The sequence below is a fragment of the Actinacidiphila cocklensis genome (assembly GCF_907177275.1).
Taxonomy (GTDB): domain Bacteria; phylum Actinomycetota; class Actinomycetes; order Streptomycetales; family Streptomycetaceae; genus Actinacidiphila; species Actinacidiphila cocklensis.
This window is the reverse complement of sequence record NZ_CAJSLV010000001.1, coordinates 1-115343: the sequence shown is the minus strand read 5'-3', so window position 1 is coordinate 115343 and position 115343 is coordinate 1. Positions and strand designations below refer to the sequence as shown.

Sequence of the window (115343 nt, the reverse complement as noted above, 5' to 3'; positions counted from 1 at the left end):
CGCCGAGACCATGTCGAGGTCCAGGGAGATCTCCTGCGACCAGCCCGGGTCGGGTGTGGGCAGGTCGTCGGTTCCGCCGCGCTGGGAGACCTTGGTGAAGCACCCGTTGTCGGTCGTGCAGGCAGGAAGTCCGTACTGCTGCCGGTAGACGGCGAGGTCGGCCTCCGCGTTGGGGTCGTCGTAGGCGTCGACGATGGCGACGGTCTGGCCCGCGCCGCCGTTGGCGGGGAGCTTGTAGGCGCTCTGGAGGTCGGAGGGGCCGTAGCCGGCCGGGACGGTGTCGACCTCGAGCAGGCCCTTGATGCCCTTGACGTCGGTGCGCCGGAAGGCGAAGCAGGACATCTGACCTGGCTTGGGCTTGTCGCAGGCCCGGGCGGTGGACGGGGCGGTGCCGGCCGCGGGCGCGTTCGCGACCCGGGGCTTGGCGGAAACATGCGTGCCTGAGGCGGTCTGCGGCGCGGCGAAGGCCGCCTGGGCCGGCAGCAGGGCGACGGCGGTGATGGCCACCGCGGCCGCTCTGACACGTATGGGAATGCGTCTGCGCATGGGAAGGGGACCCCAGATCTTCGTGAAGTACGCGGGAGGCGACGACCGCGATGGTGGGCGGCGGAGTTCACTCTCTGTTCCTCCGCCGACCGTCACAAGGTCGATGAACTTCGGATACGGGAAGGTGCGCAGATGAGAAGCAGCCTTTCCCGGAACCTGGCGCGACGCCGGGAGCGGACAGGGGGGTGGACATCGGGTGCTTCCGTTGTACTATGCACCGAATCAGGGAGGCGGCAGCGGAAGGGATCGGATCTGCTGCCCGCACGTGCAGCCATGGAGGCCCCTTGTTCACCCCGGAGTCGCGGCCCGGCCTCGCCGCTCTCGGTCTGGGACCTGTGGCCGAGCGCGTGTACGTCTTCCTGGTGGAGGCCGGCACCGGCCAGACGTCCACCGCTGTCGCGCAGGACGTCGGCATCCCGCTCTCTCTCGTCGGCGAGGCGCTGGTCCTGCTGGAGGACCAGTTCCTGATCGTGCGCTCTCCCACCCAGCCCCCGCAGTACAGTGCTCGGCCCCCGGAGCTGGCCCTGGACTCCCTTGTCCTGCGGCGGGGCGACGAACTCGCCCAGGTCCGCCTGTACGCCAAGGAACTGCAGAGCCGCTACCGCGAGTTCGGCGGCCGGGGCGCGCCTGCCGACCTGCTGGAGGTCGTGGTCGGCGAACGCCAGGTGCTGCGGCACTACGCGCATCTGCTGGACAGCGCGAAACGGGAACTCTCCGTCTTCACCATGCCCCCGTACGTCGTGCCCGGCCGACGGCAGGACGTCGACCAGGTACTGCGCAGCGAACGCGAGGGGATCCGGCGGGGCGTCCACTACCGGACCGTCTACGACAGCAGGGCGGTCGACGACCCGTTCACGCTGGGAGTGGCCCAGGACAGCGTCGCCCTCGGCGAAGAGGCGCGGCTCATCGGCGAACTGCCCATGAAGCTCCTGCTGATGGACCGCACCATCGGGTTCGTCCCGCTCCGGACCGAAGACCCCGGGGCCGGCTCGCTCATCGTCCGCCCCTCACCGCTCCTGGACGTCCTGATCGCGCTCTTCGAGAGCATCTGGATACGCGCGGTCCCGATGGGGCCGCTCGCCGATCCCGGGCGCCCGGCCGAGCTGGACGAGCGCGCCCAGCGGGTCCTGCTGCTGATGTCGAGCGGGCTGAAGGACGAATCCATCGCCAGGGCACTGGGCACCAGCCGGCGAACGGTGCAGAAGCATGTCAGCTCGATCATGGAGACGCTGGGCGCAAGGACCCGCTTCCAGGCGGCCCTGCTCGCCCGCGATCGGGGCTGGGTCAAGCCGTCCGACACCGACGCCGGGTAACTGCCCCGGTCCGACGGCAGGGTGCGCCCCTCGCCGAGGGCCGCCCTCCCGAAGTGCGGTAACGGCCCGGTAACTCCTTCCCGGCAACCTTGCCGATCAGTCGGCGGAACCACCGCCGGCGTATGCGGCAGCGTGGCGATCCGGTCTTCTGCTGCCGCGTCATGGCCGCAGTCCGTCAGCCGAAAGTCCGCGTGGACGCTGACCCAGCCCACCCGCGGGCCCACCCGCACGAGGCGCAGCGCTGTCGAGACCCGCCGGCCACGTCCGTTCCGAGGAGGAACCTTGCGCAACACGAGAGGCCCGGCACGCCGCGGCCCAGCCGCCGCACTCGGCGTCGGGCTGGCGCTCGTCCTGGGCCTGTGCCAGCAGATACCCGCAGCGGCGACCCCGCCGAGCCCGGGTGCGGCGACTCCGGCCACCGCCCCCACCGTCCATGTGTGCGCGGCGCCGAAAACAGGCGAGGCCGCCTGCATGGCGCTGCGCCGCACCGACGTCACCGCCCGCGCCGGTGTGGTGCCGATGGCGCTGCCCAGCGGCTACGGCCCCGCCGACCTGCACTCCGCCTACGGGCTGCCCGCCACCGGGACCGGCACTCCGACCGTCGCGGTCGTCGACGCCTACGACGACCCGAACGCGGAAGCCGATCTCGCGGTCTACCGCGCCCAGTACGGGCTCCCGGCCTGCACCACCGCCAACGGCTGCTTCCGGAAGACGGACCAGCGCGGCGGCAGCAGCCACCCCGCGGCCAACCCGTCCTGGGCCGGTGAGATCTCCCTCGACCTCGACATGGTCTCCGCGGTCGCGCCCAACGCGCATATCGTCCTCGTCGAAGCCGACTCCGCGCTGCTGACCGACCTGGCCGCGGCCGAGAACACCGCGGTGCTGCTGGGCGCCGGGTACGTGTCCAACAGCTACGGCGGCAGCGAGCAGCCCGCGGTCACCTCCCTCGATCCCGCGTACGACCACCCCGGCGTCGTCATCACCGCCAGCACCGGGGACTCGGGCTTCGGATCCTCCTATCCGGCGACCTCCTCGCACGTCACCGCGGTCGGCGGCACCACGCTGGCCCGCGACTCCAGCACACGGGGCTTCGCCGAGAGCGCCTGGAGCCTGGGCGGCAGCGGCTGCTCCGCCTACTTCGCCAAGCCGTCCTTCCAGCACGACAGCGCCTGCCCGAAGCGCTCGGAGGCCGATGTCTCCGCAGTCGCCGACCCGGCCACCGGCGTCGCGGTCTACGACTCCTACGAGGAGACCGGCTGGGGCGTCTTCGGCGGCACCAGCGCCGCAGCCCCGATCGTCGCCTCCGTGTACGCGCTGGCCGGGACACCGCAGAGTGGCACCTATCCCAACTCCTACCCGTACCAGGACATCGCCGACCTGCACGATGTCACCAGTGGCAGCAACGGCGGCTGCGGCGGCGGCATCTGCACGGCCGGCAGCGGCTGGGACGGGCCCACCGGCCTGGGCACCCCGTCAGGCCTCGCCGCCTTCCGCGCACCCGGCGAGCAGGGCCAGGTCAGCGGAAAGGTCACGGACTCCGTCACCGGCAACCCGGTGTCCGGAGCGACGGTCGCGGTCGGCGACGCCACCGCGACCACCGGAGCAGACGGCGGCTACCGCCTGACCCTGCCCACCGGTGACCAGACCCTTGCGGTCAGCGCCTTCGGATACGGGCAGAAGACCGCCACCACGACCGTGTCCCAGGGCGCGGACACCGTGATGGACTTCACTCTCGTCCCCCAGCCGAAGGCGTCGGTCTCCGGCACGGTCACCGACGGCTCCGGCCAGGGCTGGCCGCTGTACGCCGCGATCACCATCCCGGGACGCCCGGGCGCACCGATCTACACCGACCCGCTGACCGGCAAGTTCTCCGTCGACCTGCCCACCGGCACCTCCTACACCCTGCACGCCGCCGCGGTCGCCCGCGGCTACCGGCCGCTCGACCAGACCGTGGACCTGACCTCGGCGGGCACCAGCCCGGTCACCGCGGACCTGAAACTCGGCATCGACCAGGACCTCTGCTACGCCCCGGGCTACGCGGCGGACTACACAGGCGGCCACTCGGACTTCGAGGGCGGCTCGTTGCCCGCCGGTTGGACCGTCACCAACTCCACGGCGCTCGGCGGCTGGGCCTTCGACGACATCAGTCAGCCCAACCAGACCGGTGGGACCGGCGGCTTCGCGATCGTCGACGCCAAGAAGCTGGGTCTGGGCGCCGGCATCCAGAGCGACCTCGACTCCCCCGTCTACGACCTCACGAACGTGGACGACCCGGTCATCGGATTCCACTCCGACTACTACGAGATGTACGGCAACGGCGTCTGGGTCTCCCTCAGCACCGACGGCGGCACCACCTGGACCCAGGTCTGGAAGGCCAACGACGGCCGCGGCCCGAAGCTGGAGACCATCCCGGTCCCGCAGGCCGCGCACCAGAGCGACGTCCGCATCCGCTTCCACTACGGCCTCAGCACCTCCTGGGACTACTGGTGGGCCATCGACGACGCCTTCGTCGGCACCCGCAGCTGCGATGCGCAGACCGGCGGCCTGGTCGCGGGCACGATCACCGACGCCAACACCGGGGCTGCGCTGAACGGAGCCAAGGTCACGGTGGACGGCGCGAGCGTCACTTCAGCGCCCGACCCGGGGCAGGGCGACGGCTTCTACCAGCTGTTCGTCCCGGCCACCGGCGACCGGCAGTTGACGGCGAGCGATGCGCACTACGCCACCGCCACCAGGACGCTGACGGTCAGCCGGAACACCCCCGTCCTGGGCGACGCGGCGCTGACCGCGGGCCGCATCACCGTGAAGCAGACCGGCCTCAGCACCCTCGCCACCCTCGGCGGGAAGGAGTCCACGCAACTCACCGTCAGCAACACCGGCAGCGCGCCGGCCGCGGTGACGATCCACGAGCGCGGCGCCGCCTTCACGGCCGACGCGGCCAAGGCCAACAGCACCGGCCAGGACCGGACCGGCGCCCCGCTGAAGCAGGTGAAGGGCACCTTCTCGCCGCTCTCCCCGACCGGGGCCGCCGCGGCCCAGGCCTCGCCGTCCAAGGCCGCGCCCGAGGCCGCACCCGCCGACGCCTCCTGGTCATCTCTCGCCGACTTCCCCACAGCGGTCATGGACAGCAACGCCGGCACCTACCAGGGCAAGGTCTACTCCTTCGGCGGCGCCAGCTCGGCAACGGCAAGGGACACCGGCTACGTCTACGACACGCAGAGCGGGAACTGGACCGCCACCGCCACGATGCCCGAGCCCCGCGACGCGGGAGCCGGCGCGTTCATCGACGGCAAGTACTACCTGACCGGCGGCTGGGGCAACAGCGGCCCCACCCTCACCACCCTGGACATCTACGACCCGGTCACGGACACCTGGACCACGGGCGCCCCGATCCCCCACGGCTACGGCGGCTCGGGCACGGCCGTCCTCGGCGGCAGGCTCTACGTCGTCGGCGGCTGCGACGCCACCACCTGCGGCCACACCGACGTACAGATCTACGACCCGGCGAGCAACACCTGGAGCCGGGGCGCCAACTACCCCCTCCCCGTGGCCTGGGAGGCCTGCGGCGGCATCACCGGCTCGCTGTACTGCGCCGGCGGCGACTCCACCACGGCGACCTACTGGGCGGCCTACACCTACGACCCGGCGGCCGACGCATGGACCTCGGTCGCCCGGATGCCGGTCGACCTGTGGGGCGGCAGCTACACGGCCGCCAACGGCACCCTGGTGGTCTCCGGTGGCGTCACCGGCAACAACACCCTGGTCACCAACCAGGGCTGGGCATACGATCCGGCGGCCGACAGCTGGCAGCCGGTCCCGAACGCCCCGGTCACCCTCTACCGGTCGGCCGGCGCCTGCGGCCTCTACCGCATCGGCGGCTCCGCCGGCAGCTTCACCACCGTCGCCACGAGCGAGATGCTGCCCGGCTACGACCAGTGCACCGAGTCCTCGGACGTCAACTGGCTCTCGGAGAGCCCCGCGAGCCTGACCGTCCAACCCGGCCAGAGCGTCACCGTGACCGTCGGCACCGACGCCTCGGCCATCGCCCAGCCCGGCACCTACAGCGCCCAGCTGGTACTCGACCACAACACCCCGTACGGCACCCCCCTGGTAGGGGTCACCATGACGGTGGCACCGCCGAAGACCTGGGGGCGGATCACCGGCACCGTTTCGGGCGCCGGGTGCACCGCCACCTCGCCGCTCGCGGGAGCGGTCGTGGAAATCGATTCCGCGTCCGCCGACTACGCGGTGACGACCTCGGCCGACGGCGGGTTCGTCTACTGGGTGAACACCAGGAACAGCCCGTTCCAGGTCACGGCGGCCGCCGACCGCTGGCGGCCGCAGACGCAGAAGGTGAAGCTCAAGGCCGGGGCGACGGCCACCCTGGCCTTCACACTCCAGCCGCTCGCTGCCTGCGGCTGAGCTGAGACGCCGGTGGCGTGCCCTCGCCTGACGCGGGGGCACGCCACCGGCGTTGTCGCGCCCTCAGGTCGGGCGGCCGGCTCCTGGTCCAACGCCAAGGCGGAAAGGCCCGCGCCCCCCGGTGGCTCCGGGGGGCGCGGGCCGATGTGCGGGTGGGCTGTCAGCCCACCCGCACCGCGTCCAGGATCGTCTGGTCGAGAGCGCTGTCGCCGGTGTCCGCGGCATGGACCCGAAGCGACACGGACGGGGCGCCGTGCGGCACGACGAGGACCGTGCTCAGGGAACTGCCGGAGTACCGGGAAGGCAGGTGCTGCCAGGTGACTCCGTGGTCGTAGGAGACGCTGACGCTCGCGGCCGAGACGTTCGCGGCGCCTCCCGCCTCCCGGAAGGCGAGGGCGAGCGGGTGACTGCCCGGCTTTACCGTCGACTGCAGGGAGATCCCCTTCAGGTCGTAGTCGGCGAAGAGCAGCGGCAGGTTCGCCGCGGTGTCGCCGTCCTGGTGGGCGGAGGAGAACGTCCAGGCCGTGTGAGCCTCGGTGCTGACGCTCCGCCAGGCGCCGGTCTGCTGCTGGTCCAGCTCGAAGCGGTACGTGCTCCTGGCCGCCGGCAGGTTCTTCACCTCGAAGAACGGAGCGGTCAGCGAGCCGGCCAGGGAGCCGTTGACGTACATCCTGAACGCGCTGGTGTCACCGGCACCGGGCAGCGACTGGAAACTGCGCGCCGAGCCGTCAGCCCACACGGGGATCACCACGTCCATGGTGTCGCCGGTGCGCTGGAGCAGACCGGAGCCGGAGGTGGACGGGGTCGCCGGGTGGAGCACCGGCTCGAACCAGGACAGGTGCGCGGTCCGCCCCGCCGCGTACGTCTGGAGGGGCAAGGAGAACTGGCTCGCCGCGTTGGCAGGTGCGACTGTCCCCGACCACCGCGCGTCCTTCGCGGTGACGTAGACCTTCTCCGTCGTGCCCGGGCTGGAGAAGTGGAACATACCGGTGCCGCCGCCGGTCAGCGTGCTCACGCCAAGCCAGGCGTACTGTGCCCAGGCGGTCGTGGCCGGGTCGGTGGCGGAGGTGTAGGTCGCCGTGTCCAGGGTGGCGAGTTCGGACGGGGCCGGGGCGTACCTCTGGTCCGCGGGGAGCTGTCCCTGGCGTGCCATGAGCAGTTCGTAGGAGTAGGGCGGGTGGGTGTGGGAGCTGACGGCCACCGTGGTCCTCCGTTCGGAGGCGGAGGCCGCGATCTGCTCACCGACGCTGCGGCCCACTCCGAAGGCGGGAACGGCGAGTTGCACGCCGGCGGCCGGCGGGCTGTCGCTGCTGTTCACGAGCATGATGGCGGCGGGTCCTGCGGCGGCGATCCGGGGCAGCAGCGTGTAGACGCTCTCGGTGCCCAACCGGACGAGGGCGAGCTTGCCGGTGAGGTCGCGCCCGGCGAGCTCGGCAGCCGTTCCGAGGCCGACGTCGGCCACATCGAGACGACGGGTTCCGTCGAAGCGGCCGGAGTAGCTGACGGCGACGGCGCCGAGGTCGACCTGTCCCCGGGGCAGTCGCGCGGAGGCGGTGATCGCCGGTGCCTCCAGGGACCAGTGGACGGTCTCGTTGAGCACGCCGTCCGAGGGCTTGTCCGAGGGGATCACGTACTGGGCGTACCAGGTGCTGGTGATCACGGTCGTGGCGACGCCGACGGCCTGCTCGGCGGACCTGCGGCTGACGGAGACCGCCACGGCTCCAGGATCGGTGCGCTGCGGCGGGCCGGCGACCAGCGGCTGCCCCTGGCGTCCGTCGGCGGTCAGCGTGACGTCGTGGTCGGTCACGGTGACGTCAGGAAAGGCGAAGGTCACCTGCGAGCCGCTGTTGCCCATGGTGCCGAGTACGGCGTATCGGCCCGGCTTGACCGTGGCGCTCGCCGTGCCGTCGGCGCCGAAGCGAAGTTGCCTGGGCGGATTGTTGGACCTGAGGTCGTAGAGCACCACGCTGGAGGCCGGTCCGGCAGGAGTGCCGTCGTGCATCAGGCCCTTGAGGGTGATGTGGAAGTCCGGCTGGTCGCGGGTGAACGCCACCGTGGCGTGCGCGGCGGTGCCGTCGTCGGCGGTGGCCGTGACGGTGCCGGTGTAGGTACCGGGGGTGGTGGCCTGCGCCGGGTCGAGGGTCACACTCTCGGTTGCGTCACCGCCCGCGGGCAGCGTCAGCGTGCTGTCGGCGAGGGTGAGTGCGGCGTCGTCGGCCGGTCCGCCGTCGACGGTCAGGCTCCTGCCGAGGTGCAGGGTGACGGTGGTGGTGGCGGTGTTGTGGAAGGTGATCGTGCGGGTGATCGCGTCGCCGGTCTGCCCTGACGTCCAGTCGCCGAAGTAGGCGTCGGTGCCCCAGACCGTGTCCTTGAGGGCCGAGACCAGGTCGACGCGTCCGGCACCGTCCGCGAGGGCACCCGCCTGCAGGACCTTGGCGCTGGACATCAGCGCGCCCTTGATGTCGGCGGCGCCCCACGCCGGGTGTTCCTCGGCGAGGATGGCCGCGGCGGCCGAGACGTGCGGTGTGGCCATCGACGTGCCGCTGGCGCTGGTGTAATCGGCGTCGAGCGGCGTACCCATGCTGGTCCCGGCGGCCCGGGCCGCGACGATGTCCACGCCGGGCGCGGCGATGTCGGGCTTGAGGGTCGCGCCCAGGCCGAGCAGCGGGCCGCGGCTGGAGAAGGAGGCGACGGCGTCGTTGCGGTCGACGGCGGCGACGGTGAGCGCAGAGGCTGCCGCGCCCGGGGATCCGATCGTGATCGGGTCGGGGCCGGTGTTGCCCGCCGCGATCACGAAGAGCGATCCGGTCGACGCCGTCAGGGAGTCCACGGCGGCGCTGATCGGGTCGGTGCCGTCGCTCGGCTGGCTGCTGCCCAGGCTCATGCTGATGACGCGCGCCTTGCCGGCCGCCCACTGCATGCCGGCGATCACGGAGTCCTCCGTGCCGGAGCCGTCGTCGCCGAGCACCTTGCCGACGAGCAGGCGCGCGCCGGGCGCGACGCCCTTGTACTTCCCGCCGGAGGCGGCACCGCTGCCCGCGATGATGGACGCGACGTGGGTCCCGTGGCCGAAGCGGTCCACGGTGTCGGCGGAGGTGCTGAAGTTCTGCGCGTCGACGACCTTTCCCGCCAGGTCCGGGTGCGTCGCGTCGATGCCGGTGTCCAGCACGGCGACGTCGACGCCCGTCCCGTCGTATCCGGCGGCCCACGCCTGGGGGGCACCGATCTGCGCGTTGCTCACGTCGTCGGCCGCCTTGACGCGGGCGTCGAGCCAGACCTTGCGGACGCCTCCGGCCAGCCGGCTCGCCGTGGCACCGCCTTTGCGGTCGCGCAGGCCGGTCCAGAACGCGTGCGACTGGTGCCCCGTCACGCGGGCCGCCAGGGCGCGCATGGACGGCAGGGTTCGGATCCGCGTGGCGCCAGGGACCGAAGGGACGCTCCCCGCGCCACCGCTGCCCTGGACGATGACCGGTAGGGCCGTGCCGTCGTCGTAGCCCTGGTCGATGAGGGAACTGACGTCGAAGAGGCGGGAGTCGAGCGCACCGGTGTCCAGTAGTCCACGTGCCTCGTCGGGGACGACGGTGATGTTCCGGCCGAACTGGGTGATGGCCGCACCACCCGAGGGGTCGCCGGGCCCGGGCTTGAACGCGACGAGGCGACTGCCACCGTGGTCGGTGACGACGACGGTGTCGCCGGTCACCAGGGCGACGGTGTGCACCGCCGAGGTGACAGCCGGGTCCAGCGCCTCGAAGGTGGCGCCGACGCGTGGGGTGGCGCCGGCGACCGGGGTCATGGACGCGGCCAGCACCGCGGCCAGGGCCGCGGAGGCGGATACCGCGACACGTATGAGGGGTCTTTGCATGCCGGGTTGGCTCCTTCCGGGTCCGGATCTCGGACCCGGCCGTAGCGTCCCCCGGCATCCCCGCACACCACACCCGTCCCGGCCAGCGCAAACGTGCCAGCGACACACTTGCGCCACCCCGGCGTCAGCTGCCGACGACGGGCCGGGCCGCTGGTAATGCCCGTGTAATCGCCTGCGGTTAGCGTCCGGGCCGATGGCCGGCCCCCCGCGGGGAACGGCGAAGGGGGCAGCGAATGCTGGAGGCGATCGGGCTGACCCCGCATGAGGCGGAGGTCTACGAGGCGCTCGTGCGCTTCGGGCCGAGCACCCTGCAGAACCTGATCGGGCTGGGCGTCCTCGGCGGGGAGTCCGGCGGGGCGGGAGCCCTGCCCCGGCCGCAGTGGATCCGCGAGGTGGCGGACGGCCTGGCCGCAAAGGGGCTGCTGACCATGCCCCCCGAGCCGGGCGGCGAGTTGATCGCCTCCCCGCCTCATCTCGCCGGGGAGGCGCTATTGCTGACCCACCATCAGGAGCTGCTGGCTGCCCGCGCCTGGCTGGCCAGGCTTGCGGAGGAGTACCGCGGATCGGTACGCCCCGGTGACCTGCCGGTGGAGTTCACCCCGAGCGCGGCCGTCGCCCAGCAGGTCGACCAGCTCCAGCGTGGTGCGCGCGCCGAGGTCCTGATGTTCGACGCGCCGCCCTACCTGTCGCACCGCCCGGCCGGTGTACCGGGTCGCCCGGCCCATCACACCGAGATCGAGCGGCTGGAGGCGGGCGTCCGCTACCGCACGGTCCACGACCGGGCCGCGCTGGCGCGGGCGACCGCCCTGTCCGACGTCCTTGCCTGTGTCCGGGCCGGCAGGCAGGCGCGCGTCACCTCGCGCGTCCCGCTGAAGATGCTGGTCGTGGACCGGGAGTTGGCCATGCTTCCCGCGGTCGGCTTCGATCCGGCTCTTGACGGCTCGGGCTGTGTGCTGGTCCACCGCAGTCCGCTGCTCGACGGGATCATCGAGCTGTTCGAGCGGGTCTGGGCGGAGGCCCTGCCGCTGAGGTCGTCCTTTGCCGTGGACGCCGACGCCGGCGCCGGCGAGGCCACCGCCGGTGCCGGGCACGGAACCGGCAGTGATGAGCTGGGCGACGCCGACGTCCGGCTGCTGACCCTGCTGCTGAGCGGGCTCACCGACGAGGTGATCGCCCGGCAGCTCGACGTCGGACGGCGCACGGTGCTGCGCCGCGTGCGCGGGCTGATGGACCGCGCCGGCGTCTCCACCCGTATGCAGCTCGGCTGGTACGCCTCCCGGCACGACTGGTTGCGCGTGGAAAGGTCGCCGGGCACGCCCGGCAATCTGTCCCGAATGCGGGAGAGCTGAGCCCGGGTTCGCCGCTCCATGGCCGGTGGGCCCGGGCGCCCGGCCCCGCCGTCCGCCGGACGCGCCGGAGCCCCGCGGCACGGTGCGCGCGGGGCCGGCGTCGACCCGGCTGCCTGGACGGCCGGGAGCAGCGGGTGGTGCGGTGGGCTACAGGCAGATCGAGGACGCCAGGCTGAAGTCCTCAGTCGTGGTAATCCCCGCGACGATCTTCACGGTGCGGGTGACCGCGAGGTGGTCGGGGGCGTAGGCGGTCATGGTGAGCGGGTTGTTGCGCTTGTCCAGCCAGAGGCTGAACGACCCGTCGGTCCCGGTGACGAGCGAGTAGGTGGCCACCCAGCTGCTGATCTGGACGGACGCCCCCGCCAGCGGTGCAGGCTTCCCGTCGCAGTCGACTCCGGTCACGGTGCCGGTCAGCTTGCCCCAACTGCTCGGCGGCGTCACGTGCATGGTGACCGGAAGCGGTGCGAGCCGGTACGGGGTGTCGGTCCCGAGGTCGACCTCGGCGGTGAAGTCGCCGGGCTGGGTGACCGAGGGGGCAGCGGCGTCCAGGGTGGCCGTGACGGTCGCGGACTGGCCTGGCTGCAGCGTCAGCGTGCGGTTGTCGAGGGTCAGCCAGGACACGCTGGTGCCGTCGCACGCGTCGAAGCCGGCCAGGATCCGGGTGAGCCGGTCCGGGCCCTCGTCGCCGCCGCCGACGGTGTAGAAGCCGCAGGCGCCTCCGCCCCGGTAGCTGGGCTGGACGTTCCAGGCCGGCAGGGCGGACCAGGTGTCGGTTGCCGCGTCGTAGGCGTAGCTCTCCTGGTCGATCCAGGTGCCGTTGCCGCTGGCGCCGCCGGCGACGATCAGCAGTCCGTTGGCGGCGCTGTACGCGGCGCCCCAGATGTCCATCGGCATCGCGGCGATCGGCTTCCAGGCGTTGGTCGCCGGGTCGTAGCTGTACCCGTTGATGCTGGACTGGTTGTCGGTGGTGCCACCGGCACAGTAGATGCGGCCGGCGATCGTGCCGCAGGACACCCACGAGGTGGCCTCGGGGTAACTGGCCGCCTTCTGCCAGCGGTCGGTGCCGGGGGTGTAGACCCACACGTCGGTGCTGCCGCAGCGCTGCCGGCAGCCGCCGACCAGGTACAGCCTGCCGTCGAGCGCCGTCACGCCGGAGGCGGCGTAGGCGGTGGGGACCGGAGCGCCGGTCGACCAGGTGTCGGTGTGCGGGTCGTAGATGTCCAGGGCGGTCACCGTCGATCCGTCCTGGGCGGCGGACCAGCCGCCGGTGACGTACAGCTTGCCGCCGACGAAGGCGCCGTCGCCCTGGTCGCGGACGACCGGCTCGGGAGCGATCGGCTTCCAGCCGCCGGTGCCCGGGTCGAGTACGTACCCGGCACTGGTCAGGCTCATCACGTTGTTGCCGTCGGCGGACAGGCCGCCCACCGAGTAGACCTTGCCGTCGTAACTGCTGACCACGTTGTCCGCGATCCCGGTCGGGTAGTCGGGCCCGTAGGTCCACGCCGGATCGGCAGCGGAGCCGGCGAGGGCGGGCCGCGTCACTGCCGCGGCGGCGGTCCTGCTGCCGACCAGCGAGTGCCGGGACGTCGTCGCGGCCACGCCGGCCGGCTTGCCGCTCGGGCTCGTCAGGAGCGAGTAGCCGCCGCCGGCCTGGTTGAGCTTGACGGTTGCGGGTGCTCCGCCGGTGTTGTGCAGGGTGACCGTGGCGGTCTTGCTGGTGCCCATCTTCACCGTGCCGGTGACGCCGCCGGAGACCACGACCTGGCCCGCGGGCAGCGGGAAGTTGACCTTGGTGACGGCGTCGGCGGCCACCTTGGGGCTCTTCTGCACGGTGGTGCGGTGCGCTGCGCCGGCGCTGAAGGTGTGCGTCCCGGCGGCCGAGAACAGGGTGTAGAAGCCGTCGCCGACTGCCGGGTCTCCGGTCGAGGCGGTCCTGGCGCTCGGGCCGCCGGCTTCGGTGGAGCCCACGGTGACCCCGTTCAGCCCGGCCTTGGTGTTGGCGTCGGTGACCCGGCCGGCGAGCAGTCCGCCGGACTGCGGCGCGCAGGAGCGCCGGCCGAGGCTGACGTCGTCGACCTGCCAGTCGTTGGCGCTGGAGCCCTGGAAGTGGAACCTGACCTTGACCTGGGACTTACCCGCCGCCTGCGGGAGGGCGACGGTCTGCAGCGCACCGGAGACACCGGCGCTCTGCTTGTCCCAGACCGTCTGCCAGGTCCGGCCGTCGTCCGTGGACAGGTCGGCCTGGGCGTGCGAGCCGGGGTTGTAGTAGCCCAGCAGGTAGGTGTGGAACTCCAGTTGCGGTGTCGTCGCATCGGAGAGGTCGGTTGCGGGCGAGGTCAGCTCGGTGTCCGGCAGGGTCCCGGTCGGGAAGGTGCGGCCGTTGACGGCGGCGAAGCCGCCGCTGCCGGTGGTCCGGTTGCCGATACCACCGGGGTTGCCGAAGGCCCAGACCGCGCCGTTGCCGGCCAGGTCGTCCACTGTCCAGCCGGCCGGGGCCGTGGCTGCGGCGAAGGGCTCGGTGAGCCCGTCGTACACCGCCGCGTAACCGGGCGCGGTGCAGGCGGCGGCGTCCACCGGGGCGGTCACGTCGAGGCCGGCGGTGGCGGTGCCGACGGTGACCGACCGGGTGACCTTCTGATACCCGGGCAGCGCCGGGGCGAAGGTCAGCTGCTGGGTGCTGTCCGCGGGCAGCACCAGGTCGTACGCCCCGGTGTAGGGGTCGGTGTGGAAGGGTCCTCCGGGGTCGCCCGGCACGGTGATCGTCGCGTACAGCGGCCAGCCGTGGCCGGAGCCGTCGTGCAGCGCTCCGGTCAGGTGCACCATGGGGACGGCGGTCAGTGCGAGGTCCTGGGACAGCGTCTGTCCTGCTGCCAGGCTCACCTGCGCCGAGCCGTCCTGGTAGCCGAACGCGCTCACCGCGACGGTGTGGTCGCCCGGAACCAGCAGCAGCGAGTACCGGCCCTGCGCGTCCGTGTCGGCCGAGCCGTCGCCCGCGGTGACCTTCGCCCCGGCGACCGGACTGCCGGTCGCCGCGTCGGTCACCGTGCCGGTCAGCTGCGCGTGGTTGCCGACCGGCGAGAAGCCGGCCACACCGTCGGGGGTGCCGAGCCCGGTCGGGCCGTCGTAGCCGGCCTGGGCGGTGCACAGGTAGGAGCTGTCGCAGCTCCCGTTGCTGCCCGAGGTGACGTCGTTGAGCGCGTCGGCGTTGGCGTACGGGTAGTCGCGCGGCAGCGTGCCGGCGGCCGGGGTCCCGGCCAGCGCGTACACGCCGGCGATGATCGGCGAGGAGGCACTGGTGCCGCCCACCACCAGCCAGCCGCCGACGCCGTAGGTGTCGTAGACCGCCAGACCGGTGTTCGGGTCGGCGACCGCGGAGACGTCCGCGACGCTCCGCCTGGCGCAGCCGCTGTCGTGCTGCACGGAGGGCTTGGCGGTGTAGGCGGAGCAGCCGCTGCCTGCGCGGCTCCAGGCCGACTCGGTCCAGCCCCGTCCGGTGCCCGCGGCGGGGAGCAGCGAGGTGCCGCCGACCGCGGTCACCTCGGGGGACGACGCCGGATACGAGACGCCGTAGCCGTTGTCGCCGGAGCTGACCGTGATGGCGACGCCGGGGTGGTGGAAGTACGCCGTGTCGGCGGAGGCGTCCTGGCTGGACTCGGGGCCGCCGTAGCTGTTGGAGACGTATTCGGCGCCCAGCGCGACGGCCTCGTTGACCGCGGCGCCCAGGTCGTTCATGTACGCGCTGCTCGCCTCCACCAGGAGGATGTCGCACTGCGGGCAGGTGGCCGACACCATGTCCAGGTCGAGCGAGATCTCCTCCGCCCAACCGGAGTCGGCCGTCGGGTAGTCGGTGCCGCCGTGCTCGTCGACCTTGCGGAAGCAGCCGCCGGCGGAGGTGCAGGCGGGCAGTCCGTACTGGGCGCGGTAGGCCGCGAGGTCGCTCTCGGCGTTCGGGTCGTCGTAGGCGTCGACGATCGCGACGGTCTGCCCGGCTCCGCCGCCGGCACCGAGGTTGTAGGCGGACCGGAGGTCCGACGGGCCGTATCCCTGTGGCGTCGCAGCGGCTGTCGCGTCCGGGCTGAGCTGTGCCTTGGACGGAGCCACGTCGTCCCGGACCAGGGCGAGGCAGCTCATCTCCCCCCGCTTCGCCGGGGCCGCGCAGGCGGAGTGCACGGGGTGCTGGACCGGCCGTGCGGCGGGGGCCGCGGATGAGGCCGGTACGGCGCTCTCCGCGGCTGCGGTGGCCGCGGCCGGCACGGCCAGGGCCACGGCGGGCGTCAGCGCGAGTGCGAGCGCGGCGGCGGCGAGCGCGGCGCCGAGCCGTGCGCGCCAGGGTCTGCTGTGCGGGATCACGGAGCCTCCATGCGGTCGGGGAGCGGTTCGGGTGCGGGGTGTTCGGCACGGGTGCGGATCAGGAAGCCTGCGCCGGTCGCCAGCGGCTCCCAGGCCACAGAACCGCGCCGGCGGCACCAGTCCGGCAGCGCGGCAGCGACGCCCTCCTCGCTGCTGAGCAGTTCGACGGCACCGCCTGCGGGCAGTTCGTCGAGGTAGCGGGCCAGCAGCGGCTCGACGCGACGCCACGGCTCGGTACCCGCGTCGACGACGACGGCGGCAGGGTTCGGTGGGCCTTGCATGGCGCTCCTGGAGCGAGAGGTGCGGTTTCCGCGCCGCACGCTAGGAGGGGGCGATTACCAGGCTGTTACCACTGCGGCGGCGCGCAGCCGGTCCCGGATCCGCCCGGTCGGCGGCGGCGGCACGCGGGTCGTGGGCGGCGCGCGCCTCGGCGCGCGCGGTCAGGATCCGGGCCAGCTCGTACGGGTACGGCATGGTGCGCGCCTGCTCGGCGGCGGTGTTGAGCGCCCGAACCGCCTCCCCGTGCCGTCCGAGCGCGGCCAGGGCGGTGCCGTGCACCCGACGGGCGGGCAGCTCGACCAGGCGCTCGCCGGCCGCGCGCGCCGCCCGTACGGTCTCCCCGGCCAGCCGTTCGGCCCTGGCCGGCCGGCCGCCTGCCAGATACGCCCATGCCCGGAGCGGGTCCACCCTCAGCCGTGGTCCGCGCCGCGCTTCCGGGCCGAACCGACCGCCGGCGAGCAGGCGCAGCGCCTCGGCCGGGCCGCCCTGGTCCCCGTGCTCCACGGCGAGTTCGGCCAGGATCGCCCGCACACCCACCCGGGCCTGGTGGTCGCCGATCCGGTCGGCCAGCAGGACCGCGTCGGCCAGGCAGGCCCGGGCTCCTTCGGCGTCGCCGGTCCAGGACCGCAACTCGCCCACGTTCGCCAGCGCGTACGCCCGGCACCAGGTGTCCGCCAGCTCGCGGGAGGCGGCCTCCGCGGCGGTGATCTCGCGCGCGGCGGCGGCCCAGTCGCCGAGTCGCAGGCACAGCCGGCCCAGGTTGGCGTGCTTGAAGACGATCGCGGTCCGGTCGCCGGTGCCCACCGCCAGCGACCGGGCACGCTCCGCGTACTCCCGGGCCTGCGCCAGGCGGCCGCCCAGCTGGGCGAGTTCGGCGAGTTCGGCGGCCACGTCGGCGATCAGCCGGGCGTCGCCGGTCGACTCGGCGACCGGCAATGCCTCACGAGCGGCCGACCAGGCCGTCCGGGGCCGCCCGAGCAGGGACAGGCTGACTGCCTGGTTGCCGAGCCCGCGGGCCAGCAGCCTGCGGCCGCGCTCCGTCTCCAAGGGCCGGGCCAGCGCGGTGGCGGCCCGCGCGGCCCGCAGCGCGTCCGGGTAGTGGCCGACCCCGAACCGGAGCACCATCAGCGCGAGTTGATACGCGGCGGCCGGTTCCCCCGCACTGCCTCTGACCGGTCCCGGCAGCCGTCCGAGCAGGTCGAGGCCGTCCTGCGGCCGGCCCGACCAGGCCATCACCTCGCCCAGCTCGGCGGCCGCGGCCAGAGCGCGGTCCCGGTCGCCGGCCCGCTGGTGCGCCTCCAGTGCGGCGGTCAGCGTCTCCTCGGCTGCGGCGTATCGACCGGTTCTGCGCTGTACTGCGGCCAGTTCCATCCGGGCGTCGGCGGCGGTGGGTCCGCCGACGGCGCCGGCCGTGACGGGGGCGCCGGCCGAGGCGGCGGCGTCCAGCCTGGCCACCAGCTCCTCCAGGTAGTCCAGCGCGCTGTCGTTGGCGTAGAGCCGGGCGGCCCGCCGGGCCGCCTGCCACAGGTAGCCCACAGCGCGCGGGTCGTCCGCCTCGCGCACGTGGAAGACGATCGCGTCCACCGCGCCGGGCCGGTGCCGCAGCACCGCGTCCGCGAAGGCCGAGTGCAGCTGCCGGCGGCGTGCTCCACTGATCCGCTGGCCGCAGACGAGTTCGACCATGGGGTGCCGGAAGGAGTAGCCGGGCATCCGGGTGCCGTCGCGGTGCACCGCCCGCTCGGCGACGATCCCGGCGGCGCAGGCCGAGTCCAGGCCGGCCGTCAGTTCGGCCGGGGATATCGGCGGGTGGCAGGTCGCTGCGGCGACGTCCATCAGCTCGGGCAGCGGTGCGCCCGCGCCGGCCACGGCGAGGATCTCCACCAGGCTGCGGGCCGCGGTGGGCAGCGACGCGAGCCGCGCGCCGACCAGTTCGCGGACGGCGGCGGGCAGCTCGGTGCTGTCCAGTCCTGCCCCCTCCGGAAGCCGGCCGCCGTGCTCCTGCGCGGTCCGTGCCAGCTCGACGGCGAACAGCGGGTTGCCCAGCGACAGCCGGTAGAGCCGGTCCAGGTCGATGCCGGATCCGGCCGCGGTCCCGCCGACCAGGTCACGGACCATCAGGTCGCAGTCGGACCGCGGCAGCCGCATCAGCTCCAGTCGCACGGCCAGCCCCTCCCGGGCGAGCCGGCCGAACAGGTCCCGCCGGGGGTCGTCCTCGGCCAGCCCGTCGTCGCGGTAGGTGACGATCAGCCGCCAGCGCCCGGCGGCGACCCGGGCGAGATGGTGCAGCAGCTGCGCGGAGCCGACGTCGGCCGCGTGCAGGTCGTCCAGCACCACCAGCGCCGGGCGGGCCGCCGACAGTTCGGCGAGCAGCGCGGCCACGGCCCGGAAGAGCCGGGCGCGTTCCTGCTCCGGGGCCACCGGCGGCAGCGGCGGAGCGCCCAGGGCCGGCAGCAGCGCGGCCAGCTCGGGGTACTCGGCGCCGAGTACGGCCCGCAGGGCCTCGGGCCGTGAGGCCACATAGCCGTCCAGTGCGTCGACGAAGGCCCCGTACGGTGTCTGCCCCTCCGCCTCGTGCCCGGCGCCCCACAGCACGGCCACCCCGGACTCGTCGGCTCGCCGGGCCGCCTCGGCGACCAGCCGGGTCTTGCCGATCCCGGCCTCGCCGCTGACCAGCACCGCCGGCCCTGCCGGCGCGGTGAGCTCCGCGAGCACCCTGACCCGGCCGCGCAGCGGGCGGGCGGCCAGGGGGAAGGCGGCCGGCGAACCGCCGGGGGGTGAGGCGACCGGGGACGCCGGGGCCGGCGCGGGCGTCGGGGTGGTCAGGGCCTGCTGGTGCAGTTCCTCGATCTCCGGACCGGGGCGGACTCCGAGTTCCGCGGCGAGTACGTCGCGGCACGCGTGGTAGGCCGCGAGTGCCCGCCGCCGCTGACCGGTCGACAGGAAGACCCGCATCAGCGCGAGGTGTGCGGCCTCCGCGAGCGGCTCCGCGTCGAGCAGCTCTCGCAGCACCTCCACCGCGCGGTCTGCCGCGCCGTCCGCGGCCGCCGCGTCGGCCAGGGCGACCAGCACCCGCTGCCGCAGCCTGCCCATCGAGTCGCGGGCCGCCGCGCACCAGTCGGCGTAGCGGTCCTCGGGCAGCAACTCCCCGCGCAGGGCACGGGCCGCCTCCTCCAGCGCGGTGAGTCGCCCGGGGCCGGCGGCGCGCAGCGACCGCGCCGCCAACGACTCCACCCGGTCGACGTCCACCTCGACCCGCTCGGGGTCCAGCGACAGCAGCTCGCCCGTCGTCCGCAGGTACGCGGAGGAGGCACGCGGAGGCAGTTCCGGTTCCAGCGCGTGCCGCGCCGCGTGCAGGGCGACGCGCAGGCTGCGCGTCGCGGCGTCCTCGTCGGCATCGGGCCAGCAGACGGCCAGCACCTCGCCCCGGTGCAGTCGGTGCCCGGGCGCCACCGCGAGCAGCTTGACCAGGACCTGCGCGCTGTGCCGCCGCCACCGCGCGGCAGCAGGCACCGGCCCGTCGCGCTCGACCCGGAACCCGCCGAGCAGGCGGATACGCAGCGCGGGACCGGATTCGTTGATCACGGGGGGCATGGCGGCAGGCTAGCGGCTCCCCCTGTCCGCCCGTAGACCTCGGCCCATACCCGTTCCGGTCGCCGGCCGTTGCGGCCCCCTGGCTCGCCCGCCCCGGCGGCACATGTGCGCGGGGAAGCCTTCCGTGTCCCCGCGCACCGGCCGCTCCCCCAGCGGCCCCGCGGTGTGCCGTCCCGCGGTGTCACCGCACCAGGGTGACCTCCGGTGATGTCCAGGTCTCGGTCGGCGGGGCGAGGTCCGCGTCGCCCATCGCCTTGTCGAAGACCAGACGCAGGTGGTACGTGCCGCCGGGTGCCGGTGTGCCGTCCGTGCGGGTGCCGTCCCAGCCGTAGAAGGCCATCCCGGTGCCCGCGCCGTCGTTGCGGGAGATCCAGTGCCCGTCGTACGGGGTCGCCACCGTACGTCCGCGCCGGTCGACCATTTGCAGGCGCAGCCGCCGCAGCAGCGGGTACTGGTAGGAGACCATCACCTGGACGGTGTCGTCGGCGGTGCTGTCGTTCGCCAGGTCGAGGGTCTGCGGTTCGTTCTTCCCGAAGCTGAAGTACGCCGGGCGCAGAGCCGGGTTGTCCAGGGTCGTGTTGATCTGGCTGAAGGTCGGATTGACCGCCGGGACCGCGTCGTATGGTCGATCTTGGTGAAGCAGCCGTTGGCGGTGGTGCACGCCGGCAGGCCGTACTGCTGCCGGTAGGTGGCCAGTTCCGTCTCCGCGGACGGGTCGTCGTAGGCGTCGACGATGGCCACGGTCTGCCCGGCACCACCGGTCGAGGACGGCAGCTGGTAGGCGGCCTGGAGGTCGGCGGGTCCCAGGCCGGACGGGGCGGCGTCGGCGCTGGCGGCCACCTGTGCCTTGGACTGCTCGACGTCGTCGCGCTCCAGCGCGGAACAGGCCGCGTGCGACGGGTCGGCGGGATGGGCGCACACGCGGTGCGACGGATGCGGGGTCTTCTTCCCGGCCGCCGCCGCTGGTGCAGCGGCAGATCCGGATCCCGGCGCGGTGGCCTGCGCCGGGATCTGGACGGTCAGTGCGGCCATCGCGGCGGCGGCGACGAACAGCCGTCTGAGCCGCTGCCGTGAGCGGTCACCTGATATCGCCAAGGTGTTCCCTCCGTATACGGGGAGCCGTAGTCGGCTCCTGCCGGGCGGTGATCCGGCGAGCATCGCAGGAGCTGGGGGAACGCAGCGGCGTACGGAGCGGCAGGGAGCGGACAGGGGCCGGAAGCGGACAGCGGACAGCCCCCCGGGGCGGGGGGCTGTCCGCTGGTCGGTGCGGCGTGCGGTGGGTGCCGGTGAGTCAGGAGGGGGCGGCGGGTGACGGGCGGTCAGGAGGCGGGAAGCCGCGCCTTCTGCGCCTCGAACTCGGCGTCGGTGAGCACGCCCTGCGTCCTGAGGTCGCCGAGGTCCTTCAACTGGGCGATCTTGCTGTTCATGTCGTCCGCCGGTGGCGCCGCCGACCCGGCCCGTCGGCTTCGGTGGCTTCGTTGCTGCTCACGTCGACTCCTCACCGACTCGTGGCCGGCCCGCGCCGAGCAGGCGGGCGTACGGCCGGTTCGGCACACGTCGTCATTGCACCAGCGAGCAGCCGGGGCGGGACCGCATCTCGACACACCCGTTCGCTGCGGGTGCGCCGGCTGCACCTCGGCAACGGGACACGGGGCGACGCGCGGGCCCCGTCACCCTTTCGGCCGTTCGGCGGACGCCCCGCGGGCGGCCCGGCCAGGGGACCCGGCGGTGCGACGGTCCGGCCGGTGGTCGCAGGCGTCGGTGACCGCAGTCGCCGACGCCGCCGGAGTCGCGGCAGGCTCGGTGTACCAGCACTTCCCGTCGAAGGCGGCGCTCCCCGTCGAGGTGTTCCGGCACGCGGCGGCGCGCGACGTGGAGCTGCCCGGGCAGGTACTGCACTGCCCGGGCAGCCCGGAGTCCCCACAGACCTACCCCCTCGGTGGGCCGCCCGCATCCGCACCGGCCCCTGACGGCGCGTTGCACCCCGCCCTCGCCGGAGGCGCTCCGTACGACCCCGGCGCGCCCCGGCCGCGTGCACAGAGCCGCGGCGACTGGTGGGAGGCGGAGGGAGTGTCGTCGCGGAACACCCGCCCTCCGCCGAAGGGATCTTGCAATGGGTGAGGGCCTTCTGGCCTGGTGTGGATTGCGACATCTGCACCGGCGACCAGCAAGGCAGGTGTCATCTCGTCACCTGCCCGGGACTCGGCGCGGGCCTACAGGCCCCCTTCACCTTCGGAAACGGCGATGGCCATGCCCAGTGCTTCGAAGATGTTCCCGGCTGCCAGCGCGACGCGGGCGGTGCCCACGATGGGCGCGATGGCCACGAGAACGTCCTGCACCTGGCCGGCCGTGAGGCTGGCCCGGGTGGCGGGGTCGATGTGCGCGGCATAGGAGATCGGGGGTGCTTCCGAAGCCGCGAGCGCGGCGATCCGGGTGAGGATCAGCGTGTCCGGAGGCAGCCCGCACCGCTCGAGCGAGTCGAGGGTCATCGCGGCGAGGGTGTCCAGGACGGGGGTTTCTGACACTGTTGACATGATCACTGGCCTTTCGATGGAGAGCGCACCAGGGGTTCCGCGCGGAACGGTGCGCGTCGATGGAGGACCTTGACCTTTGCCTGCTGGAATTCCTCGCCCGGGAGGATTCCGCGGTCGTGCGTCTCGGCGGGTTTCGCGAGTTCGTCCGCCCCGCTGCCTCGCGGACCTCCTGGTGCCGCGGCTGTCTCACGGACGTGGGTTTCGGATTTCCCCCGCCGTGCCCGGGCGTGCCGGATCTCGCGTTCGCCGGTGCCCTTGCCCATGTGCTCGCCCCGGGCGATGACGAAGGCGGGCCCACGTCCTATCGTCGTCCCAGTTCGGCTCCGGCCGCCACCCGGAGCGGGTCACCGGCTGGTCTGCGCGGCCGCCCGCGGCGCACGGAGCCGGCAGCGCCCGGGGTCCGCCGGTCCCGGAGCGGGCGGCGCCTCGTCGCCGGACCGGAGCACGGCGCTCAGCAGGCCGGGCGGGGTGTGTTCAGTGTCCGACAGCCACTTTCGCCGCCACGATGGCCAGCCCCAGGATCAGGTTGACCGCCCCCTCCACGCTCACCAGCGCACGGGAGGCACCGGCGTGCAGAGCACCGATGCACGCCCAGGCGACCTGCTGTGTCACGGCGACTCCCAGCGCCAGCCACGCCGTACCGCTCAACCCCAGCCCCAGGAGCGGGCTCAGCGCCACCGCCACAGCAGGCAGTACCGCCGCCTCGACGATCGGCCACTCACGCCGCCCGACCCGCCGCGTCTCCGTCCAGTCCAGGCGCCGGCCGACCAGCCGTTCGCCGGCGAGGTGGGCGTAGACGTGCGCGGCCCAGAAGACCAGGCCGGTCACCAGGAGCAGCACCACGAGCTGGAGCCGGGGAAAGTCACCGACCGCGCTGGCCGCGGCGACGACGGAGGCAGCCAGCAGCGACCCGTACAGGGCGCCCGCGTAGTCCGCCCTGGACAGCGGCCGACCGCTCGGGGCTCTCCGCGACCACGGCAGAAGGCGGTTCACCAGATCACCATAAGGAGGCAGCGCCTGCCCCGGCCGCATCCCACGCAGGGTTCTCGATCACCGTCGCCGTGCACCTGCAGCGGGGGGAGGCCGCTTCGCCCCCGACGGCGTACTCCGCGCAGCAGCCTGGACCTGGGCGACCTCTCCAGCCTCGCCCTCAAGCGGCGGCGACGCGGCACGGGCTCAGCTGACGAGATCGAAGATGCTCCTCCCCATCAGCCATAGACCGAGTCCGAGCGAGAGCGACACGACAGCCTGGTCCTGGTGGCCGTCGATCCAGGTACGCAACCCGCCCAGCCTGGCCTGGGCAGCGCCGGGCCGGAAGGTCACGAGGAGCTCCATCGCCAGCAGGGTCGAGGTGGCCAGCAGGCAGTAGCCCACCAGGGCCACGTACGAAGCGGCGGAGGAGAGATTCGCCCTGACCACCGTGGCAGCACCCGCGGTGACCAGCCCCCAGGGCTGCAGGAGCACGCCGAGCCCGGCGGCCGTCCACCCCGACGCACTGTCCAGCCTCGCCATCCACTCGGGGGACGTACGAGGACGGCTGCCCCGACGACGCTTCCGTTCCCCGTAGACCACCATCCCGATGCCCAGGACCAGCTTCACGGCCAGTGCCGCCGTGGATGGGGCACTGCGGTGAACGAGGGGCCTACCGCCGGTGAGCAGCAGAACGCAGGCGATCAGCACAACGAGGCAGGCGAGCCAGGACAGCACGAACGCCAGCCCCTTGCGTACTCCCCTGTGCGCGGACAGCAGCAGGATGAACGCCGTGTTGTGCAACGGCCCCAACGCGATGGCGGTCCCGATGAGCAGCAGGTCAAGAACCATCGCTACTGCTCACCACGACTGCCGCCGCACTCCGGTCCCCGTCCCACGTGCGCGCTCCCGTCACCGCAGAGGTGCCGCCCGGCAGGCGGCCCTCCGGCCATCATGGCTCGCACGCAAGCCCCGGAAGCGCAACCGGCGGCCCCCGACCTCGCTGTGTCCGTCACCGAGTGTGACGACGAGTTCGGGGGAATCGCGCACCCGAGGCCTCCTTGAGCTGCCGCTCCAGGTGGGGTCAGTAGGCCGCCCGGGTGACGTGGGTCGCTGAAGGGACCCGGCTCGGGCGCGCCGATCCGATACCCGTAAGGCGGGGTGCTTTCGTCTGGGCTACTGGAATACGACGGCTTCTCGGCCGGAGCACCGGGGTGCGGTTGAGGCCCGGTCCCTCATGGGGGCTCCCTTCCAGCGAAAGGCGTGCTGAGTCCCGGGTGGCAGCCGGCTCCCGGGAACGCTCTAGGAGGGACCGTGGTGGCAGGAAGTGCCGAGGCGAAAGGCGCGCCGGTGAACGCGCAGCTTCTGCGGGGGCAGAAGGCTCTGGTGACCGGGGCGAACTCGGGGATCGGCCTGGCGACCGCCCTCGCGCTCGGGCGGGCCGGTGCGGACGTCGTGGTGAACTACGTTGCCGGGGCCGCCGAAGCCGAGAAAGTCGTCGAGCAGATCGAGGGCTTCGGGGTCCGCTCCTACGCCCACGAGGCCGACGTGTCCAGTGAGGACCAGGTCGTCGAGATGGTCGGCCGGATGGTGGAGGAGTTCGGCACCATCGACATCATGGTGGCCAACGCCGGCCTTCAGCGGGACTCCTCGCTCGTGGACATGACCCTCGCCCAATGGCAGAAGGTCATCGACGTCAACCTCACCGGGCAGTTCCTGTGCGCACGGGAGGCCGCCAAGGAGTTCATGCGCCGCGGCGTCGTCCCGGAGGTGTCCCGGTCGGCGGGGAAGATCATCTGCATGAGCTCGGTCCACCAGATCATCCCCTGGACAGGCCACATCAACTACGCCTCCTCCAAGGGCGGCGTCGGCATGATGATGCAGACCCTGGCCCAGGAACTCGCGCCGCACCGCATCCGCGTGAACGCCGTCGCCCCGGGTGCCATCCGCACACCTATCAACAAATCGGCCTGGGAGACCCCCGAAGCCGAGGCCGACCTCCTCAAGCTCATCCCCTACCGCCGGGTCGGCGATCCCGAGGACATCGCCGACGCGGTCGTCGCGATGGCCTCGGACCTGCTCGACTACGTCGTGGGCACCACTATGTTCGTCGACGGCGGGATGACGCTCTTCCCCGGCTTCGCCACCGGCGGCTGAGCGGCCGTGGAAGACCACGTCACACCTCGCCGGGTGGTGATCATCGGCGGTGGATTCGCGGGGCTGTTCGCAGCCCGGGCGCTGCGACATGCGCCGGTCGCGGTGACTCTGGTCGACCGCCGCGCCCACCACTTGTTCCAGCCGCTGCTGTACCAGTGCGCGTCCGGGATCCTGTCCGAGGGCCAGATCGCGCAGCCGCTGCGCGCGGTCCTGCGCCGCCACCAGAACGTGCGCTGCCTGCTCGCCGACGCCACCGACGTCGACGTGAAGGCCAGGCTCGTCCATGCCCGGCGACCGGAGGGCGGCAGCGTCGCCGTCCCCTACGACGATCTGATCGTCGCGGTCGGCATGCGCCAGTCCTACTTCGGCCACGACGAGTTCGCCGCTCACGCCCCGGGCATGAAGACGCTGGACGACGCCCTGGAGATCCGCCGCAGGCTCTACCGCGCCTTCGAGATGGCCGAATCGGCGACCGACGCCGAGGAACGACGCCAGTGGCTCACGTTCGCGCTGGTCGGTGGCGGGCCGACCGGCGTGGAACTGGCCGGGCAGATCCGGGAGATCGCCGGCCACACCCTCGATCGCGAGTTCCGGACCATCGACCCTCTCCAGGCCCGGGTGCTGCTCTTCGAAGGGTCCGACAAGGTGCTGGGGCCCTTCGGTGAACCTCTGGCCGGGCGGGCGGCTCGCACCCTGCGCGACCTGGGGGTGGAACTCCGCTTGGGGACGCGGGTCACCGACCTCGACGCCCATGGACTGACCGTGAAGGACAATGAGGGCACGACCACCCGGTACGCCGCACGCACCGTCCTGTGGACGGCCGGAGTCGAGGCACCGCCCATCGCCGCCGCACTGGCACGGGCCACCGGCGCCACCCAGGACCGCGCGGGCCGCATCGCGGTCGAACCCGATCTCACCGTCCCCGGCCATCCGGAGATCCGCGTCGTGGGCGACGTGATGGGGCTCCACCGCCTGCCCGGTCTGGCAGAGGTCGCGATGCAGACCGGTGCGTATGCCGGCCGGGCCGTGCGCCATTCCGTGGAAGGCAGGGCGAAGAAGCCGAAACCCTTCAAATACATCGATCTGGGCAGCGCCGCCTACATCTGCCGTGGGCGGGCCGTCGTCAAGGCCGGCCCGTTGCATCTGTCGGGCGTGTCCGGCTGGCTGGCGTGGCTCTTCATCCACATCGCCTTCCTGACAGGGTTCCGCAGCAGGCTGGGCGCGGTGCTCAGCTGGTCCGTCTCCTTCGCGTCCGGAGCACGCAGGGAACGCGCCTTCACGCTGCCCGACACCGCGAATCCGCCCGAGCGGCCCCACGGAGCACCAGCGGTGTCGCCACAGCGCTGATTCGCCGGGACGTTGCTTCCTTTCCGCCACCACTCGTCCTGCAGTCCCCGCCGAGGCGGGGAAGACCACCGAGGCACCCATGCTCAGCACAGCAGTCCATCTGGCGAACAGCACGCCGTCCCAGCTCCTGCCGTCCCGCGAGATGATGGCCTTCACCCTGGCCTCGCACATTCTGCTGGTCCCCTTCGGGGTGGCGCTGCCCTTCATCACGCTGGTGATGCACTACCGGGCACTGCGCCGCAACGACCCTGTGGCCCTGAAGCTCGCCCGGCGCTGGTCGGCGGTGATGGCGGTGCAGTTCGCCATCGGCGTCGTCACCGGGACCGTGCTGTCCTTCGAGTTCGGCTTGTTGTGGCCGGGGATGATGGGGCGCTGGGGCGATGTCTTCGGCCTCGGCTTCGGTGTGGAGGCGTGGGCGTTCTTCCTCGAAGCCGTGATGATCGCGGTCTACCTCTACGGCTGGCGCCGGCTCAAGCCCTGGACGCATTTCTGGCTGGCCGTGCCGTTGCCGCTCGCCGCGGTGATGGGGGCGTTCGGCATCATCGCGGCCAACGCGTGGATGAACACTCCGCGCGGGTTCACTCTCGACGCCCAGGGCGTTCCGGTGGACGTCGATGTGCGCAAGGCCGTGTTCACGCCGATGTTCGGGCCGGAGTACTGGCACTTCGTGGTCGCGATGTTCATGACCGCGGGCTATGTGGTCGCCGGCGTGTACGCGGTCGGCTGGCTGCGAGGCCGCCGCGACCGCTACCACAAACTCGGTTTCACGGTGCCGTTCACCATCGCGGCGATCCTCACCCCGGTCCAGTTCTTCCTCGGGGACAACGCCGCACGTGCGGTCTTCCACAAGCAGCCGGTCAAGTTCGCGGCCATGGAGATCGTCTGGAAGACCGACACGCACGTGCCCGAGTACGTCTTCGGGCGGCTCAACGCCGACGGGACCATCGCCGGCGGCATCAAGATCCCCCAACTGGACTCGATCCTGGCCGGGTTCAGGCCCGACACCAAGGTGACCGGGCTGACCTCGGTGCCGGCCGCGGATCGTCCGACCCCGACCGAGGCGACGATCGTGCACTTCGCGTTCGACATCATGGCCACCATCGGCAGCGTCCTGATCCTGCTGGCCCTGTGGTACGCGTGGATCTGGTGGCGGCACCGGGACCTGCCGCTCAACCGCTTGTTCTTCCGGGTCGCCGCGATCGCGGGCGCGGCCTGCCTGGTGACGGTCGAGTGCGGGTGGGTCACCACGGAAGTCGGCCGCCAGCCCTGGATCGTCTACAACAACATGCGCGTGTCCGAGGCCGTCACGCACACGCAGGCCGCCGGGATCTGGGCCACGCTCGGCGTCGTCATCGCGGTGTATGTCGCGGTCTTCGGATCGTTCCTGGCCGTCGTCCTCAAGATGCGCACGCGCTGGCGGATCGCCGACGAGGCCGCGGCGGGAACGCTCGCCCCCGTCGATCCGGAAGTCGACACACCCTACGGGCCCAGGGGCGCGCCCGACCCCGCAGCCGTCGGCGCCGCGACCGGCAGCCGTTCCGAATCCGGCCCCTCCGGCGGTGCCCGATGATGGCCGACACCATCGCCTGGGTCCTGATCGTGGTCATCGCCGCCTACGCCTGCGGCGGGGGCACCGACTACGGCGCGGGCTTCTGGGACCTGCTGGCCGGCGGAGCCGACCGCGGCAAACGACCCCGCTGGCTGATCGACCGCGCCATGGCACCGGTGTGGGAGGTCAACAACGTCTGGCTGATCTTCGTCCTCATCCTGATGTGGACCGGCTTCCCCACCATGTTCCAGGCCGTGTTCACCGCACTGTGGCTGCCCTTGCTCCTCGCGGCGGTTGGGACGGTGCTGCGCGGCGCGGGGTTCGCCCTGCGCAAACCGAGCCGACGGATCGCCCGGCGGCGGATCTTCGGCGCCGTGTTCGCGATCGCCTCGCTACTCACGCCCTACTTCCTCGGGTCCGTCCTCGGCGGCGTCGCCTCGGGGCGCGTCGCGGTGGGCACTCCCGCCTCCGCGCACGTGTGGAGCAATCCGACATCGATCCTGGCGGGCCTGCTCGCCATCGCGGCCACCGCCTTCCTCGGCGCCGTCTTCCTCAGCACGGACGCCCGCCGGTTCGGTGCGGAGGACCTGGTCGACTACTTCCGCCTGCGGGCCGTGCTCGCCTTCGGCGCCGTGGTCGTCCTGGCCGTGATCGCGCTGCCGGTCACCCACCACGACGCCCGGTACGTCTGGCACGGCCTCACCCGGGGGCTCGGCCTGCTCTTCGTGGTACTTGCCGCGTTCTTCGGCGTCGCCACCGTGCTCCTGCTGATGGTCCGCGCCCACCGCTGGACGCGCTACACCTCGGTGGCCACGGTCGCGCTCGCCGTCGTGGCCTGGGGCTTCGCCCAGCGCCCCTACCTGCTGCCGACCACGCTGACGGTGGCCCAGGGGGCCGGCGCCCCGCACGCCCTTCGCTGGCTCGGGCTGGTGGCCCTCATCGCAGTCGTTCTGGTGGGTCCGGCGCTGGCGCTGGTCTACCGGCTGGACACGAAGGGCAGGCTGCAGGAACTGACCGACACCGACACCCACGCCGCGGGCCTGCCCGGGGACAACCTGTAGCGGAGAGCCGGACCCGACCCGGCGGCCGGCGGATCGGCGGCGGCGGACGCGTCCGCCGATCCACGGCGACAGGACTGTCCTCGGCCGGTCAGCCCAGCCGCTCGATGAGGTGGTCCCCGACCCGCAAGGCGTTGGCCATGGCCGTCAGCGACGGATTGACCGCGCCGATGCTGGGGAAGAAGGACGTGTCCACGACGTAGAGGTTGTCCAGGTCGTGCGCCTTGCAGTTGACGTCCAGCGCCGATGCGGCGGGGTCCGTGCCGAACCTGACGGTGCCGGCCTGGTGGGCGGTGGCCCCGATGGGCATCCCCTTGTGCAGGTAGATGCTGTGCGACAACAGCCGGTGCTCGTGCATTCCCAGGTGCCCGAGCATCTTCTCCAGCTTGTGCCGGAGACGCTTGAGGCCCGCGATGTTGTTCTTCTCGTCCAGAGCCAGGTGGATGCCGCCGTCCTTGTCGAGGGTGACGCGGCTGTCGGGCAGCGGCAGATCCTCCCCGCACAGCCAGAAGTCCACCGCGTGGTGGGCGAGGACCTCGAACGGCATGTCGGGCGAGACCACGCCGGCCCAGCGCGGCGCCTCGCCGTGGATCTGGTCGGCGTCCGACTTGCCGAGCATCTGGATGCCGCCGAGCGGGTAGTCCCAGTCGTCGGCGCCCAGATACCAGTCGTGCAGGGCCAGCGTCTTCTGGAACCTGGTGGGGTTCGGCTCCTTCGACACGGCCATCAGCGCCACGTTGTTGTGCCGCATGTAGTGGCGCCCCACGACGTCCGAGCCGTTGGCCAGCCCCCCGGGATGCCGGTCGTTTGCCGAACGCAGCAGCAGCACCGCGGAGTTCACCGCGCCACAGGCGACCACCACGATGTCACCGCTGAACGTTTCCGTCGTGCCGTCCGCGAGCTGTGCGACCACACCGGTCACGGTGCGGCCTGCCGGGTCGGTCTCCAGGCGCTGGACGTCGGCGTTGGTCACCATCGTGACGTTGTCGTGTTCGAGGGCGGGGTCGACGCAGATCACCTGCGCGTCGGACTTCGCGCTCATCAGGCACGGGAACCCGTCGACCCGGTCGCAGCGGATGCAGACGCTGGTGTGCGTCGCCCGGCCGTGCCCGTCCTGGGTGAGGTTCACGCCGATCGGCAGATGGAAAGGGTGCAGGCCCCGCTTCTCCAGGTCGTCGCTGAGCTGCTGGATGCGCGGCTCGTGCTCCACCGGGGGATGGGGGTACTGGCCGCTCGCAGGGCCTTCGGTGGGGTCCTCGCCGTGCCGTCCGTGGACCAGATAGAGCTGCTCGGCCTGCGTGTAGTACGGCTCCAGGTCCTCGTAGCCGATCGGCCACGCCGGGGAGATCCCGTCGTGGTGGCGGAGCTCCCCGAAGTCCTCCGGCCGCAGGCGGAACAGGGCGGCGCCGTAGAACTTGGTGTTCCCGCCGACGTAGTAGTTGACCTCAGGAGGGAACCGCTCGCCGTGCTTGTCGTACCAGAACTCCGGGGCCCGGTACTTGCCCGTGACGAACACCGCGGTGGAATCCCAGTTGTCCCGCTCCCGAGGCAGGTAGTCGCCGCGTTCGAGGATCAGGACCCGCTTGCCGCTGGGGGCCAGACGGTGGGCGAGGGTTCCGCCGCCCGCTCCGCTGCCGATGACGATGACGTCGTAGTGGTGATCGCCGGCCATACGAAGGCCCCGTTCTGGAGTCGTGGGCTGCCCTGGTCCGGACATCGGCCGGCCCCGCCCGGGGACCGGTCGGACAGCTATCTGACGAAAGGGGACATCGACCCCGAATTGCAGGCTATCGGGCGAGCCGGAAGCCGGCGTGCAGGCGGCAGGGGGCCGGGCCGGTCTTCACCCGATCGTCCGCAGGGCGGCCGACGCCTGGTTGACGATCGCCTGCGCGGACTCCTCCGCGTCCACGGTCAGGCCGGGCTCGTCGGGCCGCAAAGGTTCCAGGTCGGCGTACTGGGAGTCCACGAGCGCGGCGGGCATGAAGTGCCCCGCGCGCCCGGCGACCCGCCGGCGGGCTGCCGCCTCACCAACCGCCAGATGCAGGAACCAGACTCCCGCCCCCGCTCGGCGGAACACCTCGCGATACTCGTACCTGAGCGCCGAGCACGCCATGACTCCCCCGCTGCCGGACGCCGTCACCTGCCGGATCCACCGGGCCAAGTCCTGCAGCCAGGGCCGGCGATCCTGCTCGGTCAGCGGCCGGCCGGCGGCCATCGTGGCGCGGTTCGCCGCCGGATGGAGATCGTCCGCCTCCAGGAAGGGCACCTGAAGCCGCTCGGCGAGAAGCGCCCCTACGGTGGACTTCCCGCTCCCCGAGACGCCCATGACCACGATGACCGCAGGCACCGAAGTGCTGTCGCCCATGCTGTTCCTCCGTGTTGACGCGGGTCTCAGGAACCGGCTCACGCCGGCGGGACGGCGGCGATACCGGTCTGTTCGTCGGGACCGATGGGCGGGCGTCGCTTGGCGCGGCGCCACCACTGCCCGGGGCCGAAGGTGGCAATGATGACGAGTGCGGCCCCGACGACGACGTAGATGCTCAGGACTACGAGCTGCTGGGTGATGGAGTTGCCATCGAAGTAGAGCGTGTTGCGGATCAGGGTCACTCCGTTCCACGGGGGCAGGATGGGGCCGACGTCCTCCCAGAAGGCCGGCAGGTACGCGGTTCCGTTGACGCCGCCGGTGGAGGGGTTCCCGAAGAAGATGACGGCGACCACTGTGAGCAGGGTGCCCATCGGGCCGATCAGGCTCTGGAGAGTCGCAGCGAAGAGCGCGATGGACAGGCAGATGAGGGTGAACTCTCCCCACAAAGGCCAGAAGTTGGTACCGACGTCCGGGTAGGCGTTGAGGAGTGGTGAGCCGCCGGTCACGCCCCACGGAAGGTCGCGGGCGACCACGTCGTGCTGCGCCGACACGTAGGTCGTGACCATGATGCCGGCCATGGCAAGGGCGATCAGCAGGCCGGTGATCAGCGCCCGCCAGGACGGCGGCCGCGGTCCCTCGCCAGGACCCGCGGGCGCAGCGTGTGCTCCGCCCGACCCCCCCGGCGCCCGGCTGAGCCGGACTCTCCGCGTCCGGGGCCGGGGAAGCAGGACGGTCCTCAGCACTGCGATCCGTATTCCGGTCTGCGTTCCGGCCGGAGCTGCCTCCTGCGTCACTCATGGCACTTCCCGGTCACTGGGCGCTTGGGGCGCCTGACTTCGCGCACCCCTGAACAGTCATCGACTCTGCCAGAGCAGACTGCGCATAACGGTCATTTGCCGAACGTTTTGTCCGCATTTGGTCTGATAGCCGACGCGGCCGATACGCGGGCTTCTTCGACCTTCCCTGCGCGGCACCGGTTACTGACGCCCGCACCACGCAGGGCGCTGCTTCAAGGCGCCCCCATCAGAACACCAGGCATTCACACGATGGCGATGGGGTTCACGGGTGAGCCGGTGGCGCCCGGCAGACGCAGCGGGGCGATCACGCAGAGGAACGACCAGCGCCGCTCGGCTTCACAGACCGGCACCAGGTCCTCGAACTGCAGGTAGTCCAGCAGGTGCAGGCCCATGGCGTGGATCGCCAGCACGTGAACCGGAAAGTCCACGCCCTCGGTGGAACTGGGCGCGGTGTCGTTGTTGCCGTCGCTGCCCAGAACCGCGACCCGACGCTCCGCGAGGAATTCCAGAGCAGTGGGGTGGAGTCCGGCTCTCGCCTCTGCCGTGCGCCAGGGCCCCATTGCTGTCCGGCGCTTGCGGTGACCCACCCGCACGAAGAGCAGGTCGCCCTCGGATATCCGAACCCGCTGGGAGGCCTCCGCGGCACCGAGGTCGTCGGCAGTCACGTGATCGCCGGGTTCGAGCCAGGGCACGCCTCGCAGCCGGGGGATGTCCAGCAGCACACCGCGTCCGACGATCCCGTCTGCGGCTGCCTCGACGGACAGTGTCGTCGCACCGTCCGGCGTGACGCTGCTCGCGGGCACGCTGCCGCGCAGGGTGCCGTCGTAGATCACGTGGCACAGGGCGTCGAGGTGGCTGTCGGTATCCCCGTGCACGTTCATGGCGAAGCTGTCTCTGGCGAAGTGGAGCCCTGTGTCCGCGTGCTGCTTCGGCGGGTTGCGCATCGTGTGCGTGGCGGGCTCCGGGTTGTCGGGGCCTGGCGAGGTCTCCACCGGCGCCGCGAGCGTGACCGTCCGCCCGGGCCGTACGTCCCTTGCTGCCGCCGCCACCCGGCCTGGGGTCAGAGCGACCAGCGAGCCCCGCTCGCCTTTCGCCCAGGAGGTGGCCGATGCGAGGCGTTTGTACAGCGCGTCGAACTCCGCCGCTGTCAAGCGGGGCATCCCCGCAGTGGCCCGATGGATGACCACGTGTCAGCGTCCGTGCTCGGCGTCGAGGGCGTCATCGAGGGTGCCGGCGGCCATGATGAGCGCGAGGTGGGTGAACGCCTGCGGGAAGTTTCCCAGTTGCTCCCCGCTGGGACTGATCTCCTCGGCGAACAGTCCGACGTGGTTGGCGTAGGTCTGCATCTTCTCGAAGGTGTACCGGGCTTGTTCCAGCCGTCCGGCCCGTGCCAGCGCGTCGACGTAGAGGAAGGTGCACAGGCTGAAGGTGCCTTCCGAGCCGCGCAGTCCGTCCGGTGAGGCGGCCGGGTCGTAGCGGTAGACGAGGCTGTCGGAGACGAGCTTGCGGTCCATGGCATCGAGGGTGGACAGCCACATCGGGTCCCTGGGGGCGAGGAAGCCGACTCTCGGCATGAGCAGAAGTGAGGCGTCCAGTACGTCGCCGCCGTAGTGCTGGACGAACGCGTTCTCCTTCTCGTTCCAGCCGCGGTCCATGACCTGATCGAATATGGCATCGCGCGCCGCACGCCACTTCTCGATATCGGCGGGCCGGCGGAAGTGCTCGGCCAGGCGCAGTCCGTGGTCGAAAGCCGCCCAGGACATCACCCGGCTGTAGGTGAAGTCCTCGCGGCCGCCGCGGGTCTCCCAGATGCCCTCGTCAGGCCGGTCCCATGCATCGGCCAGCCAGTCCAGTGTCCTGGCCACGGTCTTCCACGCCTCGTAGGTGGCCTGCTGCCCGATCTCGCGGCCCTGAGCCACCGCGTAGATCGCTTCTCCGTAGATGTCCAGCTGCAACTGGTCGACGGCGCCGTTCCCGATGCGCACCGGCGCGGACCCTCGGTAGCCCTCGAAGTGGTCCAAGGTCTCCTCGGGCAGATCGGGGCTGCCGTCGATCCGGTACATCGTCTGCAGCGGCTCGTCCCCCTTGCCCTCACGCTCGCGCAGCCGTGCCACCAGCCAGTGGACGAACGCGGTGGCCTCCTCGACGAAGCCGAGGTCGAGCATGGCGCGCACCGACAGCGAGCCGTCGCGTACCCAGGTGAACCGGTAGTCCCAGTTGCGTTCCCCGCCGACCTGCTCCGGCAGGCCCGTTGTGGCCGCCGCGACCAGCGCGCCGCTGGGGGCGTAGGTCAGCAGCTTCAGGGTGATCACCGAGCGGTGCACCAGCTCGGGCCAGCGGCCCCGGTAGCGGGACTGGCGCAGCCAGGTCTGCCAGAAGCGCGTGACCTCCCCGACCTGTACGTCGACCGCGTCCGTCGTGAGGGGGTCGGGCGCGTCGCCTCCCGGCGCGCAGACGGTGAACACCGCCCCGGCGCTCTGCCCGGCCTTCAGACGGACGGTACCCAGCACGTCCCGGCCGTCCCCTTCGAGCGGGAACGTGGCCTGCAGGAACGCGTCGGTGCCCGGTGCGCGGAACCGGGCACCGTTGTCACCGATCTCGAGCTGGTGCTCGGCCCGGCCGTAGTCGAAACGCGGCCGGCACTCCAGGGCGAAGTCGACGGTTCCCCGCACGGCGCGGACCAGGCGGATGAGGGTGTGGCGGTCTGTCGGCGTGCGGCTCTGGTCCGGAGGCATGAAGTCCATGACCTCGCCCACCCCGTCCGGCGACATGAACCGCGTCACCAAGATCGCCGTGTCGGGGTAGTAGAGCTGCTTGCACGTGAGATCGGGGTGTTCGGGGGCGATGCGGAAGTGGCCTCCGCCGTCGTGGTCGAGCAGGGCGGCGAAGATGCTCGGCGAGTCGAATCGTGGCGCTGCGAACCAGTCGACGACGCCCTGGGACGAGACCAGCGCGGTGGTCTGGAGGTCGCCCACCAGGCCGTGATCGGCGATCGGGGGGTACCGGTCCATGGGTTTCTCCGGCGTCTCACAGGAAGCCCCCCTCGACTCCCACTATCCGGCCGACCGTGCCGCCCCGCCACACGCGGCCGCGACGGCCCCGGCCACCGCGGCAGGCCCCGCAGCCGATGCTACTTTTTGTGATCTCCGGATTGCTCACAGTAGTAGTGCGCATCGGGTGTGCTCCTGCGGCGCCCCGGGCCGCCGCCGGCCGAGCGTGGGAGACTGGCCATGGATTTGCTTCACCTTCGGTTGGCAAGCCCGTCGGATCTCACTGCCGGGAGCGTCGACCTGCTGACCGGCGACCACTACGTCTTCAACCTCGTAGTCTCCGGCGAGGCTCGCAAACCCGACGGCGACGCGATCGAGTGCGACGTCCTGGCCGGGGCCGCCAACGCGCTGCTGCGCGGTCTGCGCGACCTGGGGATCGACTCCCGCGGATCCATCGTCATCGAGCCCGTCGGCATGGCGCTCTCCCGCACCGTCGCCGAGGTCGAGCACCGCCGGCTCGGGTCGCTCGCCCACACACCTGTCCGGGAAGACGAAGCAGACGGCCGGCAGGGCCTCCCGTCGCCCGGAGGGAGCGATTCCCAGGAGCTGTTCAGGAGGCCCTGCCGTGCTGTCAGGTCAGAAGGTCATGCTCCACCGCTGGAGATGGCCGGGGTCCAGGTCGTAGAAGCCGGGCGTGCCGTCGGCGACGCGCAGCTTCCAGGTGCCTCGGGCCTGGACCGCGGAGGCGTCGACCGTGTAGGTCTCGTGCAGTTCGGGCGTCAGCACCCACGGTCCCCAGGACTTGACGGGGATGACGCTCCCGTCAGGGGCGATCAGGTCGATCACCTGGGCGTTGCTGAACTCGTGGTCCAGATCGACAGTCACCTTCAGGTCGCTCGGGGCCTTACCCGGCTTTCCGAGGACTTCCATCGGGGACTCGACCACACCCCACTGGGGAATCACATACGTGGTGGGGTTGACGAAGAAGTGCCCGCCGGACGCGAGGACGGTCCAGACGAACGGGATCCTGCGGGTGTCTCCGGCCGCGTCCGTGATGATGACGACCGAGTTGTAGTCGCCTGCCTTGTCCGGCGTACCGGTGATCAGACCGGTCGTCCGGTTGATCGTCAGGCCGAGCGGCAGCTGCTTGGCGGAATAGGTCACCGGGCCGGGGCGGCTGCTGGACGCGGTGACCTGGCGGCTTACCGGCTGACCGGTCGCCACCGGCTCGGTCGGCAGCGGCTCCACGGCGATGTGGTCGACGTACCGGTTTCCGACGTGGACGGCCGCCCAGGCGTTTGCGGCGGACTCGTAGGTGTCGCTCTGGGTGCCGTAGAGGTCGGCGGCGGCCTGGAGCGTGGCGGTGCGGGCGCCGGCGTAGTCGGTGGTGCTGGTCATGTAGACGGTCAGGGCGCGGTACATCACCTTCGCGGCGTCGGCCAGTCCGATGCCCGCGACCGGCAGTCCGTCGTACGTGGGGCTGTCGTAGTCCACGCCGTTGATGGTCTTCTGCCCGCTGCCCTCGGCGAGCAGGTAGAAGAAGTGGTCCCCGATACCCGCTGCCATGTGCGGCTCGTCCGACTTCGCCTGCAGCGTCCAGTAGTCCAGGGGGGCGTAACCGACGGAGCTGATACCGGCCTTGGAGGGAAGGTCCATGTAGCGGATCGGCTTGCCGTCGCCGTGCAGGTCGTCCAGCTCGGCCATCGTGTAGTCGGGCACGTCGTTGGGGTTGTCGGCGTAGAACTCGACGGCGGCGGCCATCATGTCGCTGACCGCCTCGTTGAGGGCCGGCGCTTCCCCGACGTCGCCCAGCCCGGCAGTTGCCGAGGTGACGCCGTGCGTCATCTCGTGCGCGGCGATGTCCAGGGACGTCACCGGGTGCTGTCCGTCCGCGCCGTCGCCGTAGCTCATGCAGAAGCAGCCGTCCTGCCAGTTGGCGTTGGCGAGGGGGATGCCCTGCTGCTGCTCGTAGTGGACGCGCGAGTAGCTGCCTCGGCCGTCGTCGGCTATGCCGTTGCGGCCGAAGCTGTCGCGGTAGAAGTCCCAGGTCGTCTGTGCCCCGTACGCCGCGTCCACTGCCGCGGTCTGCGGGTTCGCCGCCGTTCCGTCGCCCCAGACATCGTCGTCGTCCGTCAGCAGCACCCCGTTGGAGTTGACGGTCGAGTCGAGCGTCCGGTGACCGCCGTGGTCCGGGTCGATCAGGGCGTAGCTGCCGTCGTCCTGACGGGTGGAACCGATCGTGACCTTGCCGCTGTAGAGGCTGTTGCCGTCGGCGGACTCCACGTGCTCGGCGTTCTCCAGGGTGGTGCCGCTCGCGGCGTCCGTCACGACGTGGCGTTCGCTGGGGGATCCGTCCTGCTGTACTCCGGTGACGACCGTCTCCCAGGCCAGCGTCGGCCGGCCGCCCGCCATCCAGACGACTTGGCGCGGGGCACTGTGCGCGCCTGCGTTGCGTGTGCCCTTGGCCGTGGCAGTGCTCAGAGCCGACTTCTTCGCCGTGGCCGCCGGCACCTTGGCCGTGGTCGTCGGCAGGGAGAGCGGCGCCGTGGAGGCGTAGCTGACAGTGCGGGCCGCGCCCTTGTGCTGATGCACCACCAGGTCGCCGCCGATCACCGGCAGTCCTGCGTAGGTCCGCTCGTAACGGGTGTGGACCGTTCCATCGGCGTCCTGGATCACGTCCTTGGGGATGAGTTTCTCCCTCGTGCCCAGACGCAGCGCGCGGGCCGTCTCCGGCGCCGCCTTCGCCGCGTTCTCCAGCAGTTGCCTGCGCTGCCCCGGCGACAGGTCGACGATTGCTGCTCCTGGCCGGGCCATGGACATGATCTGAGGGAGCGCTGCCGCCTTCCGGCTGTTCCCTGACCCGCCGGATGCGGAGGCGGGGCCGGCGGGCAGTGCGGAAACCGTGAGCGCCATGGCCGCCACTGCCACAGTGGCGGCCAGGCGTCGTCGGGGCACACGCGATCCCTGTGGGAACACGCGCCCGCTGCTGAAGGAATTCACTCGTGGGTCCTTCCGTTCGGCCGCCTGTCGATGGGGGCGGCCGCTGGGACAGGGAGCCGGAGGTCACGGCTCCCTCCTCGTCGATGACAAAAGTGATCATCGCAGCGGGTATTCGCGCCTGTCAGGGGCCTCCGGGGGCGCAAATACGACACGGCGGTGAACCGCCGGGAGCCACGCGGTGACGGACGGGGGGGTCGGCGGGGCGTAGTGGCGGGCCTGCCACGCCAGGTACGCCGGGCGAGGTTCCGACAGGATGCGTCCGGGACAGCACGTCCAGGTCGTCCTGGCTGTAGGGGCGCGCACGCAGGGCAGGAGCAGGGCGAGCCTCACCCGGCTTCCGGCCGGGCCGGCGGGCCGAGTTGCCGCCACTCCTCCTCCGAGGCGGCCAGCAGCGAGGCGATCCGGTCCGCCGGAGGCAGCGGGCCGTGGTCGCCGGGCACCCGCAGGGCGGCGCCCGCGGTCAGATGGGCCAGACGCAGCGCTCTCGGAAGCGGTTCGCCCCGGCGCAGCCCGGTCAGGAAGCCTGCGGCGAAGGCGTCGCCCGCGCCGACGGGCTCGACCACCTCGGTGTGCAGGGCCGGCACCGTGTGCGCGACGGCGCCGCCGAAGACGGTCGCCGCGTGGGCGCCGTCCTTGACCACGAGCAGGCGCGGGCCGGGCAGGAGGCTCCGTACGTCGCCCGGCGTGCCGATCCGGTCGCCCCACAGCGCCTGAGCCTCGTCGAGGCCGACGAAGACCAGATCGGCGCGGTCGGCGAGGGCATGCAGCAGGTCGGGGGCGGAGCCGTCCGTCCACAGCGCGGGACGGTAGTTGACGTCGAAGCTCACCGGAAGCGGACCGCGCAAGGCCTCCTCTACCAGTGCCCGGCACGACGGTGACAGGGCGGCGGTGATGCCGGTCAGGTGCAGCAGCGCCGCGTCCCGCACGGCGGCGCCGGCCAGCAGTCCGGGGCCGAGAGCCGAGGCGGCCGAGCCCCGGCGGTAGTAGTGGACGCGGGTCGCGACCTCTCCGGGGTCCTTGACGAGCAGTCCGGTCGGCCGCGTCGGGTCGACGCGGACGCCGCCCACGTCGACCCCGGGCGCTGCCACCTCGGCCAGCACCCGGCGCCCGAAGGGGTCGTCACCGAGCGCCGACACCCAGCGCACGGGTATGCCGTGGTCGGCGAGGTACATCGCCACGTTCGACTCCGCCCCGGCCACGGCGACCCGCAGTCCCGCCGCCGCCACGAGCGGGCCCACGGGCTCGGGCACGAGCGCGGCCATGGTCTCGCCGACGCAGACGATCGGACCCTCTGCGAGGGGGATCACCGTGCAGCCCGCCGCGGACCGGAAACGCCGCGGTGTCCACGGAGGGCGGCTGCACCGCGCGCCGGGCCGGTCCGCACGCCAAGCCAAACGGCGCTCCCCGCGGTGCTCGGTCCCGCGCTCCGCACACGGCTCGCCACCGCGGGCCGCACCGCGGTCCGGGCCTTCACCGGTCCTCCTGTCCCTGGCCGAAGTCCCGTACCGCCTCCAGGTATGCGCGGGCCCTGACCCGTAGCGCATCCAGGCTGCCGCCGTCGGCCGCGTCCCCGAGCAGCGGGGAGCCCACGCCGACGGCAGTGGCACCGGCGGCAAGGTAGGCCCGGGCGGCGGGGGCGTCCACACCGCCGACCGGGACAAAGGGAAGGGCCGGGAAGGGACCGCGCAGGGCGCGGAGGTAGCCGGGGCCGCCGGCCTGCTCCGCGGGGAAGAGCTTCAGCGCTTCTGCGCCCATCCGGCGGGCGGTCACGATGTCGGTGGGCGTCATCACCCCGGCGAGTACCGGCATACCCAACTCGCGGGCGGTGGTGACCCCTTCGCCGAGCGCGGGGGTGACCGCGAAGTCGGCTCCCGCGGCCTGGGCGGCGCGGGCGTCGTCGGCGGTGAGCACGGTGCCCGCGCCGAGCGGAGCGGCGTGCCCGAGGGCGGCGCGGGTCCGGGCGATGACGTCGAGCGCACCCGCGCCGCTGAGCGATATCTCGACCAGGGCGACGCCCTCCTCCATCAGGGCCATCACCGCCCGGTGGGCGGCGTCGGGGTCGGTGCCGCGGACGATCGCGACGAGCCGGTGGGTACGCAGCGCGGTCAGCAGGTCCACGTGCGGGCTCCTTTCCTCTGAACATCGTGACGACGCGTCATGGGCGGGCGGTGATCGTCAGCCGCCAGTGGACCTCCCCCGACGCGGGCACCCGCGCCGCGTCCCGCTCGCCGGCCGCGGCCAGGTCGAAGACCCGGCCGAGCATCGGCTCGACGCCGATCGAGCGGTACGGGGCGTCCTCCGGGAAGCCCCGGAGATTGCGCCACACGGCGACGCAGACCGGCTGGCCTGGTGCTTCGAGATCGAACTCCAGCATGTCCCGGCCGTCGTGGACGGCTGCCCGCCCGGTGTCCACGATCGCTCCCAGCGCGGTTCCGTCGTCCGGTCCGAGCAGATCGAAGCGGAGGTCCGGTGCCGCCTGGGCCACGGCGGGCGCCCCGGGGCGGCTCACGGCGGTGGCGGTGCCCGCGGCCCCCGCCCGAGGCCAGGCGAACGCCTCCCAGTCGGAGCCGCCGTCGCGGTAGAGCCGACCATGCGCGCCCTCGGCGATGGCGATCCGGCCCTGTTCGGAGATGTCGAGCAGGGCGTGGCCTGCCCACAGGAAGCGGTAGCCGGGTTCGGCCCTGAGGCGGTAGTCGGCGACGACACCGCCGTCCACCGCGCCGATGGTACGGGTGAGGTGGAAGTCGGGGCACCGCACGGACGCGCTGTCACCGTCCTGCTTCCACGGCCGGGACCAGGCGTCGCCGTGGTCCGGGACGCCGCGCACCGTGGGAACGCACTCCTCCAGGCCGCCGGCGTCGGCGAAGGCGTCACCCGGCCGTGCCCGCGAGCGGCGCGGTTCGTCGCGGTGCCACAGCCACTCTCTCCCTCCGGACGACAGCGATGTCCAACGCCCCCCGTACGCCGGGTCGGTGGCCACCCGCACGACCGGCGCTCCGGTCACCATTCGGCGAAGGACCCGTCGGCGTGGCGCCATACGGGGTTGCGCCAGGCGTGCCCGGCGCGGTCGGCGGCACGGACCGCGCTCTCGTCGATGGTGACGCCGAGGCCGGGCAGCGTGCTGCGCCGGGCGTGGCCGTCGGTGAAGCGGAAGGGCTCGGTGTCGAGGAGGTAGGACAACAGGTCGGCGTCCTTGTTGTAGTGGATGCCGAGGCTCTGCTCCTGGATGAGGAAGTTGGGTGTGCAGAAGGCGACTTGGAGGCTGGCGGCGAGTGAGATGGGGCCAAGCGGGCAGTGCGGCGCCAGTTGCGCGCCGAAGGTCTCAGCGAGCGCGGCGATCCGGATCACCTCGGTGATGCCGCCGGCGTGCGAGAGGTCTGGCTGGGCGACGGCTATGCCGGCGCTGAGCACGGGGAGGAACTCGGCCCGGCCGTAGAGCCGTTCGCCGGTGGCGAGCGGCACGGGTGTGGACGCGGCCAGGGACGCGGTGAGGTGGCCGTGTTCCGGCAGTAGCGGCTCCTCGACGAACAGCGGGTGGAGCGGGGTGATTTCGTGCAGGAGCCGGCGGGCGCCGGCGGGGGTGAAGCGGCCGTGGAAGTCGACGGCGACATCGCGGTGGGGGCCCAGCACCTCGCGGGCGGCGGCCACCCGCTCCACGACGGCGGCGGTGCCTGCCGGCGTGGTGAGCGGCTCGGTGCGGCCCGCGGCGTTCATCTTGACCGCGGTGAAGCCCGCTTCGATCTGGGCGCTGATCTCGTCGGCGAGCCGGGCAGGTTCGTCGCCCCCGACCCACGCGTAGACGCGGACCGTGTCGCGGACCGCGCCGCCGAGCAGGGCGTGCACGGGAGCACCGTAGGCCTTGCCCGCGATGTCCCACAGGGCGTGGTCGAGTCCGGCGACGGCGCTGGAGAGCACCGGGCCGCCTCGGTAGAAGCCTCCCTTGGTGAGCACCTGCCAGTGGTCCTGGATGCGCAACGGGTCCTGGCCGATGAGCTGTTCGGCGAGGACGTCGACGGCGGCGCGCACCACTTCGGCGCGGCCCTCCACCACGGGCTCACCCCAGCCGACCAGTCCCTCGTCGGTCTCGACCCGGCAGAACAGCCAGCGGGGTGCCACGAGGAAGGTCTCGACGCGAACGATCTTCACCGGGCGTCCTCCTCCCCGGAGTCGGTGCCGTGCACGAGGTCCAGGTCGCGTACCGCCTGGTCCAGCAGGGCTCTCATGGCGGTCTCGGCGCCGTCCGGGTCCCGGTCGCGCACCGCATCGAGGACGGCGCGGTGGCTGGGCACCGGGTCCGTGCCGTGCGGTGAGCTGTGGACGATCTCGTCGCGATGGGCGAGTCCCGATTCGATGACCATCTCCATGCGTTCGAGCAGCTCGTTGTGCGTGGCGGCGAGCAGGGCGCGGTGGAAGGCCAGGTCGGCCTCGACGGCGTGGGCCGGGCCGCCGTCCTGGCGGGACATCGCCGTGAGCGCCTCGTCGAGGGCGGTCAGGTCGTCGTCGGTGCGGCGTACGGCGGCGAGCCGGATCGCGGCGGGTTCGATGATGCCGCGGACCTCGCCGAGGTTGCGCAGCAGCGACAGGTCGGCGCCGGCCGCGGTACCGCCGGCGAACTGCCAGCGCAGCACGTCTGCGTCGAGCAGGTTCCAGTCGGCCCGGGCGCGTACGAAGGTGCCGCGCTTCTGCCGCGCATCGACCATGCCCTTGGCCGCAAGGACCTTCAGGGACTCGCGCAGGGCGGTCAGACTGACGTCCAACTCGGCCTGCAACGCCACGAGATCGAGTGTCGCCCCCTCGGGGATCTCACCGCTGAGCACCCGGCGCGCGAGGGTCTCCACGGTCTGGCCGTGCACTCCGCGGCGCGCGTATGGCGTCATGTCGTTCTGCCTTTCTCCAGGTCGGTCGGCATGTCGGTCGGACGGGGCGGGGTCAGGCGGAGCCCTTGACGACACTCCAGCCGCCGTCCACCAGCAAGCTCGATCCGGTGATGTAGGACGCTTCGGGCGAGGCCAGGAAGGCGATCGCGGCGGCCGCCTCCTCGGGTCTGCCGAATCGGCCGGCTGCCGTCTCGGCGACGCTCCTGTCCCGGTCCGCCTGGGAGACACGGTCCCAGGCGGCGGTGAGGATGGGACCCGGGAGTACCGCGTTGACGCGTACCTCGGGGCCGTACTCCACGGCGAGCTGACCGGACAGCGAGAGCAGGGCGCCTTTGGCGGCGGCGTAGGCGGGGTGGCCGGGGATGCCCTTGTGGGCGTGCACGGAGGAGATCAGCACGATGGCCCCGCGGCGCTCGCGAAGGTCGGGCAGCAGCGCTCTGACTCCGAGGAAGCCGCCGGTGAGGTTGACCGCCAGCTGCCGTTCCCAGGAGGCGAGGCTCGTCTCGTGGGCGGGGGCGACGTCGACGGTGAAGGCGTTGCTGACCAGGACGTCCACCGGTCCGAAGGTGTGGGCGGCGGTGACGAGCCGGTCCCAGTCCCCCGGCGAGGAGACGTCCGCCGTCACGAACTCGGCGGCGCCGCCCTGCTCACGGATGCCGGCCGCGACGTCCCGCCCCGCGTCCGTGGCGATGTCCGCGAGGACCACGCTTGCGCCCTCGGCCGCGAGGCGGCGGGCGGTGGCGGCGCCGATGCCGGCGGCCGCGCCGGTGACGACGGCCACCTGTCCGGCGAATCGGGCTGCGGTGACGTTCATGGGAGGGGTCGGCTCCTTCGCGTTCGGTCGTGTCGGCTGCTGTGGTGACGGGCTGCGGGCGGGGGCGGGGACTGCCGTGCCGGAGAGTTCATTGACGGACCAGGGTGACCAGTTCAGCATCGTGGTCGGCGGTCCAGGCCAGCGGCAGCCCGTAGTGCAGCAGGTGCGCGCCGCTGTACTCGGTGCCGGTCGCGGCGTCCCGGTAGCGGGCACCCGGGTCGAGGCCGCGCAGCCGCAGCCGCGCGGAGCGGCCGGGGAGGAGGGGCGCGCCCTCGAGGCGGCCGGTGCTCCAGGCGGCGACGACGGTGCGGTCGCCGCCGGGGGCGTCGTACTGCACCCCGCAGCCCCCGTCGGCGGGGGTGCCGAGCAGGCGGGCCTCGCCGTGGTGGATCACGTCCCGTACCTGCTTGTAGCGGGCGACCCAGCCGGTGGCCTCGGTGCGCTGCTCAGCGGTCCATTGCCGCAGGTCGGCGCCGATACCGAGGACGCCGGCCGCGGCGAGCACGAAGCGGAAGGCGAGCGAGCGGGGCCGCGGGTCGAAGACACCGGGAGCGTCGGTGACCCAGCTGCTCATGGTGTGCGGGGCGTGGGCGTGCAGATAGCCGTACTGGATCGCGAGCCGGTCCAGCGGGGCGGTGTTGTCGCTGGGCCATACGACGTCGGTACGGGCCAGGGTGGCGTGTTCGATGCGCCCGCCGCCACCCGCGCAGCCCTCGACGGTGACCCGCGGGTGCCGGTCGCGGAGGTGGTCGAGGACTCTCAGGTAGCCGGCCACGTGGGCGGCGTCGAGGTCCTGCTCCCCCGCGGGCCCGGCGCCGGGACGGCCGCGTTCGGTGGGCGGGCGGTTCATGTCCCACTTGAGGTAGCTGATGTCGTGGTCGGTGAGCAGCCGGTCCAGGGTGCCGATGACGAACTCCTGGACGTCGTGGCGGCCGAGGTCGAGCAGCAGCTGCTCGCGGACCAGGGTCGCCGGGCGGCCCTCGATCCGGTAGACCCAGTCCGGGTGTTCAGCGTACAGGCGGGAGGCCGGGCTGATCGCCTCCGGCTCGACCCACAGCCCGAAGTCCATCCCGGTGGCGCGGATCCTCGCGACGAAGTCGTCGAAGCCGGCGGGGAAGGCGGCGGGGTCGGGCTGCCAGTCGCCGAGGCCGCCCTTCTCGTCGTGGCGGCCGGTGAACCAGCCGTCGTCCACGACGAAGAGCTCGACGCCCAGCCCGGCGGCGATCGCCGCGAGTTCGAGCTGCGCGCCGGCCTCGACGCCGAAGCCGGTGGCCTCCCAGGAGTTGTAGAGGACCTTGCGGGTGCGGTGCAGCCGCCCGCCGGCCAGCCGCCTTTCGTAGCGGTGCCAGACGCGGGACAGCCCGTCGAGTCCCTCGGGGCTGAACGCGCAGGCCAGCCGGGGGGTGTCGAGGCCGGCGCCGGGCTTGAGCACGACGGCTCCCTCGTGGGGGACGCGTCCGGCTCTGACCCGTACCGCGCCGCCGGGTTCGGCCTCCGCGGTGATGTGCCAGTTGCCGGACCACTCCAGGGCGACACCGTAGGCGGGCCCGTCGTCGTCGGCGGCGTCCTGCACGGCGAGCCAAGGGGCGTAGGCGTGGCCCGGCGCCCCCTGGGTGGAGGACATCTCGAACCGGCCGCGCATCAGGTCGAGCTGATGGCGGCCGAATTCCTGCGACCACTGTCCGGCGAGGTACGTGAGGCGGGCGCCGCCCTGGACGGGCACGTTGACGCCCGCCGAGTCGAGGCGTTCCAGGTGCAGCGGCTCGGTGCCCGCGTTGCGCAGTTCGGCCCAGCGCAGCAGCACATCGGTGCCGGACACGGTCGCATAGCAGAGCGTGGTGCGCAGTCCGGTCGGCCGGTCGGCGAACTCCAGCCGCAGGCCACTGCCCTCGTCGTACTCCGCGCCGGTGAACTCCCACCACAGGCCGCGTTCGCCGCCGGGGCGGCGGACGGTGAGGTCGGCTCCGGTGAACGGCCGCAGCCCGTAGGGGATGTACTCGGCGGGCGCGGCGTCGGCCGGCGTGATGAAGTGGGTGCGGTGGGACCGGCCCAGGGGTGACGGCCCGATCTCGGCGCCGTGCGGGCCCCAGGCGGCGAGTTCCGCCCAGCGGCCCTCGCCGGCCAGCCGTACCGCGTACACGGTGTGCTCGGTACGCAGCAGCCAGGGACCGGCCGGATCCTGGGTTCGTACGGTGGTCACTTGACGGCCCCCAGGTTGAGTCCGGCCACGAAGTGCCGCTGGAACCGGAGGAAGACAGCGACGGTCGGGGCGGCGGCGATCACCGATCCGGCCGCGATGACGTTCCACTGGGAGACGTACTGTCCCTGCAGGCCCAGCAGGGAGGCGGTGATGGGCATCTTGTCCTCGGAGCGCAGGACCGTGATCGCCCAGAGCAGGTCGTTGAAGATCCAGGTGAAGGCCAGCGCGGTCAGCGCGGCCAGTGCGGGCCGGGCCAGCGGCATGATGACACGGGTGTAGATCTGCCAGGGTCCCGCTCCGTCGATCACGGCCGCCTGCTGAATCTCCGGCGGGATGGCCCGCATGAAGCCGTGCAGGACGAAGACGTAGAAGCCGACGCCGAAGCCGACCTGGACGCCGATCAGTGCGTACAGCGAGTCGTAGATGCCGAGCTTCTCGCTGAGCTTGTCGACCGGGATCAGCAGGATCTGCGGGGGCAGCAGGTTGCCGCTGAGCATGAGCAGCAGCAGTGCCCGCCGGAAGGGCATGTCGTACCGGCTCAGGGCGAAGGCGGCCATGGAGGCCAGCAGCAGGGACAGCAGGACCGTCGGGATGCTGACGAGCAGGCTGTTGATCAGGGCCTGCTGCTGGCCGCCGTCCACCCACGCCTGCCGGAAACCGCCGAGGGTGAAGGAGTGCGGCAGGCTGCCCAGGCCGTGGGAGGCGACGTCGTCGAAGGACCGGGTCGCGGTGATCAGGACGACGGCGATCGGCACGAGCCACAGCAGGGACAGCAGCCCGGCCCCGGTGTGGAAGGCGACGGTGCCCCAGAAGCGGCGAGCCGGCCTCGGCGACCGGCGCGGGGCCGGCGGCCGCGCGCCCTGGTCCGCGGCGGTCCCGGAGGTGGTGTCGGTGACGCTCATCAGTCGGCCTCCTTGAACGCCCGGATCAGGTACGAGGCGATGACGCCGAAGGCCAGCACGAAGATGACGACGGCGAGCGCGGAGCCGTAGCCGAGCCGAAGGGACTGGAAGGCGGCGGAGTACATGTAGGTACTGAGCAGTTCCGAGGAGTGGTACGGGCCGCCGCGGGTGAGTGCCCAGACGACGTCGAAGGAGCGCAGGCTGTCGATGATGATCACCGACAGGACGACGGCGTTGACGCTGCGCAGCTGCGGAAGGGTGATGTGCCGGAACTGCTGCCACCGGGTGGCGCCGTCGACCTTCGCGGCCTCGTACAGTGCCGGATCGATGCCCTTGAGGCCGGCCAGGTAGAGCACCATGACGTAGCCGACCTGGCGCCACAGCGCGGGCACGATCACCGCGTAGAGCGCGGTGTCCTGGTCGGCGAGCCACGGGTGGGTGAGACTGCCGAGCCCGAGCCCCGACATGGTCTTGTTGATCAGCCCGTCGGGCTGGTACATCGCCTGCCACACCAGTGCGGTGGCCGTGAGCGAGAAGACCACCGGCAGGAACAGCGCGGCCCGGTAGAAGCCGACCCCGCGGCGCTCCTGCTGGAGCAGCAGGGCGGCGCCGAGCCCCAGGAGCGCGGACAGTCCGCCGAACAGCGCCAGCCACAGCACGGTGTCGAGCATCGCGGTGTGGAAGACCGTGTCGTGGATCATCTCCCGGTAGTTGCCGAGGCCGATGAACTGCGGCGCCGAAATGCCGTCCCACTTCGTCAGCGAGAGGTAGAAGCCCTGCAGGGCGGGCCAGAACACGAAGAAGCCCTCGGCGAGCAGCGGCAGCAGGACGAAGGCGAGTACCACCGGAGGGACCCGGGTGGCCCGCTTTCCCCCGCCGCGCGTCGTGCGCCCGCCGCGGCCGGCGCCTTCCGCGGCGCGCCGGCCTGCGGCGGTGAGTACCGCCATCTCACTGGCTCCAGATCTTCTGCGCGTCCCGCTGCCAGGCCGTGAGGATGGAGTTGATCTCCTTCGGCTTGGCGAGGAACTTGGTCAGCGCGGTGTCAGCGGTCGGCTGCAGGGCGTCGCTGGAGTCGCGGTTGAAGAACTGCGTGACGTCGGCGGCGCTCTCGATCAGTGCGCGGCCCTTCTTGACCAGCGGGGTGCCGGAGTCCTTGGCCTTGGGGTTGGTCGGCAGCGCGGTGCCGGACGAGCCCTTGAGGTAGATCTCCTGGGCCTCGGCGGTCGCCAGGTAGCTCATCAGGTCCAGGACCTGGTCCTTGTGCGCGGTGTGGGCGCTGGCGAAGTAGCCGTCGGTGGGACCCTCCTCGGCGACCGGAACGCTCGGGTCGATGATCGGGAACTGGAAGAAGTCGATGTCGTCCAGCTGGTCCTTGGGCGCCGCGTCCGCGAAGAAGGTGCCGATCAGCATCATGCCGGTGCGGTTGCTGAGCATCGCGGTGGTGGCGTCCTGGAAGGCGAGCGCCGTGCCGTTGGGGTCGAAGTAGGGCAGCACCTCGGCCCACTTGTCGAAGACCTTGTGCACCTGCGGGTCGTCGAAGCTGTGGCGTCCGGCGAGCAGGTCGCGGTGGTACTGGGCGCCGTTGACGCGGATGTTGAGGTAGTCGAACCACGCGGACGCGACCCACGGGGTGTCACCGCCGGCGCCGAGGCCGATCGGGGCGACGCCCTTGGACTTGAGCGTCTTGCACAGGGATATGAAGTCGTCCCAGGTCTTGGGCTCCTGCACGCCCCACTTGGCGAAGTTGGACTTCTTGTAGAACACGCCCCACCAGTAGTAGGTGGCGGGCACGAACACCTTCGCGCCGGAGGAGTCGCTGCACAGCTTCTTCTGCGCGTCGGAGTAGCCGGCGAGTTCACCCTTGGCCCAGATCTCGCTGACGTCCAGCAGCAGGCCCTTCTTCGCATACGCGTCCGCGACCGAGCCGGGGTACCAGGTGAGCAGGTCCGGCGGGTTGGCGGAGGTGAGGTACGTCGGCAGCTGGGTGCGGAACGTCTCGGAGGCGACGGTGTTCAGCTTGGCCTTGGCGCCGCCACGCTTGTTGTAGGCGGCGACAAGGTCCTCCATCGCGGTCTTCGCCTGCGGCGAGGACAGGTTGGACTGGAGCGCCACGCTGCCGCCGGACGACTGGCTGGTGCTGCCTCCGTCGGACGAGCTGGAAGCGACGCAGCCGCTCATCAGGGCGGCGGCTCCGATGGCGCCGGCGCCGGCGAGGAACTGGCGGCGGCCGGTCGGCGAGATGGGTGTGGTGTTCATTGGCAGTGACTCCCTTGTCGGCTGCTACAGACTGGCGTGGCGTCGGCGTGACGTCAAGATTAATTGCTAATTTATGGAGTAACCGATCCGACGGGAGCCCGGAATGCCCGATGACGAGCACCCCGGGAACCGTCAGAGGGAAAGGCGGATGGATCAGCGGGACCGGAAGGTCGGCAGGGTCAGAAGGAGCTCTGCCGGACCACGCCGCCCACGCCGCGCGAAACGGCGAGGACCTGGCCGTTCGGCCCTGCGGTGGCGCCCATCGCGCCGTCGAAGGCGTTGCTCACGAAGGCGCTCTGCGGGAACCAGCCGCCCCAACTGCCCGCCGTGGCGTCGTAGGTCCGCTGCCACAGCGTGTAGTCCGAGGCGCGGGCCAGCAGTTGCACGCTGCCGCCGGTGGCCACCAGCGTCGGGGCGGCGCTGATCGTGCCGCCGAGCGAGGTCCAGTCGGACCAGGCGCCCGAGGCGTCCGCGTCCCTGGACCACACCTCGTCGTCCACTCCGCGGACCGCGACGTGGATCCGGCCCGAGGCGTCGGTGACGGCCGACGGGCGGCCGTAGAGCGCCCCTGCGGGGGGAGCCCCGATCGAGGTCCAGCCGGTGGCGGGACCTCGACTGGCGACCGTGCCGTCGGTACCGGTGGCGAACAGCGTCCAGGCGCCGGGGCCCTGGTACGCGGCGGTGGGCGCGTCGGCGATCCGCCCGCCGAGGTCCTGCCAGCGGCCCCACGACCCCTGGGCGTACGTCCGCAGGTAGGCGTGGTCGTCCGTGCCGCGGACGAAGACATCGATCCGGCCGGCCGAGGCGTAGGCGGCGGGCTGGCCGAGGAACCGGCCGCCGGTCGGGCCACCGAGGTCGGCCCCGGAGCCGGACCAGCGGCCGTCACGACCGGTCGTGGCGCGCAGCGAGCCGTCGGCGTCCTGGGTGAAAGCGGTCAGCGTGTCGCCGTCGCGCACCAGCGCCGGGTCGGCGGCGGAGGCGGGGCCGCCGAGCTTCACACCGGGCGCGGCGTCGGTGCCGACCAGCTTGAACATCGCGGTGCCGTGCGCGGGAACGGTGACCGTGTACGTGCCCGTGTACGTACCGCGGTCCGCGCGTGCCCGCAGGTCCCGTACGGTCACCGCGCCGGTCAGCCCGGCCTGGGCGAAGGTCAGGGTCCGCTCGGCCGGCTGGTCGGAGCGGTTGAGCAGGACCACCGCACGGCGCCCGGAGCCCTGGAGGACCTTGCTGTACGTGTCGCCGGTGCCGTCAGTGGCGACGCGCACGCCCTGGATGCCCAGCGGGTCCTGGTCCACGGCGAGGATCTCGGGGTTGCGCAAGGTGTCGACCATCGCCTGCGGCAGAGTGCGCGGGTCGGAGCCGATGATCAGTGGCGAGGCCATCTCGGCCCACATCACCAGCTGGGTGGTGGACTCCTCCTGGTTCATCTCGTAGGAGCCGTCGGTGAGTTGCCGCATCGGGATCAGGTAGTCAGGGTCGTTCCAGTGGCCCGGGCCCTGGGCCTCGGGGTGCCAGGCGTTGGCGTCCATGTTGCGCAGCACATTCGGGAATTCACCCGCGGTCGGCGAGCCCCACGCGATGTCGGTGCCGGTCCGCCAGGAGTCCGCCACCGTCGGCCCGTAGACGAAGGTGTTGTGCGCGTCCTGTCCGGGGGTGTGCGGCAGGCCCCAGTCGTCGGTGAGCGGATTGCACAGGTTCAGCATCATCGGGCGGCCGGACTTGGCTACCGCGTCACTGAACTCCGTGAAGGCGGGACCCGGTTCGAGCTTCTCACCGATCCCGCACAGGAAGTCGACCTTGATCGCGTCGATCTGCCAGTCGGCGAACTGGTCGGCATCCTGCTGGTAGTGGCCCCGACTGCCGAGCCCGCAGCTGGCCGGGTCGTAGTCCCCCGCGTCGGTGTAGATACCGGCCTTCAGGCCGCGCTGGTGCAGGTACTTCACCAACGCGGGAATGCCTGAAGGGAAGCGCTCAGGGTTGGCGGTCAGCCGGCCCTGAGTGTCGCGGGGGGTGTCGGCCTGCCAGCCGCCGTCGAGCCAGACGATGCTGTAGCCGCTCTGCCGCAGGCCGCTGTTGACCAGATAGTCGGCGACGCTCCTGACCTGGGTCTCGGTCGGCGCACCCAGCCCGTAGTAGGTGTTCCAGCCCATGGAGGGCGTCGGAGCAAGGCCGCTGTCGTAGTGCGCGGGCACCCCGGCGGCCGGCTGTCCGGCCGTGCCGTGGTGGCTGCCGACCGCCTGGGCCGTACCGGGAACCGCCAGCGCCAGCAGTGCCGCGGCGACCGCCGCGGCGACCGCCCCGGGGGTGCGCACCATCCCTGAACGATGCGAAGTCATCCAATTCTCCCGAATGTTGGGGATATCGGGGCACAACACCCGCTGAGGGCCAGGGGCGTCCGCCACGACGAGAACTGTGGGGGCGTCACCGGGAGGTGTCAACGAATATTACTAATAAACTAAAATTTGGAACCACGGGCCGCTCCACCGCGCCGTCCGCCACACAGGAGGGTCGCGGAGGCGTCGGGCCGCGGCCGGGCGGGCCGCCGGCAGCCGCAGCACGACGGACACACCCGACGGTCACCGGCGGGCAACCACCGAGCGCGTTCGGTGAAAGGCGGGACCGGTCGTGACGAGACACACTGGTAGGAGAGGAGAAGGGAGCTGGGCGGGTGAGCGATGTGTACAGCGAGCTTCCCCGGCTGCTGACGGCAGCGGAGTCGGCGGCGCCGGTGGAGGCCGTCGATGTGGTCTCCGAGGACCTGCGGCAGCGTTTCGAGGCCACAAAGGTCTCCTTCCTCATCCTGGACCTGACAGGGAAGGCGCTGGCCCGGCTGTCCACCGCTACCGCCGGGGAGACCGGACGGGACGCGGAGCGGATCGACCTGCTCGGAAGCGTCTACGAGCAGGTGATCCGCACGCAGCGGCTGTATCAGGAGGCGACCGGCCAGGGACAGCGGGTGATCGTCCCGGTCACCAACCGCGGTGACGCGATCGGACTGCTGGAACTGCTCCTGCCGACCGCTGCCGGGGATGCGGTGCTCGATGCGATCGGGGAGGCCGCCCACATCCTGGCCTACATCGTGATCGCCAACGGACGCTTCACCGATCTGTACACCTGGGGCAAACGCTCCAGGCCACCCACCCTGGCAGCAGAGATCCAGTACCAGCTACTACCCGCGTCGCTGTCGTGCGAGGCCGCGCAGTTCGCATTGTGCGGGAACCTGGAACCCTCGGGAGACCTCAGCGGCGACACCTTCGACTACACCCTGGACCGCGACACGCTGCAACTGTCGGTGACCGACACCATGGGCCACCACATCGAGGCCGCCCTCGCCGCCACCGTCCTGGTCGGCGCCCTGCGCGGCGCCCGCCGTGCGGGAGCCGGACTCGCCGAGCAGGCCTCCCAGGCCGACCGGGCGCTGGCCGACCACGGCCATGGCCACGCCACCGGACAGCTGCTGGGACTCAACCTCCACACCGGGCAGGCGCAGCTCGTCAACGCCGGCCACCCCTGGCCCTTGCGCATGCGCGACGGGGTGGTGGAAGAGGTCGTCTGCGAGGTGGACCACCCCTTCGGGCTGACGTTGACGACACCCCGTCCCTACCGCGTCCAGGACATCGACGTACGCCCCGGTGACCGTCTGCTCATGCTCACCGACGGCATGCTGGAGCGCGACGCGGAGAAGGTGGACCTGCCCGCCCTCATCGAACGCACCCGGGACCTTCATCCGCGGGAGACCGTGCTGACGCTGACGACCGCGGTCCTGGACGCATGCGGCGGCCGGCTCGAAGACGACGCCTCAGTGATGTGCCTGGACTGGCACGGCCCCCAGGAGACGCACCGACACGTGAGCTCCGGCGCAGACACCGGGCAAGCCTCCCCCTGCCGCCCGCAGCCATAGCCGGCGGCGCAGCGCGTCGATGAACGGCAGGCGAACCGTGCGGGTGCGGGCAGCGGCCACGCTGCCCGCCGTCAGTCCTGCCCGTCGAATGCCGCGAAGAGGCTGTTGAGGCCCTCCGCCAGCAGCGGGTGCGTGAAGACTGCGTTCGCCATGGCCGTGCAGCGGAGCTTGCCCAGCATGGCGACCTGGATGACGGTCATGATCTCGCCGCCCTCCGCGCCGAGGACGGCGGCGCCGAGGATCTCCCCGGTGTCCGCGTCGACGACGGCCTTCATGAAGCCGCGCGTCTCCCCGGTCTCCAGCGCCCGGATGACGGAGCTCATGGGCAGCTTTGCGACCCGGACCGCCCGGCCCTGCTCCCTGGCCTGCCGCTCGGTCATGCCGACGCGGCCGAGCTGCGGGTCGATGAAGACGGTGTAGGGAACGATCCGGTCCCGCGTGCTCGCCTTCCGCCCGCCGAGCAGGTTGGCGTGCAGGATCCGGTAGTCGTCGTACGAGAGGTGTGTGAAGGCCGGGCCGCCCTTGACGTCGCCCATCGCGTACACACCGGGGACGGAGGTCTCCAGGAACTCGTCGACCTCGACCGAGCCGTTGCCGCGCAGCCGGATTCCGGCCTCCGCCGTGGTCAGGGCCTCGGTGTTGGGGACGCGGCCGATGGCCGACATCAGGTGGGAGGCCTCGATGCGCTGCTCGCCGTTCGGCGTGCGGACGGTCAGCCGCACCCGGCCGCCACCTGCCTCCTCGACCCGTTCGGGCGTCGCCGACGTCAGGATCGTGGTGCCCTCGTCGCGCAGGATCGCGGCGACCTCGTCCGAGACGTCGTCGTCCTCCGCCATCAGCAGTCGCGGGCCGGTCTGGACGATCGTGACCTCGCTGCCGAACCTGCGGAACATCTGGCCGAACTCCAGCCCGATGTAGCCGCCGCCGAGAATGACCAGGTGCTCGGGCAGGTCGCCCAGCTCCATGATCGACGTCGAGTCCAGGACGGCGATGTCCTCCGCTCCGGCGAGCGCCGGCCGCCTGGGCCTGGAGCCGGTGTCGATGACGATCACCGGTGCACCGATCTCCCGTGTCCTGCCGTCCCCAAGGGCGACCTCGACCGTCTTGGGACCGGTGAACCGGGCCTCGCCCTCGATCAGGTCGAGCCCGTCCTGCGCCAGCCGGCTCGCGTAGTTCTCCCGCGCGCCGGCCACCATCGTCCGCTTGCGCTCGCGCACCGCGGCCAGGTCGACCGACACCGGCCCGGTCCGCACGCCGTACTCTCCGCCGCGTCGCGCCTGATACGCCAGGCGCGCGCTGGCGACCATCGTCTTGGTAGGGGTGCACCCGGTGTTCACACACACGCCACCCAGGCTGCCGCGCTCGACGAGCGCCACCCGCCTGCCCCCCTTCGCCAGATCGACAGGGAGGAACCGGCCGCCCTGGCTGGTCCCGATCACGATCACGTCGTAGTTCTCGTCCGCCACAAGCAGACGGTAACCCCGGATTTCCCCTGCGCACCGCAGATCCGTCGCCGAGCGTGGCGTGTGTGCCTTATGGCAGCCATAGGGGGCGCCGATGGCTGCGGTGGAATCCGCACCGGGGGCGGGGGCGCTCCAGTGACTGTCACCGCGTTTTCGCGCGGACTTCCGATGAATGCGGTCGGGTCGCTTCACCGACCGATGAGAGTGAAAGCAGGGGAACGGCTGATGATTTCCACGATTCCGGCGGGCAGCGTCGCTCTGGTGACCGGGGCGACCAGCGGTATCGGTGCGGCCACCGCGGCGTTGCTCGCCGAGCGGGGCGCGCATGTGCTGGTCGCGGGCCGGGACCGGGTGCGGGGCGAGGCCGTGGTGGAGGCGATCAGGAAGCGCGGCGGCAAGGCCGACTTCGTGGCGGCCGACCTGTCGGATTCCGATTCGGTACGGCGGTTGGCCCGCGAGGCGCGTGAATTGGGCGGCGGCCGGGTCGACATTCTGGTGAACAACGCCGGCGTCTTTCCGTTCGGACCCACGGAACAGGCCAGGGAGAGCGATGTCGACACCGTTTACGCGGTGAATGTGAAGGCGCCCTTCTACCTGGTGGCGGAACTCGCGCCTGCCATGGCGGAACGAGGCCGCGGCGCCATCGTGAACGTCAGCACGATGGTCGCGGAAAACGGCGCCGCGGGGATGGCGCTGTACGGATCGAGCAAGGCGGCGCTGAATCTGCTGACCAAGGCGTGGGCGGCTGAGTTCGGGCCGCACGGAGTGCGCGTCAACGCCGTGCAGCCCGGCCCCACCCGCACCGAGGGCACTGCCGGGATGGGCGAGGCCCTCGACGCCCTCGCCGCCCAGGCGCCCGCCGGCCGGCCGGCTGCCCCCTCGGAGATCGCCGCGGCGATCGGCTATCTGGCGGGTGAGGCGGCGAGCTTCGTGCACGGGGCGGTGCTGCCTGTCGACGGCGGCCGCGTGGCTGTCTGACGCTGTCCCCGCCCGGCGGGTGCGGGTGCCGCGGCGGGCACGCCCGGCGCGCGGCGGCACCCCCGGTCCGCGGGCCGCGGGCTCAGCCGGTGGCCGTCCGGTCGAGCGCGGCGACGAACCTGCCGAGGTCCCGCCGCCGTGAGGCGGCCGGCCACACCGCCCAGGTACGCCGGACCAGGGGGTGGCCGGCCAGCGGCGACCAGGTGACGTGGTCGGGCAGCGACTGCCAGTCGGGCGGTGCCAGCGCGAACGCACGTCCGGCGCCGACCGCGGCGAGCTTCACGTCGGGGATCAGTATCTGGCCCTCGGGCGCGGCCGGGCCCAGGTCGAGGCCGTGGCTGCGCAGGATCGCCGTCAGCTCGTCGTACCAGGCCGGGCTGCCCGAGCGCGGGAAGCCCACCCACTCCAGGCCGGCCAGGGCGTCGAGCGCGATACTGCCGGACGGCCCGGCCAGCTCCGCCGCCTGCTCCGCGGCCAGCAGTACTCCCAGGTTCTCCCGCACCACCAGGGTCGCGTCGAGGCCCTCGCCCGGTGGCCGCTCCCGCAGCAGGCCGACGTCGATCTCGTCGGCCTGCAGGGCCGCCAGCTGCTCGGCGGTGGACAGATGGCGGGCCTGCACCTTCGTCCCTGGACGGGACCCCGCCAGCTCCGCGAGGGCGGAGTCGAGCAGCCCCGGCGGCAGCTCCAGCGGGATCCCGATCCTCAGCACACCGCCGCCGTCCCCGGTGTACGCGGCCATGGCCCGTACGGCCTGGTCGTGCCGGGCCAGCACGGCACGCGCCTCACGCAGCAGGGTGGCTCCCGCGTCTGTCGTCCGGACGCCCATGCTGCCGCGCACGAGCAGTTTCACGCCGATCCTGCGCTCCAGGCCGCCGATCGTCTGGGACAGGGCGGGCTGGCTGATGTGCAGCCGCCGGGCCGCGGCGGACAGGCCGCCCTCCTCCACGACCACGACGAACGCGCGCAGCTCACGAAGCTCCATCCGCTCATGCCATCACGCCCGCGGGCAGGTGTCACGCGCCACCCGGCGGGCCGTGCGGCGGCCTGCCCTTCGGGCCATCACTCCGGACAGCAGAGGCAGTGCGAAGCCGTCGTCGGTGACGTCATCTCCGAGCCGCATACCCGCCCGCTCCCAGTCCGCCGTATTTGACAGCCGCCATCCGACGGTGAGACCGTCACGTCACCGCCTGAACAGGTGATGGCCTTGTTGTCCGGAACCCGGGCGACACATAGGGAAGGCTGAGGTCAGCCGCGACATGGATGCGCCCGTCCGCTACTCGATCCTCGGGACCGTACGCGTGGAGCGCAGCGGCACCGAGCTGGAGCCGGGCCCCCCGAAGAGGCTTGCCCTGCTGTCCATGCTGCTGCTCCGCGCCCCCGGACCCCTCACCCTGGGCGAGGCGGTGGACCTGCTGTGGGACGCCGACCCCCCGCCCAGCGCCGTCAACGTGGTGCACCGGCACATCGGCGCACTGCGCAGGATGCTGGAGCCGCGGCTGCCCAGCCGGACGAAGGCGGAGCACCTCGTACGGGCGGCGGACGGATACCGGCTGCTGGTCGACGCCTCCACCTCGGACCTGCTGCGCTTCCGCGAACTCCGCTCCCAGGCGCAGCTGGCGGCGAGGGCCGGCAACCCGGCGGAAGCGGCGGCGACCTTCGTCGAAGCGCTGGGCCTGTGGCGCGGCCCGGTCGTCGCAGCCGGCACCTCGGTGGCACACCATCCCGCCTTCACCGCGGTCGGCCGCGAATACGCCGCCACGGCCAAGGAGGCCGCCGACGTGGTCCTTGCGGCTGCGCCGGCACTGGCGGAGGACGTCCTCACCGCTCTTCGCCGCGCCGCCGAATACCACCCCTTCGACGAGGCGATCCACGCCAGGACCATCGCCGCTCTGGCAGCCACCGGCAGGCAGGCCGAAGCCCTCAGGCAGTTCGAGAGCATCCGGCGCACCCTCGCCGACGAGCTGGGTGTCGAGCCCGGCGCCGGCCTGCGGGCAGCACAACAGCGGCTGCTGCGCCGCAGCGCCGCCCGGGAACCGCTGCCGGCGGACGGACCGTCGCAGGTGCATCCGGCGCAGCTGCCCGCCCGGCCGGCGTTCTTCGCAGGGCGCGGGGAGTCGGTGAACCGGTTCCTTGCGCTCGTAGCCGACGAGGGCGGCAGCAGCGCGGCGACGACCGTGGCCGTGTGCGGAATGCCGGGTGTCGGCAAGACGACGCTGGCCCTGCACTTCGCCCACCTGGTCGCCGACCGCTTCCCCGCCGGGCAGATCCATCTGGACCTGCGGGGCTACCACCCGTCCCTCCCCCCGCTCGACCCGGCAGCAGCGATGCGCCACGTGCTGGGCGCGCTCGGCGTCGCCGGGAGCAGCCGCGTGAGCGCGGCGGAACTCGGCTCCCGGTACCGCGCCGCGCTGGCCGGCCGCCGGCTGCTGCTCGTGCTGGACAACGCCCGTGACTGCGAGCAGGCACGCCCGCTGCTGCCCGGCACGCCCGGCTCCCTCGCCCTCGTCACCAGCCGCCGGCGGCTGGAGGGCCTGGCCGTCACGGACAACGCCCGCGTTGCGGTTCTCCCACCGATGACGCGCCACGAGGGCGTCGAACTCCTCGGCCGGCGCATGGGCGCGGACCGGGTACAGGCCGAGCTGCGGGCCGCCGAGGAATTCGTCGACCTGTGCGGGGGGCTGCCGCTGGCGCTGGCGGTCGGCGGCGCCCGAGCGGCGCTGCGCCCGCACTTCCCGCTCGCCGCGTTCGTGGCGCAGGTCCGCGACAACAAGGACACCCTGGCCGCCTTCGCCAGCCATGACGCCCGCACCGACGTCCGTAGCGTCTTCTCCTGGTCCTACGACGCGCTGAGCAGCGGTGCCGCGGCCCTGTTCCGGCTGCTCAGCCTCCACCCTTCGGCCGACATCACCGTGCCGGCCGCGATCAGCCTGGCCGGTGCCGAGCCGGCCACGACGCGCGAACACCTCGCCGAACTCCTCGGCCACCACCTGCTCGTCGAGCAGGTCCCCGGCCGGTACAGCTGCCCGGGCCTGCTGCGCACCTATGCGGCGGAAATGTTCGACGCCCTGGACGACCCCGAGATCAGGTCCGAGGCGCAGGCCCGGATGTTCGCGTACCGCCTCCACAGCGCCGAGACCCCGCGGCCGCCGCTCGTCGCCAGGGTGGAGCGGCGTACCGGCCGTAGCGCAGGCTGAAAGGCGATGGCCTTCCGCCACCCCATTCCAGGCGGGTCCACCCGGGTCCACCTCGGAGTCGCGCGGGCCCACCTCGGAGTCGCGGGGGGCCCGCACGCCGGCACCCGGACTCAGGCCGCTTCCGGTCGCACCTCGGTGCGCAGCTTGCGCAGCGCGTTGTGCTGGCGGGACTTGACCGTTCCGGTCGGCACTCCGAGGATCCCGGCGGTCTCCTGGATGCTGCGGTCGCACAGGTAGACATGGACCAGGACCGCGCGGTGCTCGGGTGACAGGAGGCGCAGCAGGGGCTTGACCACCAGGACGTCGTCCACGGCGCCAGTGGCGTCGCCACCGGACGGCGGGTCGTTGTAGTCGGCTCCGGCGACCTCCCTGCGGGCGTGCGGTTTGCGTACCCAGTCGATGACCAGATGGCGTGTCACGGTGAAGAGCCAGCCCCTCACCGAGCCCTCCGCGCCGAGCAGGCGGTCGGCGTTCCGCCAGGCCCGGATGACGGTCTCCTGGACGATGTCCTCGGCCAGTCCCCGGTCGCCGAGCATCTTCTCCGCGTACGCCACGAGTGCGTCCCGGTGTTCCTTCATGATCGTGCCGAGCAGGTCCGCCCGGTTCGCAGCGGTGGTGGGCGTCACCATGGTCTTCTGCGCCGTCCTGTTTCTCTGTTCGTGTCGCGCAGGGGCCGGAAGTGGCCCCCGCGCAGGCACCGTAGGCAGCGGTGGGTGCCGGAAGACTGCCGTCCTTGTGCCGCACATGTGCTGCCGCGGTGCCGTCCCGTCCCCGCCGGCCGGCGGGGACGCGGACCGCGCGCGGCACGGGGAGCGAAACCCCCGGTGGCGCCGGGTGTGCCCGGGCTCCCGCCGGTGTTCCGTCACGGTCGGGGTTTCTGACGCCGCCGAGACGCATGAGGCGCATGTCACATGGTGTGAGCCGGTCGCATCCGCTGCCCACAGGGGACACGAGGCGGACGGCCCGCGCGTTCACCGGGCCGGCCGTAGCGCGCACGGCCCCCGCTCGGCCCCGCCCGCCCGGCTGCCCGGTCCAGCTGCCCGTCAGCCCGCCTCCACGGCGGGTCGGCGGGCGTCCGACTCGCTCAGGGCATACGCCACTTCTGGTTGGACGTGCCGCCGCAGGGCCACAGCTGGAGGACGGTACCCGCGGCCGTGCCGTTGTCCGTGGCGTCCATGCACAGGTCGGGGTCGTGGCGGTCCACCAGGTCGTACGACGACTTCAGGACGAAGCCCTGCTGGACGGAACGGGACGCTGAGCAGGCGGCGAGCTTGACCTTCACACCGTCGTACTCGTCGGAGACATCGAGGCACCGGGTGCCGCCGAAGTCGCGGGCGGTCCCGTCGGAGGGGAACGTCCAGCCCTGGGAGGGGTCGTTCTGGTTGCAGTCGGCGATCACCATCTGCGTCCCCGCGCTGCGCGAGCCGCCCTGGCTGGCGAGACACCGGTCGGAGGCGAAGTTGACGATGAGGCCGCCGGTGAAGGTGACGGGGTTCGAGGTGGGCTTCGGGGCGCTCGGGGCGCTCGGGGCGCTGCTGCCGCTGTTGCCGCTGCTGCCCTGATGCGACGTCAGGGGGGCGCCGGCCGGCGGCGGCGACGGGGGCAGTTGGTACATGGCGGTCGGCGGCGGGGGCGCCTGGGGGACGGTCGTGGCGGGGGTCCCCTTGGCGGGCGCGTGCTTTCCCCCGTTCGGGGCGGCCCTGACAGTCGGGCTCTTGACCGGGCTCGGCGTGCGGGTCTTCGTGATCAGCGGCCTGTCGGTGGCGGCCGGCCGCGCGTCGACGTGGTCGTTGCCGACATGGGAGAGGACGGCCGTACCGCCGACGGCGATGACAGCGACGCTCACCACACCGGCCGCCGCGACCATCGCCCGCCGGCCGGGCTTGAGGAGGTGCAGGCCGGAGAAGAAGTGATGGCGGGCGAAATCCGCGGCGAAGGCGTTCCCCTTCGTCGCGGTGCCGCCGCCGCCCGGACCCGGGTCGGTCCGGGAGGAGGACAGTGTCCCGGCGAAGGGCCGCACCTCGCGGGCCGCGCTCGCCCCGACCGCTGACGCGGTGGTGGATGCGGCGGGGGGCAGCGGCTCGTCCGGGTCGGTGACCGGGGTCGGGGGAATCTGCTCGGGTTCGTCAGGCCGGGCGCGGGACGTCATCAGCGGGTCTCTCCGGTATGCGGTTCGGTGCGGAGTTCGGTTGCGGGGGTTCGGTGGCGGCGGGGCAGCGCCCGCCGTTCGGATCAGGCCCAGTCGGGAAGGTCCTGCGGGCGCAGCGTGATGAGGTCGGCCTCTTCGGGCGCGGGCATCTCGGCGACCCGGTAGGCCTGGCGCTCCGTCATGGTCTGGAAGGTCTGGCGGGCGGACCGGCCGTTGCCGAACCGGTCGCCGCGGGGCATCGCGTCGAAGTAGGCGGTGAGCGCTTCGTGCGCCGGAGGAGTGAGCCGGTACTGGTGCTGCTCGGCGTGGTGCTCCACGATGCTCACCAACTCCGGGGTGACGTAGTCCTCGAACAGCAGCGTGCGGCTGAAGCGCGAGGCCAGTCCGGGGTTGGAGTCGATGAAGTGCTCCATCTCGTCCGGGTAGCCGGCCACGATGACCACGACCGAGTCGCGCTGGTCCTCCATCAGTTTCACCAGGGTGGCGATGGCCTCATGGCCGAAGTCGTTGGAACCGGCGGCCGGGGTCAGAGAGTAGGCCTCGTCGATGAACAGCACTCCGCCCGCCGCCTCCTCGAAGACCCGCTGCGTCTTCGGGCCGGTGTGCCCGACGTACTCGCCGACCAGCGACGACCGGTCGGCCTCGACCAGGTGACCGCGCGCCAGCAGGCCGACCGCGGCCAGGATCCGGCCGTACAGCCGGGCCACGGTGGTCTTGCCGGTGCCCGGGTTGCCCGCGAAGACCAGGTGCCGGCTGAGCGGTGGCGCGGCCAGGCCCGCCTCCTCCCGGCGGCGGACCATCTGCATCAGCTTCACCAGCGAGGCGACGTCCTGCTTGACCCGGTCCAGTCCGACCAGCCGGCCCAGTTCGGCGAGCAGGTCGTCAAGGTCCTCCTCCGGCACCTCGGGGTCGGCCGGCCGTCCGTCCGCCGCGGCGGCGGGCGCGGTGGCGCCCTTCGCTCCGGCCACCGCGGGACTCGGGGTACCGGCCGGAGCGGCCTCGGCGGCGCCGGGCGCCGGCCACGCCGCCGCCCTGACGCGTTGCGACCGGCAGTTGCGGACGGTGGGGTCGGCGCCCTCGTCCAGGCTGACGTCCTCGCCGGTGTCCTGGACCAGCAGGTCCCGCAGCACGGGACGGGCGCCGCCGCCGACGTGGACGGCCGGATACGCGGTGTCCGACAGCACGCAGTCCTCGTACGTGCCCTGGCCGCCCTCGCCGACGAACAGGCCGTTCTTCCCGGTGTGCTTGACAGTGGTGCCGACGACGGTCGGGTCGGCGCCGCGGGCGACGACGATGCCGGAGCCCTCGGTGCCTGACACCGTGCAGTCCCGCAGCCGGGGCGTCCCCTTCTCCGCGATGACGACTCCGGCGGTGCCGGCGCCGGTCACCCGGCAGTCGGTGAACTCGGGGGAGGCGTCCGCACCGCAGGTCAGTCCGGCCCGCTCGATCTCGGACAGCCGCGCGTCAGCGATCCGGACCTGGCCCAGCGACTGCGCGGTGACGCCGTTGCGCCCGCGGCGCACGGTCAACCCGCCGACGGTGGCCTCCGCGTGCCCGTCCAGGTGCAGGCCGGACAGGCCGCACCCGGCCACCCAGCCGTCCGCCAGGCTGAGCCGGCCGCGTTCGAAGACCCCGATGCCGTGCTCGGGGGTGCCCTCGACACGTACGGCGGTGAGGTCGGCGGTCGCCTCGCCGGTGACGTGGACAGCGCTGAACGCCGAGTCCCGTACGGTGCTGGCGCTGATCCGCAGCTCGGCGTGGTCGGCGACCAGGATGCCGTTGCCGGCCGCGCCACGGACCGTGGTGTCGCTGACGAAGACCTTGGCGGAACCGCGAACCACCAGGCCGGAGGCACCGGAGCCGCTGATCCGGCAGTCGACCAGTTCCATGCGGGCGGTGCCCTCCACCGCCACGCCGGCGCCCGCGCAGTCCTGTACGGCGCACTCGTCCACGAGGACGTCGCCGGGGCCCGCCGCGAGGATCCCCGCGGCACCGGCGCCCCGGACTTCACCACCGGTGATGCGCACCCCGCCGGCCGCCTCGTCCCCGGCACGCGGGGAACTGCCCAGCACCCGGACCCCTTCGGCCACCGAGTCGGTGACCCGGCAGCTCTCCAGCACCACGGCGGCCCGCTCCTCCACCAGCAGCCCGTTGCGGCCGGCGGCAGGGATCTCGCAGTGCCGGATCTCCGCCGTCACCGAACCGCGGACCCGGACGCCGGAGCCGGTGACGCCGCGCACCGTCGTATCGGTCAGCCCCGCCGTCGCGGTGCCGGCCAGCACGATTCCGGTGCCCTCGACGCCCTCCACCAGCACATCGGCGAGCCGCACCGTGCCGCTGGTGTCCGCGTGCACCCCGGCCAGAGCGGCCTCGCGCACCACGCTGCGTTCCATGCGCAGCGACGCCGAGCCGACGACCTCGAGCCGGCCGCCCGCGAGATCGCACTCCTGGAGTTCGGCAGTGCCCCCGGTGACCAGGACCAGCGGGCGTGCCCGGTCGGCACCCAGGACCGTGATGCCGGCCAGCCGCACGGAACCGGCCAGCTCCAGGGCCGCAAGGCCCGGGGCGATCGACCGGATCCGCACCGAGCCGGCGCCCTCCTCGGCCACCAGGCTCAGCCGGCGGTCGATCAGCAGCCGCTCCTGGTAGTCGCCCGGGGCGATCCGGATCTCGTCGCCGTCGGCCGCTGCCCGTACCGCTTCTGCGAGGGTGCCGAAGGCGCCGCGGCGGGCGCCCGGCTGTACCCGATGTGTCGCGGCACTCATCCCGCCGCCTCCTTTGACGCTCATCGGACCTGCTGCCGGACGTCCACGAAGCCCGGATTGGTCACGTAGGGGCCGACCGGCCGGCCGGCGTCCATGCGCTGCGCCCCTCGGATGCGGTCCGCGCGAACCCCGCCGAGGAAGAGCACTTCCTGCCGCTCGGGATGCGGTGCGGCGATGTCCAACGACGCGTTGACGTCGGCTCCGCCGGGCGCCGCGATGTCGTACCGCCAGGGGTGGCGGTCCAGTACACCGGGTACGGGGCTGCCGGCGTCGGATGCCTGCCGGCGCAGCCACCCGATGTCGCGGGTCGCGGTGACCCAGAGGCTGTCGGCGGCTCCGCCGTCCTGCGCGTGGGCCACGACGTGCACCAGCCGGTCGCCGGCCGGGCGCAGGCCCACCGTGAACGCGCCCTCGGAGCCGCGCGGATCACCGGCCGAGAAGACGTACAGGTCCTCGGCGTCGGTACGCCACCGCAGCCCGTCCGCCCAGGGAGCGGCGGCCAACGCGTCGTCGACCAGGGTCGGTTCGAGGGCGGACACGCTCTGCGGGCGGACCGTCCCTGTCGGCCCCACGGTGGCGGGGTCCGGCGAGCGCAGGCTCAGCGGCGTCACCGCGACCGGCTCGTCCGCGTCGCCGGCGTGCCAGTGCCAGTGGCCGAGGCCGTCCTCGGCCGGCGCCGGCGGGGCGTAGACGCCGCGCAGGTTCAGGTCGGGGAAGTCGACGGCGTAGGCGGAGCCGGACGGGGTGTCGCCGTTGTGCCCCCACATGGTCCAGCGCTCCCCCCTCGCGATCGGCGTCGGGTGCTGCTGGACGACGGCGTCGAAGTCCGCCGCGGACAGCGTGTGCGGGGGCGTGGCGGAGGACCCCGGTGCGGGTTCTGACGGCACCGGCGGTGCCGGATCCGCCGCAGAGGCCGGGTGCGCGTCCGCCGCCGCGGGCAGGTGCGGGGCGATGTCCACATCGCCGATGAGGGCGTTCAGCAGGTGCAGGTACCGGTCCCGCACGCCACCGCGTTCCAACGTCCCTGGCGCCCGCTCGCGGTAGTCGCCCATCAGGCTGCCCTCGACCGCCGGGCCGTCCGGATGCGACGCGCCCCGGTACTCGTCGCGCAACCCCAGCTGGTGTCCGATCTCATGGGCCAGCTCCAGCGGGGGGGCCGTGACGCGCCAGGTGTGCTGCGTCGCCTCGGCGTCCGCGCCCACCGTCACCTTCAGATGCGAGTCCGCCCGCGTTCCACGCTCCAGCGTCACGTGCAGCACGTCGCCGCCGGGCAGCCGGTGGCCGCCCGCGTTGAAGACCTGGTGCACCCCGTCCTGCGCCCGGCGCCACAGCGCGTCCAGCTCGTGCGGTGCCACGTCCCCCACACCGTCCATGTGCACGCGCACCGACAGGTCGGTCACGTTCCTGCCCTCGAACGAGAACCGCCGCACGTCGAAGCCCGACGTGACGACGATGCGCCGCGGATCGTCCGGGCCGTACGGCCGGGACACCGGGTCCGGCCACGAGTGCTCCCGGTGCACCGGCACCGCCGCGCCCCGCACCGCGTCCCAGTGCGGACCGGTGCCGGCCAGGCCACGCGAGGCGTCCACGCCGCCGGGCACCGTGCCCGAATCCGCGGGCATGTGCGGTGCGACGGGCCCGTTCGACGGCCCTGGCGCCCGGGGCGACACGGCGTCCGTGATGTCGGCCTCCACCGCGGGCGCGGGCGGTGCGGTCGCGGGCGCGGCCGTGGCCTCTCGCCGCAGCCCCTCGCCCCAGTGCGGAACCAGCTTGTCCAGGATGGTCGCGCGCACCTGGTTGCGCCGGAAGAGGACCTCTTCCGACACCTTCTGCCAGCGCCACATCTTCTTGGCCCCGGCCTCCTCCGCCGTGGTCTGATGGGCCAGGAAGGTCTCGACGATGTGGTTCAACTCCAGGTGGTCGTCGGCCAGTTCGACTCCGCGCTCGGCCAGTTGCTCGGGACCGGTCACCGTGCTGAGCGCTTCCACGTCCTTGCGCGCCTGCCGCTGCATCACCTCGTAGGCGTGCTTCAGGTGCGTGTCGCTGTCGCTCAGACGGGCGACGTTCTCGACGGCGAGCCGGTCCAGTTCGTCCAGCCGGTCCTGGGCGGCACGCTGGTAGAGGGTCCTGGTGTACGACCACTCGTGGCCGGGGGCGAACTGGACCGGCCGGTTGTCGAACCGGACCAGCCGCGTCTGGTCCAGGTTGTGGAAACTGGCGTGGACCTCCTGGCTGAGGAACTGCCAGCCCTCGGGGCCGCGGTACATCACATTGATGATCTCGGGCAGCCCCTCAGGATTCCTGCCCTGGTATTCGGCGTGGCCGAACCAGTCCGTCGGCCGCCGGGCCATCCGGAACTCCTCGGAATTCAACCGGTGGCTGCTCGGCGACTGGTAATGCCACGCGGTGAACGTCTCGGCCTCGCGCCCCGGAGTCACCGTCAGCGCGCAACCGTTCATCGTGCCGGTGAACACGAAGTCCGGGTTGAACTCCCCGCCGCGCCCCATCGGGATGGTCCGGTGGCCGATGTGGGCGGCCGGGTCCGTGGTGACGCCGGTCTTGTACGGCACGTAGTGCGCCGCGATGTAGTCCGCGTCGGGGCCGATCCGCGGCATCTCCCGGCCGCCGAGGATGGCCTGGAGCTCGGGGTCGGCCGAGTACGCGTGAGCGTACTTCTCCACCGCGGGCGTCAGCAGGTAGACGTTGTGCTCGTCGGCGGCGGGGCTCCTGGTCAGCGTGAACCAGTGACGTTCCTGGTCGTCCAGCCACTTCACGAACGAGTTGTTGTCGATACCGAGGCCCGGGTGGCGGATCTCCATACCCTCGGACATCCGCAGGAGCACCTGGTTGTGCTCCATGAACTGCTTCGGCCCCTGGGTGAAGTCGCCGACCTCCGCGACGGAGTGCGTCTGTACGGGATGCGGCTGGGGCGCCTTCGGGGAGACCGCGTGCAGGGCGGCCGCCGAGGTGCCAGGACCCTCCGACGCCATGTGCACGCCGGCGGCCGGTGCCACCGCGGCCGGATCCACCGGTACGCCCTCCTTGCCGAGGGCGTTGAGGTGGTCGATCATCCCCTGGATGCGGGCGGCCTGGCGCATCCGCTCCTTGAGTAGATTCTCGGCCATCTCCAGGCGGCTGCCCTCGGCGACGTTCCGGAACACGGTGGTGCGTTCGACGGACTTGTCGGCGGCGACCAGCGCGCGGTTCAGGTGGAAGTGCGCGCTCTTCAGCCCCCCGTTGGTGCCGCCCGACAACTCCTTGACGGCCAGCCGTTCGCTGTCGTCCGCCCGGTCGGCCATCCGCGCACCGGTGAGAGCCACCGGGTCCAGGGTGCCGTCGGACAGGTAGCGCCCGTCGCCGTGCGGGTTGTGCACGTGCGTGGGCCGGTACGGCGCCAGGTGGGCGGTGTCCTGGCCCGGACGACCCGCGGCGCCCTCGCCGGGACGACCCGCGGCGTCCTCGCCGAACCGGCCCGGCACCGCTTCGCCGACGTGGCCGCCGGCGTGCTCGCCTGCACCTGTCGGGCGGGGGTCGATGGGCAGGCCGGAGCCGAACTTCGCCTCCGGCCGGTACATGCTGAAGACGATGTCGGCGAGTTTCTCGGTGGCCAGCTCCTTGGCCGCCGCGGTCTCGGTGCGACTGGTGATCGTGGCGCCGAGTCTCAGCGCCTCGTCCTCGAAGTCACCGCCGATCCTGGAGACCTCGCGCACCACCGACAGCGACAGGCCTTCGACGAAGTGCTCGCCGGTGAAGACCTCCTGCTCGAAGGAGACCCCGGCGGTCCGCGCACTGCCCTTCCTGCCGGGGTAGGTGTGGACCCAGCGGCTCTTGCTGCCCGTGACGGTGACGCTGTTCGCGTATTCGGTGGTCCGGACCGGACCCGCCCCCGGCACCTTCGCCTCCCTGGGCTTCAGTTCGCGCATCGCCAGGCGGTCCAGCGGTTGGAGCTGGTCGTGCAGGGACACCCAGCCGTCGTAGTGCGTGAGCACGCTGGAGTCGAAGACCATCGTGGTCGGGCCGTAGCGGGTGACCATCTTGGCGTCGTTCGCCTCGACCCGGAAGAAGGCGAAGTCGTCATTGCCCAGGCTGGAGGTGTTCGCGTCACTGCTCTTGCCGGACGTGAGGAACTTCGCGTCGCGGCGGGCCAGGTCGCCCTGCGAGGCCAGCAGACCCGAGTTGCCGATCGCGTGGTAGGCGGGGGTGGAGTGCTTGATGCGGTAGGGCAGGCCCTGCAGGGCCTCGAAGAGGTTCCGGAACTGCTCGTTGCCGTCCAGGAGTTCGTCCAGCGCGGTGTGCAGGTCCTTGAGGTTCTTCTCGGACCGTTCGCGGACGAAGAGCACCCGCTGCTCGGGCTTCAGGTCTCCCAGGCCGGGGATCGTCGTGCTCCACTGCGTGCCGGTCGGCACTTCCGCGTACGCCTTGGCGCGGCGGTAATTCTGCGCCTTGGACACCGCCGTCTTCCGCACCTTCTCGTCGAGCCCCGCTATGACGCGGGTGGCCCCCTCGTTGCTGGTGTGGGTGACCGCGCCGTGCTCGACGACCTCGTCCAGCAGACTGCGGCTGGAGCCGACCAGCGGACCGAGCTCGTTGCGCAGGGTGTACACGCCGCCGAACGGAGCGGCGTCCTTGGCATATCCCTTGAGCGCGGAGTCCAACCGGTTGGTGAGATGCTTGAGTTCGTCGATCCGGGCGCGGGCCAGCCCCCCGGGCGGCGACGGCTCGGCGAAATCCTTCAGCACGGTGCGCACCTTCTCGCCGAGGTCCGCGATCTCCTGGCCGGACCAGATGACCTGGTCCATGTCACCGCCGGCGCCCATGGCGCCCCGGGCGTCGGTGTCGAGCCGCCCGGCCCTGGCCAGGATCCGCTGGGCCAGGTCGGGGCTGTCGTTGCGGGTCAGCATGTCGGCGAACTGGTGCAGGTCCGTCTGGGAGAGCTCGTCGGTGTCGACGCGGACGCCGATCCTCTGGCGGTCGCGGTACTCCAGCGACTTCCAGTCCGACCACTTGGTGCCGGTGCCGGCCGTGCTGCCGTCGTGCTCCGACCAGCGGCCCACGACGAGTTCACCGTCCGCGTTGCGGTACGGCGGCGTCCACTCCAGCCGGACCGGTTCCGAGCTGTCCCAGGTCTCCTTGCGCGGCACCCGCGGCGGGAGTTCGATCGGCGGGATGGACGCCTCGACCTCGCGGATCAGCGCGGCGACGTCCAGGTCGGCTGCCAGTGCGGGCTTCGGACGGTCGGCCGCCGGCTTCGGCGCGTTCTCAGCCGGCCGGCTCGGCCCCGCATGCCCCGCCGGCAGGTCCGGCTTCCCGCTGCTCTCCAGCTTCAGTTCGAAGCGCACCGTCCGCGTGGCGGTGCCGACCTTGTAGTTCAGGAGCAGCTTGGTCGACGTGTTGACGTCGCGCAGGTCCTTGTCGGCGGCGGTGACAGTGATCTTGTCGCGGAAGGACTGGCCGCCGATCTTCTCCAGTGTCCGGTCCAGCAGGTCGGAGACATGGATCTTCGCGCCGTCCACCGGCACCACGAGTCTCTTCTCCTTGCCCAGCGTGTCCTTCCACGCCTTCTGCAGCCCCTCGGCCGTCTCGGCGGAGACCTCCAGCCTGGCACCGCCGCCGCGCATCTTCGGCAGGTCGCGGCCGAGCGTCAGGCTCGACAGGTGGTCGGCGATCTCGCGCACCGTCATGCGGGAGTCCGCGCCGTTCGGGAAGTGCGTCTCGTAGAGGTGCGCGACCTCGTCGGGGGACATGTGCGCCGTACCGGGTTCCTTGCCCTGCAGCCTGATGTTGACCTCGTGGTAGAGGTCGACGTCACGCGACAGGCCGCGCGTGGCGGTGCCGCCCGCCGTCCCGGGCGCATGCCGGGCGGCGTCGAGGTCCCCGGTCCCCGGCCCCTTCTGCGCGACCAGGGCGTCGATGCGCGACGTGATGGAGTCGACGTCCATGCTGAGCCGGGCCAGGTCCTGGCGGGCCGCGTCCACGCCGAGCCCGGCCGCTTGCGCGTCCATCTTCGCCGCGGCCTGGTCGATGTTCTCCGAGGGCTTCTCCAGACCGCCGCCGAGGTCCTGGAGTGTCTTCTCCGCGCGGCCCGCGTCTGCGGCGGCCTTCTCGTAGCCGTTCCACGCGGCCATCCGCTCGGCGCCCACCGTGCCGCCGACGCCGCCGGTGACGGCCTCGAACCTGCTGCGCGGCGGGTGGCCGGCAGCCGGCGGGGCGTTCTCCGGCCGTACGGCCACCGGCTCGGGCGGCTGCGCCCGGGTGTCGCGGGCCGGGGCCGCAGCGCCCGAGGTCTCGCCCGTGCCGCCGTCCTTCCGACCGGACAGGTCGAGGTCCTGGTGGGCCGACACGCCGAGTTTGTCGTCGTGCGCGGTCACCGCGTGGGAGCCGCCGCCTTCGGCGAAGAAGTCCGCGTCGTCGGTGGCGGTGCCCGGGGCCTTCGCGGACGTGGACGCGCCGGCCGGCCCCTCCGTCTCCTTCACGGACGGGGAGGTGGTGGCGCCCTCGCGGTTCGGTGCCTTGACGTCCACCGCGGGTGCGTGCGAGGCACCCGCGGTGGCGTCGGTGCCGGACGCGCCCGCCTCCCGGACCGGGGCCACCTGCGGCGAGGAGGACCCCTGGTGTCCCGCGGCCGTCCGGATGTCGGTGGTGCCCAGCGCGGCGTGCGCCTCGGGCGCGACAACGACCTGGCGCCCGGCGTCGTCGGTGACCGACATCGTCGAGAAGTTCACGTGCATGGCGGTGGCCGAACCGCTCTCCTCACCGACGCGCAGGCTGATGCCGTCCTGGTTCACCTTCAGCACGCTGACGTCGCCGTCCGCGATGCTGCGCAGTTCGGGGATGCCGAGGGCGTGGAAGTCCTCCGCATAGCCGTGCGCGGCGCGGATGCCGGACATGCCGTCACCGATCGCCGTGTTGAGGCCGATGGCACCGACCGACAGGTCGTGGCGGCCCGCCAGGCTGGAGATCCCGCTGTGGGAGCCGGCCGCACCCGAGGTCAGGGAGCCGGTGTCCATGCTCATGTGCGCCGAGCCGATACCGCCGAAGTGCGTTCCCATCGGCTCCAGCAGGCCGCTGACTCCGCGGTCGAAGCCGGTGGCGTGGTCGATCGCGGTGAGGTGGTCGACCGCGCTCGCCCCGGTGCCGAGGCTGGACAGGGAGTGGCCGATGGACGCCGGGTTGACGCCGGCGCCCAGGTGCACCGACTGGATGCTCGTCAGCCCGTGCAGGCCGCCGATTCCCACGCCGCCGTCGAACCCGTGCAGCGAGCCCGGGTTCAGCCCGGAACCGGAGTGGAATCCGTCGAAGTTCCCGGAAGCACCGAGGCCCATGTGCCCGGCCGCGCCGGCACCGGTGTGCAGGCCGCCCCCGACGATCGGCTGGGCCAGGTGCGCCCACGGAGTGGACAGCCGGGTGCCCAGGCCCATCGAGATCGCCGCCTTGGCGCCGACGCCCAGTTCGAAGAAGTCCAGCGGCAGCGTGGCCGACACGAGGAAGCGGCTGCCGAAGCTCAGCGAGTAGACGCCGATCTTCGCCAGCGGGCTGGTGACGCCGATCGTGGCGAGCCGGAAGTCGTTCCTGAAGGTGACACCGATCGTCTTGAGCGTCCCCAGCGTGAGCTTGCCGCCGTTGACGGCGATCGTGGCGATGCCCTTGAGACCGGCGAGGGTGAAGCTCTTCAGCGTCGCGAGACCGAAGGTCTGGCCGAGCGCGCCGGGATTGATGAAGATGTGCGTCAGACCGCGGGAGATGTCGCCGATGCCGGCGGTGAGGCCCTTGCCCAGGCCCTTCAGGGTGTTGAACAGACCCTTGGTCAACTGCCCGATGTTCAGGCCCTTGGTGGACGGGAAGAGCACGCCGATGACGGCCAGCACCATGTCCAGCGCACTTGCCTTGCCCTCGGCGAAGTCCACCGCGGTCTTGATGAGCAGGGCGACGTTCACGGCCAGCGCGATCAGACCGACCCAGCCGCCGAAGATCGCGCCGAGCACGGCCAGGATGATGCCGAGGATGCCCAGCGCCTCCAGGAAGAGCTTCCACCCGCTGATCGGCTGCTTGATCATGTGGGAGGCGTCCAGCAGCTTGTCCATGTACCGGCCGGCGGCGGTGTCGTAGTCGTTCTGCGCCTCGTGGGCCTGGGCCTTGAGTGCGACGAGTTTGTCGTCGTCCTTGGACAGCCCCTGGGCGCTCGCCAGCGCCTGGTCCGCCTTGGTCTGGGCCTCGACCACCGCGTTGAGGTAGTCGAGGGTCGCGGGCGCCGAGACGCCGAAGGAGTTGCCGACGGAGTCGATGAAGCTCTTCAGGTGGCCGTCGATCTTCTTGCGCACCGCTTCTGCGGTCTTGCCGATGAAGCTGTCGGTGGACTGGTTGAGCACCCGGTTCAGGCCCGAGGTGACCTCGCGGGCCAGCTCCCCCAGGTCTTCCATCTGGGTGTGCAGGTTGCGCAGGACGTCCGGGTCGCCCGGTACCGGATCGCCGTGCAGCCCCAGCGGGCTCCAGTCGCCGGGTCGTGCCATCTGCCCCTCCCCCACTTCCCGAACTTCTCACCGCCATCACGGAGGTGGCGGGCGAAAGGTTCACGAGGAGGGCACGCGGGCTCGTACGCGCCGGCGCGAACAGGCTTTGCGGCGGTGAACTTCGGACACCCGCGCTACGTGTACCGATCGGCGGGCCGACGGCGACAGGGAAGGACGTGGCATGCCCGACATCGTCATCGACTACGAACTCCTCAACCAGCTGGGCAAGGACACCGACACCCTCAAGCACAAGGTCTCCGACGCGCGCACCGGAGACCACAACTACAGCGAGAACGAGATCGGGCGCGTCGCCTGGGTCGTCTCGCTCTACTACCAGGCCTGGAGCGGGGCGTTCAAGCACGCCTGGGACCTGCTGGAGTCGCTGAGCGGGACCTACACCGCCGTCGCCCAGCAGTGGTTCGACCAGGACGCCGCCTACGCCGCCACCGCCAACGAGCAGGCGCAGGGCTTCACCCACGCCATCTGGTCGATGAAGAAGCAGGCGTACGACAACTGGCAGAAACTGTCGCACGAGCCGATCACCGTCCACGGGTTCGACAAGAACGGCAACCCGTACGAGATACAGACGACGATCGCCGACCCCGACAAGCCGCCGGAGGCCCCCGGTGACGAGCCCCAGCACTACGAGTTCACGTCGGCCGACGGCAGCGAGCACAGCACCACGTCGACGTACGACAGCGACGGCAAGCTCACGTCGAACGACACGTACGTCACCGACGGGGACGGCGGGATGTCGTATCACGAGCACACGGCGTTCGGGGACAACGGCAGCTATACGAGCACCGTCAACCACCCCGACGGCTCGACCACCGTGGAGACCGTGCACGGCAACTCGGACGGCACCGGCACCAGGACCGACGTCTACACCGGCCCCGACGGCGAGACCACCACGACGACATACACCGGCACCGGAGTGGGCGGGGATCACCCGAACCCGGTCTGGACCAACACCGACCCCGACGCCGCCAAGGACGACGACGGGGGCGGCGACCACGACGGTGGCGGCTCCAACGGCAGCCACACCGGTGTCGGCAGTACCGCCTGACCATCCCGAATCCGTCCAACCCGACCCCTGAGGAATCCCCATGGCAGTCAACAACGTCCAGCTTGAGTACCAGCAGATCGACACCGTCTCCTCGCAGCTGAAGAACGCCGTGGAGAACATCAGCCCGCAGCTGATGACGCTGCGGACGTCGGTGGAGAACCTGCTGAGCGACGGCCTGTTCCTCCAGCACACCAGCCCGGCCATGAAGACCGCCTACAGCCAGTTCACCGACCAGCTCCAGCAGGTGGTGACCAAGATCAACGACTTCGCCAAGCAGTTCACCGACATCAAGATCCAGATCGACGACATGGACACGAAGATGGCGGCCCAGATCAACGGGCACAAGTGACCCCCGGGTCCCTTCACCGCTGACGCGAACGGCGTGGGGGTGCCGGTCTCGACGACCGGCACCCCCACGCCGTCTTCCGCTGTCAGCCCGCGTCGGTCGCGGGGTCGCTCTCCGGCACCAGGATGGTGAGCATGCCGCCCGAGGCGTCGGTGGTGTAACCGCGCCCCGGTGTCCGGTTGGTCCTGATCACGTTGTGCGGCAGCCGGATGCCGAGGATGTCGCCCTCACCGATGCTCTGCGGGGAGAGCAGCAGGCCCTTGCGGGACCGCCGCACCGGGCCGAGCCAGGAACTCAGCGGCGAGACCAGCGACTCGGAGGCACCGGCGACGGCCACGCCCAGCGCCCGGTCCCGGCCCGAGGTGGCGACTTCCCGCAGCCAGTTGTCGGCCGGTGTCATGGACAGCAGGTCGGCGTCATCGACCAGGACGACCGCCGGCGCGCCGCCGGCCTCCTCCAGAGCCGCGGTCAACTCCTGCTCGGTCGGGGACAGCGAGGTGACCACGGCCGCCCCGCGGCGCCCCTCCAGGGCACGCAGCGGCGACTCCCGCGGCGCCATCGCGACGACTCCGGTGCCGGCCCGCAGCAACGACAGCGCCAGCGAGGCGAGCGCCGTGCTGCGGCCCGATCCGGGCGGGCCGGCGATCACATAGGTCGAGGCCACGCCGGAGAAGTCCACCCAGACCGGCGCCACATCGTCGCCGCCCAGGCCCACCAGGCCCATCAGCGGGCGCCGTTCGGCCGCCCCTGCCCGCGCGTACGCCTCCGCGAAGGAGACCGTCGTGGGCAGCGTCTCGATCCGGAACGGCCGGTCCCGCGCAGGCACATCGCGGTCCCGGCGGGTCGCCTCGGCGCCGATCAGCCGCAGCGCCTCGGCCTGCTCCTGGCCGCTGAGCCCGGCGGGCAGCACCGCCACCTGCAACTCGCCGCCGCCCTCGGTGCGGAAGCCCCGCCCCGGGCCCATCTCCGACGGGATCCGCTGACGCTCGATGCCCTGCATGGCGTAGTCGCCGACGTCGTTCATGCGCAGGATCAGCCGGTTGTCGTTCAGCGCCGCGATCCGCCCGGCCGTCAGTGCCCGTTCGGACGTGGCGATGACGTGGACCCCGGCCGCCGCGCCCTCCCGCAGCAGCGTCGCGACCTGGGAGATCATCCGGCCGTCCTCGATGTCGACGACGAGCGCGTTGAGGGTGTCCCAGCCGTCGATCAGCAGCACGATGTGCGGGGGCCGCTGGTCCTTGGGCAGCATGGCGCGCAGTTCGCTCAAGGTGCCCGCCGAGCGCGACGCCAGCAGCTCCTGGCGGCGGACGAGTTCGGCGGTGATCCGGTTGAGCAGCCGGCTGACCCGCTCCAGGTCGGCGCGCGGCACCACCGCGCCGGTGTGCGGCAGTTCGGTCAGCGCGGTCAGCGCTCCGCCGCCCGCGTCCACGGCGTAGAAGTGCACGTCCGCACAGGAGTTGGCGCGTCCCAGTGCGGAGGCGATGGTACGCAGCACCTGCGAGCGACCCGAGCGCGGCATACCGACGACGTACAGGTGGCTGAAGTTGTCGAGGTCCAGCATCACCGGCGGCTGGGCCTGGAGGGCGGGAAGGTCCTCGCGTGCCCACGCGGCCGGTACCAGCCGGCCGTCGTTCGTCGGGGCCGCGGGTGCCGGGAGGTCGGACAGGTCGAGGACACCGGGCAGGGCGGGCAGCCACGGGCTGGGCTGCGGTTGGTGCCCGCAGATCCGGGCCGCGTCGAGGATGCCGTCCACCAGGGCCATCAGGTCGGTCGGGCCCTCGTCCCGTTCCAGCTCGGGGAACTGGTCGTCGTAGTCCTCGGGAAGCCGGAGCGCGCGGCCCAGTTGCTGCCAGGGCAGCGCCGTGGTCCACAGCGCCGGCTCGTCACCGCCCTCGTCCGCCTGCGGGTTGGGCAGCGGCCCGCGCCCGGCCTGCGGGCGCGGCGCGCCCACGTAGGCGGTCTGGAAGCTCAGCGCGGACCGGTGGCCCAGCCGGACCAGCGCCCGGCCCGGGGTGTTCGAGGAGATGCTCGCCGCGTCCGGGACGTCCAGGACGTCGATGCTGTCGGTCACGTCGGTGACGCGCAGCGAGATCCGCAGGTTGGTGTTGGCCCGGATGTCGTTGGTGACGACGCCGGCGGGCCGCTGGGTGGCCAGCACCATGTGCAGGCCCAGTGAACGGCCGCGCTGGGCGATGCCGACCAGGCCGGGGATGAAGTCGGGGATCTCCCGGGCCAGGGTGGCGAACTCGTCGATGACCAGCAGCAGGCGCGGCATCGGCGGCAGTTGGGGCTCCCGGCGGCGCAACGCCCGGTACTCCGGGTGGTCCTTGGCGCCGACGGCGGCCAGCATGTGTTCGCGGCGGACGAGTTCGGCGGTCAGCGATGTCAGCGCCCGCTGCACCAGATGGCTGTCCAGGTCGGTGACCATGCCCAGGGTGTGCGGCAGGCGCACGCAGTCCTTGAACGCGCTGCCGCCCTTGTAGTCGACCAGGACGAAGGTCAGTTCGTCCGGGCGGTTCACCGCGGCCAGCGCGGCGACGAGGGACTGCAGCAGCTCCGACTTGCCCGAGCCGGTGGTGCCCGCGATGAGCGCGTGCGGACCGTCCTTGACCAGGTCGAAGGACGTCGACCGGTCGAAGCCCTGGCCGACCAGCGCCGCGGTGGACGACGGGCGCTTGGCCCACCGCTCCGCGATGACCTCGCCGGCCGGCGGTTCGAGGTCCAGCAGGTCGAGCAGCGAGACGCGGTCGGGCAGTCCGCCGGTGGCGTCCGGGGTGACGTCGTGCACCGGTGCGATACCGCGGGCCAGCCGCTCGGCCCACTGCGCCGTGACGTAGTCCGGCCGGATGCCGGTGACGTCGGGCATTCCGGTACGGCGCAGGGTCAGGGTGTGCTTGGCGATGGACACCACCGCGCTGGCCTCCTCGGGGAGCATCCGCTCCTCGCGGTCGATGCACAGCGGGTAGATGCCGCAGGCCGGACCTTCCTTGAGCACCTGGACCATGCCCGGCACGTCCCGCAGCCCGCGGGCGCCGTCCAGCACGACCAGCGTGTCGGGCTCGTTGAGCAGCGCCCCCCGCAGGGTGGCCTGCTGGGACAGGGTGCGGGTGCGGATCACGTTGATGAGCTCGGTGACCCGGTTGGCCACCGTCTCCGGGTCGTTGCCCAGCAGGATCACCGGGGCGTTGTCCTGCCCCGACGACAGGCCGGAGCGGGTGTGCGGCAGCCAGCGCGCCCACTGCCACGCGTCGGCGGCGCCGCTGTCGGTGAGCACACAGATCTTCAGGTCCCGCGGGCTGTGCAGGACCGCCGCCTGGGCGACCGCCCAGCGGGCCAGTGCCCGGGCCGGCTCCTCGGCGCCGGCGATGCCCACGACCTGGCTGCCGGCCATGTCCACGCCGATCGGCATGTCGGGGATCTGCCAGAAGGCGCTCCGGTGGTTGTCCTCACGGGAGGCGTCGTCCAGTTGCAGCAGCGACTGCTGCCGGGTGGTGCCGATCCGCAGGATGAGGTTGTCCGGGTCGCTGCGGCGGCGCTCCCACAGCCGTGCGCCGGGCCCGACCGCCATCAGCCCGATGACCGCGGGGTCCGGCGAGGACGCGACGCGTACCCGCCGCTCGGTGTCCACCTTGGCCCGTACGTCGGCCTCCAGGGAGGACCGGCGCAGCCGGTAGCCGGCGACCGCGTGACGGAACTCCCTGCGTCCGCTGCGGCGTCCGCTGGCCCAGTTGCTGACGCCCATGACCGGGCTGAGCAGCATGAACACCAGGTAGAAGTAGGACTGGAAGAAGTAGACCATGCCGACGCCGACGAACATCGGCGCGATCATCACCATGAAGGGAATGGGCTGGCGCTTCGGCGTGTCGGGCGGTCCGGGCAGCCGGAAGGTTTCGGGCTGGAGTGGGGGCAGCAGCCGCGGCGGCCGGTTGAAGTCCAGGCCGGCCTCCTTCACGGAGGGCACCACGGCGGCGTCCGCCCGGGTGGGCCGCGCCACCCGCAACAGGTGTTCGCCCAGGACCAGCTCCCCGTCCAGCCGCCACGGCGTCCAGCCTCGCGGCAGCGGGTCGGGCTCCTGCTCGCCCTCGTCCTCCGGCGCCGGTTCCGGCGGCAGCGCGACCACGTCGGGGCGCGGGCGCGGCGGCGGTGCCTGCGGGAGCGACAGCCGTACGGCCGCGTTGTCCTCTGGCAGCACCACCAGGACGGTGCCGTCCGGGCAGACCGTCAGCCGCAGCCCCTCCTCCGGCACGCCGGTGCCCTCAAGGCGTACCGAGCTGTCCACCGCGGGGCCCAATCCGTGGGCGCCCGGGCCGAGCAGGTGCACCCGGCCCGCGTCCGGGCCGCCGATCACCTGGAGTTCGACCACGGGCGCCGAGCCGGGCCGCCTGGGGGTCGGCATCTCGTGCCGACCGGGACCGTAGCGGGTGGCGGCGGCCGGTGTCGGGCGGCCGAGGCCGAGGGTGCTGCCGTGCGTGATGCCGGTGGCGGCGAGCGGGGTCTCGGGGTCGAGGAGCCGGTCGCCGAGATACAGCGACACGTTCTCGGGGGCGGAAGCGGTTTCGGGCGCTACGGCGAGGCTGGAGATTGCGGCGTCACCGCCGAAGGGGTCCGAGCCGGCGGGCGCGGGAGTCGCGGTGCCGGCGCCGTGGTGCGCGGCCAGCAGGTGCGGCGCCAATTGCGACACAGGGGTGTTGGGGGCCGCGTCGACGAGCACGTCACGCTGTTCGCGCCGCTCACCGTCAACGGTGGTGACGAGGAGCTTCACTGCCGTTCTGCCTTTCGTCTCGGGAGGATGGGGAAGTCTCAGCGGTCCGCGGACTCAAGGCGTTCGAGGAACCGCGGGCGCTCAGGGCGCTGTGGGACGTGTACGACCGGGGGTCCGAGGGGTCGCCGTTCTCCGTCCCGCCGGTGGCCTCGGGCTCCGCGAACAGTGCGCGGAGCGCGGGCGCAGGTGGCTCCGCGCCCTGCTCCGGCAGCCCGGCCGGGAAGGTGCGCGCGGTGGTTCCGGCCGGGCTCGTACCGCCCATGGCGGGCTCGGGCGAGGTGCCGGCCGGGTACGTGGCGGGCTCCGTCGCCTGCGGCTCGGACGGCACGGTGCGCCCGGCGCGCGTGGGAAGGGGCGGCAGCGGGATCGTGGGGGCCTCCGGCCGGAAGCGGGGCGGCCTGGGCCCCGAGGGCGCGGGCGGAATTCCGCCGCCGGCGCGCTTCGTTCGCTGTGACCCGCCCTTCCTGGCGGTGCGGGCGACCGCGGGGCCGAGCGGCGCGGCGTCCGTCGTGATGCCCCAGCCGGGAATCTCGACCCGGCCGCGGGAGTTGACCCGCACCTCAAGGCGGTGGCCGTTCACCGAGCCGACGACCAGGGCGCGCAGCAGGCCCTGCGCGGCCATCCGGGACAGCCGCAGCGACTGATCGGTGTCGGGCGCGGAGCACACCACGACCACCGGCCTCGCCGGGTCGGGCACGGAGCCCTCCAGCGAGTCCAGCGCCTCGTCCAGGTGCGGCCCGTCGAAACGGGGGTGCACCCCCTTGGCCACGACCACCTCGGCGCCGCCGTCGGGCAGGTCGAGGTACGCGGCTGCCGCCTGCACGAACGAGCGGGTCGCCCGGCGGTCCCCGTAGGTGCTCAGGATGCCGGGGCCGCGCAGCAGGTCGACGAAGACCGCCGCCGCGCCGTCCAGACCGAGCGGTACCAGCAGGCGCGGCGGGGCGGGGACCACGAGGGCGTCGGGGTCGGCGCCGTCCTGGCCCTGTGCGGCCTGCTGGGTGTCCTGGTCCCCCAGGATCTCCCGCTGGGCCTGCCGCAGCGTCTGCTCGGCGCGTTCGGCCACCTCGGCTGCGGTGGTGTGCCAGCGCAGGTCGTCGCCGCGGGTCTCCCAGGGGTAAAGAGCCTCGGGCACCCCGCGGCCGGCCAGTCGCACCGTGACGTCGCCGTCGCTGCGACGGGACGGGGGCCGGACCGCCACCGCGAGGCCGAAGGCGTCGGGCGCGGCGGGGGTCACCTCCGCGTCGACGTCGTCCAGGGCGGCGCGTGCCACCTCGGCAGGGCCGGTGGACACCAGCAGCCGGGTCAGCTGCCGGACCGTCGCCCGGAAGCGCAGGAACTCCCGCACCGGCTCGTAGAAGGCGCCCGCGGTGAGCCGGATCTGCTTGCCCAGCCGGCGCCGCGCGATCCGCCAACCGCCCTGTCGGCGCACCACCCAGTGCAGCAACAGCAGTACCAGGATCAGGAGTTCGGCCAGCGCCAGGACGGGGGTGGTCCACCCCGCGTGCCATTCCAGGGCCAGCGTCGTACGCGGTGGTGCCACCGGGGGCGGCTCCACCGGACCCACCTGATGGATGTCCACGAAACCTCGCAATGTGTCGCATGTCGGAGGGCCGGGACGCCTCCGGCCGCCAGGGCGCGGCAGGCGGCCTGGTGACGGACCCGTCCCCGTGCCCCACCGAGTCCACGTTTCCCGAGGGAAATACGTTCACCCCGCCGGGGGTCGAGGTTCACCGCGGTTGCCGCGGGAGGGCCGCCCAGGACGCCGCCGGCATCTCCGTCCCGATGGCAGCGGACCTCATTCAGAACCCTGGTGGGGCTCATGCGGTCTCGGCCTGGGCAAATGCCCTCACTGCCACCGTGGCGCCGGCGGACCGGAAGGGGGCGTACCGCTACGCGTCAGGAGACGTTCATCCGGGGGCCGAAATCCATCAACCGTCGACAGCCGCCAGATTTAATCTGGATGCCGAAGTTTTAAGGCATGAAACTTCGCAACCTGCGCACCGCCACCGCGTCGCTCGGGATCGCCGCCGCCGTCGCCGCCGCCACCGTCCTCGCCGCCCCGCAGGCCCAAGCCGCCACGACCTACTGGCAGTTCAAGGCCCTGTCCACCGGCACCTGCCTCGCGGCGGGAACGACCGGGGTCGTCTGGGCCGGCACCTGCAGCGGCACCGTCTACCAGCAGTGGGACTTCATCAACAACCCCGTGGACAGCACCGGCTACGACGAGCTGAAGAACCGGGGCACCGGACTGTGCCTCCTCACCAACAACCTCAACACCGTCAACGGCATGGCGATGCAGACCTGCAACGGTTCCACCGGGGAGCAGTTCAGCTACAACTACAACTCCGGGCAGTTCACCGACGCCTGGGGCAAGAACCTGCGGGCCGAGAGCGGGGGCCAGGTCTACGCCGGTACCGAACTGGCCTACTGGGACGGTTGGCACAACTGAGACCGGCTGGCGGGGAGCCGGACCCGCGGAGGTGTCCGGCTCCCCGCTCCCGAAGCGGGCAGTGCGTCACCGGCGGGCGCCCTCGACTGCGCCTGCCGACTTCACCTCACCGCCGCCGACACCCGACGAGGCTTCAGCGGGCCGGTTGAGCACCGTGCTCGGAGGCCATGGCCGGGAGTGGCCACCAACTGGCGGGGACGTCGCGCATGACCAGAGCGCTGTCCAGGGTCGCGCTCCCGGACGGGAAGCGGTCCGGGTCGTCGAAGAAGGACGACGCAGCGGAGCGGACCCGGCCGGCTTCCACGTGCCATGCGTCGGTCCGCAGTTCCATGCCGTCCAGGTGACGGCCGGAGCTGGTGGCCGAGAAGCCCTTTGCCCCGCCTCGGAAGAAGCGGGAAGCCTCGGCGAGATCGGCGAAGAGCTCGCTGCCTCGCAGCTCGTCGGACAGCTCGACGGTGACATCCACTCGGGTGTCGCCATCCCAAGTCGCCAGTGCGACGCGCATCTGACCGGGTGTCTCGTGCACCTCGAAGTCGGCTCGGCCGTGCTCGCCGGGGAAGATGCGGCCTCCGGCCCAGACGTTGAGCCGCGAGGCGGAGTCGCGTCGTGGAATGTAGACGCCGGTTTCCACGCCGCCCGGCCCGTCCCACTCGACGGCGATCCGATGTGCCGCGTTCTCGCTCCGCAGCCCGAACGCCCTGGGCGCCCAAGCAGGCCGGACACTTCCCAGCCGCAGCAGGCAGATGCCCGCGACCGCGTGGCCGTGCACCAGTTGAGGGCGCAGTGGCCCGGGGAGCAGGCGTGCTGCGGCATCCGGGGCGACCCGGTAGTTCACCAGGAGCCGTCGTTCAACGACACTGGACAGTCGTGGCTGCCTCATGATCCCTCGCTCTGCGCCCCAGGGCGCCATTTGGTGTGACGAAGCAGAATCTGCTCGGGGCAGACGGCGCTGAGGAACCGACCGATGCAGGCGGCCAGGCGGTCCTCGGCCAGCGCGTGGAGAATCCGGTTGCCCTCCCCTCGCTCGGTGACCAGTCCGGCCTCATCCGGCGGGACGACGTGGAGCTGGTCGGGGCGGTCACCCGCGTTTCCCGGCTCCGCGTCCACGCGACCGGGCCTCCCCCCTCGGCGAGTTCCTGCCCATGTTCCAGAGCCGCACGGCGAGAACGGCCGCCGAGGCGGCAAACAGGCAGGCGGTGATCAGCAACCATCTTCCCAGAAAGACGTCTGCCGGCAGGCTGGTGGTCGTCGTGTAGCGGCCGACCCGGCGGAGGACCAGCGGCCAGTACACGAGCAGCAGGACGCCGGAGACGAAGGCGGGCACCCGGACATGGTTGATCCAGGCCCGGCGCGTCCGTGGTCCGTCCCCCGGGCCGTGCCCGAGAAGCACCACGACCACCCGGTCGGTGACCGCGTAAAGGGGAAGCAGGACCAGGTCGTGCAGGAGCGCCGCGCCCACGAACCACACAGCCACGCCGGCGGCATCTCCTTTGAGGAGGCGCAGACCCGCGTAGCAGGCCAGCGCGAAGGAGGCGAGGACGAGGAGCAGGTGAAGCGGTGAGGCGCCGTAGGCGCGCCGGAAGGCCGTGGTGATCGCGTGCGTGAAGGAAGTCATGCAGGTTCCCCAAAGGTGAGGCGGGTGACCCATTTGGTGTTGTGGACCCCCGGGGCGCCAGGAATGATCATCCGGGCCGGGTAGCCGTGGTCGTCGGAGAGGACGGCCCCGTTGACCCGTACGGCCAGCAGGGAGCGGGCGTCGCGGACCTGTTGGCTGCTCAGGACGACGGAGCTGAACGATCCGCCGCGCTGGACGGATTCGACCAGGACCTGCGGGGGGTGATCACCCAGGCCGACGAGGGCGGCCAGATCGATGAGGCGGACCCCGCTCCAGGGCTGGTCGGGCGTCGACCAGCCCTCCACACAGGCGATGGGCAGCAGGGCCTCGTTCTGTGGCATGGCCAGCAGCCGGTCGTAGGTGAGTTCGCTCCGGCGGCCGGCACCGCGTACGGTCAACCGCCACGCGGGGCCGATGTCGCCGGGGCGGATGCCGACGGAGGCGGCGGTCTTGTTGATCTGGAAGCCGTTCGGCCCGGAGCCCGGATCCTGACCGTGCGGCGCCAGCAGCGCGGTCCGCCGGAACACGCCGCCCACGCTCTGCCCGGCGGTCACCACGAACAGCGCGAGCGAACCCACCCCGACCATGCCGAGCGCGCCCCGCCGGGAGATCGTGGGCTCGGCGGGCCGGGGCGAGACCAGGCCCGACGCCTCCTGGCTGTCCGGGGCGGGCTGCCGCGGCCCGGCGCGCAGGGCACGCACGACTCGGCCCAGCCGCAGGGCCACATGGACCGTGAAGGCGCCGATGAACACCCAGGCCCCGTAGAAGTGGAGCGTGTAGAAGGAGCCCGGGAAGATGTAGTGGAGTTGTACGTTGAGGATGCCGGTGACGAACTCGAAGCCTGCGCCTCCCACCAGCAGGAGCAGGGAGAGCCGCTCGGCGGCCTGGGCCGCCGAACGTACCGGCGGCCAGGCGAAGAGCTTCGGGATCACCGACCACAGCTTCGCCAGGAGCACGGGCACGAGCACGACGCCGAGCGTCACGTGCACGCCCTGGGTGACGCGGTAGAGCCAGTAAGGGGACGTGGGCCAGGCGAACAGGTAGAAGCCGAGCCAACCCTTGCCCGGGGTCTGGTCGTTGACCGGTGCGAGGTCCGGGTCGTACGCGGCGTACGACAGCAGGCCCGTCACGAAGAGGACCGTGATGCCGAACAGGAGGACGGTCCCGAGCACCGCGGTCAGCCACGGGCCGCGCAGCGGGCTGCGCCAGAACTCCGGTCGGGACGGACCCCGTGGCGGGCCGCCGGGGGCAGGGGTCCGGTTGCCGTCCGCGTCCATCGGGCGCCTCCGCAGATTCCGCATTCCAGGGCTCACCGAGGCTCCCCCGGCAAGAAGAACATGGCTCTCCGCAAGCGCGGAAGGTCTCGTGACACGCCGACCCGCAGTAGCCACCCGCAGACGACGGCCAGGGCGGCGACGGCGTACATGACCGTGCCCGCGTCGGCGACCGTGCGGCCCGTCACGTAGGCGGCCGCACCCGCGACCGCGACGCCCAGCCACTCCCAGCGGCCGTCGAGCGCCACCAAGGCGACCAGCAGGAGGGCGTACCAGGAGTAGCCGGGCGTCGTCAGGAGAAACGCGGTCCCGGTGACCAGGAGGGCGCCGCTCCACGGCCGCCGGGGGTCGCCCCGCCGGATCACGTACAGGCTGACGGCGAGCAGGCCGGCGATCACGGCAGGCAGGGCACAGGAGTCGGGGAGCAGCAGACGCAGCAGGGCGTAGCGGTCGCCGGTGGAGGCGTCCTGGTAGCCCTCTTCGTCGGCGTAGCCGCCGAGGTAGCCGAGGACGGAGGAGTGGGAGAGCAGCACGTACGGCGTGTAGAGGGCCGCCAGGACCGCGGCAGCCGGGAGGAGGACGGCTGCCGCGTCTCGGACGCGGCGTACGCCGGACAGGGCGCCGGGAATCAGGACGGCCGGCAGGAGTTTGGCGGCGGTGGCCAGCCCGAGCAGGGCACCTCCCCGGGCACGGTGGCGGACGGTCAGGCCCAGTGCCGTGACGGACAGCAGGACCGCAAGGCCGTCGACATGGGCGTTGTTGACTGCTTCGAGGGGAACAGCGGGGCACCAGGCCCAGTAGGCGGCGGTCCGCGGGTCCCCTCTGCGACGCAGTATCCGCAGCAGCACCGGCGTGGTGGCCACGGCAAGGACGGCGCCCCCCACCTGGAGGGCCTTGTGGCGGACCCCGTCCGGCGAGACGGCGTGGACGAGGAGGAAGTACAGCTCGCCGGCCGGGGGATAGATCGTGTGGACACCCGGGCGGTTGATGCGGGTGCAGACGCCCCGGGACACGGCGGTGAGGTCGGGCTTGCCGCATTCGTGCCCGGTGGGGAACAACCAGCCGTCCCGGTACGGCGCCAGGGCCGCGTCGGCCGGGGCGTGGTCGTAGGGGGAGATGCCCGCCGCCTGCACGCGGCCGTCCCAGGCATAGCGGAACGAGTCGGTGCTGGTGCGCGGCGCGGCGACCAGGCCCGTGGCGGCGACGGCGATACCGCCGAGGAGGACGAGCGCGGCGGCGTGCCGGGCGGATGCCCGGCGCAGGGACCATGCGGCCGCCGCGAACAGGACCCAGCACACGGCGTACAGCCAGGACAGGCCCGCCGGGTCCGTGAGGTAGGCGTCCTTGCGAACGGTGAGGACCAAGGCCGTGACCAGAGCAGCCACGAGGGCGGCGGTGACGACGGTGGCCCGGGAGGTGGGGGTGGTCGGCCGTCGCGTCACTGCGCGCCTCCCAGGCAGACGGGCGCTCCGGTGGGGGCGGCGACGTGCAGCGGTGCGACGCGGACGAGTTCGGCGAAGTGCCGACCGGTCACCGTCCAGCTGCGCGCGGTCCGCCACCCGGTGGCCCCGGCGTGGTGCAGCAGCGCCCTGCGGCCGGCTCGTGCCCACGGGAAGGGGGTGCCGAGGGTGCCGCGTCCGTCGTCGAGGCGCACCTCGCACCGCTCGTCCACCTCGACGGGCGCAGCCTCGACGAGCAGCCGCCCGCCGGGGGTCAGCAGGCCCGCGACGCGCTCCAGGAGGGCTGACGGATTGCCACCGATGCCGATGTTGCCGTCCATGAGCAGGGCCGTTCCCCAATGGCCCTCGCGGGGCAGGGTCTCGAACACCGAGCGGCACAGGGCTGATCCACCGCGGCGCACCGCCTGCGCCACGGCGGCCGGCGCCACATCGATCCCGAGCGCGCCCCGACCGCGTTCGGCCAGGGCCGCAATGAGCCGGCCCGGTCCACAGCCGATGTCGAGGACGGTTCCCCGGCAGCGGGAGAGCACGCTCCTGTCGGCGGCATCGGTACCGGCGCACCAGCGTTCGACCTCCAGGGGCAGCAGCCAGCCGTCCGCCCGCCGCAGGAAGAGGGGACCCTTCCCGTGACGCAGCGCAAGGGCGTACGGGTCGGCCCACCACGCCGGATCGGGTGCGGAACGCTGCGCCGCGACGGCGGGGGCGGTCATCGTGCCACCGCTGAACGGGCGCTCAGCCGCCGGTGGCAGGTGGCGAACCGCCCTGCCGGTGTCAGGGCGGCCACATCGGCCGCGTCGACGGCGGTGTCCACGTCCCGCAGCCGGGGCAGCAACCGGGTGCGCAGTCCGGCCGCGCACAGGCGTTCGTACTGCACCGCGCCCGTCTCCGGTACGGACATGGGCACGCCGAGCAGGAGGGCCGGGTCCGGCTCTGCCAGGCCCAGCGCCCAGAACCCGCCGTCTGCCGCGGGGCCGAACCAGGCGTCGCAGTCGTCGAAGACCAGGGCGGGCGCCAGGATCTCCGGGGTGACCTGCGGGGTGTCCATGCCGATCAGCAGCGCCGGGCCGCCGCAGGCCGCGAACGCTGCCGCGAGCCGCTCGTCGAGGCCGCCACAGCCCTGCTGCAGGATCTCGAACCCCGGCACCAGCCACGGCCCCGGTTCACCGTCCAGGACCAGCACGTGCCGGTCGGCCTGTGTCGCTGCGGCGGCCGCCAGGGTGTCGGCGAGGGCGGCTTCGGCCAGGACCGCCGCCTCCAGGGGGGTGAAGGGCGGGGTGAGCCGGGTCTTGACCCGGCCGGGCACGGGCGCTTTGGCGATCACGAGGAGGGTGGTCACCGCGTACCTCCGGAGCCCTCGGTGCGGGCCGGGACAGCGGGGACGTACGCGGGCTCGGCGAGCACCGCGCGCATGTCGCGGACCGCATGCCAGGTGCCCCGCCAGGTGCCGGTGACCTTGGACTTGCCACTGCGGGGCAGGTAGGGCACGTCCCTTTCGCGCACCCGCCAGCCGGCGTCGGCGGCGCGTACGACCATCTGCAGCGGGTAGCCGGAGCGCCGGTCGGTCAGCTCCAGCCGCAGGAGCGCCTCCCGGCGCATCGCCCGCAGGGGGCCGAGGTCGCGCAGGCTCAGGCCGGTGCGGCGGCGCAGCATGCCGGCCAGCGCAAGGTTGCCCGCGCGGGCGTGCACGGGCCATGCGCCCCTCGCCCGGGGACGGCGGCGGCCGAGCACGAGGTCGGCCTCGCCCGCGGCCACCGCCTGGACGAATCCGCCGAGCAGAACCGGGTCGAGGGAGGCGTCGCAGTCACAGAAGCAGACGTACTCGGCGTCGGCCGCCATGAGGCCGGCGTGGCAGGCGGCCCCGAAGCCGCGGCGGGACTCCGGTACGACAGTGGCCCCCAGGGAACGGGCGATGTCGGCGGACCCGTCGGTGGACCCGTTGTCCACGACCAGTGCCCGCCAGCCGGCGGGGATGCGGGCGAGGACCCAGGGCAGTGCCTCGGCCTCGTTCAGACAGGGCAGGACGACGTCCACGGTGAGTTCGGTCACGACTGCCACCGTAGGAACTCCCCCGGGACAAAGCGGGCGTCGGCGCCTTACGAAACGCTGACGTCGGCCGTTCGGGGGCGCCTGTCGCAGACGGCGGAGCCGCCGGTGCGGGGCCTGCCGACATGCCCTCGGCAACGAGCACGCCCCCGCCCACCGCACCCGCCCAGGTCCTGGCTGTCGACTACCCCACGCGGGCCGAGGCCCGCAGCCCGGCCCGGGCGAACTCGGCCACGCCCTCGGCGAATCCCACCTCGGCGCGCCAGCCCAGCTCACGGCGCAACCGGGATGAGTCCGCAGTGATGTGCCGGACATCGCCCAGCCGGAACTCCCCCGTCACCACCGGAGCCGGCCCGCCGTGCTCCGCCGCCAGCACCGCGGCCATCTCCCCCACCGTGCGAGGATCGCCACTGCCCACGTTGTAGGCCCTGTGGCCACCGGCCGGCATATCCTCGATGCCTGCGAGCACGGACACATTGGCCCGGGCGACGTCGCGTACATGGACGAAGTCCCTCCGCTGCGCGCCGTCCTCGAACACCCGCGGCGCCTCGCCGCCGGCCAGTGCCGACCGGAAGAACGAGGCCACGCCCGCGTACGGAGTGTCCCGCGGCATCCCCGGGCCGTACACGTTGTGGTATCGCAGCGATACGGCCGTGCCGCCGGCGGACCGAGCCCAGGCCGCGGCCAGGTGCTCCTGCGCAAGCTTCGTCGTCGCGTACACGTTCCGTGGGTCCGTCGGCGCGTCCTCATTCACCAGCCCAGGGACGAGCTGGGCACCGCAGTGCGGGCAGCGCGGCTCGAACGAACCGGCCGCCAGATCCACCGCCGCCCGGGGACCCGGCCGCACCGCCCCGTGTTCGCGGCACTCATAGCGCCCCTCTCCGTACACCACCATCGACCCCGCCTGGACGAACCGGCGCACCTGCGCCTCGGCCATGCCGGCCAACAGCACCGCGGTCCCGAGGTCGTTGCAGGCGACGTACTCGGGCGCGTCCGCGAAGTCCTTCCCCAGGCCCACCATCGCGGCCTGGTGGCAGACGGCGTCCACACCACGCAGTGCGCGACTCACCGCGTGCGCGTCTCGCACGTCTCCGCGGACGAACTCGGCTTCCGGCAACTCGGGGGTACGCGGATGGGCGGCCGGCAGCAACGCGTCGAGCACCACCGGCGTGTGCCCCTCGGCCGCCAGCGAGGCGACCACCTGCGAGCCGATGAACCCGGCTCCTCCTGTGACGAGTACTCGCATGTTCACCACGCTACGGAGTCCCGTCCGGCGGCACTGGCTCCCGCACCGGGCCGTAAGGCATTCGTCATGGCTCCCGGCCCCCGAACTCCTCGACCGCACCCTGATATGGAACCAGCACCACCTGCGCGTCGCGCGCAGCAACGCCACCGTGACGTCAGGACCAGAAGCCGAGCGAGAACTCGGCGATGACCGTGGCGAGTACGAAGGACGCGGTGATGGCCAGCAGTCCGACGGGGACGATCTTCCAGCTCACCGCCTTCAGCAGCGCCGTGTCCTTGCCGAGGCTGAGGCCGGCGAAGGTGAGGACGACGCAGCCGACGGAGAGGAAGTCGATCGAGCTGACGGTGTCGGTCAGCTGGGTGCCGATGGGTGAGTAGGTGCTTGAGGCGAGTGCTCCGACGGTGGTCACCCAGACGATCGCGGAGACGAAGCGGGTGACTTTCGCGAGGCACATCCCCAGCACGAGCAGCGCCACCATGATCGCGTAACCGCCGATGATGTCCCAGCTCAGACCCTTCGCGAACACCGACGCTGTGGTGATGCCGACGACAGCCAGGATCGGGATGGCCACCCAGGCGCGCAGACCGACCGGCGCGGTGGAGGCGGCGACCTGCTCATGGAAGGCGCGGTTCGCCTCCGGGTCGAGAGGGACGGCCTCGGGGTCGGCGCTCCGCCGCCGGGTGAGGAACCGGTAGAAGCGGTCGGCCATCGGGAGGGCGACGTAGATTCCCACGTAGACCCCGAGGATGGTCGTGATCAGGTTGGAGACGCCGGCCATCGCGAGGACCTGGTCCTTCTGGCCGGGGTAGGCGTCGACGATGCTCCCCGTCGCGGCGGCCATCATCGAGCCGGATCCGACGCCGGAGCCCATGGCGAGGGCGAGCGGGTCGAAGATGTCGAAGGAGACGACGAACGACGACAGCATGGTGATGTAGACGGCGCCCACAAGGGTGCCGAACACATACATGGCGAGCACGCCGCGGTACTGATCGGAGTTCGGGCCGTACTTCTCGTTGACCATCGGTAACGCCGGCTCGCGGTCGACGGAGAACGTGGCCCCGATCGTGGCGGGGCCCATGCGCAGCAGCACAGCCAGTGGAAGCGCCAGAGCGACGGTGCCCAGGAGGTGTCCGAACTCCTGCAGGAACAGCGACGGGCCGGCATGCAGCAGGATCTTGATGTTGGGGCCGATCGCGAAGGCGAGCCGCACGACAAGGAAGAGCACCGCCACTGCGACGAAGGCGTTCGCGGTCCGCTGGAAGTCCAGGCTGACCCTGCGGACACGCTGCACCGACACGATCGCGCCGGCGACGAGGCCCCACACCATGGGGAAGAAGACGACGGAGCCGGGACCCACATCGAACGTCAGCTGACCGGCGAGCTGCGCGAGGAGGGCGATGACGAACGCCGCGATGGCGACGGGCCAGACCTTCTGGATGCCGACCGCGACCGCGGGTCTGTTTCGGGTGATGGTCATGAGAGCTCCTCAGCCCAGCAGCGTGCGGACTGGTCGTCCGGCTGCGATGACGGTCTTGACGTGCGCGAGTGCGCGGATGTCGTCCAACGGATTTCCCGTCGTCACGACGACGTGGCCCATTGCGCCCGGCGAGAGGTGGCCGAGGTCGGGGCGGCAGAGGCAGCGGGCCGCAGTCCTGGTGACCGCTTGCAGGGCGATCTCGTTGCTCAGCCCGATGTCGTCGACGAGCAGGGCGCCTTCCTCGGCGACGCTGCCGTGCGGATTGAAGGGTGTCCCGGCGTCGCTCGCGGCAGCGATCGGTATGCCGGCTCGTGCTGCGTGCCGCACCGACTCGATGTTGGCCGCGTAGACCTCCTCGGCCCTGCGGACCGCGGAGTCCTCGATGTGCTCCTTGTTCTGCAGGATCCTGACTTGCGCGATCCGGGTGGAGACCAGCACCGCCCCGGTCGAGGCCATGAGGTCGATGGCCTCGCGGTCCAGGTAGGACCCGTGCTCGATCGTGGTCGCTCCCGCGCGGAGCGCCCGCTTGGCGCCCTCGGAGCCTATGGCGTGCGCGGCGACCCACGTTCCGGCCGCTCTTGCGACGGCCACGGCCGCGGCCAGTTCGGCCTCGTCGAAGGGGGCTTTGCCCGGGGCAACCCCCGGAGTCAACACCCCTCCGGTGGCGACGAGCTTGATGCCGGCGGCTCCCTGGCGTAACTCCTGGCGGGCCGCCTCCGCCATCTGTGCCTCGCCCCGTGCTTCGACACCGAGATAGGAGATGTGTCCTCCGGGTGCGGTGATGGCACGTCCCGCCGCCGCGACCTCCGCACCGACGAGGCGGCCGTTGGCGATCTCCCGTCCCGCCGCGATGGCCGCGTGTGCGGGCGCGCCCAGGTCCCGAACCGCGGTGATGCCGTGGCGCAGCGAGCGTGCGGTGTTCGCGTACGCCTTGAGCGCGAGGTGCTGCGGGCTCGCGCCCGCGACCTCACCTGCGAAGTCGGGGCCTCCGTCCGCGACGAGATGGACGTGCGCGTCGATCAGGCCGGGAATGATCGTTCCCTCGCCCACTTCGACCTCGGTGACGTCGCGGGAGAGACGGGGGGCTCGCGAGACGGGGCCGACGTAGCTGACGAGCCCGTCCTCCACGATCACGGCTCCATCGGCGATCGGCGGCGAGGCGACGGGTACGACCGAGCCCCGCAGCAGCAGGACGGCATCCGTCACAGCCGCACCCCGCGTTCGGCCGGGTCGGCCGTCGGCCGCGGGCGGGAGGATGGACAACACATGGCAGACCTCCGGGAGCAGAACGTCCGGGTCAGAGTTCGGGTAGTATGCGCGCCCAGGTCGACTTCCGGCGCTGATGGACCTGAACGTGCACGGATCCGTACGGCGGTGTTCTCTTGCTGAAGAAATCCGACAAGAAGTCCGGCAGGCACTGTGACGAGTACTCGGACCTGGACCGGCAGATCGCCTGTGCCCTGCAGATCAACGGCCGCGCGAGTTGGGCTCGGATCTCGCGGGTCCTCGGCGTCTCCGAGCGGACCGTGGCCCGCCGCGCGCAGCCGCTGCTCGACAGCGGCGTGATCCGTGTGGTGGCGACGGTCGACACGCAACGGATCGGCTGGGGAGAGCCGGTCCTGCTACGGCTCCGGTGCCGGCCGGGAACCACCCGGGACGTGGCCCTGGCCCTCGCCGACAGCCGCGAGACGCGGACGGTCATGCTCACCGAGGGGTCGACGGACTGTTTCGTCGAGGTCGTTCCACCTCATCAGGACTGGCTCCGGGAGCTGTTGCTCGACCGGCTTCCGGGGATCAGCGCTGTCGCCGCGCATCACGCCCACTCGACGTTGCGCTTCTTCCGCGCCGCACACGAGTGGCACACGGAGGCACTGGCCGAGCAGCAGATCGGCGCCCTGGCGCGCACAGGCCTGCCTCCGTTCGCCAAAGTGGACGATGTCGCGGATCTGAGCGACGAGGAAGAGTGGGTGGTCCACGCCCTTGCCACGAACGGCCGCGTTCCCGTGGGCACGCTCGCGACCCGGATCGGCGTCGCCCCGGCGACCGCATCCCGCCAGGTCGACAGCCTGATCCGTCGTGGCGTGGTCAGGATCCGCGCGGAGGTCGACCGCTCCCTGCTGGGACTCCCGACCGAAGCGCTGCTGTGGCTGAGGGTGGGCCCGTCCCACCTCGAACGGATCGGACAGGCGCTGGGCGAGCACCCCGCGGTGCGCATGGTGGTCGCGGTGACCGGCGACTACCAACTGTGCGCCGACCTCGTCCTCGGCGGGCGCTGGGCACTGTACGAGTTCCTCACGAAGACCCTGGGGGCCTTCGACGGAATCATCGACTTCGAAGTGCTCGACGTCCTGGCGACGATCAAGCGGGCCGGCCAGGTGATCCGCGAACCGCGCGGCCAGCCGAGCAGCGGCCAGCAGCAGAGGGCGGGCAGCCGCAGCGCTGCTCCTGCCGACAACCCCATCCGCCCTGCTAGGACGGGGAGTGCGAGGTGAGGCGTGCGATCGTGGGAGATCCTGAAGGACGCCGGTATCGACCCGGCGTCCGATCAGGCCTCCCTCACGTGGGCGGACTTATTGCGGTCCCAGGCCGACGCCCTGCCGGCCTGCGACAGGGCATCAGAGCTTCAGAGCATCGGCGAACCGGTCGATCTGGTCGGCGTCCGAGGTCCAGCAGTACAGCATCACCTCGTCGGCGCCGATGTCCGTATAGCCCTCGACGGCCTCGCGGATGGCGTCCGGGGTGGTGAGGAGTCCTTCGATCATGGTGTCGGCGTGACCGGTGAAGCCGTAGTAGTCCAGGAGGTTGCCGCGGGCGCGGTCGACGGTGGCGTCCGGGCCGAGGACGGCGTTCGCCTGGGCGAGCAGGCGGGGCCGCCCGGAACGGCCATGGGTCTGCCAGGACGTTTCGACGTGACGGAACAGCCCGGACATGATCCGCGGTGGCACGCCGGCGCCGAGGAACCCGTCGCCGAACCTCCCCACGCGGTCGAGTGCCGCCGGTACGAAGCCCCCGAACAGCACTTCCGGTCCGCCGGGTGTCGCGGGCGCGGGGCCGATGGGACCGACGCCTTCGTCGTACGGCTTGCCGGACCAGGCGAGGCGCAGTCGGGCCATCTGCTCGTCGAGGCGGCGACCCCGTTGCCGGATGTCGATGCCCGCCGCGCGGCAGTCGTCCTCACGGACGCCGACACCGACACCGAGAGTGAAACGGCCGCCCGTGAGCCGGTCGAGGGTCGCGGTCTGTTTGGCGAGTAACGCGGTGTTGTGGTGCGGGGCGAGCAGCACCTCCGTCTGGAGGCGGATACGGGAGGTGACGCCGGCGAGGTTCGCGAGGGTGATGAGGGGTTCGGGGTTGTCGAAGACGAGCCGATCGAGCAGGCCGATGGTGCTGAACGGGCCGGTGTCGGCGCGTTGTGCCCAGTCCAGCAGGGCAGCAGGATCTTCGACGGGAAGACCGAGGCCTATCTTCACGGGATGAAACCTCCGGAGGGCATGGCGGATGGTGACGCGTCACTGGGACGCGCCAGGGACCGGTTCGAGCGGGTTCGACAGTGAGAGTGACGTCGAGAACAGCGTGCCGTCGCTCATGCGTGAGCGGGTGGTTCCGGACCAGCCCGGGCGGGGCTGCTGGGCTGTCAGAGCTGGGTGGTTGCGTGGCGGCCATGTGGCCGCCGGGCGGACTCCTGTGTCATCCCGGCCCGTCGAGGCCTCCCTCAAGCTCGCCGGGTCCCAGCTCATCACTCATATCTCCACGGTGTGCCCTGGATGGCTCGACTGCCCGTCAACCTTAGCCGCACTCATGACGCTCCATCAGGTCCACGGTGAAATGTTCTTCGCTTCCTCGGCGCCTTCACGTGCGCGGCGCAAGACCGACCGCGCCAGACCCGGAACGGTTCAAGTCCCGTGTCGTTTCTCGCCTGTCACGACCTTCAACGGGGCTCTACCCAGCCGTGTCGGATGGCGTGACCACCGAGCTGCATCCGGGTCCGGACTCCGGCCATGTCCATGAGGTGACGCAGACGGCGGTGCAGCGTGCGCGGGGACAGACCGAGCTGTGCCGCGGCCGTCGGGTCGGTCAGGCCTGCCAGGAGGAGCGCGAGGATCTTCCGATCGAGGTCGGTCGGGCATTCCGCCGCGCGCTCGACGGGGGATTCGGCTTCTCCGCCGCTACGCGGCAGTTCGAGCGGGTGGGCAGTGCTCCAAACCGTCTCAAAGAGCGCGTCCAGTGCGTCCAACAGGCCACTGCGGTGCAGCAGTACGGCGCCTGGATCTCCGGCCGGGGTGACCGCGAGCGGGACAAGGCCGAGGTCGGCGTCGGCCAGCGCGAGTTTCATCGGCAGCTTGTCGGCGACCCGCAGTTGCACACCTTTGCGCAGGGAATCGATCGCATCGGCGATGATGCCCGGCTCTGCCAGCACGGCCCGGTCCAGTACCGCGCGGAAGTGCACGCCGCGGCGGATGGCCACGGGTTCGGCCGTGTTCTCACCGGGCGGCACGGCGACGAAGGGTGCGGTGATGAAGGTGCGGATCTGCGTGCGGGCTGCCTGCTGTACCTGGAGGAAGCGGTGGCGGATGGCATCGACTCCGGTCACGACCTCGATCAGATCGTTGATGCTGTTCCCGGTCATCGCCTCGCGGTGTTCCTCTGCGAAGGTCGCGAGTGCCTGTTCGGCGAGGCGCAGCCCGTCCTGGCGCTGGCTGATGAGAGCGCCCAGCGCCATGGCGGGCGGCGCGGCGGTGAACTGCTCATCCGCCGAGCTGATCACCAGTCCCCATCCGACGAGGTGGGACAGGGCTTTCCCGACGTGGTCCTGCGGTATGGCGAGCAGATCCGACAGGAGGGTTGCAGTGGAGTTCGGCCGTCCGAGCAGCGCCCGGTAGACGCGCTCGTCCTCCGCTTCGAGGCCCAGAACTTCCAGCATCGGCGACCGACTCTCTTCCGCTTGTCGCAGCGGGGAGAGTATGCGCCATGGCGGCAGACCCTGGATAGTCCCTGCTGGGAGCAGGTGCGACGGGAAGTGCCCCGGGGAGTCGCCTCCCCGGGGCCCGACAGAGCGGTTCATCGCAGGCCGTACGCCCGGGTGATCTCGTTCTTGACGCTGAAGCCGCGGTCCGTCGCCGCGCTCGCGCGCAGCGAGATGAAGCCGCCGGACTTCTTGGCCGCTCGGAACGAACCGGTCCAGTAGCCGTCGGCGCCCTTGGCCAGGGTCACCTTCTGCCAGGTGACGCCGTCGTCGTACGAGACGTCCAGCTTCACCGTGGTGACTTTGCCCGGCACGGACCCGGCGTCCATCGAGACCGGCCTGAGCGCGATCTTCTGGGTCGCATCGGCCTTGACGTCGCCGTGCAGGTCCGATTCCAGCCGGTAGTCCAGGTTCAGCACCGAGAACGGCTCGAAGGAGTCCGAGTCGACGGTGTCGGACACGAACGTCCACTCGCTGTGGGTGCGTGTCGAGAGCCGGAAGACGTCGCCGGGCCGCTCCACGTCGAGGACGGCGCGGTAGGGCAGGTTGCCCGCCGGCACCTCCTGCCACTGCATGTCTCCGCTGACCGGGTTGTCCGAGATCAGCGTGTCGCCCTGGAAAACCTGCAGGTGGGACGGCGTTTCACCCCACGGCAGGTAGCCGCCCAGCCGCATGTTGTCGCTGGCGGATGCCCACGCCTGCACGTTCCAGGTCATGAAGTTCTGCCAGCGGGAGTTGTACACGCCGAAGGACTCGCCCTGCGCGGGCCGCGTCGCCGGAGCGAACCAGTCCAGACGGGTGGTGCTGCCCTTGGCGTAGGTGTTGTCGCCCGACACCATCGTCCACGGCAGGGCTTCGTCGACGCCCTGCGTGTGGAACTCCCTCCAGTCCTGGCCCGGGGTCACCCATTCGGTGCGGGTACCCGGGTGCCATTCGGCCTCGGGGAAGTTGAACGACGGGCTGAGGGTGAAGTCGGAGCGGTAGCCTTCCGCCGACTTGCCGTCAGTGGCCGAGTAGTAGCGGGCGTCGATCCGGGCGAGGTCAGCCTTGGCCGGCCTGTAGACCAAAGCCCGGTCCGGCACCTGGGCGGGGTAGTCCCGGGTCAGGTCGTAGACGAACGGCGTGTACTGGGTCTGCTTCACGGTCATCGTGAAGATGCCTGCCTTCGCCATCGAGATGAGGGTCCTGCCCTCGTCGCGGTGCACGGAGGCGACCGGGACGGTCGACTCGCCGACGTACTCCATCAGCGCGCCGGCACCGTCGTTGACCACGATCAGCGCCTTCGCACCGGCCGCGACCGCGGCGTCGGTTCGCTCCTGCGGCGAGACCTCGTCGCTGCGCTCGATGACGACGACCTTGCCCTTGGCCCTGACCTTCTCGTAGGCGGCCGCCGCGCCGTTGCCCGCGTAGACGGCGCCCAGCGTGTCCGTGGCGGTGCCCAGGGCGCTGCCCGACTGCACCAGTGTCTCGAAGCCGAGCCGGCCGCCCAGCGCGCTCAGGCTGAGCAGCGGCTGGCCCTTGCGCCAGCGGGTGGTCAGGATGAACTCGCCCTGCTTCATCGGCTTCGTCGGTGAGACGTAGACGTCGTCGTACGACGGCGGCAGCACATAGGCGCTGCGGTAGTCCGTGTACGGGTCGAAACCGTCGTAGTGGACGTTGAAGTCGACCTTGCGCTGGCGGTCCTCGGTGCGCTGCGGCGCCTCCGTCTGCAGCAGGTGTGCCTTGCTCGCGTCCAGCACCACGTCCGCGGGGCCGCCCTTGAGCACGGCCTCCGGGTCGACCAGCACGGCCAGGCCCGAGCGGTCCGGCTTCTCGCCGGCCACGTCGATGTATCCCGCGACGGTGTACAGGCCGGGTGCCATACGCATGGTGGTCGAGCCGTCGACGTAGACCGACCATGGCCAGACGTCGCCTGCCAGGTTGATCCCGACCCAGCCGGAGGCGGGCTTGCCGTCCCGGCCGACCAGCTTGATGTTCAGGTCGTAGCGCTCGTCCTCCTTGAGCAGCGCCACGGACGTGCGGGTCACGGGCTTTCCGTCGGCCGCGTCGGTGCCTATGACGTAGCCCACGTGCCGGCCCGCAGAGGTGGTTTGCGGGTCACCGGTCACCGGGACGGCGGCAGTGCCGCCCGCCGGGACGGTCACCGTGGTGGCGCCGAGGGTGAACGGGCCGCCGACGTCGGTCAGCGCCAGGTTCAAGGTGGTGTCGGCGGTACCGGTGTTGGTGAAGGTCAGGTCCTTCGTGACCGCGGCGTCGCTCGGCTCCTGCGGCCAGGTGTGGTTGCCGAAGAAGAGCGATCCGGTGCCGCGGACCGTGGTGCGCACGGCGGCGGCCACGTCGACCCGGCCGGTGCCGACCTCGTAGGGCGAGTACCCGTCGTCCAGGCCCTTCGCGGTGCTCATCAGGTGTTCCTTGAGCTGCGCACCGGTCCAGTCCGGGTGCTGCTGGGCCAGGATCGCCGCGGCGCCGGCCACGTGCGGGGTGGCCATCGAGGTGCCGCTGAGGGTGCGGTAGTAGCCCTCGCCACCGTCGGTCATCTCCTGAGAGCGGGCCGCGGTGATGTCGACGCCGGGCGCCGCGATGTCCGGCTTCATGCCTCCGGAAGAGGCCAGCGGGCCGGTGCTGGAGAAGGACGCGAGCTGGTCCTGCTTGTCCGTGGCGGCCACGGTCAGCGCCGAGGCGGCCGCACCCGGGGCGGAGATGCTCTCCGGGCCCGCGTTGCCGGCGGCGATGACGAACAGCGTGCCGTACTGCGCGGACAACGCGTCGACCGTCTGCGACAGCGGGTCGGTGCCGTCCGTCGGGAAGGAGTCGCCGAGGCTCATGCTGACGATGTCCATGCCGGACTCGGCGGCCCACTGCATGCCGGCCATGACCCAGGAGTCCTGGCCGGCCCCCTCCACGCCGCCGAGCACCTTGCCGACGTACAGGTCCGCACCGGGGGCGACGCCCTTGTAGTCGCCGCCCGAAGCGGCGCCGGAGCCGACGATCGTGCTGGCCACATGCGTGCCGTGCCCGTTGACGTCGGTGACGTCCTCACCCGGCACGAAACTGGTCGTGCCGTCGATCACGCCGGCGAAGTCGGGGTGGTTGACGTCGATGCCGGTGTCGAGCACCGCGACCTTGACGCCCTTGCCGGTGTAGCCGGCCGCCCAGGCCTCGGGCGCGCCGATCAGCGGCACGCTTTCCTTCAGGTTGGCCTTCACCCGGCCGTCCAGCCACAGCTTGGACATACCCGCGCCCAGCGTCTTGCTGCCCTGCGGCGCGACGGCGGTCCAGAAGGTGCGGGCCTGCCGCTTCTCGGTGCTCAGTGCGGCACCGTGGATGCCCTTGAGCGTGCGGGTCAGCTTGCTGCCGCGGGGGGCTGTCGGCTCGACGACCGAGCGGGACTTCGGCGGGGAGTACGCCGCGATCAGGGGCACCGCGGCCGACTTCGCGTCGTCGTAGCCCATCGCGATCAGGTCGGTGACGTCGAACAGCCGCCGGTCCAGCTTGTTCGTGCTCAGCAGCGGCGCCGCCTCGTCCGGGATGACGAACAGGTCGCCCTTGATCTCCTGGATCTTCACGCCGCCGACGGCGCTCTTCGGCCGGTCGACGTCGGCTGTCTGCTTACCGTCGGCCATCGTGGTGACCGTGACGACGTCGCCGGTGACAAGGGTGACCTTGTGGGTCGCCGAGGGCTTGGCGGGAACGGTGGGTTTGCTCGGAGCGGCTTGTGCGGGCGCTGGCAGGGTTGCGAGCCCCGACAGCAGCAACGGCACCACGCCGGCGGCCGAGAGCAGCTGCGAGCGTCTGCGCCGGAAGGCGGAAGACTGCGAGGAGGGGAACATGGCATGGGTCTATCGGCCGGTGGCAGCCGTCGTGAAGGCCTGACGGCGGCAAGTCCTCGCCAGGGCAAGGACTTGCCAGCCGCAACCAGCGCGAGTCCGGGCAAGGACGCACTTTCCGTGGATGCCGCACCGAGGGCTCAGCAACCTGAGGAGGTGCCGGTAGGGGCCGACACGGACTCCATGCCGTGGGACGCGCCCCGGCCGCGTCTGCGGGAGCGGTTCACCCGGGCGCAGTTGGTGTCCTGGTCGTCCTGGGCGGCGGGCGGGCTGCTGATCGCCTACGCCGCCGCCGCGTTTGCTTTCCGGGGCATGTGGCTGGACCTCACTTCCCGAACGAGGCCGCGGCCAACCCGACCCGAGTCACACCACTCGCTGGACCCACGGTGGGCTTGGCAGGCGCCCGCTCAGTGACGGCCTGGGAGGCGGTGGTTGACGCGGGGCCGATCATGTTGGCCGCGGCCTGCTTGTACCAGGCTTGAGGTCCAGCATCGCGGCGCGATTCCCGGTCGGCCGGGCTACGGGAGCGCGGCGGCGACTTCGTCGAGGTGCGCGCTGCGGGATGCCTTGACGAGGACGACGTCGGCGGCGGTGAGGTGGTCGCGCAGCCAGTCGACGGCGGCGGCGTTGTCGGCGAGCGTCAGCACCAGAGTCCCTGGCCGGGTTGCCGCAGCGTCGGCGATCGGCCGGGCGGCCTCGCCGACCGCGGCCACCACATCGGCGCGGGAGGAGGCGTACTCCCCGATGGCGCGGTGCTGGGCCTCGCTCTCGTCGCCGAGCTCGCGCATCTCGCCGAGGACGGCGATGCGGCGCCCGCCCTCGGTCACCGCCAGCGCGTCGAGGGCGTCCAGGGTGGCGCGGGTGGAGTCGGGGTTGGCGTTGTAGGAGTCATTGAGGAGTGTGGTGCCGTTGGCGAGTTCGCGCGGCTCCATGCGCCACTTCGACAGTGCGGCGGTGGCCAGCGCCGCCGCGGACACGTCGAGGGGCACGCCGGCCGCCAGTGCCGCCGTCGCGGCGGCCGACGCGTTGAGCGCCTGGTGGGCGCCGACGAGCGGCAGCGCGACGGCAGCCGCGGCGGCGGCGGTCCGCAGGGTGAAGAACGGCCGGCCGAGCCGGTCCAGCGTCAGGTCGAGCACGCGCACATCGGCGTGCTCCGCCCGGCCGAAGGTCAGCACGGGACCGTCGGTGAACGAGCGCATCGCGACCACCCGGGGGTCGTCGGCGTTGAGGACGGCGGTGCCGCCAGGGGCCAGACCCCGTACGAGCTCGCCCTTGGTCCTGGCGATGGCCGCGCGCGACCCGAACTCGCCGAGGTGGGCCTGACCGACGTTGAGTACGACGGCGATGTCGGGCGCGACCAGGCCGGTGAGCGCGGCGATGTCACCGATGTGCCGGGCGCCCATCTCAAGGACCAGGTACCGGGTCGCCGGGTCGGCGCGCAGCATGGTGAGCGGTACGCCGAGCTCGTTGTTGAGCGAGCCGTGCGTGGCGGTCGTCGCCGCGGTGCTCGAAAGCATGGCCGCCAGCAGGTCCTTGGTGCCGGTCTTGCCCTGGGAGCCGGTCAGCCCGACGACGGTCAGCCCGTCGCGCAGCCGGGCCGTGACATGGGCGGCGAGCGCCTGCACCGCGGCTTGGGCGTCCTCGACGACGACGGTGGGCAGCGCCGTGGGCCTGGAGCCGAGCACGGCCACCGCGCCGGTCAGGCCCGCCTGGCCGGCGTGGTCGTGGCCGTCGGTGTGCTCGCCGGCGAAGGCGACGAACAGGCCGCCCGGTTCTGCCCGCCGGCCGTCGAGCACGGCCGGCGCGGTCACCGTCACGGCGCCGTCGCCCTCGACCGTCCCGCCGACGACCGCCGCGATCTCGTGGAGGCTGAGGGGAATCATGCGTCCAGTGAAGGGAGCGCGGCGTATCGCCGGTGTATCGAAAACCGCATACGCGGCGGCAACACCAGGCTCCCTTCAATGCGATGTGTGACTTACTGATCGTTTCAGAATGAGGTCCGAAGGCGGCGGAGGCATATGAGGGTGCAGGCCAGGTCGAGTAACCCCTGGTGGAGGTCGGCGCGGCGTTCGTAGCGGGTACGGAGTCGTTTGAACTGGTGCAGCCAGGCGAATGCGCTCGACTACCCAGCGAACCTTGCCCAGTCCGGAGCCGTGGGCGACGCCCCGTCGGGCAATCATGGGTTTGATGCCACGTTTCCACAGCAGGCGGCGGTACTTGTCGAAGTCGTAGCCCCGGTCGGCGTACAGACACCGGGGTTTGCGGCGAGGGCGTCCCCGAACGCCCCGAATCGGCGGGACCGCGTCGAGTAGGGGCAGGAGCTGCGTGACGTCGTGTCGGTTGCCGCCAGTGAGCGTCACGGCGAGTGGGGTTCCGTGGCGGTCGACGATCAGGTGGTGCTTGGAGCCGGGGCGGGCGCAGTCGACGGGTGAGGGGCCGACGTGGTCCCCCCTTTGAGTGCCCGGACGTGCGATCCGTCCACGGAGCAGTCGTCCAGGTCAAGGAGGTCGGCGCGGCGAAGCTCGGTCAGCAGGGCGGCGTGCAGGCGTGGCCAGACGCCGGCCTCGGTCCAGTCCCGCAGCAGGCGCCAGGCCGTCACCCCGGAACAGCCCACGGTTTCCGCCGGGACGTCCCGCCAGGCGACACCGGTCCGCAGCACGAACAGGACGCCGGCGAGTGCTGTTCGGTCAGGAACACGCAACCGCCCTGGATACCGGTGGCGCCGTTCGGGAGGGGGTGGCAGCAATGGGGCCACCCGGTCCCACAGGTCGTCCGGAACAAGATCAGCATGCACCCGGACACCTTGCCGACCGAGATCGTCGAGCACAAGACCCGGCATCTCATCGCGACTTGCACGCAGGGTCTGGCGTCAGTTCGCAAGATCGAGTGCTCAGTCTGAGGCGCCCTCCAGGGGAAGGTGGTCTCGGAAGTACTGCGACTCCAACCACTCCTCCTTCACGAAGAGCGGACGGGTCAGGCGCGCTTCCCCGACCTGCTGTGAGCGTAGAAGAACCCCGAGATCAGTCAGGGAAAGCGAGTCATCAGGCGTGTAGAGCAAGCAGTTCCCATGCTCCGCAGCGTGGTCCAGCAAGAACTGCTGGCCCTGTTCAGAATCGCTTCCCGCCAGGGGGAAGCCGGACAAGAAGACCTGCGGACCGGTGACCGCATCCAGCGCAACACAGGCGAGCTTGCCCGCGTCGTAGAAGGCCTTCAGCCCATCGGGGAAGTCCTCTTGCGCATACGGACCGCCAACCCGCCCCTGCGGTTCAGGGACCAAAAGTGCGCGGGCGACCTCGGCTGGCGACATCCCGAATTGCAGCGGCCCCACACCGGCTCCCGACCGCAGCTCCCAGCACTCCCGCTCCGCGTCCGCGCCCATCCACCCACTCCTACGTCCGCCCGGTCCGGATCTGTTTGTGTTGCTCCAGCCCGCATGCACAAGGCCATGGGTCAACGTGCCAGCTCGGCTGAACAAGTGCCAACGGGAGTGCTGCTCTCCCGGCCATCGACTGGGCCGGGGAGGCGGGCACGACCGGCGAGCCCTGCGGGATCGACGCGTGGCTCGACCCGCTGGCGGCCCATCTCAAGGCACGCGGCGCGTTCGCCATCCGGCTCGGTCCGCCGGTGCGCACGCACACCTGGAGCGCCGCCCAGGTCAAGGAGGGCATCGCCGACCCGGGCGTCAAGCGGCTCACCGACCTGCCCGATCCGCTCGCCGACCCGGTCGGCGCCCGCGTCACCGGCCGGCTCAGGGACCGCGGCTGGCTGCCGCAGAGCCCGGAGGACGGCTTCGGGGCCGGTCAACCGCAGTTCACCTACGAGCTTCCGCTGGCCGGCCGCACCGAGGCCGACCTGCTCGGCGGCATGAACCAGCTCTGGCGCCGCAACATCAAGAAGGCTGCCAAGGAAGGCGTCGAGGTGAGGGTCGGCGATGACATCAAGGCATTCCACGACCTTTACGTCCACACCGCCGAGCGCGACCGCTTCACGCCCCGCCCGCTGTCCTACTTCACGACCATGTTCGCGGCGATGCGCGCCGAGGATCCCGAGCGGATCCGCCTCTACCTGGCCCACCACCAGGGCGACCTGGTCGCCGCCGCCATCCTCGTCCGCGTCGGCGCCCACGCGTGGTACCTGTACGGCGCCTCCTCCACGGGCAAACGCGAGGTGCGCGGCTCCAACGCCTGCCAGTGGGCGATGATCCGCGACTCGCTGGCAGCCGGCTGCGACGTCTACGACCTGCGCGGTATCACCCCCACCCTGGACGCCGACGACCCGCACGTCGGCCTGATCCAGTTCAAGGCCGGCACCGGCGGCCGGGCGGTACGGTACGCCGGCGAGTGGGATCTGCCACTGCGACCGAAGATCTACCGGGCCTTCGACCTCTATATGAGGCGCCGCGGCCGCTGAGAGGGTTCGCCCGTGACCTGCGCACGGTGGCGGCCGACGCCGCCCGCCGCACCAGGGCTGTCGCGGCACCAGGCCCTCCGACGGGGCTGGGCGGGTCAGATCAGGAGGACGACGGCCCGGCCGATGAATCCGGCCAGGAACACCGCGACGACGATCATGATGATCGTGAGCGGCACCGGCCCCCATCCGCGGCGGAGTGCCTCTCGCTCGGGTGCGTCAAGGCAGGAGACGCCCGATTCTGCAGGCGGGGTCTGGCCGGCCCTGGCCTGGGCGTCTTCGGGGACCGCGAGGCCTTCGTCGGGCAGGTGGGGATTGAGGGGAACGGGGTGGGCGTTTGTCATGGCCGATCCTCCGATCAGCAGCGCAGCAGCGGGACCCGCCCCCTCTTGGCTACCCCGCCTACGCCATACATGAACAATTCGGACACGACATCCCAAACGTCGAACATCCGAAGCTGTTGAAACGAGAACGGCTGAAGGGTGGACCTCCCGCCATCCGGCGGCCCTGGCGGCTGCGGGCGGCCTCCCCGATCAGCCGGAGACCGCTGCGTGGACGGCGTCGGGCAGGCTGCAGGTGATCTCGCCACCGAGGCGCGGTAGGCGAGGTCCTGAGCAGCGTGTACCCACGTCGCTTGGACGCCGGCCTTCGGTTGCTCGCCGTATCAGTCTTGTGGTGGCGTGGTGGGACGGATCGACGTGGCGCGGCGGTGGACATCCCAGTCGGCGTGGCCCCCCGCGCCCAGGACTCCCGCCGCCGCATGGAGCTCAGCCGGGGACATCCGGGCGAACGAGCGGCGCGAGGCCCGTGCGACCAGGTGGGGAAAGAGCGGACGCAGCGGCTGGGTAAGACGTAGCCATGGTGGCGCGTAGACGGTGGGCGAGCGGCGTTCGATGCCGCGGACCAGCAGCTCGGCGACCCGATCGGCCGCGTGCACGCGGCGAGCTGGTGCCGGCTGCCGTCTGCGCAGCTCGCGCAGCACGACATGCTCATCCAGTTCATCGATCATGTCCGTATCCGTCCAGTGCAGATAGGCGATTCCCACACTCACGCCTTCGGGTTCCATCTCGCTTCGAAGCGCTTGGGCGAAGGATTCGACGCCGGCTTTGGACGCGCAATAGGCGCTCATCATCGGAGCGGATCCGAAGGCGGCGCTTGAGGCGACCTGCAGCAGGTACCCGCGGGTCAGCAGGAGCTGGGGCAGGAAAACCCGAGCAGTCACGGCACTGCCGATCAGGTTCACCTCGATCACCCGGTTCCACAGGGCAGCATCGCAGCTGGCGAAGGACCCCGCGACGGCGATTCCAGCGTTGGCCACCACGACGGAAGCCGGCCCGAGGCGTTCCGCCACGGATCGCGCACTCCCCTGCATCGCTGCCTCGTCGGTGACATCCGCTTCGATGCAGCACGACGTGCCCGGCAGGCCGGCCGCCACTTCCCGCAGCGATTCGAGCTCTCTGCCCAGCAGGACGACCCGCATTCCGCGCGCGGACAGTCCGCGCGCGACCGCAGCACCAATACCCCGGGCCGCTCCCGTGACGACCGCGATTTTTTGGTCACGATGTGCCATGTTCAGGATCCTATTCAGACCACGGTCGCGCCAGGGAATACGCCACGCTCCCCTCCGCCGGGCGCTGAACGGGATCCTGCCCGCCTGACGCCCGGTAAGCGATCAAGCCACCTGGACGTCCTGCGGGCCTCTTCGACGGCGGCGTCGGTGTCGCGGGCCAACCGCGGGTGGTTCCGATCGCTCACATGGATCGCGAGAACGGGCCACGGCAGCGCGCCGTCGGACCGTTCTCGTGATCTTCTTTCAGTACCGGTCCTGAGTCCCGGGGCCTGGTGGCCGAGGAGGAGGCAGCAGCGTGCCGCACCCGCGCGACGTACGTGGTCAAAGGGCGGATGAGAGGTGCGCAGATCACCGCGAACGGAGGGAAGTGCAATGCGCTGTGGCAGGGCGAAGGGGAGAGGCTTCTTCACCTCCCTGTGGTCTCCGTCGGGCAGCGGCGTCCACGGCGTGACCGCGTCGCCGAGACCAGCCGCACCCCAGTGGCACTACGACAACGCGCCCGACAGCACGACGGGACGTACATCTGCGGCGGTCGATGCCCGAACCGTTGACGCAGACGTCGCCGGGGCTGTGCTTCGCACCGCGGCTTCGATTCTCGCGGAACGGATCGCCCAGGCGGCTGTGATCGATCCGGGCTTCTCCCACGATCTGGCCGAACTCGTGGCGGACTTCACCCTCACCGGGGGCAGAAGGATGCGCCCCCAGCTCCTGTGGTGGAGCATGCGTGCCTGCGGCGGAGGCGCCGAGACCGCCGACGTCGAGGCAGCCCTGCGTCTCGGGGCAGCGGTCGAACTCCTCCAGACCTGCGCCCTGGTCCACGACGACATGATGGACGGCTCGCGGCTGCGCCGCGGGCGCCCCGCCGTTCACGTCGACCTCGCAAACCGGCCGGGTAAAGTGCCCGGCTCGGTACTGGGCGAGGCCTTCGGTACGTCGGCGGCCGTACTCGCCGGCGACCTTGCGCTCGCCTGGGCCGACGACACCGTCGCGGACACGGCCATGGACCACCCCGCCCGGCGGCGCGTGCTGGACGTCTGGCGGACGATGAGGACCGAAATGGTCGCCGGACAGTACCTCGACCTGTACGGACAGGCCACCAGAGCACGCTCGGCGGCCTGCGCCATGCGAACCGCGTACCACAAGAGCGCCCTGTACACGGTGGCAAGGCCTCTCGCGCTCGGCGCCGCACTCGCCGGCGCCGACCAGAGCACCACCCGTGCCCTGTCGTTGGTCGGCCGCTGCGCGGGCATCGCGTTCCAGCTCCGCGACGACCTGCTGGGAGCCTTCGGAGACCCCGCGGTGACGGGCAAACCGTCGGGCGAGGACATCCGGGAGGGCAAACCGACGTATCTGCTCGCCGTGGCACAAGCCCGAGCGGTGACGCTGCGTGACCACCGGCTCCGGTTCCTGCTCGACACAGCGGTAGGACGCGCCGACCTCTCCGAGACCGCGCTGACCGAGGTGCGCGAAGCACTGGTGTCCACCGGGGCGCGCGCCAAAGTCGAGCACCGGGCCGACCTGCTCGTGCAGCACGCCCAGCGGCACCTGGCGGAAGCCGCCCTTGAGGACGAAGCCGCGCGCCGGCTCCTCGGGCTGCTGCTCAGCCTCGCAGGTCCGACCCCCGCGCCGGCCGCGGAAACGTCCGGGGCCGCGAAGCAGGCCGCGGAGCAGGCCGCGGAGCCAGGTCCCCTCCCGTCAGCGGCCTTGCTGACGGCCGCAGGCAAAGGAGGCACCGTCCGGTGATGACCGTGAAGGGACCCGTCGACCATGTGGTGGTCGTCGGTGCCGGGCTCGCGGGCCTGTCTGCCGCTCTCCATCTGCTCGGCGCGGGCCGTCGGGTCACGGTGGTGGAGCGTGACTCGACGGCCGGCGGCCGGGCCGGGCGGCTGGAGTACGGCGGCTACCGCATCGATACCGGACCGACGGTGCTGACCATGCCGCACCTGGTCGAGGAGGCCTTCGCGGCGGTCGGCCACACGATGTCCGACCGGCTGGAACTGCTCCCTCTGCATCCCGCGTACCGCGCGCGGTACGCCGACGGGTCGCAACTGGACGTCCATTCCGACGCTGCGGCGATGGAGGCCGAGATCGAGAAGTTCGCCGGTGCCCGGGAAGCCGTCGGCTACCGGGACCTGCGCGCCTGGCTGGGACGACTCTACGCGGTCCAGATGCGCCGCTTCATCGACACCAACTTCGACTCGCCCCTCCAACTGCTGCACCCCGACCTCGCCCGGCTCGCCGCCCTCGGCGGATTCGGCCGGCTCGACGCGCGCATCGGACGCTTCATCAAGGACGAGCGCCTGCGCAGGGTCTTCACCTTCCAGGCCCTCTACGCCGGAGTACCACCGTCCCGCGCGCTCGCCGCGTACGGGGTGATCGCCTACATGGACACCATCGCCGGGGTCTACTTCCCCCGAGGCGGCATGCACGCCCTGCCGCGAGCGATGGCGGACTCGGCCGCAGAAGCGGGCGCCGACTTCCGGTACGGGCACGACGTCACCCGGCTTGAACGCTCGGGCGAACGGATCACCGCCGTCGTCACCGACCAGGGGCGCTTCCCGTGTGACGCCGTGGTCCTGACACCGGACCTGCCCGTCGCCTACCGCCTGCTCGGCCGCGCCCCGCATCGGCCGCTGGCCCTGCGGCACTCGCCCTCTGCGGTGATCCTGCACGCCGGGACCGACCGCACGTGGCCCGGCCTGGCCCATCACACCATTTCGTTCGGCGCGGCCTGGAAGAAGACCTTCCACGAACTCACCCACGGATCGCTGATGTCCGACCCGTCGCTGCTGATCACCCGGCCCACCGCCACCGACCCGGACCTGGCGCCGCCGGGCAGGCACTTGCACTACGTCTTGGCGCCGTGCCCGAACACCGACATCGGACCGGGCACCTGGGAGTGGCGGCAGATGGCGGCGAAGTACCGCGACACTTTGCTGAGTACGCTCGAACGACGCGGAATGGCCGGACTCGGCGAGGCGATCGAGCAGGAGTGTCTGGTCACCCCCGCCGACTGGGCGGCGCAGGGCCACGCCGCCGGAACACCCTTCTCCGCCGCCCACACCTTCCCGCAGACCGGGCCCTTCCGGCCGCGCAACCTCGTGCGCGGCACGGAGAACGCCGTGCTCGCCGGTTGCGGCACCACCCCGGGCGTCGGCGTGCCGACCGTCCTCATCTCCGGCAAGCTCGCAGCGGCCAGAATCACCGGCCCCGTACGCCCCCGTCCGCGCCCTGCGCGGCAGGTGCCGCAATCGGCGACAGCACCAACCGTGTCGAAGGGCACCCCCGCATGACCGCCCGCGAACTCGACGCGGCAGGCATCCACGAGCCGGCCCTGCGGGCCGCGTACACCCGGTGCCGCCGGCTCAACGCCCGGCACGGGAAGACGTATTTTCTCGCCACCCGGCTCCTGCCGGTCGAGCGCCGTCCGGCCGTCCACGCCCTGTACGGCTTTGCCCGATGGGCCGACGACATCGTGGACGATCTGCACGGCGGCGCCACTCCCCAAGAGCGCGCCGACGCCCTGCGCGGGCTCCAGGAACGCCTCGACGAGGGGCTGCGCCGGGGCACCAGCCAGGAGCCGGTCATCCGCGCGCTTGCCCACACCGCCGCCGTCTACGGCATCGACCACCGGCACTTCACCGACTTCATGGCCTCGATGCGCAGCGATCTGACGGTCACCGGCTACGCCTCGTACGAGGAGCTGGGGCGGTACATGCACGGATCGGCCGCCGTCATCGGCCTCCAGATGCTGCCCGTCCTGGGCACTGTCGGACCTCGGGACGAAGCCGAACCCTACGCCGCGGCCCTCGGGGTCGCCTTCCAGCTCTCCAACTTCCTGCGGGATGTGGGTGAGGACCTCGACCGCGGCCGGCTCTACCTGCCGGCCGATCTGCTGGCCGCCCACGGGGTGGACCGGGAAAGGTTCGAGTGGAGCAGAGCCACCGGACGGCGTGACGCCCGCATCACCGCCGTCCTGCGCTCCGCCACCGCGCACAACCGGGGCGTCTACCGTGAGGCGCTGCCCGGATTGGCTTTGCTCTCGCCTGCCTCCCGGCCCTGCATCCGCACCGCGTTCGTCCTCTACAGCGGCATCCTCGAAGCGATCGAGGAAGGCGGCTACGCCGTCCTGCACCAGCGGGCCGCCGTGCCCCGGACCCGCCGCGCCGTCGTGGCGCTCGACGGGCTGGCACGGGTCCTCGCGGCGCGGACCCGGGCGCGCGGGAACCGCACACGGTGGCCGCACCGGGCCGGGACGGTGCGTCGGGGCACCGGTGGCGCCGTACCGCTCGACCCGGCCCATGCCTGAGGAGGCCCTGTGAAAGAAGACAGCGGGTCCGGCCGCCGGCGCATTCCGCTGCGGCTGCGCCGCGTATCCGCGGCGTGGGAGCGTCAGCGGCCCACCTGGCGCGAGGCCAAGCCCGCGATCATCGCCGACGCCTTGAAACGCGCCCTCAGCCGGCCCTCGGGCAACTGGTACGTACTCGGCGCCTCCCGCGCTCTGACCACCGACCGGCCGATCGCCCGCAGCGTGGCCGGCGAAGAGGTGGTGGCCTGGCGCGATGGCGCAGGCCGCCTGCGAGCGGGGCCGGGATCCTGCCCGCACCTGGGAGCGCCGCTGCGGGACAGCCCCGTCCGCTGCGGCGCCCTCGTCTGCCACTGGCACGGGCTGGCCCTGGACGGTGAACCGTTCGCGGGCTGGGAGCCCTATTCCGCTCATGACGACGGGGTCCTCGTCTGGGTGCGCCTGGACCACCTCGGTGGCGAGAGCTCGCTGGAACTCCCGGTCGTCCCTTCCCGTCCCCGCGCGCGGAACACCGTCGACGCCGTCTACGAGGGCATGGGCGTCTGCGAACCCGAGGACATCGTGGCCAACCGGCTCGATCCCTGGCACGGCGCGTGGTACCACCCGTACTCCTTCGTCGACCTGACCGTGACCGGCACGCCCTCGGGTGGCGGCCCGGCAGGCGAGGACGGTTTCGCCGTGGATGTGTCCTTCAAGCTCACAGGGCGGATCGTCGTCCCGGTGCGGGCGCTGTTCACCGCGCCCGATCCCCGTACGGTCGTCATGCACATCACCGAAGGCGAGGGTGCCGGGTCGGTGGTCGAGTCGCACGCCACGCCCCTGGGACCCGACCGGGACGGCAGGCCGAGGACCGCCGTGACCGAGGCGGTCATGGCCACGTCCGGGCGGCGTGGATTCGCGATGGCCCGTGCCGCGGCTCCGCTGCTGCGCCCGTTGCTGAGAGCCTCCGCCGGCCGGCTGTGGCGCGACGACCTCGCATACGCGGAGCGCCGCTTCGAACTGCGCAGCAGCGGCCGCTTCCCGGGCTGACCGCGGGGGAACGATCGCCAGGCCCGCCTGCGGCGCACAATCCCGTCGGCGGCAGCGGTGGCCGCCGTCCGTCAGCCGGCGCCCAACGCGGCCAGGCCCCGCAGCAGCGCCGAGCGCCCGGTGGGCGGCACCGTCCACAGCGTCTGGCCACGCACGTTCCACCGCTCCAGCAGGGCGTTGGCGGCCAGGAACCCACTGGTCGCGGCACGTTCCATCAGGGCCACCGGCAGGTCGGTGCGTACCAGGTCACCCGCCAGCACGACCGAGGGGTGGGGTGTGCGGACCCCCGGCCGGCTCCGGTAGCCGCCGACCGGGAACAGCGGGCAGTCGGCCCGCCATTCGTGCCGAACGTCCACGATCCCGGCCTCGCCCGCTTCCGGGTAGACGTGGTGCAGCTGCTCGATCGCGGCCGCCTGCACCACGTCGCGATCCGCGCCGGGGGCGACGGCGTAGGCGTGCAGTTCGACCACCGAGCCATGGTTGCGGCGTGCCCAGCGGGCGGCCTCGCCCTCCCAGCGGTTCAGCACGCTGATGTTGTCCAGCGGCCCGTAGCCGCTGGTGCCCAGGAAGCCGGGGCGGTCGGCGGCGACCGGGCGGTCCAGCCACAGGCGGGACACCAGGAACGCAGGGGCGTTCCTGAGCGTGCCCACCCTCGCGCGCCAGTCTGCGTCGCCCAGCTCGGGTGAGGCGGTCACCAGGTTCCGCAGTCCACCGGTGTCCAGCGCCAGGACGACTGCGTCGTGACGGACGGTCCGCCCGTTGGCGGTGACGTACAGGCCGCCGTCGTCCGCCGGTGTCACGCTCTCCACCGCCGAGCCCGTGCGTACCCGTACCCCGTGGCCCTCCAGATAGCGGCCCAGCGGATCCCAGAGCGCTTGCGGGAACGGCTCGTCCGGCACGTCGAAGAGCAGTCCCTCGCTGGAGCCGAGGAAGTAGATGTGGAACATCAGCACCAGTTCCGCCGCCGACAGTTCACGGGGGTCGGCGAAGAAACTTCGTGAGAAGACCTCGAAGGCGAGGTGGCGTGCGGCCGCGGGGAACCTGATGCGGGTGAGGAAGTCGTGCGCCGACACGTCGTCGAACCGTTCGTACACGTCCGGCACGCGTACGTCGAGCAGCGGCAGCGCGGCACGTGGATCCATTCGGGCCAGGTCGCGCCACCCGAAGGTGGGACTGAGCGCGACGAACCCGACGGCGCTCAGAGGCGGGGTGCGCGGCACCCGGGCGAAACTGTCGTACATCCCCGCGCTGTGACGCAGCGGATAGTCCGGCAGCTTTGTCAGCGAATCCAGGCCCGGGTCGACACGGCGCAGCAGGCCGCGCAGGTTGTAGTACTGCCGGAAGAAGGCGTGGAAACCCCGGCTCATGGTGGCCGTGGTGCCGTCGGCCAGCGTCGTCGGCCAGCCCGCGAGCCGGCCGCCGAGGGAGTCCTGGCGTTCGTACAGCGTCACATGCGCGCCGCGTTCGGCGAGCACGGTGGCCGCGGCCAGTCCCGCGATGCCGCCGCCGATCACGACGACCCCGGGTGCCTGGCCTGTGAAGCCGTCCCGTCCGGCGGAGCCCTCGATCATCACGGCACGCCGGTCCCGGCCCCGCCGGTGGCCATCGGCTCCGGACGCGCCGTACCTCATGACCTGCCCCGCGCGACGCCCGGCGTCCGGGCGACGAAGGTGTGCGTGATGCCGGTCTGCCAGCCGGGCAGGGGCAGTACCCGTACCCCGTGGAACCCGGCCCGTCGCAACCGCTCCGCGAAGTCGGCGGCCCGGTCGAACTCCAGCACACTGCGGTTCAGATGACGGTAGAGCGCTGCGTCACCGGTCAGCCGGCCGGCCGGACGGACGACGGCGCCGAAGACCACCGACCACACCGCACGGTGCAGGCGTCCGGAGCCGAGGGCGTACTCGTGGACGGCAAGCCGGCCGCCGGGCTGGAGCAGCTCACGGACCGTGCCGAGGACCAGGTCGGGATCACTGACGTTGCGGAACAGGTACGCGGCGAGTGCGGCGTCGAAACGGCCACGCACCGCTGTCCCCTCCATCGCCTCGACCGGTGCGTGCACGAAGGTCACGTTCGCCGGCCAGCGCTTGGCCGCCGCCCGTTCCAGCATGCCGGCGGACGCGTCGACGGCCACGATCTCCGCGTGCGGGGCCGCCGCCAGGAGCGCGGCCGTGGAGGCGCCGGTTCCGCAGCCGAGGTCGAGCAGGCGCAGCCCGCGACCGCCGCCGGCCAGCCCGAGCCTGCGGGCCGAGCGCCGAAGGTCACGGCGGTAGCCGGGATTGACCGCTACGAGCCGGTCATAGGCGCGGGAGCCGTGATCGAACGCGGCAGACAACGCGTCGTCGCGCAGCAAGGTCATGGACCACTCTTTTCCTGTTCGGGAGCTGCGGCGCCGGGAGATGGGCGGGCGGAGGTCCGCGGGACGGCCGACGCCTCACGCCGGGGTCTGAAGGGGAGTTCCAGGGCGGTGCGCAGCATCGGGGCCACCGGCGCACGCAGCCCGACGAGGATGTCCTCGTACCGATGGGACGTGCCGTCCAGGAAGCGCAGCAGACGTGCTCCCGGGACCGCGCGGAACAGACCGCAGAAGAAGTCGGCGCCGTCCACCCGGCCGGTGTCGAGTGCCCGCAGCATGACGGCATCCATGGCGCGCGGCCACACGCCGTACGGGGGCGGCATCCGGAACCGTCCGCCGGCGTGCAGCCGCGCGGCGATGGCCCGGCTCTGCCGCTGCACGGCGGCGAACGTGTATCCGGTGGACGGCCGGGTGGCACCGCCGGCTGTCCCCACGCGGAACACCGAGGTCCCCGCGCGAGCGGGGAACCGGCCGTCGGTCATCGGGATGACGCCTCGCTCCACCGACGTCACCCGGTGCGGCCCGATACCCAGCACAGCCTGCGTGTAGTGCCGCAGCGCGCGTTCGTAGCCCGGGGTGTCCAGTACGGTGCGGGAGAACTCGGTGTACTCCACCAGCGCCGTACGCGGGCCCAGCGGAAGCACGTAACCGAACGACAGCCCCTGGGCCGGCTGCGGGGTCCGGAAGTCCATCAGATCCGCCGTCTCAGGATCGAAGACGGGGCGCTCGGTCTCCACGAACCAGCCCATGAAGTGCTGCAACAGCGTGGTCCGCGCCGCCGGCAGCCGGCCCGGCGGCCGCGAATCGAAGACGTACCTCGCATGCAGCACGATCCGGTCGCCCTGCTCGTCGCGCGCGACGACCCGGCCGCCGCCCCCCGGCGCGTCCCCGACCCCGGTCACTGTCGCCGTCAATCGGCGGTAGCACGGGTTGGCCACCAGCCGCCGTTCGACCAGCGACTCGAAAGCGTCCGACCGCAGCATCTTGTAGCGCAGCGGCGCCGGCCGGGCCACCGTAGCGGCCCCGTCCGCGCCCCGCACCCGCAGCCTGTCCCAGGAAGCGGAGAGCACATCGTCGTAGGCCCCCCCGGGGGCCTCCCAGAAGCACCAGGTGCGAGGTGGCGGGCGAAGAGGTCCGGGGGGAGCGTCGACGAGGACGACCGAACCGGGGGCGCCGTCAGCCGACGCGCCCAGCTGGCGCGCAAGGCTCAGACCGGCCGCCCCGGCACCCACGATGACGACGTCCGGCTGGACCACGGCACACCTTTCTGCCCTTCGGGCTGTCGGCACCGGCCCTCCAGTGATCGCCCGTGCCCGGCCCGCTGTACCGCCGATCCTTCCGCATTCGGCCGCTGTTCCTTTGCGCGCAACGCGCGCCGGACACACAATCGTGAGGGCGCGGAGGTCGCGGGGGTCGCGGAGGGCGCCGTGGGCTTGTCGGAAACCATCGGGCGCTCCTTACTCGTCCCCGAGCAATTGTCAGTTCCTGTGGATCGGTGCTGTCGCCTGGTTATGCGCTGAGGTGTTCGTGAAGCATCTGCCAGGTTCCGGCGTTGTTGACGAGCACGTTGGTGCCGCGGCCGCTTCCTGACCGCGGCCGGCCGTCGACGGTTCCGGTCCAGGCGAACCGGTAGCGGCATACCGCGTGGTCATCGCTGTGAGCGATCCACTCCACGTCGTTGATCTGGTAGACCTCGTCGCGGATGGTGGCGAAGGTCTCGGCGATGGCGAAGAGGACGGCTTCGCGGCCGCGGTGCGATCCGTCGGAGAACCAGTAGACAGCCTCGGGAGCGATCAGCGGGACGAGCCGGGTGATGTCGTGGCTGTTGGTGGCCTGCTCGTAGGCGCTGAGGAACTCGGCGAGCGGGGCGGTGGGTTCGGGCATCGACAGGTCCTTTTCTCCCTTGCGGGGCGCGACAAGTGACAAGTGGGGTCAGGCCGCCGTGGCCTGCCCTCGCTCGACGAGAACGCCGTTTTCGAACGTGGCGCCCGCCCGGACCAGGGCGACGGGATGGGCGCCGGTGACCGCCCGGCACCGGGCCTGGGCGGTCTCGACGAGCTTGAACACCATCGCCAGGGCGGCGGCCGGGCTTCCGGCGCCGCGGGCGACCGTGGTGCGAGGCCGGTGGTGGCCGTTGCGGACGACCAGGTGACGCCCGCCCCCGTCCGTCTCGGCGGCCAACTCGGCGATGTACTGGTCGACTTCGGCCTCCAGCCCGCCGGGCGAGCATCCGCCGGGCGCCCTCGCGAACGATCTCGTCAATCAGTGAACCAGTCTCCGGCCCCGCATCCAGCCCGGAACCGGCAGTGACGGCCGAACCGTCCCCTACTGCGCGTCCGTCATGTCCGACGGATGGCGCCGCTGCCGGGAGCTGTTGTCGGCAGCGTTTCCGAACCGGTGTGCCAGACGACAACAGCGACTGAGCTCCAGGTCCTCCTCCGCGCAGACCTTGTGCACCAGCGACATCCGCTCGGCCGCCGTCGGGTCCGCGCCGGCTACGGCGTCTTCCCGGCTGCAGCTGCGGGTTGCGCAAGATGGGCGAGCATCTGCTCAGAGTCTCCGCCTAGCCTCGCGCTTTCATGAAGCGGGTTGTCCGACGGGTGGTCAGGAATGCAGAAAGTGCCTCTGACCAGCAAGAATGAGGATTGTCGAGGTCCTTGTTCCTG

Annotated in this window: 75 protein-coding genes and 6 pseudogenes (1 of these 81 running past the window's edge); 20 read left to right on the top strand and 61 right to left on the bottom strand. The window is 71.9% G+C overall.

Annotation, left to right across the window (positions count from 1 at the left end; translation table 11 throughout):
* Window positions 1-507, bottom strand: the 5' end (the start) of a protein-coding gene (locus tag NFU81_RS00400; protein WP_251483541.1) for a carboxypeptidase regulatory-like domain-containing protein. 3972 nt of this gene lie to the left of the window's left edge; 507 of the gene's 4479 nt are visible here — the first part of the coding sequence; its start codon is at window positions 505-507; the stop codon falls past the left edge of the window.
* Window positions 508-830: 323 nt separating this feature from the next.
* Here NFU81_RS00400 and NFU81_RS00395 point away from each other — a divergent pair, with 323 nt between their 5' ends.
* Both NFU81_RS00395 and NFU81_RS00390 read left to right on the top strand, forming a co-directional pair.
* Window positions 831-1859 carry a helix-turn-helix transcriptional regulator gene (locus tag NFU81_RS00395; RefSeq protein WP_251483539.1) on the top strand — a complete coding sequence of 343 codons (1029 nt, stop codon included), beginning with the start codon at window positions 831-833 and terminating at the stop codon, window positions 1857-1859.
* 282 nt (window positions 1860-2141) lie between these two features.
* Window positions 2142-6281, top strand: coding sequence for a carboxypeptidase regulatory-like domain-containing protein (locus tag NFU81_RS00390; protein ID WP_308208241.1), 4140 nt, complete (start codon window positions 2142-2144; stop codon window positions 6279-6281).
* Window positions 6282-6441: 160 nt separating this feature from the next.
* On the opposite strand, the gene NFU81_RS00385 is transcribed toward NFU81_RS00390, so the two are convergent.
* Window positions 6442-10143 (bottom strand): S8 family serine peptidase, encoded by a 3702-nt coding sequence (locus NFU81_RS00385; RefSeq protein ID WP_251483537.1) that lies wholly within the window; start codon window positions 10141-10143, stop codon window positions 6442-6444.
* 233 nt (window positions 10144-10376) lie between these two features.
* Between NFU81_RS00385 and NFU81_RS00380 the strand changes: the two genes are divergently transcribed.
* Window positions 10377-11492: a helix-turn-helix transcriptional regulator gene (locus tag NFU81_RS00380; RefSeq protein WP_251483536.1), complete on the top strand. Its 1116-nt coding sequence runs from the start codon at window positions 10377-10379 to the stop codon at window positions 11490-11492.
* Between the two features lie 147 nt (window positions 11493-11639).
* Here NFU81_RS00380 and NFU81_RS00375 read toward each other — a convergent pair whose 3' ends face one another.
* The 5 genes from NFU81_RS00375 to NFU81_RS00350 form a co-directional block, all read right to left on the bottom strand.
* Window positions 11640-15842: a carboxypeptidase-like regulatory domain-containing protein gene (locus NFU81_RS00375; protein WP_308208240.1), complete on the bottom strand. Its 4203-nt coding sequence runs from the start codon at window positions 15840-15842 to the stop codon at window positions 11640-11642.
* The gene (locus NFU81_RS00365) at window positions 15839-16123 is read right to left on the bottom strand and encodes a hypothetical protein (RefSeq protein ID WP_251483533.1); all 285 of its coding nucleotides are present in this window, start codon (window positions 16121-16123) and stop codon (window positions 15839-15841) included. The genes NFU81_RS00375 and NFU81_RS00365 overlap by 4 nt, the downstream gene beginning before the upstream one ends.
* A 40-nt stretch (window positions 16124-16163) precedes the next feature.
* Window positions 16164-19712 carry an ATP-binding protein gene (locus tag NFU81_RS00360; protein ID WP_251483531.1) on the bottom strand — a complete coding sequence of 1183 codons (3549 nt, stop codon included), beginning with the start codon at window positions 19710-19712 and terminating at the stop codon, window positions 16164-16166.
* Window positions 19713-19893: 181 nt separating this feature from the next.
* Window positions 19894-20373, bottom strand: a complete 480-nt coding sequence (locus tag NFU81_RS00355; RefSeq protein ID WP_251483528.1) for a hypothetical protein — start codon at window positions 20371-20373, stop codon at window positions 19894-19896.
* 658 nt (window positions 20374-21031) lie between these two features.
* A complete protein-coding gene (locus NFU81_RS00350) occupies window positions 21032-21139 on the bottom strand; it encodes an SHOCT domain-containing protein (protein ID WP_308208239.1) in 108 nt (35 codons plus the stop codon).
* A 319-nt stretch (window positions 21140-21458) separates the two neighbouring features.
* Here NFU81_RS00350 and NFU81_RS00345 point away from each other — a divergent pair.
* Window positions 21459-21626: pseudogene (locus NFU81_RS00345) on the top strand (TetR family transcriptional regulator); the annotation flags it as partial.
* 299 nt (window positions 21627-21925) lie between these two features.
* Here the strand turns inward: NFU81_RS00345 and NFU81_RS00340 are convergent.
* From NFU81_RS00340 to NFU81_RS00330, 3 genes are all read right to left on the bottom strand, one after another.
* Window positions 21926-22246: a carboxymuconolactone decarboxylase family protein gene (locus tag NFU81_RS00340; protein ID WP_251483525.1), complete on the bottom strand. Its 321-nt coding sequence runs from the start codon at window positions 22244-22246 to the stop codon at window positions 21926-21928.
* Window positions 22247-22720: 474 nt separating this feature from the next.
* The gene (locus tag NFU81_RS00335) at window positions 22721-23239 is read right to left on the bottom strand and encodes a hypothetical protein (RefSeq protein WP_251483522.1); all 519 of its coding nucleotides are present in this window, start codon (window positions 23237-23239) and stop codon (window positions 22721-22723) included.
* 183 nt (window positions 23240-23422) lie between these two features.
* Window positions 23423-24067: a GAP family protein gene (locus NFU81_RS00330; RefSeq protein WP_251483519.1), complete on the bottom strand. Its 645-nt coding sequence runs from the start codon at window positions 24065-24067 to the stop codon at window positions 23423-23425.
* Window positions 24068-24565: 498 nt separating this feature from the next.
* Between NFU81_RS00330 and NFU81_RS00325 the strand changes: the two genes are divergently transcribed.
* The 4 genes from NFU81_RS00325 to NFU81_RS00310 all read left to right on the top strand — a co-directional run bounded on the left by NFU81_RS00325 (window position 24566) and on the right by NFU81_RS00310 (window position 29329).
* On the top strand, window positions 24566-25372 hold the full coding sequence (locus tag NFU81_RS00325) for an SDR family oxidoreductase (protein ID WP_251483515.1): 807 nt from the start codon (window positions 24566-24568) through the stop codon (window positions 25370-25372).
* Between the two features lie 6 nt (window positions 25373-25378).
* A complete protein-coding gene (locus NFU81_RS00320) occupies window positions 25379-26719 on the top strand; it encodes an NAD(P)/FAD-dependent oxidoreductase (RefSeq protein WP_251483512.1) in 1341 nt (446 codons plus the stop codon).
* Window positions 26720-26798: 79 nt separating this feature from the next.
* Window positions 26799-28289 carry a cytochrome ubiquinol oxidase subunit I gene (locus NFU81_RS00315; RefSeq protein WP_251483509.1) on the top strand — a complete coding sequence of 497 codons (1491 nt, stop codon included), beginning with the start codon at window positions 26799-26801 and terminating at the stop codon, window positions 28287-28289.
* Window positions 28286-29329 (top strand): cytochrome d ubiquinol oxidase subunit II, encoded by a 1044-nt coding sequence (locus NFU81_RS00310; RefSeq protein ID WP_251483507.1) that lies wholly within the window; start codon window positions 28286-28288, stop codon window positions 29327-29329. The genes NFU81_RS00315 and NFU81_RS00310 overlap by 4 nt, the downstream gene beginning before the upstream one ends.
* Before the next feature lie 88 nt (window positions 29330-29417).
* Here the strand turns inward: NFU81_RS00310 and NFU81_RS00305 are convergent, their stop codons facing one another.
* The 18 genes from NFU81_RS00305 to NFU81_RS00220 all read right to left on the bottom strand — a co-directional run bounded on the left by NFU81_RS00305 (window position 29418) and on the right by NFU81_RS00220 (window position 51842).
* Window positions 29418-30998: a GMC oxidoreductase gene (locus NFU81_RS00305; RefSeq protein WP_251483505.1), complete on the bottom strand. Its 1581-nt coding sequence runs from the start codon at window positions 30996-30998 to the stop codon at window positions 29418-29420.
* A 168-nt stretch (window positions 30999-31166) separates the two neighbouring features.
* Complete coding sequence (locus NFU81_RS00300) at window positions 31167-31691, bottom strand: gluconokinase (protein ID WP_251483503.1); 525 nt, start codon at window positions 31689-31691, stop codon at window positions 31167-31169.
* 38 nt (window positions 31692-31729) lie between these two features.
* Entirely contained in the window at window positions 31730-32269 is a 540-nt protein-coding gene (locus NFU81_RS00295) for a hypothetical protein (protein ID WP_251483502.1), read from the bottom strand.
* A gap of 461 nt (window positions 32270-32730) precedes the next feature.
* Complete coding sequence (locus NFU81_RS00290; protein WP_422665118.1) at window positions 32731-33648, bottom strand: cyclase family protein; 918 nt, start codon at window positions 33646-33648, stop codon at window positions 32731-32733.
* A 30-nt stretch (window positions 33649-33678) separates the two neighbouring features.
* A complete protein-coding gene (locus NFU81_RS00285; RefSeq protein ID WP_251483498.1) occupies window positions 33679-35499 on the bottom strand; it encodes a glycoside hydrolase family 15 protein in 1821 nt (606 codons plus the stop codon).
* A gap of 144 nt (window positions 35500-35643) precedes the next feature.
* Entirely contained in the window at window positions 35644-36012 is a 369-nt protein-coding gene (locus NFU81_RS00280) for a hypothetical protein (protein WP_251483496.1), read from the bottom strand.
* A gap of 102 nt (window positions 36013-36114) precedes the next feature.
* Window positions 36115-38391: a M4 family metallopeptidase gene (locus NFU81_RS00275; protein ID WP_422665120.1), complete on the bottom strand. Its 2277-nt coding sequence runs from the start codon at window positions 38389-38391 to the stop codon at window positions 36115-36117.
* A gap of 413 nt (window positions 38392-38804) precedes the next feature.
* Window positions 38805-39740 (bottom strand): sugar kinase, encoded by a 936-nt coding sequence (locus NFU81_RS00270; protein WP_251484080.1) that lies wholly within the window; start codon window positions 39738-39740, stop codon window positions 38805-38807.
* A 208-nt stretch (window positions 39741-39948) separates the two neighbouring features.
* Window positions 39949-40596, bottom strand: coding sequence for a bifunctional 4-hydroxy-2-oxoglutarate aldolase/2-dehydro-3-deoxy-phosphogluconate aldolase (locus NFU81_RS00265; RefSeq protein ID WP_251483491.1), 648 nt, complete (start codon window positions 40594-40596; stop codon window positions 39949-39951).
* A 37-nt stretch (window positions 40597-40633) separates the two neighbouring features.
* Window positions 40634-41485, bottom strand: a complete 852-nt coding sequence (locus NFU81_RS00260; protein ID WP_251483490.1) for a hypothetical protein — start codon at window positions 41483-41485, stop codon at window positions 40634-40636.
* Complete coding sequence (gene dgoD / locus NFU81_RS00255) at window positions 41479-42624, bottom strand: galactonate dehydratase (RefSeq protein ID WP_251483488.1); 1146 nt, start codon at window positions 42622-42624, stop codon at window positions 41479-41481. Before dgoD ends, NFU81_RS00260 begins: the two co-directional genes overlap by 7 nt.
* Window positions 42621-43355, bottom strand: coding sequence for a FadR/GntR family transcriptional regulator (locus NFU81_RS00250; RefSeq protein ID WP_251483486.1), 735 nt, complete (start codon window positions 43353-43355; stop codon window positions 42621-42623). Before NFU81_RS00250 ends, dgoD begins: the two co-directional genes overlap by 4 nt.
* Before the next feature lie 52 nt (window positions 43356-43407).
* A complete protein-coding gene (locus NFU81_RS00245) occupies window positions 43408-44169 on the bottom strand; it encodes an SDR family NAD(P)-dependent oxidoreductase (protein ID WP_251483484.1) in 762 nt (253 codons plus the stop codon).
* A gap of 88 nt (window positions 44170-44257) precedes the next feature.
* A complete protein-coding gene (locus NFU81_RS00240; RefSeq protein WP_251483482.1) occupies window positions 44258-46369 on the bottom strand; it encodes an alpha-galactosidase in 2112 nt (703 codons plus the stop codon).
* The gene (locus NFU81_RS00235) at window positions 46366-47271 is read right to left on the bottom strand and encodes a carbohydrate ABC transporter permease (RefSeq protein ID WP_251483480.1); all 906 of its coding nucleotides are present in this window, start codon (window positions 47269-47271) and stop codon (window positions 46366-46368) included. The genes NFU81_RS00240 and NFU81_RS00235 overlap by 4 nt, the downstream gene beginning before the upstream one ends.
* The gene (locus NFU81_RS00230) at window positions 47271-48218 is read right to left on the bottom strand and encodes a carbohydrate ABC transporter permease (RefSeq protein ID WP_251483478.1); all 948 of its coding nucleotides are present in this window, start codon (window positions 48216-48218) and stop codon (window positions 47271-47273) included. Before NFU81_RS00230 ends, NFU81_RS00235 begins: the two co-directional genes overlap by 1 nt.
* A gap of 1 nt (window position 48219) precedes the next feature.
* On the bottom strand, window positions 48220-49527 hold the full coding sequence (locus NFU81_RS00225) for an ABC transporter substrate-binding protein (protein ID WP_251483476.1): 1308 nt from the start codon (window positions 49525-49527) through the stop codon (window positions 48220-48222).
* Between the two features lie 179 nt (window positions 49528-49706).
* Window positions 49707-51842, bottom strand: coding sequence for a glycoside hydrolase family 27 protein (locus tag NFU81_RS00220; protein WP_251483474.1), 2136 nt, complete (start codon window positions 51840-51842; stop codon window positions 49707-49709).
* A gap of 353 nt (window positions 51843-52195) precedes the next feature.
* Between NFU81_RS00220 and NFU81_RS00215 the strand changes: the two genes are divergently transcribed.
* Window positions 52196-53428: a PP2C family protein-serine/threonine phosphatase gene (locus tag NFU81_RS00215; RefSeq protein ID WP_251483472.1), complete on the top strand. Its 1233-nt coding sequence runs from the start codon at window positions 52196-52198 to the stop codon at window positions 53426-53428.
* A 71-nt stretch (window positions 53429-53499) separates the two neighbouring features.
* Here NFU81_RS00215 and NFU81_RS00210 read toward each other — a convergent pair whose 3' ends face one another.
* On the bottom strand, window positions 53500-54894 hold the full coding sequence (locus NFU81_RS00210; RefSeq protein ID WP_251483471.1) for a mercuric reductase: 1395 nt from the start codon (window positions 54892-54894) through the stop codon (window positions 53500-53502).
* Window positions 54895-55116: 222 nt separating this feature from the next.
* Here NFU81_RS00210 and NFU81_RS00205 point away from each other — a divergent pair, with 222 nt between their 5' ends.
* On the top strand, window positions 55117-55869 hold the full coding sequence (locus NFU81_RS00205) for an SDR family NAD(P)-dependent oxidoreductase (protein WP_251484078.1): 753 nt from the start codon (window positions 55117-55119) through the stop codon (window positions 55867-55869).
* Window positions 55870-55951: 82 nt separating this feature from the next.
* On the opposite strand, the gene NFU81_RS00200 is transcribed toward NFU81_RS00205, so the two are convergent.
* Window positions 55952-56851 carry a LysR family transcriptional regulator gene (locus NFU81_RS00200; protein WP_251483468.1) on the bottom strand — a complete coding sequence of 300 codons (900 nt, stop codon included), beginning with the start codon at window positions 56849-56851 and terminating at the stop codon, window positions 55952-55954.
* Window positions 56852-57125: 274 nt separating this feature from the next.
* On the opposite strand from NFU81_RS00200, the gene NFU81_RS00195 reads away from it, so the two are divergent.
* A complete protein-coding gene (locus NFU81_RS00195) occupies window positions 57126-59063 on the top strand; it encodes an AfsR/SARP family transcriptional regulator (RefSeq protein ID WP_251483466.1) in 1938 nt (645 codons plus the stop codon).
* A 110-nt stretch (window positions 59064-59173) separates the two neighbouring features.
* Here NFU81_RS00195 and NFU81_RS00190 read toward each other — a convergent pair whose 3' ends face one another.
* The 4 genes from NFU81_RS00190 to NFU81_RS00175 form a co-directional block, all read right to left on the bottom strand.
* On the bottom strand, window positions 59174-59692 hold the full coding sequence (locus tag NFU81_RS00190) for a sigma-70 family RNA polymerase sigma factor (protein WP_251483463.1): 519 nt from the start codon (window positions 59690-59692) through the stop codon (window positions 59174-59176).
* A gap of 455 nt (window positions 59693-60147) precedes the next feature.
* Window positions 60148-61212: an RICIN domain-containing protein gene (locus NFU81_RS00185; protein WP_251483460.1), complete on the bottom strand. Its 1065-nt coding sequence runs from the start codon at window positions 61210-61212 to the stop codon at window positions 60148-60150.
* A gap of 83 nt (window positions 61213-61295) precedes the next feature.
* Entirely contained in the window at window positions 61296-63977 is a 2682-nt protein-coding gene (locus NFU81_RS00180; RefSeq protein ID WP_251483458.1) for a right-handed parallel beta-helix repeat-containing protein, read from the bottom strand.
* Window positions 63978-63997: 20 nt separating this feature from the next.
* Entirely contained in the window at window positions 63998-72484 is an 8487-nt protein-coding gene (locus NFU81_RS00175) for a scabin-related ADP-ribosyltransferase (RefSeq protein WP_251483457.1), read from the bottom strand.
* Between the two features lie 181 nt (window positions 72485-72665).
* Here NFU81_RS00175 and NFU81_RS00170 point away from each other — a divergent pair, with 181 nt between their 5' ends.
* Both NFU81_RS00170 and NFU81_RS00165 read left to right on the top strand, forming a co-directional pair.
* Window positions 72666-73550: a hypothetical protein gene (locus tag NFU81_RS00170; protein WP_251483456.1), complete on the top strand. Its 885-nt coding sequence runs from the start codon at window positions 72666-72668 to the stop codon at window positions 73548-73550.
* A 40-nt stretch (window positions 73551-73590) separates the two neighbouring features.
* Window positions 73591-73899: a hypothetical protein gene (locus NFU81_RS00165; RefSeq protein ID WP_251483454.1), complete on the top strand. Its 309-nt coding sequence runs from the start codon at window positions 73591-73593 to the stop codon at window positions 73897-73899.
* An 82-nt stretch (window positions 73900-73981) separates the two neighbouring features.
* Here the strand turns inward: NFU81_RS00165 and NFU81_RS00160 are convergent, their stop codons facing one another.
* Entirely contained in the window at window positions 73982-78658 is a 4677-nt protein-coding gene (locus NFU81_RS00160; protein WP_251483452.1) for an FtsK/SpoIIIE domain-containing protein, read from the bottom strand.
* Window positions 78633-80237 (bottom strand): hypothetical protein, encoded by a 1605-nt coding sequence (locus tag NFU81_RS00155; RefSeq protein WP_251483450.1) that lies wholly within the window; start codon window positions 80235-80237, stop codon window positions 78633-78635. The genes NFU81_RS00160 and NFU81_RS00155 overlap by 26 nt, the downstream gene beginning before the upstream one ends.
* A gap of 399 nt (window positions 80238-80636) precedes the next feature.
* Between NFU81_RS00155 and NFU81_RS00150 the strand changes: the two genes are divergently transcribed.
* Window positions 80637-81107 carry an RICIN domain-containing protein gene (locus tag NFU81_RS00150; protein WP_251483448.1) on the top strand — a complete coding sequence of 157 codons (471 nt, stop codon included), beginning with the start codon at window positions 80637-80639 and terminating at the stop codon, window positions 81105-81107.
* 133 nt (window positions 81108-81240) lie between these two features.
* Here NFU81_RS00150 and NFU81_RS00145 read toward each other — a convergent pair whose 3' ends face one another.
* The 11 genes and pseudogenes from NFU81_RS00145 to NFU81_RS00100 all read right to left on the bottom strand — a co-directional run bounded on the left by NFU81_RS00145 (window position 81241) and on the right by NFU81_RS00100 (window position 91428).
* On the bottom strand, window positions 81241-81987 hold the full coding sequence (locus tag NFU81_RS00145) for a DUF2071 domain-containing protein (protein WP_251483446.1): 747 nt from the start codon (window positions 81985-81987) through the stop codon (window positions 81241-81243).
* Window positions 81984-82148 (bottom strand): annotated as a pseudogene (locus NFU81_RS40955) (metalloregulator ArsR/SmtB family transcription factor); the annotation flags it as partial. The pseudogene NFU81_RS40955 and the gene NFU81_RS00145, both read right to left, overlap by 4 nt.
* 37 nt (window positions 82149-82185) lie before the next feature.
* Entirely contained in the window at window positions 82186-82722 is a 537-nt protein-coding gene (locus NFU81_RS00140) for a hypothetical protein (RefSeq protein ID WP_251483443.1), read from the bottom strand.
* Entirely contained in the window at window positions 82719-83999 is a 1281-nt protein-coding gene (locus NFU81_RS00135) for a molybdopterin-dependent oxidoreductase (RefSeq protein ID WP_251483441.1), read from the bottom strand. The genes NFU81_RS00140 and NFU81_RS00135 overlap by 4 nt, the downstream gene beginning before the upstream one ends.
* Window positions 84000-84031: 32 nt before the next feature.
* Entirely contained in the window at window positions 84032-85438 is a 1407-nt protein-coding gene (locus tag NFU81_RS00130) for a glycosyltransferase family 87 protein (protein WP_251483438.1), read from the bottom strand.
* Complete coding sequence (locus tag NFU81_RS00125; protein ID WP_251483435.1) at window positions 85435-86166, bottom strand: methyltransferase domain-containing protein; 732 nt, start codon at window positions 86164-86166, stop codon at window positions 85435-85437. Before NFU81_RS00125 ends, NFU81_RS00130 begins: the two co-directional genes overlap by 4 nt.
* Window positions 86163-86792, bottom strand: a complete 630-nt coding sequence (locus NFU81_RS00120) for a TIGR04282 family arsenosugar biosynthesis glycosyltransferase (protein ID WP_251483430.1) — start codon at window positions 86790-86792, stop codon at window positions 86163-86165. The genes NFU81_RS00125 and NFU81_RS00120 overlap by 4 nt, the downstream gene beginning before the upstream one ends.
* On the bottom strand, window positions 86789-87511 hold the full coding sequence (locus NFU81_RS00115) for a glycosyltransferase family 2 protein (protein ID WP_251483428.1): 723 nt from the start codon (window positions 87509-87511) through the stop codon (window positions 86789-86791). The genes NFU81_RS00120 and NFU81_RS00115 overlap by 4 nt, the downstream gene beginning before the upstream one ends.
* Before the next feature lie 172 nt (window positions 87512-87683).
* Window positions 87684-88745 (bottom strand): NAD-dependent epimerase/dehydratase family protein, encoded by a 1062-nt coding sequence (locus NFU81_RS00110; protein WP_251483425.1) that lies wholly within the window; start codon window positions 88743-88745, stop codon window positions 87684-87686.
* A gap of 154 nt (window positions 88746-88899) precedes the next feature.
* Window positions 88900-90222: a DUF3100 domain-containing protein gene (locus NFU81_RS00105; protein ID WP_251483423.1), complete on the bottom strand. Its 1323-nt coding sequence runs from the start codon at window positions 90220-90222 to the stop codon at window positions 88900-88902.
* Between the two features lie 9 nt (window positions 90223-90231).
* A complete protein-coding gene (locus NFU81_RS00100) occupies window positions 90232-91428 on the bottom strand; it encodes an amidohydrolase family protein (RefSeq protein ID WP_251483421.1) in 1197 nt (398 codons plus the stop codon).
* A 176-nt stretch (window positions 91429-91604) separates the two neighbouring features.
* Here NFU81_RS00100 and NFU81_RS00095 point away from each other — a divergent pair, with 176 nt between their 5' ends.
* Entirely contained in the window at window positions 91605-92714 is a 1110-nt protein-coding gene (locus NFU81_RS00095) for an Lrp/AsnC family transcriptional regulator (protein ID WP_251483419.1), read from the top strand.
* 123 nt (window positions 92715-92837) lie between these two features.
* Here the strand turns inward: NFU81_RS00095 and NFU81_RS00090 are convergent, their stop codons facing one another.
* From NFU81_RS00090 to NFU81_RS00065, 6 genes and pseudogenes are all read right to left on the bottom strand, one after another.
* Window positions 92838-93692 carry an LLM class flavin-dependent oxidoreductase gene (locus NFU81_RS00090; protein WP_251483416.1) on the bottom strand — a complete coding sequence of 285 codons (855 nt, stop codon included), beginning with the start codon at window positions 93690-93692 and terminating at the stop codon, window positions 92838-92840.
* Between the two features lie 458 nt (window positions 93693-94150).
* Entirely contained in the window at window positions 94151-95143 is a 993-nt protein-coding gene (locus NFU81_RS00085; RefSeq protein ID WP_251483409.1) for a helix-turn-helix transcriptional regulator, read from the bottom strand.
* A gap of 137 nt (window positions 95144-95280) precedes the next feature.
* A complete protein-coding gene (locus tag NFU81_RS00080) occupies window positions 95281-99015 on the bottom strand; it encodes a S8 family peptidase (RefSeq protein ID WP_251483404.1) in 3735 nt (1244 codons plus the stop codon).
* Window positions 99016-99530: 515 nt separating this feature from the next.
* Complete coding sequence (locus NFU81_RS00075) at window positions 99531-100895, bottom strand: UDP-N-acetylmuramoyl-tripeptide--D-alanyl-D-alanine ligase (RefSeq protein ID WP_251483400.1); 1365 nt, start codon at window positions 100893-100895, stop codon at window positions 99531-99533.
* Window positions 100896-100999: 104 nt separating this feature from the next.
* Window positions 101000-101851 (bottom strand): annotated as a pseudogene (locus tag NFU81_RS00070) (IS5 family transposase).
* A 51-nt stretch (window positions 101852-101902) separates the two neighbouring features.
* Entirely contained in the window at window positions 101903-102391 is a 489-nt protein-coding gene (locus NFU81_RS00065) for a hypothetical protein (protein ID WP_251483396.1), read from the bottom strand.
* A gap of 119 nt (window positions 102392-102510) precedes the next feature.
* On the opposite strand from NFU81_RS00065, the pseudogene NFU81_RS00060 reads away from it, so the two are divergent.
* Window positions 102511-103422, top strand: a pseudogene (locus NFU81_RS00060) (lipid II:glycine glycyltransferase FemX); the annotation flags it as partial.
* Window positions 103423-103517: 95 nt separating this feature from the next.
* Here NFU81_RS00060 and NFU81_RS00055 read toward each other — a convergent pair.
* Both NFU81_RS00055 and NFU81_RS00050 read right to left on the bottom strand, forming a co-directional pair.
* Window positions 103518-103763, bottom strand: a complete 246-nt coding sequence (locus tag NFU81_RS00055) for a DUF6480 family protein (RefSeq protein ID WP_251483391.1) — start codon at window positions 103761-103763, stop codon at window positions 103518-103520.
* A 320-nt stretch (window positions 103764-104083) separates the two neighbouring features.
* On the bottom strand, window positions 104084-104989 hold the full coding sequence (locus NFU81_RS00050; protein ID WP_251483388.1) for an SDR family oxidoreductase: 906 nt from the start codon (window positions 104987-104989) through the stop codon (window positions 104084-104086).
* Between the two features lie 621 nt (window positions 104990-105610).
* Here NFU81_RS00050 and NFU81_RS00045 point away from each other — a divergent pair.
* From NFU81_RS00045 to NFU81_RS00030, 4 genes are read left to right on the top strand one after another with little or no spacing between them, the layout of a single operon-like run.
* Complete coding sequence (locus NFU81_RS00045) at window positions 105611-106732, top strand: polyprenyl synthetase family protein (RefSeq protein WP_308208238.1); 1122 nt, start codon at window positions 105611-105613, stop codon at window positions 106730-106732.
* Complete coding sequence (locus NFU81_RS00040; protein WP_251483382.1) at window positions 106729-108282, top strand: phytoene desaturase; 1554 nt, start codon at window positions 106729-106731, stop codon at window positions 108280-108282. The genes NFU81_RS00045 and NFU81_RS00040 overlap by 4 nt, the downstream gene beginning before the upstream one ends.
* A complete protein-coding gene (locus NFU81_RS00035) occupies window positions 108279-109298 on the top strand; it encodes a phytoene/squalene synthase family protein (protein WP_251483380.1) in 1020 nt (339 codons plus the stop codon). Before NFU81_RS00040 ends, NFU81_RS00035 begins: the two co-directional genes overlap by 4 nt.
* 9 nt (window positions 109299-109307) lie before the next feature.
* Complete coding sequence (locus NFU81_RS00030; protein ID WP_251483377.1) at window positions 109308-110324, top strand: DUF5914 domain-containing Rieske (2Fe-2S) protein; 1017 nt, start codon at window positions 109308-109310, stop codon at window positions 110322-110324.
* A gap of 71 nt (window positions 110325-110395) precedes the next feature.
* Here NFU81_RS00030 and NFU81_RS00025 read toward each other — a convergent pair whose 3' ends face one another.
* From NFU81_RS00025 to NFU81_RS41130, 6 genes and pseudogenes are all read right to left on the bottom strand, one after another.
* Window positions 110396-111895 (bottom strand): FAD-dependent oxidoreductase, encoded by a 1500-nt coding sequence (locus NFU81_RS00025; protein ID WP_251483375.1) that lies wholly within the window; start codon window positions 111893-111895, stop codon window positions 110396-110398.
* Between the two features lie 56 nt (window positions 111896-111951).
* Window positions 111952-112680, bottom strand: a complete 729-nt coding sequence (locus tag NFU81_RS00020; RefSeq protein ID WP_251483373.1) for a class I SAM-dependent methyltransferase — start codon at window positions 112678-112680, stop codon at window positions 111952-111954.
* The gene (locus NFU81_RS00015; protein ID WP_251483370.1) at window positions 112677-113933 is read right to left on the bottom strand and encodes a lycopene cyclase family protein; all 1257 of its coding nucleotides are present in this window, start codon (window positions 113931-113933) and stop codon (window positions 112677-112679) included. Before NFU81_RS00015 ends, NFU81_RS00020 begins: the two co-directional genes overlap by 4 nt.
* A 253-nt stretch (window positions 113934-114186) precedes the next feature.
* Window positions 114187-114561: a YybH family protein gene (locus tag NFU81_RS00010; RefSeq protein WP_251483367.1), complete on the bottom strand. Its 375-nt coding sequence runs from the start codon at window positions 114559-114561 to the stop codon at window positions 114187-114189.
* Window positions 114562-114609: 48 nt separating this feature from the next.
* Window positions 114610-114801: pseudogene (locus NFU81_RS41135) on the bottom strand (IS256 family transposase); the annotation flags it as partial.
* A pseudogene (locus tag NFU81_RS41130) lies at window positions 114784-114970 on the bottom strand (IS256 family transposase); the annotation flags it as partial. The pseudogenes NFU81_RS41130 and NFU81_RS41135, both read right to left, overlap by 18 nt.
* Window positions 114971-115343: the final 373 nt, after the last annotated feature.

Bases quoted from the DNA above. Each gene is read 5' to 3' on its own strand.
- NFU81_RS00010 (WP_251483367.1), bottom strand. From the start codon at position 114,561: ATGCCCGAACCCACCGCCCCGCTCGCCGAGTTCCTCAGCGCCTACGAG.
- NFU81_RS00275 (WP_422665120.1), bottom strand. From the start codon at position 38,391: ATGGCGCTCACGGTTTCCGCACTGCCCGCCGGCCCCGCCTCCGCATCC.
- NFU81_RS00050 (WP_251483388.1), bottom strand. From the start codon at position 104,989: ATGGCACATCGTGACCAAAAAATCGCGGTCGTCACGGGAGCGGCCCGG.
- NFU81_RS00025 (WP_251483375.1), bottom strand. From the start codon at position 111,895: ATGATCGAGGGCTCCGCCGGACGGGACGGCTTCACAGGCCAGGCACCC.
- NFU81_RS00270 (WP_251484080.1), bottom strand. From the start codon at position 39,740: ATGGCCGCGCTCGTGCCCGAGCCCGTGGGCCCGCTCGTGGCGGCGGCG.
- NFU81_RS00305 (WP_251483505.1), bottom strand. From the start codon at position 30,998: ATGGCCGGCGATCACCACTACGACGTCATCGTCATCGGCAGCGGAGCG.
- NFU81_RS00190 (WP_251483463.1), bottom strand. From the start codon at position 59,692: ATGGTGACGCCCACCACCGCTGCGAACCGGGCGGACCTGCTCGGCACG.
- NFU81_RS00035 (WP_251483380.1), top strand. From the start codon at position 108,279: ATGACCGCCCGCGAACTCGACGCGGCAGGCATCCACGAGCCGGCCCTG.
- NFU81_RS00230 (WP_251483478.1), bottom strand. From the start codon at position 48,218: ATGGCGGTACTCACCGCCGCAGGCCGGCGCGCCGCGGAAGGCGCCGGC.
- NFU81_RS00330 (WP_251483519.1), bottom strand. From the start codon at position 24,067: ATGGTTCTTGACCTGCTGCTCATCGGGACCGCCATCGCGTTGGGGCCG.
- NFU81_RS00300 (WP_251483503.1), bottom strand. From the start codon at position 31,691: ATGGGCGACAGCACTTCGGTGCCTGCGGTCATCGTGGTCATGGGCGTC.
- NFU81_RS00350 (WP_308208239.1), bottom strand. From the start codon at position 21,139: ATGAACAGCAAGATCGCCCAGTTGAAGGACCTCGGCGACCTCAGGACG.
- NFU81_RS00140 (WP_251483443.1), bottom strand. From the start codon at position 82,722: ATGACTTCCTTCACGCACGCGATCACCACGGCCTTCCGGCGCGCCTAC.
- NFU81_RS00105 (WP_251483423.1), bottom strand. From the start codon at position 90,222: ATGACCATCACCCGAAACAGACCCGCGGTCGCGGTCGGCATCCAGAAG.
- NFU81_RS00245 (WP_251483484.1), bottom strand. From the start codon at position 44,169: ATGAACGTCACCGCAGCCCGATTCGCCGGACAGGTGGCCGTCGTCACC.
- NFU81_RS00135 (WP_251483441.1), bottom strand. From the start codon at position 83,999: ATGGACGCGGACGGCAACCGGACCCCTGCCCCCGGCGGCCCGCCACGG.
- NFU81_RS00055 (WP_251483391.1), bottom strand. From the start codon at position 103,763: ATGACAAACGCCCACCCCGTTCCCCTCAATCCCCACCTGCCCGACGAA.
- NFU81_RS00385 (WP_251483537.1), bottom strand. From the start codon at position 10,143: ATGCAAAGACCCCTCATACGTGTCGCGGTATCCGCCTCCGCGGCCCTG.
- NFU81_RS00365 (WP_251483533.1), bottom strand. From the start codon at position 16,123: ATGCAAGGCCCACCGAACCCTGCCGCCGTCGTCGTCGACGCGGGTACC.
- NFU81_RS00380 (WP_251483536.1), top strand. From the start codon at position 10,377: ATGCTGGAGGCGATCGGGCTGACCCCGCATGAGGCGGAGGTCTACGAG.
- NFU81_RS00125 (WP_251483435.1), bottom strand. From the start codon at position 86,166: ATGACCGCCCCCGCCGTCGCGGCGCAGCGTTCCGCACCCGATCCGGCG.
- NFU81_RS00250 (WP_251483486.1), bottom strand. From the start codon at position 43,355: ATGACGCCATACGCGCGCCGCGGAGTGCACGGCCAGACCGTGGAGACC.
- NFU81_RS00085 (WP_251483409.1), bottom strand. From the start codon at position 95,143: ATGCTGGAAGTTCTGGGCCTCGAAGCGGAGGACGAGCGCGTCTACCGG.
- NFU81_RS00205 (WP_251484078.1), top strand. From the start codon at position 55,117: ATGATTTCCACGATTCCGGCGGGCAGCGTCGCTCTGGTGACCGGGGCG.
- NFU81_RS00020 (WP_251483373.1), bottom strand. From the start codon at position 112,680: ATGACCTTGCTGCGCGACGACGCGTTGTCTGCCGCGTTCGATCACGGC.
- NFU81_RS00150 (WP_251483448.1), top strand. From the start codon at position 80,637: ATGAAACTTCGCAACCTGCGCACCGCCACCGCGTCGCTCGGGATCGCC.
- NFU81_RS00145 (WP_251483446.1), bottom strand. From the start codon at position 81,987: ATGAGGCAGCCACGACTGTCCAGTGTCGTTGAACGACGGCTCCTGGTG.
- NFU81_RS00165 (WP_251483454.1), top strand. From the start codon at position 73,591: ATGGCAGTCAACAACGTCCAGCTTGAGTACCAGCAGATCGACACCGTC.
- NFU81_RS00295 (WP_251483502.1), bottom strand. From the start codon at position 32,269: ATGGCCGGCATCATGGTCACGACCTACGTGTCGGCGCAGCACGACGTG.
- NFU81_RS00080 (WP_251483404.1), bottom strand. From the start codon at position 99,015: ATGTTCCCCTCCTCGCAGTCTTCCGCCTTCCGGCGCAGACGCTCGCAG.
- NFU81_RS00200 (WP_251483468.1), bottom strand. From the start codon at position 56,851: ATGGAGCTTCGTGAGCTGCGCGCGTTCGTCGTGGTCGTGGAGGAGGGC.
- NFU81_RS00170 (WP_251483456.1), top strand. From the start codon at position 72,666: ATGCCCGACATCGTCATCGACTACGAACTCCTCAACCAGCTGGGCAAG.
- NFU81_RS00075 (WP_251483400.1), bottom strand. From the start codon at position 100,895: ATGATTCCCCTCAGCCTCCACGAGATCGCGGCGGTCGTCGGCGGGACG.
- NFU81_RS00175 (WP_251483457.1), bottom strand. From the start codon at position 72,484: ATGGCACGACCCGGCGACTGGAGCCCGCTGGGGCTGCACGGCGATCCG.
- NFU81_RS00285 (WP_251483498.1), bottom strand. From the start codon at position 35,499: ATGGACCGGTACCCCCCGATCGCCGATCACGGCCTGGTGGGCGACCTC.
- NFU81_RS00185 (WP_251483460.1), bottom strand. From the start codon at position 61,212: ATGACGTCCCGCGCCCGGCCTGACGAACCCGAGCAGATTCCCCCGACC.
- NFU81_RS00220 (WP_251483474.1), bottom strand. From the start codon at position 51,842: ATGGTGCGCACCCCCGGGGCGGTCGCCGCGGCGGTCGCCGCGGCACTG.
- NFU81_RS00195 (WP_251483466.1), top strand. From the start codon at position 57,126: ATGGATGCGCCCGTCCGCTACTCGATCCTCGGGACCGTACGCGTGGAG.
- NFU81_RS00260 (WP_251483490.1), bottom strand. From the start codon at position 41,485: ATGGTGACCGGAGCGCCGGTCGTGCGGGTGGCCACCGACCCGGCGTAC.
- NFU81_RS00065 (WP_251483396.1), bottom strand. From the start codon at position 102,391: ATGGGCGCGGACGCGGAGCGGGAGTGCTGGGAGCTGCGGTCGGGAGCC.
- NFU81_RS00315 (WP_251483509.1), top strand. From the start codon at position 26,799: ATGCTCAGCACAGCAGTCCATCTGGCGAACAGCACGCCGTCCCAGCTC.
- NFU81_RS00225 (WP_251483476.1), bottom strand. From the start codon at position 49,527: ATGAACACCACACCCATCTCGCCGACCGGCCGCCGCCAGTTCCTCGCC.
- NFU81_RS00180 (WP_251483458.1), bottom strand. From the start codon at position 63,977: ATGAGTGCCGCGACACATCGGGTACAGCCGGGCGCCCGCCGCGGCGCC.
- NFU81_RS00310 (WP_251483507.1), top strand. From the start codon at position 28,286: ATGATGGCCGACACCATCGCCTGGGTCCTGATCGTGGTCATCGCCGCC.
- NFU81_RS00110 (WP_251483425.1), bottom strand. From the start codon at position 88,745: ATGCGAGTACTCGTCACAGGAGGAGCCGGGTTCATCGGCTCGCAGGTG.
- NFU81_RS00360 (WP_251483531.1), bottom strand. From the start codon at position 19,712: ATGCCCCCCGTGATCAACGAATCCGGTCCCGCGCTGCGTATCCGCCTG.
- NFU81_RS00290 (WP_422665118.1), bottom strand. From the start codon at position 33,648: ATGCCCCGCTTGACAGCGGCGGAGTTCGACGCGCTGTACAAACGCCTC.
- NFU81_RS00235 (WP_251483480.1), bottom strand. From the start codon at position 47,271: ATGAGCGTCACCGACACCACCTCCGGGACCGCCGCGGACCAGGGCGCG.
- NFU81_RS00340 (WP_251483525.1), bottom strand. From the start codon at position 22,246: ATGTCAACAGTGTCAGAAACCCCCGTCCTGGACACCCTCGCCGCGATG.